The organism is Mesorhizobium sp. M0894 (assembly GCF_040319725.1).
Lineage (GTDB): Bacteria > Pseudomonadota > Alphaproteobacteria > Rhizobiales > Rhizobiaceae > Mesorhizobium.
Map to the genome: position 1 here is coordinate 556,216 of NZ_JAMYOG010000001.1, position 99,276 is coordinate 655,491.

The following is a 99,276-nucleotide window of genomic DNA, read 5'->3' on the forward strand; positions in this document are numbered from 1 at the left end:
GCCTGCCCTTCCTGACTCTCGTTGCCATCGTCGTGCTGGCAGGCCTGTCGCATCTGACCGGAGCGCCGATCTTCATCACCATTGGCCTTTTGGCGACAGCCATCGCCGGGCTCGCCATGCATCTGCGCAACAGGCGCACCCAGCGTCGCGCGGTGGCCCTTCTCGATGCCACGACCGCCCGCAGTCGCGCCGAGATCGAGACGCTGGCCGACCGCATGTGGGAGATGCAGGAGAGCGAGGAGCGCTTTCGCGGTCTGATCGATGCACTCGGCGATCTCGTCGTCCACCGCGACCGCGACGGCCATATCGTCTACGCCAACAAGGTTTTCGCCGACCTTGTCGAAACCGACCAGCGCGACCTCGCCGGCAAGACCCTGGCCGAACTAGGCATCGATGTCGGCATCGTTCCCGACGCCGCCTTTTCCGACCATGAATGCCTGAGTTCCACTGATGTCGCCATTCGCACGCCGGACGGCCCACGCTGGTTCTCTTGGATCGAGCTGTCGGTGCGCGACAAGGACAGCGGCGCCGTTTCGCATCGCGCCATCGCCCGTGACATCACCGCCCGCAAACGCGCCGAATCCTCGCTGATCACCGCCCGCGAACGGGCCGAATATGCGAGCCAGGCCAAATCGCGCTTCCTCGCCACCGTCAGCCACGAGATACGCACGCCGATGAACGGCATCATGGGCATGGCCCGGCTTCTCGCCGACACCAGCCTTTCGCCCGAGCAGCGGACCTATGTCGGCGCCATCTCGACCTCGGCCAGCGCGCTGCTGGCGCTGATCGAGGACCTGCTCGACTATTCCAAGATCGAGGCCGGCCGCTTCGATCCCGAACCGCAACCGATGTCGGTGCGCGAGATCGCCGACAATGTCATCGAGCTTTTGGCGGCGCGGGCTTTTGCCAAGGATATCGGCCTCGGCTGCCATGTCGAACCCGACGTGCCGCAGCTGATCACCGCCGACCCCGGCAGGGTCAGGCAGGTGCTGCTCAACCTTATCGGCAACGCCGTCAAGTTCACCGACAGCGGCGGCGTCCTGGCAAGCATCGGCCGCGTCCGCACCGAAACCACCAACCGCATCCGCTTCACCATCACCGACACCGGCCCCGGTCTGCGCGAGGAGGACATGGAGCGCATCTTCGAGGACTTCGAACAGGCTGACGGCACCTCGACCCGTACGCATGGTGGTGCCGGCCTCGGTCTCGCGATTTCCAAGCGCCTGGTGACGGCGATGGGCGGCACTATCTCGGTGTCGAGCCGGCTTGGCCAGGGATCCGAATTCGTCTTCGAGATTCCCGCTATTTCCGCCGTCGAGGCGCTGCAGATCCGCCAGAACGCGCTGTTGGGCCGGCATGCGGTAATCGTGTCGAAGAACCTGGTCGAGGCCGAAGCCATCGCCCGCACCATTCGCGCCAATGGCGGAACGGTCGATCTGGCCGCCGCCGCCGCCCAGGCCGCCCCTTTCGCCGAGGGCTGCAACGTGCTTCTGGTCGATGCTGCCATGGAGCAAAGCGACGGCAGGCTGCTCAGGCGCCTGCGCCAGAGCGGATTTGTCGATTGCGAGGCGGTGACGCTGATCGCGCCGACCGACCGCGGCATGCTTGGCGAGTTCCGTGCCAACGGTTACGCCACCTTCCTGGCGAGGCCGGTGCGCGGCGAGACATTGCTGCGCGTGCTTTTGACCAGCCACGCACCGGTCATCGCCGAGCCGCAACCGCAAAAGCGCGGCGCGCAGGCTGGGCACGCCATTGGCGGCCGCCAGCAGGGCCTGTCGGTGCTGATCGCCGAGGACAACGACATCAACGCCATGCTGGCCCGCGCCACCCTCCTGAAGGCCGGGCATCGGGTGAAAGTGGTCGGCAACGGCAAGGCCGCGGTCGAGGCGGTCATCAGCACCGGCCATAAGCACCGCTACGACGTGGTGCTGATGGACCTGCATATGCCTGTCATGGACGGGCTGGACGCCATCGCCGCCATCCGCCGCCATGAGGAGGAGACCGCGGTTCCGCCGGTGCCGATCATGGTGCTGTCGGCCGACAGCCAGGAAAAGACCCGCCACGCCGTGCTCGCCCACGGTGCCAGCGGCTTCGTCACCAAGCCGCTCGACCCTGATGCCCTGGTTCATGCGGTTGAAGGGCAAGTGGCCGCCTGAGGCACAACATAGACGGTCGATAGATTACCCAGCCGACGAAGTATTGCCCGCAGAGCCGTATCACGGTACTGTCACAATCCTGTTGCACCTACACCGTATCCCCGTGCCAAGAGGGATGGCTCGAAGGAGAATCACTCGTGCATACAGTCATGCCGGAATGTGATGCTCGGCCGAACGCCAGCGGGCCTTTGCTCGTCGGCCGGAACGCCGATGCCGTCATAAAAGGCGCATCGCTCGGCCGCATCGGCAATCTCGAAGTGCGGCTCGCCCGCAACGAGGCCGAGATCGCTGCCGCGCAGGAAGTGCGCTACCGGGTGTTCTACGACGAGCTTGGTGCCAGGAAGGACCTGTTCCAGATGCAGGACCGCCGCGATGCCGACCGCTTCGATCCCCTCTGCGACCATCTGCTGGTCTTCGATACTTCGCTTTCCGGTCCCGAGCATCGCCGCATCGTCGGCACCTACCGCCTGCTGCGGCAGGAGATTGCCGCGGCGGCGGGCGGCTTCTATTCCGAAGGCGAATTCGAGTTGACCAAGCTGATCGCGCGACATCCCGGCCAGCGCTTCCTCGAGCTCGGCCGCTCCTGCGTTCTGCCGGAATACCGCTCCAAGCGCACCATCGAGGCGCTGTGGCAAGGCATCTGGGCCTATATCAATCATTACGGCATTGGCGTGATGACCGGCTGCGCGTCGTTCCACGGCACCGTGCCGGCGGCACATGCAGAGGCGCTGACCTATCTTGCCCACCACTGCCGGACGAATTCATCGTGGGACGTGCGTGCCGTCGCCGGGCGCTATTGTTCGATGGATCTGATGCCGATCGAAGCCGTTAACACCAAGGCGGCGATCGCCGCGATGCCGCCGCTGGTCAAGGGCTATCTGCGCGTCGGCGCGCGCATCGGCGACGGTTGCGTCATCGACCGTGAATTCTCGACGGTCGACGTGTTCGTGGTGATGCCGGTCAAGGAGATCGGTGCCCGCTACGTCAATTATTATGGCGGGGAAGCGCAGCGGTTTGCAGCCTGACACCTTAAATCAGGGAATATCTTCCGGACGCCGGCCAGGCTTGCTTTTGTAGGACGGAAAGGCCCAGCCGAATTTCAGCGCGCCGCCGCGTACGCAGAAAGCCGCCATGAAACCTGCCAGGCCCGACGCAAGCGGCGGCAGTCCGGCGAAATCGCCAAGTGTGTAGAGGCCGGCGCCGGCAAGCGCTGCGGTAACGTAGATTTCCGGTCTCAGGAGCACCGAAGGCTCGCCTGTCAACAGATCGCGCAGAATGCCGCCAAGGGTTGCGGTGAGCATGCCGGTGACGATCGAAACTGCAGGTGACCCGGTGATCGTCAGCCCCTTGGCCGCGCCAATCACCGAAAATGCGGCAAGACCTATGGCGTCGAGCCAGAGCAGCAATTTGTAGCGCGACTCGAAACGATGTGCGCTGAAGAAGACGACGACCGCCACCGCCGCACAGATTAGCACATAGTCGCGGTTTCCCACCCAGAACACGGGCACGTTGAGGATGACGTCGCGAAACGTTCCGCCCCCGATGCCGGCAACGCTAGCCAGAAACAGGTAACCGATAATGTCGAGCTGTTTGCGCGAGGCGGCCAGCGCACCTGTCGCCGCGAAGACGGCGACGCCGGCATAGTCGAGAAGCTCGATCGGGTTCATGGAGGGAATAATGAAATACCGAGTGGGGAATAGCGAGTGGCTCCTGCGAATCTGGATTGACTCCAGATAAATTAAATGATTGAATTGTTCATTCAATTATTTGGGTGGACGTCTATGTCCCCTCGCCGCTACAGCATGGCTTCCCGGACTGCCGCCTTCGCCAAGACGAGGCAGCGCATTCTCGACGCGACAATCAAGCTGCACACCCAGAACGGCATCTTTGGCACGACTTGGAAGGATATCGCTACGGAAGCCGATGTCGCCGTTGGCACCGTCTACAAGCATTTTCCTACTCTGGATGACCTGGTGCCAGCGTGCGGCGAATTGCTGATGGAGCGCCTGCGTCCTCCGTCGCCCGAAGCAGTGACGGAGATAATCGGCGACGCGACCGATCCTGAAGAACGGCTACGCCGGGTCGCCAACGAGCTGTTCGCCTTCTACCAACGTGGCGGACGGCATCTCGAAAGCGACCTGCGCGAGCGCGAGCTTCCGGCCATGCGGGAATGGGAGGAATACCTGCGACACATGGTGGCCGGATTCGTGCGTGAGGCACTGGCGCACGACGGTCCGGGCGATGATGTCGTGCAGGCAATCAGCTTTCTATTCGACTTTCCGACGTTCAACGCCATGCGGATACGCGGCATGACGGTGGACCTCGCCGTCGAAACGGCAACGACAATGGCGCTCTGCTGGCTCAAAGGCAGAGGCCGGACGAGCACGTCTTGAGCGAACAGAATGCGGGAGGCGAAACAAAGGTCAGATGGCAAAGGGAGGAAGTCATGGACACGAATGTCGTTGAAATCACTGAATTTGCATTGAAGCCCGGATTCACCGAGCAGATGTTCCTGCAGACTAGGGATGAAGTGAATGACGAGGTGCGAAAGCTCAAGGGTTTCCTCAACCGTCGCCTGCTCAAATCCGCAGGCGGCTGGACGGAGATATTCGAATGGGCGGACATGGACAGCGCCAAGGCGGCTGGCGAGGTCTGGTCCTCCCTGCCCGGCATCAAAAACTATTGCTCGATGGTGAATTCCGCCTCGATCAAGGTCGGCTACCATTCTGTGGCGGCCGTGGCTGGCGGCGAAGCTGGCAGGAGCACTCCCCACGCCTTTTGCAGTCACGCCTTGGAAGGAGAGGCGCGCTGGTGGCTTGGCTCGCTAGCGGTGATCAAGGCGACAGCGGTCCAGACCGCGGGCCAGTTCACGCTGATCGAAGTGCTCGAGAGCGAAGGTGAGGCGCCGCTGCATGTGCACCATCGCGAGGACGAGTCATTCCTGGTGATGGAAGGCGAGATCGAGTTCGAGATCGGCGGTAAGGCGATTATGGCTGGACCCGGTTCGTTTCTCTTTGGGCCACGCGATGTGCCGCACCGCTATACGGTCAAGCGTGGGCCGGCCCGGATGCTGTTCTTCTTCACGCCTGGCGGTTTCGAGGAACTTCTGAGGGCGACCAGTGTGCCCACCGCCGACAGGCGCATTCCTCCGGACGGCGAAGGAATGCCGGACATGGAGACATTCCCCGACGTGGTCCGCCGCTATGGCTGTGAACTGCTGAGCTGAGGGCAGGAAAGCCTGCACGGCGAACTGTTTGATCGCCCTGAAATCGGATAGGTTGGGGGCGGTCGATCATCCCTCACGCTTTGGTGGCGGTTGCTGGCTAACGGAGCCCTACTCCCAGTTCACGCATCCTTCTCAGCCTGCTCGTTCACCGGCCCCGGCTCCACCGGCGCTTCGCTTGCCACATGCTTGGGGCCGCCCTTGGCGACGCCGACCATGGCCGGCCGCAGCACGCGCTCGCCGATCGAATAGCCGGGCTGCACGACCTGGACGACCGTGTTGGCCGGCACGTCGGGATTGGGCACCTCGAACATCGCCTGGTGGAAATTCGGATCGAATTTCTCCCCCTCGGGCTCGAGCTTCTTCACGCCGTGGCGCTCCAGCGCCGACAGCATGGCGCGCTCGGTGATCTCGACGCCGTCGATCAGCGCCTTGAAGCCGGCATCACCCGACGCCTTGGCCTCCTCCGGGATGGCATCCAGCGCACGGCGCAGATTGTCTGATACCGACAGCATGTCGCGGGCAAAATTGGCGACCGCATAGGCGCGCGCATCGTGGACGTCTCGGGCGGTGCGGCGGCGCAAATTCTCCATGTCGGCCGCCACGCGCAGCGCGCGATCCTTCAGCTCTTCGTTTTCCTTCAGAAGCCGCACAAGCGCTTCATAGTCGCCGTCGACGCCGCCTTCCCTTGGCTCCGCGGCAGCCTCGGTCTTCTCGGCTTCATCGGGCGCGCGTTCGTCTTTTGCCTGGTCGCTCATCGCCGTTTCCCGTCATTTTCAAATGGTGTGGATTTGCGCCCGATATCGAGGTTTAGCGGCCAAAAATCAAGGGGCAAGCGATACTGCAGCCGCTGTTGCGGCTTGATGGCGGACGGCGCAAACCTTTCGATTTTAATTCAAACTTTACCGTAACCGCCGGCTTTGCTTGCCAGGCTACTACAATGCGGGAACCATTCCTCCCTTGGAAGAGTTTCGAAGCCGACACAGGATTTTGAGATGATGCCCCGCAGGAACGGCGAAAAACGCAACGGGCTCGCCGCCGATATCCGGCGCCAGCTCGGCACCGAAGCGACCAAGCGCTTTCTGCGCACCTTGCCGGCCTTCCGCACCGAGTCCGATATTCCCGACCGTCTGAAGGAATTGCTCGACCGCCTGGACGGCGTGGAAGCCAAGGTGGTCGCAGGCGGGCGCCGTCGGTAGCGCGCCGTTGCCAGGGACGCGACCGGCAATTGTGGCCGGTTGCCATCGCGCGACATTTACGCGCAGTAACTTTGCGTGATCTCCGTCTTGCGGCAGCGCCCTGCTCCGCCTATGTTTCATGATGAACATGATTTCCCCCGAAGCTGTGGCAAACAGCAAGCGCGCCTGGTTGAAAATCCTGTCGCGCTATAAAAAGCCCGACAGACGTCGCAGCGCTGTCGAACTCGCCATCACCCTCATCCCTTTCGCCACGTTATGGGCGCTGTCCTCGGCCGCCTATGCCTATGGCCATTGGTGGGGTCTGGTCCTCATCCTTCCGGCCGCCGGCTTTCTGGTGCGGATCTTCATGATCCAGCACGATTGCGGTCACGGCTCCTTCTTTGCCAATCGCTATGCCGACGACTGGATCGGCCGCGTCCTTGGCGTGCTGACGCTGACGCCCTACGATTGCTGGCGCCGCGCCCACGCAACCCATCACGCCAGCGCCGGCAATCTCGACGAGCGCGGCACCGGCGACATCAAGACACTGACCGTCGCCGAATACCGGCAACTGTCGTGGCGGCGCCGGCTCGCCTATCGCCTCTATCGCCATCCGCTGGTGATGTTTGGCCTTGGCCCGATATGGATTTTCATTTTCGAGCAGAGACTGCCCTTGGGCATGATGCGGGGCGGCCTCACCCCTTGGGTGTCGTCGATGTCCACCAACCTCGCCATCGCCGTCATCGCCGCTCTGCTCATCTGGTTCGTCGGCCCCGGCGCGTTCCTGGTCGTGCATCTGCCGATCGTCATTCTCGCCGGATCGGCCGGCATCTGGCTGTTCTACGTCCAGCATCAGTTCGAGGAAACGGAGTGGACAAAGGACTCCGAGTGGGAATTCCAGCACGCTGCCCTGCACGGCTCGTCCTATTACGACCTGCCGCCGGTTCTGAACTGGATCACCGGCAATATCGGCGTCCACCATGTGCACCACCTCTCGGCCAAAGTGCCGTGCTACCGGCTTCCGGAAGTGCTGAGGGACTATCCGGAGTTGCGTGAGATCGGCCGCGTCACGCTTCTCGACAGCCTGCGCTGCGTCAAGCTGGCGCTATGGGACGAGAGCCGCAGCAAGCTCGTATCGTTCCGCGAAGCGCGGATGGCCGTGTAGACGCACCGCCGCACCTAAAGCGCGTCGCGCTCGACCGGCCTCATGCCACGCGCTTTAGGTTCTTGTTTATGCATGCCGTTATCGCAAAACCGCTGCACACTTTTGCGCGACATGCATTAGGGGTGCGGCGGGTTCCAAATTCCGAGCTTAAGCCGCCTGGCGTTGGTCGCGCATCAGGATCTCGCCCTGGCGGATCTCGGTGCCCAGCACTTTCAGGCATTCGCGCATGAACGCGGCAAGGCCCGGCCAGCCCTTGGCCGAAACAAGATTGCCGTCGACATGGGCACCGGTCGGCGCAACATCGATATAGATGCCACCGGCCAGCGTGACTTCCGGCTCGCAATATTGCAGCGCCGCGACTTCGCGGCCGCGCACCACGCCGTCGACCGCGATCAGGATCTGCACGCCGTGGCAGATGGTGAAGATCGGCTTGCCCGTGTCATGGAAATGCCGCACCAGCGCCTGCACGCGCTTGTCGATGCGGATATATTCCGGCCCACGCCCGCCCGCCGCGTAGACGGCGTCGTAGTCGGCCGGGTTGACCTCGGAAAACGTCTTGTTGAGGATGTAGTCGTGGCCGAGCTTTTCCGTATAGGTCTGGTGGCCTTCGAAGTCGTGCAACGAGGTCTTCAGGATCTCGCCGGCCTTCTTGTCGGGGCAAACGACATGGACCGTATGGCCCACCGCATGCATGGCCTGTTCAAAGACGAAAATCTCGTATTCCTCGCTGAACTCGCCAACGAGCATCAATATCTTCTTGCCAGCCATACCCGGTTCCTCCCTTGTGGCCACATTTATTCGGATCGCGAAATAATGGACCTATCCTAAGACGGGGACGGGCAAAATAAAAGATCGAATCGGCAATGTGGTCCGACCAGATCGCGCTTCTGGTCCCCTGGAGCAGATCAGCTGGCGCGCACCCGCCGCCAGGAGTATTTCGGGCCTTTGGCCTCCGGCTTCACCGCCGGCTGGTAGAACAGCGGCAGTCCGCCGGTGCGGCCTTGCTCGAGCCGCTTCAGCAGCACCGGGTGCGAGATCTCGAATTCGTCGAAGCCGAGGCGCAGCATGTGCGGCAGCTGGTCGATAAGCACCTGCCCGGTGGCGCGCATGGCGCCGGTGAAATGGTAACGGCTGCGCAGCAATTCGCCCTTGGAGAACGAGCGGCCGTCATTGAACGCCGGGAAGGCCAGCGCCACCAGCGACAGCTGGTCGAGCAGGCCGGCGATCTTCTCGAGCTGATCGCCGGGCTGCAGCAGCACGCCGATGCGTTCCTTCGCCGACCGCCGCACCTCCGGATCGAGGCCGAGAAACGCCTGCAGCGGCAGGATGAAGCGGCCATTGCCGACCAGCGCCTCGGCGCTTTCGGCATGAACCCACTCGTCCTCGCAAAAACCATTCGGCGTCCACAGCCGGGTGGCGTTTTCCGCTATCAATTCGCTCATCAAGAAATTCCCAAGTCCACAAGGTTCTAAAGTGCAAAACACCTCAGGGGTGTGTTGAGATTCAGGTCAGGCCGAGCCGGAGCCGAAGGCGGGCGCGAAGCGACCAAACTGCGTGGCTTCCGAGAACCGGAGCGGAGCGTACTTTTGGGTACGTGAGCGCCGGAAGCGCAGGAAGCCGCCGTTTGCAGGCCGGCATCACCTGAATATCAATATATCCTAAAGTGAGGCATCGGTCAGCGACTTCTCCAGCCCCGACAAATGGATGCCGCATTCGGTCTTGGCGTGCCCGGCCCAGCGGCCACTGCGCGCGTCGTCGCCCGGCTGCACCGGCTGCGTGCAAGGGAAACAGCCGATCGACAGATAGCCATAGGCGACGAGCGGGTTTTCACGCAGCGCATGTGCGCGCATGTAGCCGGCCTGGTCTGATGTCGTCCAGTGCGCCAGCGGATTGATGCGGATGCGCGAGCCGACCGCCTCGAACACCGGAAGCGCTGCCCGGGTCGCGGCCTGGAAGCGCTTGCGTCCGGTGAACCAGGCGCGGAACGGCTCGACGCCGCGCGCCAGCGGCTCGACCTTGCGCACGTCGCAGCAGGCGTCGGTATCGGTCTCGTTCAGATTGCCGGTCGGGTCGATCCTTGCCAGCGCCGCATCGTCGGGCCTGATCACCCGGATATCGGTCAGCCCGAAATCGGCGACCAGCGCGTCACGATAGCCGAGCGTTTCCTCGAAATGCTTGCCGGTGTCGAGAAAGATCACCGGCAGCGTGCGGTCGATCTCCGCGATCATGTGCAGCAGCACCGCCGAATCCGCGCCGAAGGACGAGACGGCGGCGATTTCGCCGTGAAAGAATTCCCGGGCCGACCGCTCGATGATCTCCAGCGGCTTCAGATGGCCATAGAGCGCGTCGAGGCCCGCCGCTTCGGCGGCGATGCCGGCCTCGACGTCGACGATCCGGTCAAGCGGCCTTGGTTTCGCCAGCATAGAGCGCCTCCTTGAACGGCGCGGGACCGACTCGGCGGTAGGCGTCGATGAATCGTTCGTTTCTGTCCAGCCGAAGCCCGAGATAGGTCTCGACGATCTGCTCGATGGCGTCGGTGATCTCTTCCGAGCTGAAGCCGCGGCCGATGATCTCTCCGACCGAGGTGTTCTCGTCGGCCGAGCCGCCGAGCGTCACCTGGTAGAGCTCGGCGCCTTTCTTCTCGACGCCGAGGATGCCGATATGGCCGACATGATGGTGGCCGCAGGCATTGATGCAGCCGGAAATCTTCAGCTTCAATTCGCCGATCTCGCGCTGGCGCTCCAGCGAGGCGAAGCGCCGCGAGATTTCCTGTGCCACGGGAATCGAACGCGCTGTCGCCAGCGCGCAATAATCGAGGCCGGGGCAGGAGATGATGTCGCTGATCAGGTTGGAATTGGCCGTCGCCAGCCCGATATCGACAAGCGCGTCATAGACCGCCTTGAGGTCGGCACGCGCGACATGCGGCAGGATCAGGTTCTGCTCGTGACTGACGCGCAGCTCGTCGAAGGAATATTTTTCGGCAATGTCTGCGACCGCTTCCATCTGGCTGTCGGAGGCGTCGCCGGGCGTCTCGCCAATGCCCTTGAGCGAGATGGTCACCGCCGCGTAGTCGGGATGGCGATGGGTGACCACATTCTGGTCCAGCCATTCGGAAAAGCTCTTCGAGTCGAGCCGGGCAAGCTTGACCGCCTCGTCGCCTTCCGGCCGATCGACAAGCGCCGGCGGCGCGAAATAGGCGTCGATGGCGCGGATGTCTTCTTCCGGCAGCCTCAGCTCGGCGTCCTTCAACTCCTGCCATTCGGCCTCGACCTGGCGGGTGATCTCCTCGACGCCGGTCTCGTGGACCAGGATCTTGATGCGCGCCTTGAACTTGTTGTCGCGACGGCCGTAGAGGTTGTAAACGCGCAGGATCGCCGTGCAGTAGGACAACAGATCCGCTTCGGGCAGGAAGTCGCGGATCTTCTTGGCCACCATCGGCGTGCGGCCCTGGCCGCCGCCGACATAGACGGCGAAACCAAGCTCGCCGGCGGCGTTCTTCTTCAGATGCAGGCCGATGTCATGCGTCTGGATGGCGGCGCGGTCGCGCTCGGCGCCGGTCACCGCGATCTTGAATTTTCGCGGCAGGAACGAAAACTCCGGATGCACCGACGACCATTGCCGCAGGATTTCGGCATAGGGGCGCGGATCGGCAACCTCGTCGGCGGCGGCGCCGGCGAAGTGGTCGGCGGTGACGTTGCGAATGCAGTTGCCACTGGTCTGGATGGCGTGCATCTCGACGCTTGCCAGGTCCGCCAGGATCGCCGGGATGTCCGACAACGCCGGCCAGTTGAACTGGATGTTCTGGCGGGTCGTGAAATGCCCATAACCCTTGTCGTATTTGCGTGCGATGTGGCCGAGCATACGCAGTTGCTTGCTGTTCAGCGTGCCGTAGGGCACGGCGATGCGCAGCATATAGGCATGCAGCTGTAGATAGACGCCGTTCATCAGCCGAAGCGGCCGGAACTGGTCCTCGGTGATCTCGCCGGCAAGCCGCCGTGCGACCTGGTCGCTGAACTCGGCGACGCGGGCCTTGACGAAATCGTGGTCGAACTCATCGTAACGGTACATTTTCAGGTCTTTCCGGGCGCGTCCGCCCGTTATTTTTTTCGTTCGAGCACGATCGGGATCATGCTTGTGTCATCTATGCCGCGCGTGCGGCCTGCGGACGGGCCTGCTTGCCCAGATCGTGGCGGGTGGTCGGGCCGGCGGCACGGATCTTTTCGCGCAGCCGGACCGCCTCGACAGTGCCGTTGACCACAGTCACGTCGATCAGATTGACGTCGACCACCTCGTTGTCGGCGGAGGCCTTGGCGCCGATCGCCTCCAGCCGGTCCTCGGCCGCCTTGTCATGGGCGATGTCGGCATGGTCGATGATCTCGGCCCAGCCGCCATTGGCGTACCAGACGGCTATGCCGTCGGCGAGACGGTTCGCGGTCAGCACTTTCATTGGTTCACTCCTTCCGCGGCAGCACGGGCCACGCTGTCCTGCCTGTGTGCGGCCAGCGGCTCGGACCGTTCGAAATTGGCGCCGGCGACGGCGTCGCCGATGATCGTCATCACCGGGCCGCTGAGGTCGGCGCGCGCCTCCAGCGACGGCAGGTCGGCGAGCGTGCCGTGGAAACGGCGGCGGTTGGCAAGACTGGCATTCTCGACCACGGCGACGGCCGTGTCCGGCGACAGGCCGGCTTCGATCAGCCGGCCGGCGACCTCGGCGGCGACCGAGCGCCCCATATAGACGGCGACCGTCGCGCCCGAAATGGCGAGCTTTGCCCAATCGGGCAGCGAATTTCCCTTGAGGTCGTGGCCGGTGGTGAACACCATCGACGACGACACGCCGCGCAGCGTCAGCGGCAGTTCGAAATCGGCGGCGGCGGCGAAGGCCGCGGTGACGCCCGGAACCACTTCGTAGGCGACGCCGGCATCGCGAAGTGCCGCCATCTCCTCGCCGGCCCGGCCGAACACCAGCGGGTCGCCGGACTTCAGCCGCACGACGCGCTTGCCGGCGTGGCCAAGCTCGACCAGCAGCGCATTGATCTCGGCCTGGCTCTTGGAATGGCAGCCCTTGCGCTTGCCGACCGGCAGGCGTTCGGCATCGCGGCGGCCCATGGCGACGATGGCCTCCGGCACCAGCGCGTCATGGACGATCACGTCGGCTTCCATCAGCAGGCGATGGGCGCGCAGCGTCAAAAGGTCCTCGGCGCCGGGACCGGCGCCTACAAGCGCGATATGGCCCGATGCCGGTTCGTTCGAAAGCAGCAGGCCGACGGCGGCATCATGCGCCTGCGAAAGCTCGCCGGCCTCCACGGCACGGGCCGGCGCGCCGCCAAAGAAATCGCTCCAGAAGCGGCGGCGGGCATTGCCCTTCGGCAGCAGCTTTTCGGCGGCGCCGCGAAACGACGCGGCAAGTGCCGCGAGCGGCCCGAGCGAGGGCGACAGCATGCGGTCGATGCGGCTGCGCAGCATCTGCGCAAGCACCGGGCCGGCACCTTCCGTGCCGATGGCAATGGCGACCGGCGCGCGGTTGACCAGTGCCGGCGTGAAGAAATCGCAGAGCTCCGGCCGGTCGACGGCATTGACCGGAATGCCCAGCCGGCGCGCATCCCCGGCAACGCGGCGGTCGAGCGCCTCATCGCCGCTGGCGGCAAACACCATCACCGCACCATTGAGATGTGCTGCATTATAGGCGTCGGCAATGTGGGTGGCACCCGTCTCGGCGATGCAGGCCAGCAGATCGGCGCTTGCGGCATCGCTGACGATGCGCAGCACAGCGCTCGACTGAGCGAGCAGCCGCGCCTTGGCCAGCGCTTCCTCGCCGCCGCCGACGATGGCGACGGCTTCGCCCTCGACCCGCATGAAGACGGGAAAGGCATTGAGCTTAGGCTTGGCTTGCGGCATGACGAGCGGAATCCTGGAACCGTTTGCCAGTTCTACGCGGGGGCGCGAAAAACCAGAAGGCACCCACTCGCGCATCGCTTCGTAGCAGGCAATCTCTTTTCTGCAAGCATAACGGCCAAGAGAAAAATATTCCACATTCAGATGCGGAGCGGATTGAAGCTGCTGTTGCGGCCCTTGATCCGCTGCCTTTCTAGCGGCTTGCCGAGCCAGCCACAAAACAGATTTTTCCAATTTCTACCAATTTAGTAGATTAAAGCCGCCGCATGCCAGCCGAGCCATCAAAGACAGCCTGGCGCTCTCGCCGGCTCCTGTCGGAGATACCGGGTCCGAGTACCGGAACATTCACGCCTCGGCACGCGTTTGCTCTATAGGGCCAAGCCCGGTCATGCCCCTGCGGCAAAGGCCCGGCTATGGGCTTGAAAAATCAAAAAGGAGCGCCCCATGAGCAACGTCAGACTGAAACGCGGACTGTGGATCGTGGTGGCAGATGGCGAAAAGGCGCTGTTCCTCGAGAACCGTGGAGACGTCCAATATCCCGACCTTCAGGTCGTGCACGAGATGGAGCAGGAAAATCCGTCAACCCGAGAGCAAGGCACGGACCGCCCCGGCCGCTACAGCGACGGCCCTTCCGTCCACCGCAGTGCGGTCGAGGACACCGATTGGCACCGCCTCGGCAAGGAGCGTTTTGCCGACGAGATTGCCGACCGGCTCTACAAGCTCGCGCATCGCGGCACCTTCAAGGAGATCGTGCTGATCGCACCGCCGCCAGTGCTGGGCGACATGCGCCGGAAACTGCACAAGGAGGTCACCGACAAGATAACGGCCGAAATTCCAAAGACGCTGACCAACCACAGCATACCCGATATCGAGAGCCTGCTGCAGGCGACCTGATCGGGCATCGGCGGTGCGTACATTCCTTATTGATCGTGAGGCTGAAGCAGCCCAGGGCAATCGCATCAGGTTTGTGCTGCCCCTCACCCTTACCCATTCCGGGGCGAGCCGCTTGTCTCGCCCGTCCTTCGGACCCCCGTGAAAGACGGGGAGAGGGGGTTGCCAGCGTTGCGTCCAAGCCCCTTCTCCCTGTCACTTACGGGGAGAAGGTGCCGGTAGGCGGATGAGGGGCAGCGTTCCGCCCTCCCACCCCGACGCAGGGGTGAGGAGAGAAACACAAGGCGGCACGTTCACCCTCCAAGCCTCGCTCCGGAAGATGTCGAAATGGGCCTCCTTCGCCACGTTCCAATCGGTTCAAAGCTGACCGGGGCCGGATCACGGCGACAAAACGTACTGTCGGTCGGGATGCGCCAGCATGGTCATTGACCGTCGAGCATCACGGCCATGCAGATGGTGTCGACATAGCGACCATCAATGCAAACGCTACGCCTGAGGACACCTTCCGTAACGAAACCAGTTTTCTCATACAGCGTTATGGCCCGGCTATTATCGGCGTGCACCGAGAGTTCAACGCGAACGAAGTTTTCTTGCCGAGCCTTTTCTAAGGCGGCGGTGATAAGGCGACGGCCCAGTCCTTGTCCACGATAATCGGGTATGATTCCCATCGCTAAACTTCCGCGATGAGCGTGGGATGGAAAGAAATGGCGGGTGATGTCGCACCATCCCACAACGCGGTCTCCTTCCGTCGCCACGATATGCGGGTTTCGCTGCTTAATCATATTCAAAACGAAATCGCGTGTCTCAGGAAGCGGGAACGCTTCAAGCGTGGTCAGGTATTTTCGCTCCCGCGCGACAACGTCGAGAGCCGCATGGAAACTCTCAATGTGCTCTGCGGCTGTATTGGCGATTTCAACCATACTTCCTCCAAGGTTCTCCGCTTTCCCAAAGTCTTTGTCGAAGATTGTCTCATCCGCAAGCGCCCGGCTTCAAAAACGCCTGTGGCGCAGTAGGAGGCTGCCACACGGGTTGGCGAATCGTGCCTGATGCGTCGCACCCATCTTCCATCCCGAGGACCGCTTCGGTCTGCTAACGGATGAATCCCAGTTCTATCAATGCACAATTAGCAGCGTCTGCCTGCGCGAACGGGATAAGCCCTTTTCCGTATCAATCGCCTGCCTGGAGCAAGCCGCGCCGGGTGGCAACGCTTACCGGCTCTCTGCCTTTTGCTTCTTTGCCATCGATTTCATGGGGATTGCGGGTTGTCTCGCGACTGTCCGAGCCCCCATACTGCCGAGGCGGCGGCTTTCGGGCGGCGCACGTCCGACATGGCAATTCCTGAAGGCGCTCCATAGACAATGCCGCATGACACGCCCCTTATCGCCACCATCGTTGCCGGTCTGGGGCTGGCTTTCGTCTTCGGCGCACTTGCCAACCGTTTTCGCGTGCCGCCGCTGGTAGGCTATCTCATCGCCGGCGTTCTGGTTGGACCGAACACGCCGGGTTTCGTTGCCGATGCCGGCCTCGCCAATGAACTGGCCGAGATCGGCGTCATCCTGCTGATGTTCGGCGTCGGCCTGCATTTCTCGCTGAAGGACCTGTTGTCGGTCCGCGCCATCGCCGTGCCCGGCGCCATCGTGCAGATCGGCTTCGCGACAGCCCTTGGCGCCGGCCTCGCCTGGATGCTCGGCTGGTCGATGGGCGCCGGGCTGGTCTTCGGCCTGGCGCTTTCCGTGGCCTCGACCGTGGTGCTGTTGCGCGCGCTGCAGGAGCGGCGGCTGATCGAGACCGAGCGTGGCCGCATCGCTGTCGGCTGGCTGATCGTCGAGGATCTGGCGATGGTGCTGGCGCTGGTGCTTTTGCCGGCATTGGCCGGCGTGCTCGGCGGCCAGGAGCAGGTGGAGGTGCACTCCGGCGGTCTGCTGTCGCTGCCGGCGAGCTACGGCGTCTGGGGCGTCGTCGGCATCACACTGGCCAAGGTCGCGGCCTTTGTCGTGGTCATGCTGGTGGTCGGCCGCCGGCTTATCCCCTGGATCCTGCACTACGTCGCCCATACCGGATCACGCGAACTGTTCCGGCTGGCGGTGCTTGCGATTGCGCTTGGCGTCGCCTTCGGCGCGGCCAAGCTGTTCGGCGTGTCGCTGGCTCTCGGCGCTTTCTTCGCCGGCATGATCATGAGCGAATCCGAGCTCAGCCATCGGGCGGCCGAGGAATCGCTGCCGCTGCGCGACGCCTTTTCCGTGCTGTTCTTCGTTTCGGTCGGCATGCTGTTCGACCCGTTCAGCCTGATCAGCAATGGCTGGCCGATCCTGGCGACGCTGGCCATCATCGTTATCGGCAAGTCGCTGGCAGCCTTCGTCATCGTCGTCGTTTTCCGCTATCCGGTCGCAACGGCATTGATGATTTCGGCAAGCCTTGCCCAGATCGGCGAATTCTCGTTCATCCTGGCCGAACTCGGCGTCGGGCTGAAACTGCTGCCCGAACAAGGCCGCGACCTCATCCTCGCCGGCGCCATCCTGTCGATCGTCCTCAATCCGCTGATGTTTCTTGCCGCCGACCGGATGAAACCCTGGCTGGAAGCACGCGCCGGCAGGACGGCGCCGTCCGGCGAAGCAAGGCCGATCGGCCCGGCGACCGAACCCGGCCAGGTGGCTTCGGTCGCGGCGCCCGCGAAGGAGGATGGCCCGCCGCCCAGGACGAGGCTGACCGGCCACACCATCCTGATCGGCTACGGCCGCGTCGGCAGCCTTGTCGGCACATCGCTGAAGCAGGCCGCTGTGCCCTTCCTCGTCATCGAGGATGCCGACAAGACGTTGGCGAAGCTCAAGGCCGAAGGCGTCGAAACCGTACCCGGCAACGCGGCGAGTGGCGACGTGTTCGCCGCATCCAATCCCGAGGGCGCCATGCGGCTAATCCTGGCCATTCCCAACGCCTTCGAGGCCGGGCAGGTCGTGCTGCGCGCCCGCGCCGCCAATCCGGCAATCGAAATCATCGCCCGCGCCCATTCCGATGCCGAGGTCGAGCACCTCAAGGGCCTTGGTGCCGACACCGTCATCATGGGTGAACGCGAGATCGCCCGCGGGATCGTCGAGGAGGTTTTGGCAGCACCGAAAGCGCCCACGGCAGCCTAAGCCTGCGCTGCCCCGCCAGCGTAGCGGTCAAGCCCCTTCTCCCCGTTCTTCACGGGGAGAAGGTCCCGGCAGGGGGATGAGGGGCAGCGTCAACGATTGATCAAAACCAACCGCTCAAACGTGCTGGCCGCCGTTGATGTGGATTTCTGAGCCGGTCACGTAGGACGCCTGCTGCGAGCACAGGAAGAAGATGATGTCGGCGACTTCCGCCGTGGTGCCCAGGCGCCTCAGCGGGATGGTCTCGACGATTTTTTCCGTGCCCGGCGACAGGATCGCCGTATCGATCTCGCCCGGCGCAATCGCGTTGACGCGAATGCCGTGCGGGCCGAAATCATGCGCCATCTCGCGGGTCAGCGAGCCGAGTGCCGCCTTCGACGTTGCATAGGCGGTGCCGGCAAAGGGATGCACCCGGGTGCCGGCGATCGAGGTGACGTTGACGATCGAGCCCTTGGCCGATGCCAGCTCCTTGAACAGTCCTCGCGCCAGCATGATCGGGGCGAAGAAATTCACCTGGAAGACGTCGCGCCAGACATGCATCGGCGTGTCGATCGAGTTCATGCGGCTGTTGCCGTCCTTGAGCTTGGGCGAGATGCCGGCATTGTTGACCAGCGCATGCAACTGCCCGCCATGCGCCTCGAGCCGGTGGCGGATTTCCGAGATGGCGATGCCGACATCCTCCTGGTCGGCGAGGTCGACCTTGATGTGGTCTTCCGGGCCGGCCGGCCACGGGCAGTCCTCGGCAAAGGCCTGGCGCGAGCAGGTGATGACGCGCCAGCCTTCACGTGAAAAGCGCTTGACCGTGGCATGGCCGATACCGCGGCTGGCGCCGGTCAGCACGATGGTCTTTCTGGTGTCGGGTTCAGCCATGTCGCGTCTCCAAGCGGGAGATGTAGCGGAACGCGGCAGCGGTGGCGAGGGGCCTGTCGTTCAGCCGCCTGTCAGAATGTCCAGGATCGAGGTCTGCCGCTTCTTGACCGGGCCGCCGACATTGCCGGGCGGCACCGGATGCTTGATCGATCCGGTTGTGCCGTCGACACCCGGCATGGCCAAGCCGCCGGCATCGACCGTCTCGGCGGGACGCACGGGACGCGAAGCCGACTGGGTAGCTGCCGCGGGCGCCGCTGATTGGCCAACGGAAGCGACCGGCGCCGGCGGCGCCGTATCGGACGGTATCTCGTCCGGGACGATGGTGTCGGGCGGCGTCGACTTCCAGGTTCCAGGCAGCGGCCGCACCGGCACGCCCTCATGCGCGGCGACCATGAACTCGTGCCAGGCCTGCGCCGGCAATGCGCCGCCGGTGACCTTCCTCATCGCGCTGCCGTCATCATTGCCGAACCAGACGCCGGTGGTCAGATTGGCTGTATAGCCGATGAACCAGGCATCGCGCGAATTCTGGCTGGTGCCGGTCTTGCCGGCGGCCGGCCAGGCGAACGCCGCCTTCCTGGCCGTGCCGATCTCGACCGTGCCGGTCATCATCGAATTCATCATGCCGACAATGTCGGCCTTGACGACGCGCGGCGCGCCGCCGCCATTGTTTTCGTAGAGCACCTTGCCGTCGCTTGTCGTGACGCGGTGGATGAAATGGATGTCCGGCTTATAACCGCCATTGGCGAAGGGAACATAGGCCGACGTCAGTTCCAGCGGCGTCACTTCCGAGGTGCCGAGCGCGATCGAGGTGTTGGCCGTCAGCTCGGACTGGATGCCCATGCGGTGCGCTGCCTCGACCACCGCATTCGGCCCGACTTCCATGGTCAGCTGCGCGGCGACCGAGTTCAGCGACTTTGCCAGCGCCGTCGCCAGCGTCACCTTGCCGAAATATTTGCCGCCGTAATTGTCGGGCGTCCAGTTGCCGATCTTGATCGGCGCGTCGTTGCGCACGCTGTCGGGCGTACGGCCGGATTCCAGCGCCGCCATATAGACGAACGGCTTGAACGCCGAACCCGGCTGGCGGCGCGCCTCCGAGGCGCGGTCGAACTGGCTGGTCGAATAATCATAGCCGCCGACCATGGCGCGCACCGCGCCGGAATTGTCGATCGACACCAGCGCGCCCTGGCTGACATTGAGCTTCTTGCCGCTTTGGTCGATCAGCCTCCGGATCGATTGCTCGGCGAGCTTCTGCAGCGTCAGATCGACGGTCGTGTCGACAACGATGTCGCGGCGCACGTCGCCGATCAGGTCGGGCAGTTCTTCCATGATCGTGTCGGCGACATAGTTTTCCGAGCCGGTCCAGTAGGACGGCGCGCGCGTCGCCGGCGCGCTCATCGCCGTGGTCATCTCCTTGGCGCTGATCGTGCCCTCGTCGCGCATCGCGGCGAGCACCAGCTGCGAACGCTGTTCGGCCGCCTTCGGGTCGCGCGCCGGCGACAGCCGCGACGGCGCCTTGAGCAGGCCGGCGAGAAGGGCGGCCTCCGACAGTGTGACGTCGCGCGCGCTCTTGCCGAAATAGCGGCGCGAGGCCGCTTCGACGCCATAGGCACCGGAGCCGAAATAGACCCGATTGAGGTACATTTCGAGGATCTGGTCCTTCGTATGCTTGTGCTCGAGCCACAGCGCCAAAAGCACTTCCTGCACCTTGCGTTCCAGCGTGCGGTCCGGCGTGAGGAACAGGTTCTTGGCCAATTGCTGGGTCAGCGTCGAGCCGCCCTGCGAAAAATGCCCGCCGAGCACATTGGTCACCATGGCCCGGGAAAGGCCGATCGGATCGATGCCGAAATGCGAATAGAAGCGGCGGTCTTCGATGGCGATAACGGCCTCGGGAATATAGGGCGACATTTCGTGCAGGCCGACGGCCTCGCCGCCGCTCATGCCGCGATTGCCAAGCAGCTGGCCGTCGACCGAGACGATCTTGATGTTGGGCGCGCGGTCGGGAATGGCCCAGGTGGTGGCCGCCGGCATCTTCGCGCCGTAGTAGACGACGATGCCGGCAGTGGCGATGCCGCCCCAGATGGCCAGCACGAAGCACCAGTAGAACAGCCGGCCGAGCACGCCGAACAGGCCGCGCCGGCCTTTGCCGCGCCCGCCACGCGACGGCTTGGCCTTGGACGATTTGCGCTTTGCAGTAGAGGCTTTACGGTTGCTCGGCACGACGCGGTCCTCCTCGCTCACCGAAAAACCCGCCGAGGACCTCGCCCCCGGCGATGTCTCGAAGCTGGGTTCGATGCGACTGTCTTTCCGGTTCGCCATGCGCTGTGCTGTCTTCCCCATGCCTATGGCGTTCGGGTTGAAGACTAGATGCGGCGATTTAAGGGCGGGTTAAGTCGGGAAAAATCGAAGTAAACTGTATTCAATCACTTGCGAAGCACGCCCGGCTCGCGACAGTGCCAAAGCCGAAACGAAAAAACCCGCCTCGGCGGGCGGGTCGTTGGCGCCAATAAGCACCATAGCGGGATTAATAGCATAGCTGCCGGCACAAAGCAAGAACAAAATACGCTTCGCCTCAGAATAATCACTTCAGTTCGGCGGTTGCGACAACCCTCAGTCGTCCGCGTCCGGGTCGTCGGAGGCCGGCCGCCAGCTGATCGGTTCGATCTTCTTTTGCGTATGGCCGTCCGTATAGGCCCACCAGCCGGCGTCGCTTTCGTCCCAGTCGCCGCCGGCCGCCTTCAGCCGGTCGAGCGAACGGTATTGCGCGATGCTTTCGTTCATCACGCCGTCCCTATCCTGCCAGTAGACGGTGACCTTGGAACCGTCCTTCGGTGCCGTTTCGATCGGTTTTCGCGCAGCCATTTCCATTCCTCCCGGTGAAGCGAACGGAGCGCCGGGACAAGCGCCCTCGGTTCCTGGCCGATGGCCTTTATGAGAATTCGCTCCGGCGAGACATATGGCGTGGTTTTCGAGAACCGGAGCGCAGCGGACATTTGGGTCCGTGAGCACCGGAAGCGGAGAAAACTGCGCCAGATGGCCGCCGGAGTAGAATTACCATGAAGGCCATTAGCTGTGGGCGAAGATATCCTCCTCATCCCAGCCCATCAGATCGAGTTTCGCACGCGTCGGCAGGAAGCGGAAGCAGGCATCGGCTTCCCTGGTCCGGTTGTCGCGCGCCAGCCGCGCGCTCAGCACGTCGCGCAGCCGGTGCAAATAGAGCACGTCGGAGGCGGCATATTCGAGCTGCTCGGGCGATAGCGTCTCGGCCGCCCAGTCCGAGGATTGCTGCGCCTTCGACAGGCCGACCCCGAGAAGCTCGAAGCAGATGTCCTTCAGCCCGTGCCGGTCGGTGTAGGTGCGCGTCAGCCGCGACGCGATCTTTGTGCAGAACACCGGCTCCGGCATGACGCCAAAGGCGTTGTAGAGCACGGCGAGGTCGAAGCGGCCGTAATGGAAGAGCTTGGTGATGCTGCGGTTCTTCAGCAGGCTGACGAGGTTCGGCGCCTTCCTCTGGCCGGGCGCGATCTGGATGACGTCGGCCGAGCCGTCGCCCGGTGAGATCTGCACGACGCAGAGCCGGTCGCGATGCGGGTTCAGCCCCAGCGTCTCGGTGTCGATAGCGACCGCCCCGACATCGTAATGCAGCAGGCCGGGCAAATCGTTTTTGTGGAAACGTATGTCGCTCATCGTCTTCTCCGGTCGCGGCCCCGTGCACCGATGCGCGACGGGCCGTGCCCGTCCTTGCCGTGATCCGGTGAAAAATCAACACAAAGTTGATTGTGACGCAATTTCAGCGTGTCAGCGCCTCGAGAATGCGCGCCCAGGAGCGCTGGCCCTTGTGGAAGGAGCTCATCTCGTACTTCTCGTTCGGTGAGTGGATGCGGTCATCGTCGAGGCCGAAACCGACCAGCAGCGATTCCATGCCGAGATAGGTCTGGAAATCGCCGACCACCGGGATCGAGCCGCCGCTGCCGGTCACCACTGCCGGCTTCGGCCATTCGTCGGACAGCGCCTGCTTGGCCTTGGCGAGGAAGGGCGAGTCGTAGGAAAGCTGGATCGCCGGCGAGGCGCCGTGCGGATGGAATTCGACCGAGCAGTCGGCCGGAACGCGCTCCCTGACGAATGCCTGGAAGGCGGCGCGGATTTTTGCCGGATCCTGTTTGTGGACGAGGCGGAAGGAGACTTTTGCCGAGGCTTGCGCGGCGATCACCGTCTTGAAGCCCTTGCCGGTATAGCCGCCGATGATGCCGTTGAACTCGGCCGTCGGGCGGGCCCAGGTCAGTTCGAGCACCGAGCGGCCCTTTTCGCCGGACGGAATCGACAGGCCGATCGGGCCGAGGAAGGTCTCGGCGGTCTCGCCCAGCGACAGCCACGACTGCAATATCTGCGACGGCGTTTCCTCGACGCCGTCATAGAAACCCGGAATGGTGACGTGGCCATCCTCATCGTGGATGTCGGCCAGGATTTTTGCCAGGATGCGGATCGGATTGGCCGCCGCACCGCCGTAGAGCCCGGAATGCAGGTCGCGGTCGGCGGCACTCACCGTGATCTCCTCGCCGACCAGCCCGCGCAGCGAGACGCAGATCGACGGCGTATCGCGATCCCACATGCCGGTGTCGCAGACCAGCGCGAAATCGGCCCTCAGCTCATCCGCATTCGCCTCGAGAAACGGTTTCAGCGACGGCGATCCGGACTCCTCCTCGCCCTCGAACAGGATCGTGATTCGGCACGGCAATCCGCCATGCACCTGCTTCCACGCGCGGCAGGCCTCGACGAAGGTCATCAGCTGACCCTTGTCGTCGGCCGCGCCGCGGCCGGTGATCACCTTGTGGCCGGGCTCGATCTCCTTGACCGCCGGCGCGAACGGGTCGCTTTCCCACAACTCGATCGGATCGATCGGCTGCACGTCGTAATGGCCGTAAAACAACAGATGCGGCGCGCCGGCTGGCCCGTCGTGATGCGCGACCACCATCGGATGCCCTGGCGTGTCGCGCACGCTGGCGTCGAAGCCGATCAGCTTGAGCTCGGCGACCAGCCATTCGGCGGCCTTGCGGCAGTAGGCCGCGTAGTCGGGATCGGTGGAGATCGACTTGATACTGAGCAGGCCGAACAGGCGTTCCAGGCTCTGGTCGAAGTTCTTGTCGAGGCGGTCGAGGACAGGGGAAACTGCGGACATAGGCGGGCCTTTCGATTCTGGCGGCGAATCTAGAGCCCATGCGGCCAAACGGAAAGCCCGCGAACGTTGGGCCACGGGCAGGATCGGGTCGAAAGGCAAAAAAATGCCGCCGTGGTGGAGGGGGAACCACGGCGGCCTTACTCGAAACGATGCGGCAGCCCGGAGAGGGGGGATAGGCTGCCGCAAGTGTCCGGGATAGGCGGGGGACGGGCCTTGCTCCGGACTTCGGCGAAAACTGCCGATAGCGTTTATCTGTGTCTGCGAACGTGGCGATTCAAGGGCACAAAAATTACACTTTTGTAACATAGGCGTGAGCGAACAAAGTTCCGGCCAAGCCGCCAGGCCGGCCAAGCTCACACGCCATTTGTCAGGGTGTTGCCGGAACCCTTGGCGCAAGCCGCCTTTGGCATGGACCGCGGCGCTGCGCCGCGCTATCCCTCGTGCCATGAAAAAAGGCGATCATCTCTTCCTTGTCGACGGCTCCGGCTACATCTTCCGTGCCTATCACGCGCTCCCGCCACTGTCCCGCAAGTCCGACGGGCTGCCGACCAGTGCCGTGCTCGGCTTCTGCAACATGGTCTGGAAGCTGACGCAGGACGCCCGCAACACCGATGTCGGCATCGTGCCGACGCATTTCGCCGTGATCTTCGACTATTCGTCGAAAACCTTCCGCAACGACCTCTACCCCGAATACAAGGCCAACCGCTCGGCGCCGCCGGAAGATTTGATCCCGCAATTCGGCCTGATTCGTCAGGCGACCAGGGCCTTCAACCTGCCATGCATCGAAACGGAAGGCTACGAGGCCGACGACCTGATCGCCACCTATTGCCGGCTTGCCTGCGAAGCCGGCGCCGACACCACCATCATCTCTTCCGACAAGGATTTGATGCAACTGGTTGGCCCAACGGTTGCCATGTACGACCCGATGAAGGACCGCCAGATCGGCGTTCCCGAGGTGATCGAGAAGTGGGGCGTGCCGCCGGAGAAAATGATCGACCTGCAGGCGCTGACCGGCGATTCGGTCGACAATGTGCCAGGCGTGCCCGGCATCGGGCCGAAGACGGCGGCGCAATTGCTCGAACAGTTCGGCGACCTCGATACGCTGCTCGCCCGCGCCGGCGAGATCAAGCAGGACAAGCGGCGCGAATCGATCATCGCCAACGCCGACAAGGCGCGCATTTCGCGTGATCTGGTGACGCTGAAGAACGACGTGCCGGTGACCGAAGGGCTTGACGAATTCGTGTTGCACGCGCCGGACGGTCCCAGGCTGATCGGCTTTCTCAAGACCATGGAATTCTCGACGCTGACCCGCCGCGTCGCCGAAGCGACCGGAACCGACGCGGGCGACGTTGCGGCCACTGCCGTGACGATAGAGCGTGCCGATACCGCGCATGGCCCCGATATGGGTTTTGGCGTGCCCGCGGCCGCCGAGCGCGCACCCCCGTCGGACGAAGCGGCTTCCGAAGTCCCGGCCGAAGCCAAGCAAGGCGACACCCCATCCCTGCTTTCGGCGCTTCGCCTGGAGGCTGCGACCGTCCGCAAGATCGACACCGGCGCCTACGCCTGCATCCGCGACGCCGCGACGCTGAAGGCCTGGATCGCCGAAGCGATGGAGAGAGGCATCGTCGCCTTCGACGTTAAGGCCTCCTCGCCCGATCCGATGCGGGCCGAACTGATCGGCCTTGCCATGGCCGTCGCGCCCGGCCACGCCGCCTACGTGCCGCTTGCCCATAAAAACGGCAATGGCGACCTGCTCGGCGGCGGCGCGGTCGACAACCAGATCTCGATCCGCGACGCACTAGCGTTGCTCAAGCCGCTGCTCGAGGACAAATCTGTCCTCAAGATCGTGCACGACATGAAATACCGCCTCGTCGTCATGAGCCGTCATGGCATCGAGATCGGCCCCTATGACGACACCATGCTGATCTCCTACGTGCTCGAGGCCGGCACCCATGGTGGCCATGGCCTGGAGGCGCTGGCCGATAAATGGCTCGGCCACGCGACCATTCCGCTGAAGGAACTGGCCGGTTCGGGAAGAAACTTCGTCGGCCTCGATCAGGCCGACCTCGGCAAGGCGACGGCTTACGGCGCCGAGCACGCCGACGTCGCGCTCAGGCTCTGGCAGGTGCTGAAGCCACGCCTTGCCGCCAAGGGCCTGGTCTCGGTCTATGAACGGCTGGAACGGCCGCTGGTGCCAGTCCTGGCACGGATGGAACAACGCGGCATCTCCGTCGACCGGCAGATCCTGTCGCGGCTCTCCGGCGAACTGGCACAAGGTGCGGCGCGGCTCGAGGACGAGATCTACCAGCTGGTCGGCGAGCGCATCAACATCGGCTCGCCAAAACAGCTCGGCGACATCCTGTTCGGCAGGATGGGCCTGCCCGGCGGTTCGAAAACCAAGACCGGCCAATGGTCAACCTCGGCGCAGCTTCTCGAAGACCTCGCCGCCGAAGGCCACGAATTGCCGCGCAAGATCGTCGATTGGCGCCAGCTGACCAAGCTGAAATCGACCTATACCGATGCCCTGCCCGGCTTCATCCATCCCGACACCAAGCGCGTCCACACCTCCTACGCGCTTGCCGCGACGACGACCGGCCGGCTGTCGTCCTCGGATCCCAATCTGCAGAACATCCCGGTGCGCACCGTCGAGGGGCGAAAGATCAGGACGGCCTTCATCGCCGACAAGGGCAACAAGCTGGTTTCCGCCGACTACAGCCAGATCGAATTGCGCGTGCTCGCCCATGTCGCCGAAATCCCGCAGCTCAAGCAGGCCTTCGCCGACGGCGCCGACATCCACGCCATCACCGCCTCGGAAATGTTCAACGTGCCGGTCGAGGGCATGCCTTCGGAAGTGCGCCGCCGTGCCAAGGCGATCAATTTCGGCATCATCTACGGCATTTCGGCCTTTGGCCTCGCCAACCAGCTGTCGATCGCACGCGAAGAAGCCGGTGACTACATCAAGAAATATTTCGAGCGCTTCCCCGGCATCCGCGACTATATCGACGCCACCAAGGCCTATGCGCGCGAGCACGGCTTCGTCGAGACCATCTTCGGCCGCCGCATCCACTACCCGGAGATCAGATCGTCAAACCCCTCGATCCGGGCGTTCAACGAGCGCGCCTCGATCAACGCACGCCTGCAGGGCACCGCCGCCGACATCATCCGTCGCGCCATGATCCGCATGGACGAGGCGCTGGAGAAGGCGAAGCTTTCCGCCCGCATGCTGCTGCAGGTGCATGACGAACTGGTCTTCGAGACGGCCGAAGCCGAGGTCGAGGCGACGATTCCCGTCGTCTGCCACGTCATGGAGAACGCCGCCATGCCGGCGGTATCGATGTCGGTGCCGCTGCACGTCGACGCCCGCGCCGCCAACAACTGGGAAGAGGCGCATTAGGGCGGGGCCGATCAACTGCAATCTGTAGCGATTCGTCGCGCCCCCCTCTGTCCTGCCGGACATCTCCCCCACGAGGGGGGAGATTGGCAGCTTGGGCGCTGCGCACCATCGATTGGAAGTGGCAAACGCCGGGATGTTAGCCGATCTCCCCCCATGTGGGGGAGATGTCCGGCAGGACAGAGGGGGGCGCTGTCCCGCCAGCATCTCGCGGCTTAGTAAGCCCTCAAGCCGCCTCAGCCAAACACTTCGCACAGGTGCCGCGGAACTCGATCACCGCCTTCTTAGCGGCGAAGCCGGTCGAGCGCACCCATTCGTCGAGCCGGTGGCCGACATCGTGGTCGGAGAACTCGGTCACCTGGCCGCAGCTGTCGCAGATGGCAAACGCCGTCATCGAATGGCTGTGGTCGTGCGGCTCGGCACAGGCGACGAAGGAATTGAGGCTTTCGAGCCTGTGCACGAAGCCGGACTTCACCAGCGTGTCGAGCGCCCGATAGACCTGCAGCGGTGCACGAAAACCGCGCTCGCGCAATTGGTCGAGCAACGTATAGGCGCTGAGCGGCCCGCTGGCGGCCTCGAGTTTCTCGAGAACGCAAAGCTGGTTCTTCGTCAGTACATCCCTTGCCGCCATGATCCCGTTCCAAGCCGCTCCGTGCCGATCACTGCCAGTTCGCATGCAATTCGACCTCTTGCACTGAGATAGCGACGAACTGCTATTTTTGCTACTGTTTCTATTCGCAGCCGGTGGTCGGCTGGCCGGCGGCGCCATATTCAAAATACTGACAAAATCGTCAGCCAGGCTGGCTGTGCTTGGAAATTCGATCGGGCTTGGGGAAGCAACCATGATCAAAGTGACGCGGCGGACGCTGCTTGCCGGCACGTCTGCGCTGGCCGCTGCCGGCTTGGTGCCGTTTCGGGCATTCGCAGCGGCGCGCACCTACCATGCGCTGCTTGTTGCCTGCACCGATTACCCGAACCTGCCGAAGAAAAACTGGCTGATCGGACCGAAAAACGATGCCGGCCTGGTGCGCGATTACCTCCTGGGGAACACGCCCGCGCCGGTAAAATTCCTGGCCGAAAACGTCACGCTGCTCGCCAAGGATGTCGAAGGCGCCAACGGACCGCCGACACATGCGGCGATCAAGGCAGCACTCGCCGACCTTGCCGCCAAGGTCCAGCGTGATGATTTCGTCTATCTGCATTTGTCCGGTCACGGCGCGCAACAGCCCGCGGCGACCAAGGGCGACGAGACCGACGGCCTCGACGAAATTTTCTTGCCGTCCGACATCGACAAATGGGTCAACCGCGAACAGGGCGTGCCCAATGCGCTGGTCGACAACGAGATCGGCACCGCGCTCGACGCCATTCGCGACAAGGGCGCCTTTATCTGGGCCGTGTTCGACTGCTGCCATTCCGGCACGGCGACGCGCGCCGCCGAGGTCGACGACGAGCTGGAACGCAAGGTCGAGTTCGCCGATCTGGTCGGCGGCGACGATGCTGCCAGGGCGGCTGCGGTGAAAGCCTATGACGGGATTGCGTCGGCCGCGCCGCGCGGCTTTGACGAGGACGGGCAGCGCAAGCCGGCCTTCAAGCTGGCGCCGACCGGCGCCGAGCCGACCACCAAGGGTAGATTGGTCGCCTTCTACGCGGCGCAGACGGTGGAGACGACGCCTGAGATGCCGCTGCCCAGGGGCACGGCCGATGCGCCGCGTTTCGGGCTGTTCACCTTCACCATCCTGTCGAAACTGGCCGAGAACCCCAACATCACCTACCGCCAACTCGGTCAGTCGGTGCTGCAGCAATATTCGGCGGACGGCCGCACCCGGCCAACGCCGCTGTTCGAGGGAGAACTCGACGCACGCGTCTTCGGCACCGACAAGACCGATGCGGTCATGCAATGGCCGATCGTCGTCAAGGACGACAAAGCCACCATCGGCGCCGGACTGCTGCATCGCCTCACCCCCGGCAGCAAGCTGGCAATCTTGCCGTCGGCGCTGTCGCCGCTGTCCGAGGCGCTTGGTTATCTCCAGGTGCGATCGGCAAAGAACCTGGAGAGCCGGGTCCAGCCGGTCGAGTTCGGCGGCAAGCCGGCGCTCAAGCTGGCTGACATCCCCGCCAATGCCTATGCCCGGCTCGCCGAGCTCGCCGTCGACTACAAGCTCGTGGTCGCGCGGCCGGCAGCGGCCAAAGGCCTCGAGAAAGAGGCTGCGCTGGCGAACTCGGTTCTCGACGATCTGGCGGCCAGGGAGAACTCAGGGTTCCACATCGCGCTGGTCGAGCCGGGCAAGAGCGCAGATCTGCGTCTCGCCGTGCTGCGCGAGAATGCCATTGCCGGCGCCGCAGAAGACGCCACCGACGCGCCGGCGCTGTGGTTCCTGCCAGCTTCGGGCGACATGACGCTCAAGGATGGCAGCAAGCCGCCGCTGATCGTCATTCATCCGGACGGCCGCGAAAAGCTGATCGACGCCGCGGCCAGGAACCTGACGAAAATCTTCCGCGCCATCGGCCTGTCGAGGCTGGCCGCCGCTTCGGATTATCGGCCGGAAGAGGTCGACGTCGAGTTCCGGATCAAGCGTCTGGACAGTGACGCGCTGCAGCCTATCGAGCCGTCGACGGTGCCGCGTGTTTCGCCCGACGATCAGGTGCATGTGCTGGTCTGGAACGGCTCGACCAACCTGGTTGACATCAACGTGCTCTATGTCGGCTCCGACTATTCCATCCAGCATTTTCTTGCCGAGCGCCTGACCGAGGGCGCCGTGCTCGAGGAAGGCCTGTTCAAATTCACCGACACCAGCTTCGGCATGGAGCAGATGATCGCCGTCTTGACCGAGGCGCCGCCGCAGAGCGAGAAGCAGGACCTGAGCTTCCTGGCGCAAGCGGGGGTTGTCTCGGTAACGCGCGGACTGGGACAGCCAAGTTTCTCCGATATGCTGGCCGATATCGGCATGGCGCCGGCGACGCGGTCGGCCATGCGGCTCACCGACGACAAGGCATCGAAGGGCGCCGTGATGATCTTCCCGATGGAGACGGTGCCGCGCGCCTGAGGCGGGATCAAGCGCCCGGCCAGGCCTCTTGCCTGATCGGCTGATAATGAACATTCTTCGACCGCCGCTGTCGGCGGCCGAACGGAACGGATGAGGGCGTTCGTGAACAGGATGGTATTTTCGTGGCGCGCAACAACCGCCGGCTTTGTCGCCGGGCTGTTGCTGGCCGCCAATGCCTCGGCGGACGAGATCTGCGGCCTTTGCGCCAAGGAGGTCGTCATCAACTCCGAACTGGCGAGTTGCTTTCTCGATCAGTACGACCAGATCGCCAAAACCGGCAACACCGCCGTCGTCGTCGATCTCAGCAGCTGCACCTCACGCGGCGTGGTCGAGCCGTTGCCGTCGCCTGGCAAGCCGCAGGTGGAGCCTGACGTGCAGTTCATCGTTTCGCGGGCGCAGCTGGATTGCCTGAAGAAGAAGCTGGAGACGCCGGGCATCGTGCTCGATCCGTCAGCTATCATCGAACTGGACAGCTGCGGATGACGAAAGCAGGGAGCGACGCAACGCAGCAGGCAGGGGCGGCGCCGGTACCGCAAAAGAAGCCGGCGTCACTGCCGGAAACCGTCGAAGGCCTGCCTTGGGTGAGCAATCACGAGGTCAAGAAGGAGGCCAACCCGTTCACCGATCGCGACTGGCGCATGCTTGTCTATGCCTGGTCCGGATTGCTGGTACGGCTGGCGATCATCTTCACCTTGATCTTTTCGGTCTACCAGTTCCTGGCAAACCAGGAGCAGAAGCGTGTCGAACAGACGATGTCGCTGGTCGAGCTCTGGGAAAGCAAGGATTACCAGCAGGCGCAACGGGCCCTCAAGCAACGCCTGGCGACGCTCAATGCCAAATACGGCAATCTGCTCAGCGCCAATCCCACGCCGACCGAGGAACAGGTCTATCGGCAACGCATCGGCATCGAGGCGATGAGCGCAACCGGCGGCGACATGCCGCTTGCCGAGTTCAGCGACAATTTCGACCGCATCGTCTATTTCCTCAACCGTCTTTCCTTCTGCGTCGAAGGCAGGCTTTGCTCGCGTCAGGTCGCCGACTCGTATTTCCGCGACTATGCCGCCTCGTTCTGGAGCTATTTTGCCGGCTATATCGACAAGGAGCGCAAGGCCGGTTCGCCGACCTTCGCCCTGCCAATCGAGAACTATGTCCGCCAGGCGCCACCCCCGGCCCAATCCAGATAATCCCCGAAAATGCGAAAGCCGGCGACGGAAATGCTCCGCCGCCGGCTTTGATTGGAGCATTTTGCAGCCAAGTGTGATCATATTTGGCGTCGCAGAAATGCCGCTAAAATAGATAACCCGCCCCGATGATCGCGGCGCGCACTCTGCAGGCCTATTTGTACAGGCTGTTGATCCACTGGACGTTGATGGCGTTCAGGCGCACGGCGGTATTGGCATCCGGGCTCTCGGCCACGTTCACGCCGGTGATGACGCGCTGCTTGGAGCCATTGTCATAGGCATAGACCGAGCTGCCGCTCGAACCTGGATACGTGTCGCAGTCGTACTGGAAATACTCGGTGGCGATGTTTTCGGCGTGCACTTCGCAGGTCGCCTTCCACATCGTGCCCATCGGCTTGTCGCCGGGATAGCCGATGATGTTGGCGGTGAAATCGCCGAGATCCACATAGTTGGCATAGCCCAGCCAGCCGAGATTGGTGCCGACATCCTGCTTGAGAGTGACGATGCCGAGATCCCACGGCACGACAGAGCCGTAAAAGCCTTGGTAATTGTCGATGAAGCCCTGGACGATATAGGCGCTTTCATAGGTGAAGGCGCCGAACGGAGCGTCGTCGGCGGTCTTGCCATTGAGAGCCGGCACGAACAGGATATCGTCGAGCCAGGCCTTGTCCTCGTGGCTGTAGAGGCAGTGCGCCGCGGTGAGCACCGTGCGCGGGCCGATCAGTGTCGCCGAGCAGCTGCCATAGCTGCCGCTCTTCGATTTGCCTTCGAGATAGCCGATCGCGGTGAACGGGTAGGTTTTGGTATTCTTGATCTGCTCGCGGTCGTCCGTCCCGAACACCTGGCGGCCGGCCTCTTCGCCTCCGCTTAGTCCGGAATTATCGGACTTCTGCCCGTCGGCGGGCGCGTTCATTTCCTTGATGACAAGGTCCTTCAGCGTCTCGTTCGGGTCGATCTTGATGTCCTTGCCATCGGCGGAGCGGCCGACGATGCCATAAGATTTGACTGCCGTTGCTTCGTCGGCGAGCGGCGCGGCGCGGTTGGCCTCGTCGTCGGTCAGTTTCGGCGGGGCGATCGGTTTCGCCCGGCCGGGCTTGTAATCGCCCGATGTCACGTCCCGCATGCTTTCGCCGTTGCCAGCATTGGCGGAGCCTGGATCGGCAGCCAAGGCAGGAACCGCCCACATTGCGGTGGAAAGCAACGCGGACGCAATAATGCTATGTGTCAGTTTTGTCATGGTGAGACTCTCCCAAAAGTCAGCAAGGACTGGATCAAGATAGAGAAATATTGTCGAGATCGTGGTGGTGACGAAAAATGAAATTGGTTGCCGGCGCCTTTACCGGGCCATTATTCAGTGCAGCCAGTTTAGGTCCCCGCCAAAAATGCCCGCAACGGTATACTGCCTAAATTAATCCAACATTGGCAATGACAAATTGCTTTCACATAGCCCGTGGGGGGCTATAGGATTTGGGCGGGCTTGGTTCGACAGCACGATTAGCAAAAGTGGTGCTCGGTTTTGTGACGGATCGCGCTCCGCCTTGGAGCATGATCTCACCGGCCGGTTCCATTTCAGTGGATCATGCGTCCGTGGCTGACCTGTCGGAATATTGTCTCAGGGGGTTCGAGGTGAAGATCATCCATAGGTTCAGACCGATTGCCGCCGCCGCGCTGCTCGGCATCGCGGCGGCCTTGCCGGTCGTTGATTCCGTTCATGCCACGGACGCGGCCGCCCGGCCGGAGGCGGCGATCTCGCCGATGAAACGCGTGGCCGAGGCCAGGGCAAAGGCCAGGGCGGAGAACCCCGACGGCGCCGATCGCGTCTACGGCGGCAAGCAGGCCGAGACGGGCGCCTACCCGTTCCAGGTGGCATTGCTGACCACGGGCAAGCTGGACAAAAGCCCGGCCTCGCAGGCGAATGCGCAGTTCTGCGGCGGCAGCCTGATCGCGCCGCAATGGGTGCTGACCGCGGCGCACTGCCTCAATGACGACGGCGAGCCGATTTCGCCTGATGTGGTCACCGTGCTCACCGGCGCCACCGATCTCAGCGAGGGCAAGCGCTACAAGGCGGTGGAGATCATCGTCAACGAGGGCTACAGCGAGCAGACGCTGGACAACGATCTCGGCCTGATCCGGCTGGCCGAGCCGGCCGATGCCCCGACCATCAAAATTGCCAGTGAGCCGACCCCCGACGCCGGCAAGACGACAGTCACCGGCTGGGGCAAGATGCAGGACGGAACATTTCCCACCGCGCTGATGGTCGCCGACCTGGACCTCCAGCCGAACGCAACCTGCAACAGCGGCATCAAGGCGATTTATGCGCATGATTTGAAAGCAGCGCTCGGCGAGCTCGCCCGCCGCATGCGTTATTCGGAAAGGGGCATCGAGGCGGCCGCCAACGCGATTGCTGCCGACATGGCGGATCCGCTGACCGGCAACATGATCTGCGCCGGAACGGCCAGCGGCGAGCGCGACGCCTGCAATGGCGACAGCGGCGGACCGCTGTTCATGACCGGCGCCGATGGTCCGGTGCAGGTCGGCGTCGTCAGCTGGGGCGAAGGTCCGGCCGACGGCGGCACCGCCTGCGGCCACAAGAACGCCTACGGCATCTACACGCGGCTGGCCAATTACACCGGCTGGATCGAGGAGAAGATGAAAAGGGCAGCGCCCGTGCCCGCAGCACCCAAAGCCCTCGGCACGGCGCAGAAGCCGGCGACCCCCTGACCGGCGTCACCCGCTGAACGAACGAACGGCGCGAGCAATCCCGCCGCTTCTGCCCGGAAACTTTTGGTCGGAACTAGAACCAGCGATCGCGGCGCTGGTCTGTGGCGGCCAAGGCGAGGCCCAGTAGCGCCCCTACGGCCGCTCCGAGTATGAATGCGGACGATACTGTGCCGGGATTCTCCTGGACGACCCCGGAAACCGTCTGCGCCCTGTTGCGCAGGGCTTGCGCCGTCCGGGACGCGCGGTCAGCAGCGCTGTCATACCAGTCGCCGGCCTCTTCGATCGCCTCTTCCGCGCGTTCGGCCAAGGTCCGATTGATCTTGCTGATCTCACGCCTCAGCTGCGCGACCTGCTTCTCCAGGGCTTCCTGAGCTTCACGTTGAGTCATCTTCGGTGCTGCGGATTCGTTCGGGTCGTCGGCCATGGTAATCTCCTTTGCGGAAGGCTCGGCTCAACGGTCGGCCCACTGTGCAGGTTCCTCGGCAAAACGATTCTGTCCGGTGTTTGTTCGGTGAGAACCCGGGATTTGTTCGGCATGTGTGCGAATTCGGCATCAACATCGGATCGTTCCAGCGCTCCCCGCGTTGGTGAAAACGCCACAAGGGAGGAACCGCCATGGATGACGATCGACATGAAAAAATTCGGCAGCGAGCCTATGAAATCTGGGTGCGCGAAGGCCGCCCGCACGGCGAACATGAGCGTCATTGGCAGCAGGCGAAGCGAGAGCTTGACCTCGACGACGCGGATCGCGGTCCGGCTGGAGTGATCGCCAGTTCCGACGTTCTGACGGTCGAGGCACTGGCGATGCGCACCGGGATAACCGGTGATCAGGCGCAAGAGCTGATCGACAGGCTCGGCAACGACAGAGCCGCACTCGAAGAAGCCGCGCGGAACCTCAAGGCAGCCGAAAGTTAGCCGCTGGCCACCGTGTCGAAGACAGCTATCAGTTTGCGCTGCCGCGTCTTTCGATGAAAACGGACCGCGGACCGTCTTCGCCTACTTCCTTGGCGGCCCCTTGCGCTCGGCCGACGTCGCCCAGAGATTGATGTCCGACTCGCGGGCAAAGGTGTCGATCTCGGCGAGCTCGGCATCGCTGAAGTCGAGCGTCTCGAGCGCGCCGACGCAATCCACGACCTGTTCCGGCCGGCTGGCGCCGATCAGCGCCGACGTCACCCTGCCCCGGCGCAACACCCAGGCCAGCGCCATCTGCGCCAGCGTCTGGCCGCGGCGACGGGCGATGACGTTCAGCGCCTCGATATTGCCGATCGATTTGTCGTTGATGAATGCCGGGCGCAGCGACTTGCCCTGGCTGGCGCGGCTGCCATCGGGGATGCCGCCGAGATATTTGTCGGTCAGCATGCCTTGCGCCAGCGGCGAGAACACGATGGAACCGACGCCAAGCCCCTCGAGCGTATCGAGCAGGCCATCATCCTCGACCCAGCGGTTGAGCATCGAATAGCTCGGCTGATGGATCACGCAAGGCGTGCCGAGCTGCTTCAAAATGTCGGCGGCTTCGCGGGTGCGCTGTGAATTATAGGAGGAAATGCCGGCATAGAGCGCCTTGCCCGAGCGCACCGCGTGATCGAGCGCGCCCATCGTCTCTTCCAGAGGGGTGTCGGGGTCGAAGCGATGGGAATAGAAGATGTCGACATAATCGAGCCCCATCCGCTTCAGGCTCTGGTCGAGGCTGGCCAGCACATATTTGCGGCCGCCCCATTCGCCGTAAGGTCCTGCCCACATTTCGTAGCCGGCCTTGGTCGAGATGATCAGCTCGTCGCGATAACCGGCAAAGTCCGTCCGCAGGATCTCGCCAAAGGCCCGCTCCGCCGAGCCGGGCGGCGGGCCGTAATTGTTGGCGAGATCGAAATGCGTGATGCCGAGATCGAAGGCCTTGCGCGTGATTGCCTGCTTGGTTCTATGCGGCGTGTCATCGCCGAAATTGTGCCACAGCCCGAGCGAGATCGCCGGCAGCTTCAGGCCGGACCGCCCGCAGCGATTGTAGACCATCTTTTCGTAGCGGTTCTCGGCGGGAACATAGGGCATGGGAAATCCTCATATCGAAACGAGCCCGACGGCTGTCGCCGCGACGCACGGCAGCCGAGCCTTCCGCACCTTTAGCCTCTCCCCGCGCAAACGGGGAGAGGTTTTTACGGTGCTTGGGAGGTGCGCCGCCTACTTCGTTTTCTTCTTCGCCAGCAGCTCCTTCGCTGCCTTGACGCCGAGTGCCGCGGGCCGCTCGCAGCTGGTCTGCATGGCGACGAACTTTCCGGTCTCGCCAGAACGCAACAGGCCGGTCATGACATCGACGGCATGCAGCGCCAGTTCCATCGAGCAGCGGTGCGGCCGGCCTTCGGTAATCGCGATCGCCATGTCGGCAAGGCCGGCGGTGCGGTAGTTGGCCATCATGCCATGCGAATGCATCTCGTTGGGCACGCCGAACGGATGCCGCCATTTCGGCAGCTTCTTCACCGGCTTGGCGGCCTCGGTGTAGCGCACCTCGCCGCCGAAGAAATTCGGATCCGGCACGAACACCGTGCCTACCTCGCCATAGAGCTCCATCGGCGCGTGGCCATGGCTCCAGACATCCCAGCTGGTGTTGAGCGTCACCACGGCGCCGTTCTCGAATTCCAGCACGCCATGGATCGTCGTCGGCGTGGAGACCGGGATCTTTTCGCCGGCGCGCGGCTTCGAGCTGATGATGCGTTCCGTCATCGGGATCGAAGCAAAAGCCGCGACCTGCTTCACCGGCCCGATCAGCTGGATCAGGTTGGTGATGTAATACGGTCCGATATCGAGCACCGGCCCGGCGCCCGGCTGGAAGAAGAAGTCCGGATTGGGGTGCCAATGTTCCATCCCATGGCTCATCACATGACAGGTGCCGCTGGTGATCCTGCCGAGCCTGCCGGTGTCGATCAGGTCGCGGACAAGCTGGTGCGCGCCGCCGAGGAAGGTGTCGGGCGCCGAACCGATGCGCAGCCCCTTGCTTTCGGCCCGTTTCTTCAGGTCGAGCCCTTCCTTGACCGAGAGCACGAAGGGCTTCTCCGAATAAACATGCTTGCCGGCGTCGAGAATCTGCTTCGACACCTCGTAATGCACCGCCGGAATGGTCAGGTTGACGATGATGTCGATATCGTCGGCCTTGAGTAGCCCCTCGACGGTCTCGGCGCGCAGCTTGAACTCTTTTGCCCGCGCTTTCGCCGCTTCCATGTTGATGTCGGCGCAGGCGCGCATCTCGATGCCACGGAACAGCGGCGCCAGCGAGAAATACGCCTTCGAGATGTTGCCGCAGCCGATGACGCCGATGCCAAGTTTTGTTGCCATGCTGGTGTGCTCCTAATAGGTCTTGGCGGCTGCGATCGAGCGGCGGGCGAAGCGCGCGATATCGTTGGGATTGTCCTGTTCCATGACGTAGTATTTTGCGGCGCTTTTGGCGCGCAGCGCCTTGATCAGGCCGGGCCAGTCGATGGTGCCGTGGCCGACATCCGACCAGCCGTCCTCGTCGAGTCCCTCGCCCGCCTTGGCCATGTCCTTGACGTGGACGGCGACGATGCGCTTGCCGTGCTTCTCGATCCAGGGCAGCGGATCGACGCCGCCGCGCACCACCCAGGCGACGTCCATCTCCCAGCCGATGTCAGGCGCCGAGGACAGAATATGGTCCTGCGGCACCGAGCCGTCGGCAAGCGCCTTGAACTCGAAATCATGGTTGTGCCAGGCAAAGCCATAGCCGGCTTTCCTGGCCGTCTCGCCGACCTTGGCCAGGCGTTCGCCGAAGCCGCGCCAGCCGGCTGTGTCGGCCGGCCTGAACTCGGCGTTCAGGAACGGGCAGATGAGCAGCGTGATGCCGAGCGCGTCGGCCGTCCTGCGCACGCCATCGAAATCCTTCTCGAGCGCGTCGATCGAGAAATGCCCGGTCGGCATGGCAAGCCCGTTCTTGTCGAGTTCCGCACGGAATGCCTTGGGATCGTCATAGACACCACCGAACCCTTCGACTTGGCTGTAACCAAGCTCGCCCAGCATCTTGAGCACGCCCTCCCAGGGCTGGAAATTGCGGGCACTGTAAAGTTGGAATGACCAGTTCATCGTCTCTGTCCGTTTTCTTGTGGATGGTTAGTCTTGGGGGGATGAGTCTTGGGGGGAATGGAAGGGTCTTGGGTGGCTAGATCTGCTCTAGAGGCGGTTACCTGTGGCGGCGTCGAACAGCGAGGCGCGCATCGGATCAAAACCGATGCCGACCGCCTCGGCGTTGTTTGGCGTGCGCTCGGCTGTCACCCGTACCGTGAAATTCTGGCCGCCGAGCTTCAGCCAGACCAGCGTGTCGGAACCCATGGGCTCGACGACCTCGACACTTGCCGTGGCTGCGAATGGCCATCCCGTGCCGCTGTTGAACGCGACGTGCTCGGGGCGGAGGCCGAACACGGCCGGTCCCGGCACCGGGTCCTTCTCGAAAGCATAGGTGGCAAGCGGAATCCGTACATCCTCGGCGACGAAGTGCCAGTCGCCGTCCGCCTGCTCCAGCCTGCCGTCGAGGAAGTTCATCGCCGGCGAGCCGAGGAAGCCGGCGACAAACCGGTTGACCGGCCGGTTATAGATGGTCTGCGGTGCATCGAGCTGCTGGATGACGCCGCCCTTCATCACCGCGATGCGGTCGGCCAGCGTCATCGCCTCGATCTGGTCGTGGGTGACGTAGATCATGGTGTTCTCGAGCTTGCGATGCAGCAGCTTTATCTCGACGCGCAATTCCGCGCGCAGCTTGGCGTCGAGGTTGGAGAGCGGCTCGTCGAACAGAAAGACATCGACGTCACGCACAAGTGCGCGCCCGATCGCCACGCGCTGGCGCTGGCCACCGGACAGAGCCGCCGGCTTGCGATGCAAAAGCGGCTCGATCTGCAGGATCTCGGCGGCCCGGGCGATGCGCTTGGCGATCTCGTCCTTGGCGAGGCCGGCAACGCGCAGCCCAAACGACAGGTTCTTCTCCACCGTCATCTGCGGATAGAGCGCGTAGGACTGGAACACCATGCCGATGCCGCGATCCTTGGGCTCTTCCCAGGTGACGTTCTTGCCCTTGATGAAGATGCGGCCTTCGGAAACGTCCAGCAGCCCGGCAATGCAGTTGAGCAGGGTCGACTTGCCGCAGCCGGACGGGCCGAGCAGCACGATGAACTCGCCTTCTGCGACATCGAGGTTGAGCGTCTGCAGCACCGATATCGCGCCGAAATTCAGCGACAGGTTCTGGATCGAGACGCTGGTGCCGTTTGCCCCGCTGCTGCCGTTTACCTCAACACTGCCGTTTGCGTTCATCGCCATCATCCTTTCACCGCGCCGGCGGCGATGCCGCGCACAAACAATTTTCCGGACAGGAAATAGACGATCAGCGGCACCAGGCCGGTCAGGATGGTGGCTGCCATGTTGACGTTGTATTCCTTCACGCCTTGCACCGAGTTGACGATGTTGTTGAGCTGCACCGTCATCGGATAGGTGTCGGGGCGGGTGTAGACGACGCCGAACAGGAAGTCGTTCCAGATGCCGGTCACCTGCAGGATGATGGCGACGACGAAGATCGGCAGCGACATCGGCAGCATGATGCGGAAATAGATGCCCCAGAAGCCGGCGCCGTCGACACGCGCTGCCCGGAACAGCTCCTCCGGCATGGAGGTAAAGTAGTTGCGGAACAAAAGCGTGAGGATCGGCATGCCGAAGATGGAATGGACGATCACCAGGCCGCTGAGGCTGCCGTAGAGGCCGACCTCGCGCAGGATAATGACGATCGGATAGATCATCACCTGATACGGGATGAAGGCGCCAACGATCAGGATGATGAAGAAAGTGTCGGCCCCTTTGAAGCGCCAGTTGGCCAACGCATAGCCGTTCACCGAGGCGAGCGCGATCGACAGGATCACCGACGGGATGGTGATGCGCACCGAATTCCAGAAGCCACGCGACAGCCCGTCGCAGTTGAGCCCGGTGCAGGCGCTCGACCAGGCCTTGACCCAGGGCTCGAAGGTGATCTCCATCGGCGGCGAGAAGATGTTGCCAAGGCGTATCTCAGGCATGCCTTTAAGCGATGTCACCACCATGACGTAGAGCGGCAAAAGATAGTAGAGCGCCACCACGATCAGCGTGCCGTAGAGGAAGATGTTGCGGCGCGAGAACGTGTGGCGCGGCTTCGGTCCGCTCGGCCCGTAGGCTTCGAGCCCGCCGGCGCCGCCAATAGCAGGCAATGAGACGGCATGGTCAGACACGCTTCTTGCCTCCGAACTCGAGATAGGCCCACGGCACGATGACGATGATCACCGACAGCAGCATCATCGTCGAAGCGGCGAACCCTTGGCCGAGGTTCTGGGCGAAGAACATGTAATCATAGACATATTTGGCCGGGACTTCGGAGGCGATACCGGGCCCGCCGCTGGTCTGGGCGACGACAAGGTCGTAGACGCGAACAATGTTGGAGGCGACGATGACCAGCGTGGTGATGAAGACCGGCCGCATCATCGGTATGATGATGAACAGATAGGTCTTCCAGGTCGGTATCCCGTCGACCCGCGCGGCCTTCCAGATATCCTCGTCGATGCCGCGCAGGCCGGCCAGCATCAGGCACATTATCAGCCCGGTGCCTTGCCAGAGAGCGGCGATCAATATGCCGTAGATGACGATGCTGGAATCATAGAGCGGATTGAAGCTGAAGCTCGTCCAGCCGAGGCTGCGCACCACTGCCTGGACACCGAACTCGGGGTTGAGCAGCCATTGCCAGACGAGACCGGTGACGATGAAGGACAGGGCGAAGGGATAGAGGAAAATGGTCCGGAATGTGTCCTCGAACCGGATCTTCTGGTCGAGCAGGGCAGCAAGCAGGAAACCGATTACCAGCGAGAACACCAGCGACAGCACGCCGTAGATCAGCAGGTTCTCGATCGAGATCAGCCAGCGCGGCGTCGCCCACAGCCGGTAATACTGGTCGAGACCGACGAAGTGCAGCCGCGGCAGCAACTTGGAATTGGTGAAGGAATAGAACACCGTCCAGACGGTGCCGCCAACAAAGATCACCAGCGCGGTGAAGATCATTGGGATCGAAGCGATTTTCGCATTGAGGTTGCGAAAGAGTTGGCTGGGGCGTTCGCTCTTGCTCATCTGCACAGCCGCGCTGGATCGGGTAAGGGCGGGAGGGTCAAGAGGTCTTGACCCGAGCTCCCGACCCTGCGCTCGCAGGGGCGGGAGTGAGGCGCTTGATCGATCGCTCAATCGGCCGAACCGACGATGGCGGCGAAGCGCTTCTGCGCATCTTCCACGGTCATGTCCTGCTTGGCGAAGAACTCGGAGAACAGATCCTCCTTTTGCTTCTGCGTATCCTGCGAAAGCAACTGGTCCGTCCAAGGCATGACATTGCCCTTGGCGAGGATTTCGAGGCCCTTCTTCATGCAGTCGTTCGCCGCCTTGAGGTCGACGTCGCCGCGCACCGGCAGCGAACCCTTCTTGAGATTGAAGGCGACCTGCGTCTTGGGATCAAGCAGCGTGTGGGCCAGCACTTCCTGCGCCTTCGATTTTTCGGGATCCTTCAGCAGCGGGAAGTAAAAAGCGTCGCCGCCGGTGGCGATCATCTCGTTGAGGCCGAGGCCCGGAAGGCAAGTATAGTCCTTGCCGGCGGTCTGGCCGGCAACCTGGAACTCGCCCTGCGCCCAGTCACCCATGATCTGGCCGCCGGCCTTGCCGGTGATGACCAGGTTGGTGGCCTGGTTCCAGTCCTGCACATTGGTGTTCTTCGCCATCTTGCGGGCGTCGTCCGCGGCCTTGAAGACCTTGGCGACTTCGGGCCCGGCGGCGAATTCCGCGTCCTTGTCCTTATAGACCTTGAGGAAGGCATCGGTGCCGCCGACCGCCGCGAGCAGCACGTCGAAAGCGCCGGAGGCCTGCCAGGGCTGGCCGCCGACCGCGAGCGGCTGGATGCCTGCTTTTTCAAGCGCGGGCGCCGCAGCGACATATTCATTCCAGTTCTTCGGCACCGGCACGCCGGCTTTTTCGAAGGCGGCGTTCGACAGCCACAGCCACTGCCAGGAGTGGATATTGACCGGCACGCAATAGATTTTGCCATCGAGGGTACAGCCGTCGAGCAGGCTCTTCGGCTGCACGATTTCCGTCCACTTTTCCTTGGTGGCGAGATCGGTGAGGTCGCGCATCAGCCCGGCCTGCACCAATTCTTCCGCCTGCCGGCCGTGATTGAACTGGGTCGCGCCCATCGGGTCGCCGCCGGTGATGCGGCTGATCATGATCGGCCGCGCTGTGCCGCCGGAGCCGGCGATGGCGCCGTCAACCCAGTGATTGCCGGTTGCGTCGAAAGCCTTGGCGAGTTCGGCGACCGCTGCCGCCTCGCCGCCGGAGGTCCACCAATGGGTGACTTCCAGATCCGTCGCGGCCGCCGGGCCGGCGAATTGCAGCGCGGTCGTCAATGCCAGCGCAGCAGTCATGAGTTGGTATCGCATTTCGTTCCTCCCAGAATCTGAAACGTTACAGATTTTGGATACGGCAATTGCTTCGGACGCGCAACCCCTCAGGCAAATCCGGCGCCAAATTTTTTCGAAGCGCGAATAAAATCACCTGGCCCGTCGAGCTACCGCATCGCAACAAGAGAGGTTGCACTGCAAAAAATTGATGCTGCGACGCCAGAAACCCGGAAAAGCCCGTTTCAATCGTTCTTTTTTGCGCCGACCGGAGTACCGCTCGTTTTGCGCCTATCACCAGTGATATCGCGACGGCAGTGACAATCTGTAACGTTTCAGTATATAGCGGTCTCATTCGGTGAAGGCCCGCGGCGTACCCGCGGCCCGCCGATTGCCGGCCTGCCCGGCAACTGCTATGCGCCTGACGGGGCGGGACGAATGAACAGGCATCAAAAAGAGAAGGCCGACGAAGCGTCGGGGCAGGGCCGGCCGACACTGAAGACGCTCGCCTTCATGACCGGGCTGGGCGTCACCACCGTGTCGCGCGCGCTGAAGGACGCGCCCGAGATCGGCGCCGAGACCAGGCGTCGCGTCCAGCTTGTCGCCAAACAAATCGGCTATCGGCCCAACCGTGCCGGCGTCCGCCTGCGCACCGGCAAGACCAATGTCATCAGCCTGGTGCTCAACACCGAGCACGAGATCATGAGCTTTGTCTCGGACATCATCTACGGTGTTTCGGAAGTCATTGCCGATACGCCCTATCACTTGATCGTGACGCCCTATTCACGCTCGCAGGATCCGCTCGACCCGATCCGTTACCTCGTGGAAACCGGTTCAGCCGACGGCGTCATCATTTCGCGCACGCAGCCGAACGATCCGAGGGCCCGTTATATGCTGGAGCGCGGCATCCCCTTTGCCACGCATGGCCGCACCGACATGGGGCTGATCCATCCCTATCATGATTTCGACAATTACGCTTTCGCAGCCGAGGCGGTGCGCCATCTGGCCGGCCTCGGCCGCCGCCGGCTGGCTCTCTTGGCGCCGCCGGTCGAGCTGACCTATCACGGCCACACGCTCGCCGGCTTTGCCGATGCGCTGAGCGAGGTCGGCGCCAGCGAGATTCCGTTCAACACCGTTTCGATCGATCATTCGATCGAGCAGATCAGAATGCGGACGGCGCAGCTGATGCGCCGCGAAAGCCGCCCGGACGGTTTCATCAGCAGCGCCGCCGCCGCGACGCTCGCCATCGTCGCCGGCATCGAAGACGCCGGCCTCAAGCTTGGCCGCGATGTCGATGTGGTGTCCAAACAATCGTCGGAGCTTCTGCACCTGTTTCGCAGCGAATTGCTGGTCGTCAACGAGAACTTCCGGCTGGCCGGCGCCGAACTCGCCCACTCGGTGCTGGGCTGGATCGGCGGCGCCGCACCCGGCACCCTGCAAAGCCTGAGCGAGCCGGGCGAAGTGCAGGCCTATCGCCGTCCGGCGTGAGCGGGACATGTTCAGATTGAACTGGCATCCGGCTCCATCTATTTGTCATAGCCGCATTTCTGCGACGCTGAGTGATTCCACTTGGCTGCAAAATGCGCGCTGCTGACTGGCAACCTTGGGGCCGGTAGTTGACCGGCAGCTTCGAGGATCGGATCTTAAGAAGCGGACCTTCAGGAACCCGCGGCGCTCGAGACGGTTCGCGAAACGGGCGATCCGCAGATGCTTTTTCGTGTTATGATGCGGTTACAACACGCGTAGTCTCGACCTCGGCAATCTGGCAGGGGCCGGAAAGCTATATGTTGCCCGGCGCAGGAAAGTTTTGCGCCCGTCCGGCATCGAACTGTGTTCTCGATCTTGCTATGTCCGAGCAAAGTCTGAATCGCTCGTAGATTGCCGGTCGCCTTGTATATGAGCGACGCTTTCGTCCTGCGCAGCGAGTGAGTGCCGTAGTCCTCAGGTGTCAGCCCAATCGCGGTCCCCCACTCGTCGACCAGCCGCGCGTACTGACGCGTGCTCAGGTGACAGGCGTCACCCCCGCACAGTGGCGCGAGCAGAACACCGAGAGATTGGCGGCCATCGCAAGTTTTCTGTCGCATCCTGTAAGTGAATGCGACAGGAGGCGTGCCTAAATCCGCCGATGAATGGCAGGGACGGCCTGACCCTCACCCCGGCCGAAAGCATTGAAAGGAACAAGTCATGCCCACCACCAAGCGCCGCGCACTGATCCTCATCTCGTCCGGCCGCCAGCTGCCGCTGGCCGAACCGGCCGACGTCAAGTCGATCTCGACCGGGTTCTTCCTGGTCGAGATGGCTCAAGTGCTCAAGGAGTTCGAGAACGACTACGAGTTCACCTTCGCTACCCCCGACGGCAACGCCCCTCAACTCGACATCAACGGCATGGCCCTGTCCGTGCAATCCATCGAGAAGACCGGCGCCATGACCATCCCCCTCCGTATGCAGCAGCGCCGCCGCTCGTTCGACGTCAACAGCTTCCGGCAGCGCCACCCCGCGTTGGTCGCCCGCCGCGAGCAGGAAGTTCAGCTGCTGGAGCGGCACATCGGCCGGATCCCGGTCTCCGAACTATTGCCTAACAGCGAGCCGGAGCTCGCCGAGTACTGCCCCGAACTGGTTCGCCGCCTCGCAAAGCTGCCCGAGGGCACCTTCCACTCGCTACAGGAACTCGTCCAGCGTCACCGCGACTCGGCCGACCCGTTCACTTTCGCCGACTTTGACTTCATCCACACCCCCGGCGGTCACGCCCCCATGGTCGACTTCCGTGACAACCCGTGGCTCGGCGAAACCCTCCACATAGCCCGGGAGAACAGCGTCATCATCTCGCTGATCTGCCACGCGCCTGTGGCGGTGACCTCCACCCGGCAGCGCATCGACGCTCAGGGCCACCCCTACCTCGTCAGCGACAACCCGTTCCTCGCCGCCACCATCTCGACCGTCCCCACGATCGGCGAGCTGTTCGCGCTGCGGTTCCTCTACCCACGCGTCCCCGGCAAAAAGACCCGAACCTCCTACTTCGTCGACGCGGCCATCAAGGAAGCTGGCTTCACACTCGCGACCTCCCTCAACATCGCCGCCCCGCTACTGGCCTACGAGCCGTCCGTGCGGCTGCTCACCGGCAACGGCCCGCAGGCCATCGACCAGCAGGCCGCTAAGCTGCGCAGTGTCCTCACCAGCACTCACGCCCCCCGACGCGCTAGCGCCACGCAGTTGAGCATGCAACCGTTACGGTCCACCCTGCCGGTCACACAGTGGACGACCCGGTAGGGCAGATGGATGACTGGATCGGTGGCGGATTCGGGTACGTTGTGATCGAACTGGGGCCGGGCTAGACGACGATAGGACAGCGGCGCTCATATGCCGCCATTACGGGTGAGTGAAAGACTGCCATGACACGGCTACCAATCGACAGATGCAAAGTCCCACAGGCCTTTTGGCGCGCTGTAGAGCGGGCTGGCATCTCACCAGCGGCATTGTTGAGGCAAGCTCGGTTGCCTGCGACCCTCCACATTTCCGAAGACGCTTGGGTCAATACCGCCCAATACTTCGAACTCTGGCAAGCACTGGAGGAGCTGTCGGGCGACCCTGCGATCGGGCTGCATATCACAGTCGCGGCAGATACATCGGTCCATCCCCCCGCGACCATGTCGGCCTTCTTCGCCAAGGATTTCCGTGACGGCCTCAACCGTCTTGCCAGGTTCAAGCGGCTTTGCACCCCGGAAGAGCTGCACGTGATAGAACGTGATGGTGAGGCTTTTGTCAGCTTCGACTGGATCCACGCCGTTGGCACGGAGCCTGACGTAGCGGTCGATGTGACGTTTGCAGCAATCCTTGAACTGGGACGACGCGGAACAGGTCGTCACATCGTCCCGCTGCGAGTGGACATGACCCGAAAAGGCCCGACGACCCGAGCGCACAAGGAGTACCTCGGAGCGCCAATAACCTTCGGGGCGCCCAAGAACCAGCTGGTGCTGCGTGCCGATGATCTGGATCGACCGTTCGCTGGGCACAACCCCGAGCTGCTCGCCATCCTTACACCGGCACTGTTGGCCTCGCTCGACGAGATCGATGCGCAAAGCTCGTTGCCAGAACAAGTGAAGATTGTCCTGAAGCGGCGGTTGGCCAGCGGCAAGCCCGAACTATCGGACGTGGCCAACGTCCTGGGGATGAGCGAACGCACGCTGCAGCGCCGTATTTCGGAATCTGGGACAAGTTTCAGGCTGCTACTGGAGGCTTCCCGCCAGGAACTCGGTCGCGAAATGCTGGCCAGCGGCGCGAACGCGGCTGATGAGATTGCCTATCTATTAGGGTATCAGGATACCAGCTCGTTCTATCGCGCCTTCCGCGAATGGGAAGGTGTCACCCCCGCACGGTGGCGCGAGCAGAACACCGAGGCCTCTCGCCTAAACTAGAGATTGGCGCCCATCGCCAGTTTTCTGTCGCAACCTGCAAATGAATTCGACAGGGGGCCTGCCTACCTCAAGAGAAGTGCCCAATGGCACGCAACCATGAGGTAGATCGATGTCGAAAGTCTGGTTCATTACAGGCGCCAACCGTGGCTTTGGTCGAGTGTGGGCGGAAGCCGCACTCAAGCGCGGCGACAGGGTTGCCGCGACGAGCCGGCAGCCTGAGGCCTTGCAGGATCTCGTCACTCAATTCCGCGATGCGGTCCTGCCCCTGCGGCTGGATGTGACCGATCGCGCCGCCGCAATTGCCGCTGTCGGACAGGCTGCCAAAACATTTGGTGGTCTCGACGTTGTCGTCAACAATGCGGGCTACGGCCTTTTCGGTGCGGTCGAAGAAGTCACGGAGCAGCAGGTGCGCGATCAGCTCGAAGTGAATTTCTTCGGTGTGCTGAACGTCACGCAGGCTGTCTTGCCCATCCTGCGCAAGCAGGGGCATGGCCATATCATCCAGGTGTCCAGCATCGGTGGCCTGATGTCCTACCCCAATCTGGGGGCCTATCACGCCTCCAAGTGGGCGGTCGAAGGCCTCACCGAGTCGCTGGCGCAGGAGGTTGCCCCGTTCGGCATCAAAGTGACCTTGGTGGAACCGGGCGGCTATGCCACCGACTGGGGCAGGGGCTCGGCCGTCCACGCCAACCCGGCGCCGCAGTATGACCCTCTGCGCCGTGGCCAGGCAGACATCTGGGCCAACCTGCCCGCGGAGTTCATTGGCGAACCGACGGCGACGGGTCCGGCGATCCTGCAGGTCGTCGATGCCGCCGAGCCCCCGACCCGGATCTTTTTCGGGCTCACCCCAACCAAGACCATCGTGGATATCTACGCCAAGCGCCTCCAGACCTGGAAGGATTGGGAGGCGGTTTCGATAGCGGCGAACGGCCACTGAGGCAGCAGCCTGCGGGGCCTGCCGATTGACGGCCCCGCGCAGGTCAAACGACCGCCACTGACCGCTTCCAATCGGGCATTGAGGTAGCTCCAACGTTCGCCTCCGCTTCGTTTCGTCCTGCGCGGGTCACGCTTTTTTCGTGGTCGGATAGCGGCGCGCGCCGAAGCTGCCACAAGCATTGGTCGGATCGGCTCGGGGTGCCTTGCTTTTGGACGCGCTATGATGCGCAGCAGACAGTTGCGGCGTTGCCCCGGCGAAAGAACGGCAGCTATTGGGAAGTCGCCGAGGCGGCTTGGACGGCCGAAACAGGGCGCTAACCCGCCGCTCCACTCCCCCACGGGCCATGAAACGCGCCCTGCCCATCGATGCGCTCGAAGCCGTGCGCGCCGAAGAAATCGCGCTGCGCCTGGATCAGGTTCGAAGTGCCGCGGCCCTGCCGGTAACTGTCGAAATAGGCAAGTGCCGATGACAGGGCCGGCACCGGCGAGCCGGCTTCGGCTGCCCTTGCCACGACACGGCGAAGCGACGGATGTGCCTCCTGCATCAATGAAACGAAAGCCGGCGCCATCAACAGGTTGGTGGCTGCGCCGCCGGCGCCGAAGGCCTCCGCCATTGTATCCAGCAATTGCGAGCGGATGATGCAGCCGGCCCGCCAGATCTTGGCGATGACCGGCATCGGCAGGTTCCAGTTGAATTCCTTCGACGCGCCGCTCATCACCGCGAAGCCTTGCGCGTACGCGGCGATCTTGCCGGCAAACAGCGCCAGCTCGAGATCGCCGAGCAGGGCGTCCCTGTCTCCGGAAATCTTGCTCACGCCGCCGCCATAGACCTTTTCGGCGGCCAGCCGCTCGTCCTTGATCGACGACAGCACGCGTGCCGCCACAGCCGCCTCGATTGCGGTGGCCGGGATGCCGAGCTGCTGCGCCTCGATCACCGACCATTTGCCGGTGCCTTTCTGGCCGGCGCGGTCGAGAATGATGTCGACCACCGGTTTGCCGGTCTTGGGATCGTCGGCGGCCAGCACCTTGGCGGTGATCTCGATCAGGTACGAGTTGAGCCTGCCCGTGTTCCACTGGGAAAACACCTCAGCGATCTCTTTCGGTCCCATGCCGAGCCCGTTGCGCAATATGCCGTAGATCTCGGCGATCATCTGCATGTCGGCGTATTCGATGCCGTTGTGGATGGTCTTGACGAAATGGCCGGCGCCGTCGGTGCCAAGCCACGCCGCGCAAGGCTCGCTCTTGAACTTGGCCGAGATCGCGGTCAGCACCTTTTCGACGCGCTTCCAGGACTCTTCGGTGCCGCCGACCATGATCGAGGGACCGTGGCGTGCGCCCTCCTCGCCGCCGGACACGCCCATGCCGATGAAGGTCAGGCCCGAATCGGTAAGCTCGGAGAAGCGCCGCATCGTATCGCGGAAATTGGCATTACCGGCGTCGATGACGATGTCGTTGGCCGACAGCACGCCGCGCAATGCCGCGATCTGCTCGTCGACCGGCTTGCCGGCCAGCACCATGATGATGATCGGCCGCGGCGGCCGGATCGCGGCAGCCAGTTCCTCGAGGCTATAGCAAGGCACCACCCTGTCCCTGAGCGCGCCGGCATTTTCGACAAAGGCATCGGTGCGCGCCGCGGTGCGGTTGAAGACGGCAATGCGGTGCCCCTTCTCGGCGATATTGAGCGCCAGGTTGGAGCCCATCGTGCCAAGGCCGATCAGGCCGATTTCGGCTTTTTCCATCGTTTCTTCCCTGCTTTCGGATCTTGTTGGTTTGAGCCCGCGATTGGGTTGGATGCCCATTCTTGATGACGATGATTGACGGGCCTTCAAGGCGGCGTCAACCGTCTCGCCGAATTGTGTTGCGCAGACCAGCGCCGTCTTCATGGCCGGATATCGATCGGCGCTTCGATCTTCACCATCTCGAAATCCGAGACCAGGATATCGAGCCGCGCTGTCCACCGGCCGGCGACCGGAATGACGAGATCGTCGACGCGCCAGGTGCCGTCGCCGGGCTTCGTCGCAGGGCGTTTTATCGGCTCGATGCCGGAATCGGGCTTTGACAGGACCAGCGTCACCTGCTTGGCGTCGAGCGGGCCGAAATCGCCGCTCATGATGAAGATCGAAGCGGCAACAGGCCCGGCATGGCCGGGCGCAATGCTGAGATCGGCCATCGCTTGCAACGTGTGGATATGCACCGATGCCGGCTGTGCCGCGGCGATTGCTAGTGCGCGCGGCGGTGGCGTGAAGCGCCAGCCGGCGCCAACTCCGAAGATCGCCAGCACGATCAGCAGCTCGATAAAGATCGAGCGGGCCAGCCGCCGCTGGACTTCCGTTTCGCCCGCCTCAGCCGGCGCCGTAAGCTTGAAGCGACTGATGGCGGCGAGTGTGAACAGAAAGACGAGCAGCACCAGCTTGAGCAGCAGCAGCCGGCCATAAGCGGTATGGACCAGCGCCGATGGCGTTTGCACCTGGATGACGGCGAGCACGATGCCGGCTGCCGCAAGCACGGCCACGACGAACAGGATCGCTCGCGAAAACCGACGCAGCAATGGCCCGGCTTTGTGCGGCTGCCGTTTCAAGGCAAGACCGAGCGGCGCCAGCGCCCCGACCCAGACGGCGATACCAGTGGCGTGCAGAAACACCATCGGCCGGGTCAGCCATTGCGGCTCGGCGGCGCTGGCATGCCCGCTGGCGGCAAGTGCTGCGCCGACGCCAACCAGTCCGGCCAAGGCGAGCGGCTTTGCGTCGGCGGGCGGCACGACCAGCGATAATAGGCTGAGGCCGAGCGCCATCAGCGCGATCAGCACCGTCCAGCCGAAGCTGGTGCCGAGCCCTGTCTGCCAGATGACCGGCTGCGCCAGCCGGGCAAGCGGCGCGCCAAGCGCATCCAGCCCCTGCATGCCGAGCGACAGGGGTGCGGCGGCCAGCCCGCACAGGATTGCCGCGACGATCAGGGCCTGGCCGGATCGACCGCCTTGCGCCAGCCAGGCCAGCGCAAAGGCACCGCCGACGCCGAAAAACAGGCCGATATATAGAAAAACCTTGCCGATCCAGATCGCCGTTCGAAGCCCCCGGTCGACGGCTTCGGAGGCGGCCGGCGCAGCACTCGGTGCGCCGACCGAGAACAGCACCGAGCCGCCGACCGGATGGCCGTCGGCGGAGATTACCCGCCAGCTCAGCACATGCGTGCCGGATGTCAGCGCCTGCGGATTGTCGATCTCGACGGTCTGGCCGCTGAGCCGGAAGGAGCTCAGCGGGACCGCCGTGCCGTCGGGCCGCACCAGCGTCAGCACCAGCGGCGAAACCGGCTCGCTGAAGGTCAGCGACATCTGCGGCGGGCTCTGCGCCAGCACCGCACCGTCAGCCGGCTCGGCCTTGATCAGCGCCGCATGGGCGAAGGCCGGATCAGGCATGGCAATTACGGCGAGCAGCACGATGGCGGCGAGCAGGCCAGCCACAAGCCGGCCAGAATGGTTGCCGGCCATGCAAGCTCGCCGCAGGAAGGATGCCGCGCTCATCTCACCGCCAAGAGCAGCGGCGCGCTCATCCGCCAAAGCGCGCCGCTGGAGCTCACTTCTTCGGCAGCAGCTTGAGGCCGGGCGCCGGAAATTCCAGCGCGTCCTCAGCCTGCCCGACCGCCGGAATTTCAATCCAGCGATCGGCGACGCCGTCACATTCCTGCACCACCGGGAAATGCAGCGTCTGGCCTGCCGGCAGGTCGGACGCCAGTGTCGTGCGAAAGACGAATTCGTCGTAGAATTCGTCCGGCAGGCTGCCGGCGCTCCAGTCGACCTCCTTGACGCCGCTGGTCACTGCCTGGCCGTAGAGCTGGTAGGACTTCTCGTATTTGCCGTTCTTGACCTGCAGCGTCCAGCCCGGCTTCGGCATCGGTTTGACCGAGAGCACCCCTTCCGGGATCTGCACGCGCAAGGCGGTCGTCGCCTTGCCCTCGCAGCCATGCGGCACCCGAAGAACCGCCTTGTAGGTCGAGCCCACCGCCGCCTCCGGCGTTTCGAGCGTAATGTGGGCAAAGGCCGCGCCGGTCCCGAGGACGAGAAGCACGCAGCCGGGCAAAAGAGATTTCTTCATGATGCTACCTCTCGAAGCGGCCAAGTCAGTCGTCGTCCTGGGGTGCCGCGCTGCCTATGCCTTGCACGGCGAATTCAATCTGCACGGGCCCGGCTTTCTCGAAGGTCAGCGTGGCGGAGAACATTTCGCCCTCCTTGGGCTGCCGCTTCAAATCCATGAACATCAAATGATAGCCGTTGGGCGCCAATGCGACCTTGCCACCGGCCGGGATTTCGAGGCCGCCGGTGACCGGCCGCATGGTCATGACGCCATTGCTGACGCCCATCTCGTGCAGTTCGGCCTTGGCCGAAATGTCGGAGGTGATCGACAGCAGGCGATCCGGCGCACTGCCGGTGTTGGTGATGGTGAAGTAGCCGCCGGCTACCTTGGCGCCGGCTGGCGTGGCGCGCGACCAGGGGTGCCCGATCTCGAGACCGCCAAGCTTGAACTCATGTGCCAACACCGTCTGGGCGTTGGCGAACAGGAGGGCAAGAACGCAAAGGGCGACGCCGAGACGCTGCTCGAAACTACCCAGTGAGAAGCGCCTGCGGCTGGATGCGGCAGCGCGAAAAGAGTGAGACATGATTGCTCCGTGGATTTTAAGAGATCGCGCCGATGCCGGTCGCGAACGATGTCGATAAACGCGCCGGCCAAGGGTGTGCGCTGCGCAAACCAGAACGGATCAGGCCGTCGCCGGTGGTGCGCGCGGATTGGACGGAGTGCGGGCGCGGGCGAAATCGCGATGCCGGAAGGCCGGCAGGAAAAAGGCGATGGTTTCGACGGAAGGGCTGCGAGACAGGCTCCCGGTGGCATCGGGCGGCGCGTAGACCGCCGAAACGAGGTTGCAGCCAAGCATGCAGCAAGCCGGCATGTGCTGCTGATGCGGATCCCCGGCCGGGAGTTGCGCCGCACCGTCATGGGTGCAGATCGTGTTGCCGAAAGCATCGAATTGCGAGGCGTTCGGCTCGATGCCGGAAGCAAACGCGCCGAACATCGACTGGAGCACGAAAAGCCAGGCCGCGGCGAACGCGACCGGCATGCTCCATCGTCTCCGGCGTATGGTCAAGAACCAGCCTCTTCACGCAGCAACGTCAGTTCTCTAGCACGGAGCCGGCGGCCGGAAAATCGCCAAAACGTTGCTGCGGCAACGCAACACAATCACGCGCGCAGCGGCTGCCTGCCCTCCGGGATCGACGTCAGCAGCGTGTGGCGGGCCGATTTCAGGTGCTTGCGGCAGGCGGCGTCGACCTTGGCGAGATCGCGCGATTTGAGCGCGGCGATATAGGCGAGATGCTCCTGGACCGCGACTTCGTTGCGCTCGCGCTCCTGCGCCTTGTTCCACTGGTAGTGGTAGTGGAAGATCATGGCGATGACGTCGTAGAAATCGACGATGAAGCGGTTGTGCGAGGCGCGGTGGATCAGCCGGTGAAAGCGCTCGTCGAGCTCGGAGAACGCGTTGAAGCGCACGGCGATCTCGCGCGCCAGCAGGCGATGCTCGTCTTCCAGGCTGTCGAGGTCGGCCCAGACCGGGCTGTCCTCGGGCAGAGCGGCAAAGGCGGCGGCCGAGCGCAGTTCGAACATCTCGCGGATTTCGGTCAGCTCCAGCGCGAAGGCGCGGGTAAAGCCTTTCAGCACCCAATGACTGTTGCGGCGCTTCTCGATCAGGCCGAAGCGCGAGAAGCGGATCAGGAATTCGCGCACGCTGGTGGTGCCGACGCCGATCTCGCGCGCCAGTTCGAGTTCGTTGATCTGCATGCCGGCCTCGGCGCCACCGGCAAGCAGCCGCCGCATGAAGGAGCGTTCGATGATCTCGGCCAGCGTGTCGGTCTCTTCCTCGGGAAAAAAATCGTCCGGCCGCGGCTCGCGCAGAACCGTCTTGCTGCGCTTGTTCCAATCGATCAGCCCGGTCTCTTCCATGCGGGCAAGGATGGTGCGGACGGTCGTGCGGCTGACGCCGAGCAGCGTGCCCAGCTCCGGCTCCGAAGGCAGGCTCCTGGTTTCGTCGAGCAGCCTAAGACCGCGATTATAGGCGTCCTTGTATACGTTGTTGCTCTTCGACATCCCCTGCCCCGTGGCGCGCCGGCGTTTGCGGCCGGCGTGAAGCTTTTCTCGCGCATGAAATCGGAATCGCTTCGGAAAACATCATGCGCAACGCTAGTTTTGGTTGTAGAGCCTACGTCGCGCATCCAAAAGACGCGTCGCGCTCTGGCGAAAAAACAATTGACGCAAAAATGTTTTTTCACGATAAAAGACATTATATGTTAAGAGCCGCGTGTCAATCCGCTCGCGCACCCAGGAACATACCCAGGAAGCTCCCGTGAACGCCGCAAACAGCATTCTTCTGTCTCCCGCCGACAATGTCGCGGTCGCCAATGGCCGCATCGAGATCGGCACCGTACTGCCGGGCGGCGCCGCCGCCGCCGCGCTGATCGAGCCGGGCCACAAGGTGGCGATCAAGCCGATTGCCGCCGGCGAAGCCGTGGTCAAATACGCCCAGGCAATCGGCCGTGCCACGCAGGATATCGCGCCCGGCGAGCATGTCCATTCGCACAATCTGGTCTTCGAAAGCGGGCGTTTGCCGGTGGTGCCGCCGAGCGAGGCCGTGCACGCGACCGAGGCCGACCGCGCCCGCACCTTCATGGGCTACCGCCGTGCCGACGGCCGTGCCGGCACGCGCAACTTCATCGGCATTCTCGCCAGCGTCAATTGCTCGGCCACCGTCTGCCATGCCATCGCCGACGCGGCGAACCGCACGCTTCTGCCGCAATATCCCGGCATCGACGGCTTCGTCCCGATCGTCCACGGCCAGGGCTGCGGCATGAGCGCCACCGGCGATGGCATGATGGTGCTGCACCGTACGCTGGCCGGCTATGCACGTCATCCGAATTTCGGCGGCGTGCTGATGGTCGGGCTCGGCTGCGAGGTCAACCAGCTCACCCTCTATGGCCAGAAGGGCGTCGCCGCGGGAAAACGCCATTTCAACATCCAGGAAGCCGGCGGCTCGCGCAAATCGGTCGAGAAGGCGCTGGTCGTGCTGGCCGAGATCGCCGAAGAGGTCGGCAAGCTTCAGCGTGAGCCGATCCCGGTCAGCGAGATCGTCGTCGGCCTGCAATGCGGCGGCTCCGACGGCATGTCCGGCATCACTGCCAACCCGGCGCTGGGTGCGGCCGTCGACATTTTGGCCGGCGTCGGCGGCGTCGGCATCCTCTCCGAAACGACGGAGATCTACGGCGCCGAGCACCTGCTTGCCTATCGCGCCACAACTCCCGAGATCGCCGCCAAGCTCGACGGCTACGTGAAATGGTGGGAAGACCATGTCGCCAAGCATGGCGCATCCATCGACAACAATCCCTCGCCGGGCAACAAGCGCGGCGGCCTGACCACCATCCTGGAAAAGTCGCTCGGCGCGGTCGCCAAGGGCGGCCAGACGCCGCTCAACGGCGTCTTCGGCTATGCCGAAAAGGTCACCGGGCACGGGCTGGTGTTCATGGACACGCCCGGCTACGACCCGGTCTCGGCCACCGGCCAGGTGGCGGGTGGCGCGAACGTCATCGTCTTCACCACCGGCCGCGGCTCCTGCTTCGGCTGCCGGCCGACGCCGTCGATCAAGGTCGCCAGCAACTCGACCATGTACCACACCATGGAAGAGGACATGGACGTGAATTGCGGCGTCATCGCCTCGGGCGAAAAGACCATTGCCGGCATGGGCCGCGAGATCTTCGAACTGATCGTCGAGACAGCTTCGGGCCGCAAGACCAAGAGCGAGGAATTCGGCTACGGCGACAACGAGTTCGTGCCTTGGCACCTCGGCGCGACGCTCTAAGCCGGACCGCTCGCGACAGTCGCGAACACCTGACGTGATCGCCAGGTGTCGCAGTTCGTACACTCCCAAAAAAAGAATGAACATTCCATATTGACTGAGTGATGGAATTAATATTCCATGCGGGATATTGGAGGAGATTGGCAGCGGAGTTCCGACAGAAAGAACTCTTCCGCCCAGCCATCCGAGGCAGGCATCAAACAGCGCTTGCGCCGACTGAGTTGATGCACTATCAAAATGCGGTAAATGTTTTTTATTGATAAAGTTCCGTTTGGGCCGCGCCATCCGAATGGAGCTTCCATAACATTCACCGGGCGACTTAGGGAGGACTCCTAATGAAATTCGTGACCAGCATTCTCAATCGCCGCGCCTTCGTGGCACTCACAGCCGCCTCGATGCTTGCCGGCGTGATGCATTCGGCCCCGGCATCCGCGGCCGACGTGACCATTCCGATCATCGTCAAGGACACCACGTCCTTCTATTGGCAGATCGTCCTGGCCGGCGCCCGCAAGGCCGGCAAGGACCTGGGCGTCAACGTGCCGGAGCTCGGCGCCCAGGCCGAGACCGACGTCAACGGCCAGATCTCGATCCTCGAAAATGCCGTCGCCGGCAACCCGGCCGCCGTCGTCATCGCACCGACCGAAGCCAAGGCGCTCGGCAAGCCGATCGACGAGGCCGCCACCAAGGTCAAGATCATCGGTATCGACTCCGGCGCCGACTCCAAGGCCTTCACCTCGTTCCTGACCACCGACAACATTCAGGGCGGCCGCGTCGCCGCTGACGGCCTTGCCGCAGCCATCGGCGAAGCCAATGGCGGCAAGGTCGAGGGCGACGTCGCCCTGATCACCGCGCTTCCGGGCGCCGGCTCGCTCGAACAGCGCGCCCAGGGCTTCAAAGAACAACTCGCCGCCAAATATCCCGGCCTCAAGCTGGTCGCCGACAAATACGCCGACGGCCAGGCCACCACCGGCCTCAACATCGCCACCGACCTGATCACCGCCAACCCCAACCTCAAGGGCATCTTCGCCTCCAACCTGATCATGGCGCAGGGCGTCGGTCAGGCGATCGCCGAGAACAGCCTCGCAGGCAAGGTCGGGCTGGTCGGCTTCGACAGCGACGAGAAGCTGATCAAGTTCCTCAATGACGGCGTCATTTCGGCGCTCGTCGTCCAGGATCCGTACCGGATGGGCTATGACGGCATCAAGACGGCGCTTGCCGCCTCGAAGGGCGAGAAGGTCGAAGCCAATGTCGACACCGGCGCCAACCTGGTCACCAAGGCCAACATGAAGGATCCGAAGATCGACGCGCTGCTCAACCCGAAGCTCGACTGAGCATCGCCACTGTGAACTGTTTCCGGGGCCTTTTCGCCCCGGAAACATCCCACTCGTGCCAATCGCGAGGCCAATCTTTGGGGGCCAATCTGGGAGGATTGTCATGATGTCGACGGCGCAGGAACTCCATCCGGCCCCAACGCTTGAACCGGGCAGGACCATCCTCGAACTCCGCGGGCTGGAAAAGCGCTATCCCGGCACTCACGCGCTGAAGCCGGTCGACCTCGCCTTCAAGGCCGGCGAGATCCACGCCATCGTCGGCGAGAACGGCGCCGGCAAATCCACCCTGATCAAGCTTCTGACCGGCGTCATGCCGCGCACCTCCGGCGACGTCATCTGGGAGGGCAAGCCTGCCGCATTGGCGACGCCGCATGAGGCGATGGCGCTCGGCATCAATGCCGTGCATCAGGAAGTCGTCCTGTGCCGCCATCTCACCGTCGCCGCCAACATGTTCCTCGGCGAGGAGGATTCCCGTTTCGGCATCCTGCAGCAGCGGGCTATGGTCAGGCAGGCGCAGAAGATCATCGACGATCTCGGCTTCGACCTGCCGGCGCATGTCATGCTGGGTGACCTGACCATCGGTCAGCAGCAGTTGATCGCCGCCGCCCGCGCCACCGTGCGCGGCACCAAATTCCTGATCTTCGACGAACCGACCGCCTATCTGACCCGCAAGGAGGCCGACCAGCTGTTCACGCTGATCCGCCGGCTTAAGGGCGAAGGCGTCACCATCATCTACATCAGCCATCGCATGGAAGAAGTGTTCGAGCTCGCCGACCGCGTCTCGGTGCTGCGCGACGGCACGCTGGTCGGCACCAGGAACATCGCCGAGACCAATGACGCCGAGCTGGTCAAGATGATGATCAACCGCTCGATCGAGCAGGTCTACCACAAGGAGCATTTCACCCCGGGCGCGATGCTTGTAGAGACCAGGAACCTGTCCGGCAAGGGTTTCGAAAATGTCTCGATGTCCGTCCGCGCCGGCGAGATCGTCGGCCTCTACGGCCTGATCGGCGCCGGCCGCAGCGAATTCGTTACCACGCTGTATGGCCGCCACCGCAAATCGGCCGGCCAGATCCTCTGGGAGGGCAAGGAGGTCAAGGTCAATTCCGAACATGACGCGATCAGGCTCGGCATGGCGCTGGCACCGGAAAGCCGCCGCGACCAAGGCCTCTGCCTCAACCTGCCGGTCGGGCTCAACCTCAATCTGCCGATCTACAAGCGCATCTCAAGCAATCTGCTGATCTCCCGCGCGCAGGAAAAAGCCCAGGCCGATCGCCAGATCGCCGACCTGCGCATCAAGACGCCGACGCGAAGTGCGCTGGCCTCCAGCCTGTCCGGCGGCAATCAGCAGAAGATCGTCATCGGCAAATGGCTCGCGCACGGCGCCAAGCTGTTCATCTTCGACGAGCCGACCGTCGGCGTCGATGTCGGCACCAAGGCCGAGATCTACCGCCTGTTTGGCGCGCTGCTATCCAAGGGCGCCGGCATCATCCTGATCTCGTCCTACCTGCCCGAGGTCTATGAGCTCGCCGACACGCTGCATGTGTTCCGGCGCGGCAAGCTGGTGGCCACTCATGGGTTTCGTACCGCTGATCACGAGGAGATCCTCACCCAGGCGCTGGCCGAGAAACAAGAAAGACCGGGAGGACGGATATGAGCACCGAGGCGATCGCCGCCGAAAGGCCGAAACGCAACTACAACGCCCTGTTCGGGCTGACACTGCTGGCACTGCTGGTTCTTTTGTGGATCATCCTGTCGGTGGCGACGCCGAGCTTCGCCTCGGCCAACAACATCTCGAACCTGTTGCGGCAAGGGTCGATGATCGCCATCCTGGCGGTCGGCCAGACCTTCGTCATCATCACCGGCGGCATCGACCTTTCCGTCGGCGCCGTTGTCGGCTTCGCCACCGTCATCGTCGCGATGCTGATCAACGCCGGCACACCGGTTTTCCTAGCCATCCTGATTACCTTGCTGGTCGGCGTCGCCATTGGCATGTTCCATGGCTTCGGCATCGTCAAGATGGGCTTGCCACCCTTCATCATCACCCTGGCGACGCTGACCTCGCTGCGCGGCATCGGCCTGTTGATGACCAACGGCAACTCGATCTCGATCAACAACGACGCCTTCCAGACGTTCTCGCGCAGTTCCTTCGTCGGCGTCCCCAATCTGTTCTGGATGGTGATCCTGGTCGGCATTCCGGCCTACATCTTCCTGCACCACAGCCGCTGGGGCCGTTACCTGTTCTCGGTCGGCTCCAACGCCGAGGCATCGCGTCTGTCGGGCGTCAACGTCCAGCGCACAATCTACATGGCCTATACGTTGTCGGGGCTGTGTGCGGCCTTCGTCGGCGTGCTGCTCGCGTCGCGCATCGGCATCGGCAATCCGACGCAGGCCGAGGGCTGGGAATTGCAGGCGATCGCTTCTTCGGTGATCGGCGGCACGTCGCTGTTCGGCGCTGTCGGCTCCGTGCACGGGCCGCTGCTCGGCGCCTTCATCCTTGCCACCATCAACAACGGCGCCAATCTGCTCAACGTCAACGCCTTCTGGCAGCGCATCATCACCGGGGTGCTGATCATCGTCATCGTCTATTTCGACGGGCTGCGCCGCCGCGGCAAATAGATCGCCCCCTAACAGCCGCCGGCCTCGCAACAGCAGAGCCGGCGGTGCCATGAACCGACTGGATTGAAGCATGAAAGCCGTCGTCTGCCGCTCGCCCGGCGAACTTGTCCTGGAAGATCGCCCGGCGCCTGGCGCGCCGCCCTCGGGCTGGGCGCTGGTCGCGGTCAACCATGTCGGCATCTGCGGCACCGATTATCACATTTTCGACGGCAAGCACCCGTTCCTCGCCTATCCCCGCATCATGGGCCACGAGGTTTCGGGCACCGTGATCGAGGTTGGCGAGGGCGTCGATCTCACCGTCGGCGAGCCGGTGATCGTCAATCCCTATCTCGCCTGCGGCAAATGCATCGCCTGCCGGCAAGGCAAGCCGAATTGCTGCGTCAGGATCGAGGTGCTCGGTGTCCATCGCGACGGCGCCATGTGCGAGCAGATCCTGGTGCCGGCGCAAAATCTTTATCCGGCAAACGGCCTGTCGCTGGGCGATGCGGCAGCCGTCGAATTCCTGGCGATTGGCGCCCATGCCGTGCGGCGCTCGCTGGCTGATCCAGGTGCGCGCACGCTGGTCATCGGCGCCGGCCCGATCGGGCTCGGCACGGCGCTGTTCGCCCGCATCGCCGGGCTCGACGTGACGCTGCTCGACATGAGTGCCGAGAGGCTGGGTTTCGCCGAAAGCGAACTCGGCTTCGCGACCCTCAACGGCTCGCAGGGCGCCGCCGCTGATCTGGTGCGGCAGGCGACCGACGGCGATGGTTTTGACGCGGTCTTCGACGCCACCGGCAACACCCAGTCGGTGCAGTCGGCCTTCGCCCATGTCGCGCATGGCGGCACGCTGGTGCTGGTCAGCGTCGTCAAGGACGACATCGCCTTTTCCGATCCCGAATTCCACAAGCGCGAGATGATGCTGATCGGCAGCCGCAACGCTCTGCGCGCCGATTTCGACCATGTCGCCGCTTCAATCCGCAACGGTGCGGTGCCGCTGGCAAAGCTAGTCACCCACCGCACCACGCTTGGCGAGACGCCGCGCGACCTCGCCCGCTGGGCACATGAGAAATCCGGGCTGATCAAGGCGGTCATCCAGGTCGGATGACACAACGATAGCCGCGTCTCAAAGCGCCGACAGTTTGAGTTCGATGCGCTCGGCCGGGAAGCGCGACTCCGAAAACTGGATCGGCTGACCGTCGGGCGTGACGTTGACGGCGACCGTCACCAGCACGATGGCGCCGGGCTGCAGGTCGAGGTCGGCAAGGTCGGCGGCATCGGCATGGCGCGCCGACAGCACGGTCGATTGCCGGAGATAGTCGTCGATGCCGAAACGTGCCAGCGATGCCGTGATCGAACCGGTTTCTGCCATGGCAGCATCGATGCCGGCAAAGCGCCTGGCATCGAACCAGCCGGCAGCGCGGGACACCGGCATTCCATCGGCTTCGCCCCGCGTTTCCAGGCGTATCACGTCGGCCCCCTGCGCAAGGCCTAAGCCCTCTGCGACACGACGGTTGGCCGGCTCGACCGATGAGGCGAGCAAGGTGATATGCCGCTCGGACGCCTGTCCTTGCAATCCCTCGGAAAAGCGGGTGCGGGCGCCGATCGGATAGGACAGCCGCTTTCGCGACAGCACGAAGGTGCCACGCCCCTGCTCCGCCTTGAGCACACCCTCCTGCACCAGGGCTGCGATAGCGCTGCGCACCGTATGGCGGTTGACGCCATAGCGTTCGGCAAGTGCCACCTCCGGCGGCAGCGCGGCATTCTCGGGAAAATCGCCAACGGCGATCGAGTGCAGGATCTGGTCGGCGATCTGCCGCCATAGCGCGACACCGCTGCGCCGCTCGATGCTGTTTGCTTGCCCGATCATTTCCCGCCCCAATCTTTGCGCCGACCTTTTGGCCCGTGTCACGTACACGTCATAGACACGCGCTAGATAATGGATATAATTTGTATAGTTGTCTATATCAATCGACAAATGCACGCAGACGAGGAGTAGCGGCCATGCGAGGACGGGAAGCGCGAGAGCAGGCCGAGCGCAAGGCCGTAATGGCGACGCTGGCGCAATCGGCCGGGGACGACATTGTCCGCCTCTGGGACGAAGCCGGCCTGCCTTGTGAAGCGGAACTTCTGCGTGGCCCCGAAACCGGCCTGGTTACCGTGCGCGGCCGCATCGGCGGCGGCGGCGCGCCGTTCAATGTCGGCGAGGCGACGGTCACCCGTGCCACGGTGCGGCTTGCGTCCGGCCATGTCGGCCACTGCTATGCGCTCGGCCGCGACAAGCAGAAGGCAAGGCTGGCAGCAATCGCCGATGCGCTGTGGCAGGACCCGGCCCACCGCAACGGGGTCGAGACCAGGCTCGTCGCGCCCTTGCAGGCGGCACTGGCCAAGGCCCGTGACCAGCGCCGCGCCGAGACGGCGGCGACCAAGGTCGATTTCTTCACAATGGTGCGCGGAGAAGACTGATGGACCTCGCCACTCAATCGATCGAAGGCGGCTTCGCCGATCCGGTATTCAACGCGCAGACCGTATTCCGCGCTGTGATGGACGCGATGGCGCGGCCGGGCAGCGTGCAGCCCTTGCCGGCCCTCGCCCACCCCCCCGTGCCGCTGTCGGCCACCGCCGGTGCCATTGCTCTGGCGCTGTGCGACAACGACACGCCGCTCTGGCTCGACCCGGCTTTGCAGGGGTCGGCGGCGGTGAAATCCTGGCTTGGCTTCCATACCGGCGCGCCGCTGGCCAACACCCCGGCCGACGCGCATTTCGCGCAGATTGCCACGCCGGCCGAGATGATGGCGCTCGACGGGTTTTCGCAAGGCACCCAGGATTATCCCGATCGTTCGACGACGCTGATCCTTGAGGTCGGCGATCTCGTCTCCGGCGCTCCGCTGCTGCTCGAAGGCCCGGGCATCGAGAAGACGGCGACGATCGCGCCGGCGCAAATGCCGCGTCATTTCGTCGAGCAATGGAAGCAGAACAATCAGCGCTTTCCGCGGGGTGTCGACATCATCCTCGCCACGTCCGACGCAATTGCCTGCCTGCCGCGCACGACGCGCATTAAGACGATGGAGGCGTAGGATGTATGTCGCGGTAAAAGGCGGTGAAGCGGCCATCCGCAACGCCCACAAATTGCTCGCCGACCGCCGGCGCGGCGACCGCTCGGTGCCCGCACTTCGCCTCGACCAGATCGTTGAGCAGCTGGCGCTCGGCGTCGACCGCGTGATGGGCGAAGGTTCGCTCTACGACAGGGAATTGGCGGCACTCGCCATCGTCCAGGCGCGCGGCGACATGATCGAGGCGATCTTCCTGGTTCGCGCCTATCGCACGACGCTGCCGCGCTTCGGCTACACCAGGGCGATCGACACCGGCACAATGCTGGTCGAGCGGCGGGTGTCGGCGACCTACAAGGACCTGCCCGGCGGTCAGCTGCTCGGCCCGACTTTCGACTATACCCACCGGCTGCTCGACCCCGAGCTTGCCGCCGGCGGCGATGTCGCTGAACCGGAGCAGCGTGCAGGCGAGGCGGAGGCGATGCCGCGCGTGTCCGCCATCCTCGCCCGTGAAGGCCTGATCGAGCCCGACGGCGACATGCCCGGGGATCATGTACCCGGCGACATCACCCGCGAGCCGCTCGAATTCCCGATGGCGCGTGATATCCGCCTGCAGGCGCTGTCGCGCGGTGACGAGGGGTTTCTGCTGGCGCTCGGCTATTCCACCCAGCGCGGCTATGCGCGCAACCATCCTTTCGTCGGCGAGGTTCGTATCGGCGAGGTCGAACTGGAACTGGACGTGCCGGAACTGCCCTTTGCCGTGCCGCTCGGCAGCATCCGCGTCACCGAATGCCAGATGGTCAACCAGTTCAAGGGCTCGGCCAAGGCGCCGCCGCAATTCACCCGCGGGTACGGCCTCGTCTTCGGCCAGAGCGAGCGCAAGGCGATGGCCATGGCGCTATGCGACCGCGCTCTTCGTGCAACCGAATTCGGCGAAGATGTCGTCGCCGCCGCGCAAGACGAAGAGTTCGTCATCTCGCATTCCGACAATGTCCAGGCGACCGGCTTCGTCGAGCATTTGAAGCTGCCACACTATGTTGATTTTCAGGCCGAGCTCGACCTCGTGCGCCGCATGCGCGCCGCGCACGACGCCCGCGAAAACGCCGGCAAGGCCGAAGAGAAGAGGGAGGCCGCCGAATGACCGGACAACCGACCGACATCGCCACCTACAACTTCGCCTATCTCGACGAGCAGACCAAGCGGATGATCCGCCGCGCCATCCTCAAGGGCATTGCCATCCCCGGCTATCAGGTGCCGTTCGCGTCGGGCGAAATGCCGATGCCCTATGGCTGGGGCACCGGCGGCGTGCAGGTCACCGCTTCGATCATCGGCCCGGACGATGTACTCAAGGTCATCGACCAGGGCGCCGACGACACCACCAATGCGGTTTCGATCCGCGCCTTCTTCAAGAAGGTCGCCAATGTCGCCGTCACCACCGAGACGGCCAAGGCGACCATCATCCAGACGCGCCACCGCATCCCTGAATATCCGCTGAGTGCCGGTCAGGTGCTGGTCTATCAGGTGCCGATCCCCGAGCCGCTGCGCTTCCTCGAGCCGCGCGAGACCGAGACGCGCAAAATGCATGCGCTGGAGGAATACGGCCTCATGCATGTGAAGCTCTACGAGGACATCGCCAAGCACGGCCGCATCGCCACCACCTACGCCTACCCGGTCAAGGTCGAGGGCCGCTATGTCATGGACCCCTCGCCGACGCCGAAATTCGATAATCCGAAGATGCATCGTTCGCCGGCTTTGCAATTGTTCGGCGCCGGCCGCGAAAAGCGCATCTATGCACTGCCGCCCTTTACCGAGGTGGTCAGCCTCGACTTCGAGGATCATCCCTTCGAAGTGCAGACCTTCGACCAGCCCTGCGCGCTGTGCGCGGCCGAGAACGTCTATCTCGACGAGGTCATCCTCGACGACCATGGCGGCCACATGTTCGTCTGCTCCGATACCGATCATTGCGAGAAGCGGCGCGCCGAAGGCCATCGCGGCCACCTCGCGCCCGAGACCCATCTTGCCCCAGGAAAAATGGAGCCAGCTGAATGACCGACGCACCGCTGCTGCGCGTTTCGGCGCTGTCCAAATTCTACGGCGCGCGCGTCGGCTGCGAGAACGTCACCTTTGACCTGTGGCCGGGCGAGGTGCTGGCGGTGGTTGGCGAATCCGGTTCCGGCAAGACGACTTTGCTCAACTGCCTGTCGACTCGGCTGCTGCCCAGCTCCGGCACCGCCAGCTACCGCATGCGCGACGGCCAGTTCCGTGAGCTTTACCGCATGAGCGAGGCCGAGCGCCGCTTCCTGATGCGCACCGACTGGGGCTTTGTCCATCAGAACCCCGCCGACGGGCTGCGCATGACGGTGTCGGCCGGCGCCAATGTCGGCGAACGGCTGATGGCGGTCGGCGACCGTCACTATGGAAAAATCCGCGCGACGGCCGTCGACTGGCTGTCGCGTGTCGAGATCGACGAAGACCGCATCGACGACGAGCCGCGCGCCTTTTCCGGCGGCATGCGCCAGCGCCTGCAGATCGCCCGCAACCTCGTCACCGGGCCGCGGCTGGTGTTCATGGACGAGCCGACCGGCGGCCTCGATGTCTCAGTGCAGGCGCGCCTGCTCGATCTGCTGCGCGGGCTGGTGACCGACCTCGGTCTCGCGGCCATCGTCGTCACCCATGATCTTGCGGTGGCGAGGCTGCTGTCGCAGCGCATGATGGTGATGAAGGACGGCCGCGTCGTCGAAAGCGGCCTCACCGACCGCGTCCTCGACGATCCGCGCGCGCCCTACACCCAGTTGCTTGTCTCCTCGATTCTGCAGGTGTGACGATGATTGCTCTGGCGTACCCCCCTCTGGCCTGCCGACCATCTCCCCCTCAAGGGGGGAGATCGGCAGCTTTTATGTCCCGCCCGTTCTGCGACACAGGAGAATGGCGAAACCGAATGCGACAGCCCATCTCCCCCCTTGAGGGGGAGATGGCCGGCAGGCCAGAGGGGGGTGTTGGCCCGCAAACGAATGGCGATTGGAGGTCCTTCTGATGGCAACCCCGCTCGTCGTCTCCGATGTCGCCAAGAGCTTCACCATGCATCTGCGCGACGGCATCAAACTGCCTGTCGTCGCCGGCGTCTCGTTCGCGATCAGGGCCGGCGAATGCTCCGTGCTCGGCGGCCCGTCCGGCGCCGGCAAGAGCTCGATCCTGAAAATGCTCTACGGCAATTATGCCGTCGACGCAGGCCAGATCATCGTCCAGCACGAGGACGGGCTCATCGATCTCGCCACGGCCAGCCCGCGCACCGTGCTAGCCGTGCGCCGGCTCACGATCGGCTATGTCAGCCAGTTCCTGCGCACCGTGCCGCGCGTCTCGGCGCTCGATGTCGTCGCCGAACCGCTGGTCGAGCGCGGCGAGGAGCGCGAAGCCGCGCGCGGCAAGGCACGCGACTTGCTGGCCCAATTGAACCTGCCGGAAAAACTCTGGGCGCTGCCGCCGGCGACGTTCTCCGGCGGCGAACAGCAGCGCGTCAACATCGCGCGCGGCTTCATCACCGAGCATCCGATCCTGCTGCTCGACGAGCCGACCGCTTCGCTTGATGCGAAGAACCGGGACGTCGTGATTTCCCTGATCGCCGCCAAGAAGGCGGCGGGCGTCGCTTTGCTCGGCATCTTCCACGATTACGACGTGCGCGAAGCCGTCGCCGATCGCATCATAGACGTGACCGCCTTCGCCGCTGGGAAAATCGCCGCATGACCAGGAAATTGTCGGAGGCCCCGCTGGTCCACGAGACGGCGGAGATCGAGAACTCGACGCTCGGCCGCTGGACCGAGATCGCCGACCGAAGCCGAGTTTCGGAAAGCATGATCGGCGACTATTCCTACATGATGCAGGACTGCAGCGTCTGGTGCGCGACAATCGGCAAATTCGCCAACATCGCCGCCAGCGTCCGCATCAATGCCACCAATCATCCGACCTGGCGGCCGACGCTGCACCATTTCACCTATCGCGCCTCCGACTATTGGGACGACGCCGAGCACGAGAGCGAATTCTTCGCTCAGCGCCGCGCCAAACGCGTCACCATCGGCCACGACACCTGGCTCGGCCATGGCTCGACCGTCCTGCCCGGCGTCACCGTTGGCGACGGTGCGGCGGTCGGTGCCGGCGCAGTGGTATCGAAGGACGTCGCTCCCTACACCATCGTCGGCGGCGCACCGGCCAAGCCGATCCGCGAGCGCTTCGACCGCCGCACCGCGGAGCGCTATCAGGCGCTCGCCTGGTGGGATTGGGATCATGCAAGGCTGCGCGCCGCGCTCGACGATTTCCGGGAGCTGTCGGCGGAGGCTTTTCTGGAGAAGTATGGTGGCTAAGGATCGTGAATGGTAATGGCGGGCAGCGAATAAATTTCGAGGCTCAGGAAAGCCTTTCTTATCACCATTCACCATTCGAGCTTCTCGCGCCGAGTTGATCCCGCCCCGCTCCAGGCTGTGGGCGGTAACAAAACTGACATCAATCAGACACCGCAGGTTCACGTAGCTGCGCTAGCGAGGGTTAACAGACCTTCAATTGCGATTGGACTGGAGCCTGCACCATGTCAGCTACGCTCGAAATCCGCGGCGTCACCCGCCGGTTCGGCAAGAACACCGCCGTCAGCAATGTTCACATCTCGATCCCGCAAGGACAGATGGTCGGCGTCATCGGCCGCTCCGGCGCCGGCAAATCGACCCTTCTGCGCATGATCAACCGCCTCATCGATCCCAGCCAGGGATCCATCCTGTTCGACGGCGTCGAGGTTTCCGGGTTGCGCGGCTCGCCGCTCCGGCGTTGGCAACGCGACTGTGCCATGATCTTCCAGCAGTTCAATCTGGTGCCGCGCCTCGATGTGCTGACCAATGTGCTGCTCGGCCGGCTCAACCACCGCTCGACCCTGTCCAACCTGTTCGGCATGTTCTCCCGCAACGAATGCGCCGAGGCGGTTGCAGCCCTCGAGCACCTGGACATCGCCCGCACCGCGCTGCAGCCCGCCGGCACGCTTTCCGGCGGCCAGCAGCAGCGCGTTGCGATCGCGCGTGCCATGATGCAGCAGCCGAAGGTGTTGCTCGCCGACGAGCCGATTGCCTCGCTCGATCCGCTCAACGCCAAAGTGGTGATGGATTCGCTGCAGGATATCAATTTGCGCGAGGGTATCATCGTCATCACCAATCTGCATACGCTGGATACGGCGCGCAACTATTGCAACCGCATCATCGGCATGGCCGCCGGCAAGGTCGTCTTCGACGGCCCGCCCGAAGACCTCAATCGCGAGGCGGTGCGCATGGTCTATGGCGCCGACAGCAATGGCGGCGAAATCTCCGAGGCCATCACCTCGACCAGTGTCGCCATCAAACAGAAAATCGCTGCATCCGCCGGACCGCTCGAGCCAGCGTTTCCTGGTTATTGAGAACGGCCTGATCGCCGCCCGCGTCAAAGGCACTCGTCAAAATTCGATCGCAACCGGCGCGAGGCCGGATCAAAGGAGAGAGACCCAATGTTCAGGAAGATGGTTTTTGGCGCGGTTTCATTGCTCGCCATCGCGGCCAGTGCCGCTCACGCCCAGGATATCAAGGAATTCCGCATCGGTATCCTTGGCGGTGAAAATGAAGCGGACCGGCTGCGCAATTTTCAGTGCCTCGCCGATCACCTGACGTCCGAATTCGGCTTCGAGAAGGTCTCGCTGTTCCCGGCCGCCGACTACGACGGCGTCATCCAGGGCCTGCTCGGCGGCACGCTCGATTTCGCCGAGCTTGGTGCGTCGGGCTATGCCAGCGTCTACCTCAAGGATCCGAACGCGGTGACCCCGATCCTCACCACCCAGCAGACCGACGGTGCGACCGGTTATTATTCGATAGGCTTGGCGCTGAAGTCGTCCGGCATCACCGACATCAAATCGGCCAAGGGCAAGAAGCTCGGTTATGCCGACCCGGATTCGACGTCGGGCTATCTGATCCGCTGACCCAGATCCCGAAGGACACCGGCGCTTCGAACGAAACCTTCTTCGCCTCGACCCAGTTCAATGGCGGCCACGAGAACAACCTTCTCGCCGTCCGCGACGGCAAGGTCGACGTGGCGGTTGACGACTCCTCGGGCATCGGCGACTTCAAGAACGGTTACACGTCCGGCACCTTCCACAAGGAAGTCGCCAAGGGCGCCGTCGACCCCAACGACTTCGTCGAAGTCTGGCGCTCCGGCCTGATCCCGAATGGCCCGCTGGTCGTGCGCACCGCGCTCGGCGGCGATATGAGCGCCAAGCTCGCCAACTTCTTCACCAGCTTGCCGGCCAAGGACAAGCCTTGCTTCGAAGCCATCGAAGGCGGCGATTTCACCGGCTACGTTCCAGTGAAGCCGGACTTCTACAGCGTCATCGTCGAAGCCCGCAAAGCGGCGATCGGCGGGTGAATGCAATTGAAAAGGGCGGCCTTACCAGCGCCGCCCTTTTTGCATGCCGATCATGACCATCTCAGCCACGATCCGTTCAGACGCGACCCGGCGGACGGCCGACACCTGGCGACGCCAGACGTCCTTGCGCCGGTTCTACACCGCGCTCGGCATCGGCTTGCTGCTTGTCGCCATGTGCACAGCCATGTGGTTCGCCGACGAGGCCAATGCCGGACATTTCTTCGATCGGCTGCCGCACATACTGGATTTCCTTAGCTGGCTTGTTCCCAAGGACTGGAATGACGTCTGGCGCGCGCTGTTCGACATCGCATCGCCGCACGACAAAGGCAGCCAGGAGTTCAACTTCCCGCTTGGCCGCATCTATCTCTGGGGCGGCTTTTATCTACCCGAATATTTCGAGCTGATGCTCACCACGCTCAACGTGGCGCTGGTTTCCACTTTCATCGGCTTCGTCTTTGCGGTGCCCTTTTCCTTCATCGCCGCGCGCAACTTGACGCCCAGTCCGGTGCTCAGGCTCGTCGTCAAGCGCTTCATGGAACTGCTTCGCGCCTTCCCGGAGATCGTCATTGCCGGCCTTTTCGCAGCCATCCTCTCGACCGGCCCGGTCGCGCCCATCATCGCCATCGGCCTGCATTCCATCGGCGCCCTCGGCAAGCTCTTCTACGAGATCAACGAAAACATCGACATGCGCGCCGAAGAAGGCCTGCGCGCGGTCGGCGCCAACTGGTTCGAGCGCGTGCGCTTTGCCGGCCTGCCGCAAGTGCTGCCCAATTTCACGTCCTACACGCTGCTCAGGATCGAGATCAATGTCCGCATCTCGACCATCATCGGCGCGGTCGGGGGTGGTGGCATCGGCGAGGAACTGAAGCTCTCCATCTCGCGCGGCTTCGGCGCCAAAACGCTGGCACTGGTGCTGCTGCTGTTCACGACGATCTTCCTCGTCGACCAGTTCTCTGCCTGGCTAAGGCGCAAGCTCGTCGGTGAGCAGGCATTCATGATGGGTGCCTGACCATGATCCCAAAAAGTGGATTCCGGTTTTTGGAAAAGATCATGGCAAATCAACAAGAAGACTGCCCATGGCCGCAATGACCGCCGATGAGATGTGGTCGATCGAGGAGCGCTTTCCCCAAGTGTTCCGGCGGCCCCTGTACAAACGCTTCGGCCCGCTGGTCCTGTTCACCGGCATCCTGCTCTACCTCCTCTACGCCTTGTGGTTCTTCAACCTGCCGCAAGTGCTGAGGGAATCGCACTGGGAACGCCTGCCGCTCTTTCTGACGCAATGGATCAGCTACGATCTGCAGCCGGAATTCCGTCTCGATCAGCCTCAGATCACGCCCAAATACCCGCGTTTTTCCGCGCTCGGCGAAGATCCTCATCCCGACTGGGTCATCACCAGTGCGAACGGCTCCTACACCATTCTGATCGACGGCCGGGCCAAATCGGTTACCTTCGACAAGACCGAGGCGATGCTGGTCGCCAATGGCCAGACGGTGCCGGTGTCCTTGGCCAGCGGCAAGCCGGTGATATCCGGCCTGGTGCCGGACTGGATCACCGCACACGACGACGAAATCGTCGCCAAGATGGGCTTTGCCGGCGAGGTCCGCATAACCGTCGATCGCGTCAAGGTCCGCAAGCGCTTCCTCGGCTGGGCGAATTTCGTCTTCGACACACGCTCGCCCTTCTTCGGCAAGTCGCCCGGCGAGGTGGTCTCGTTGCTGATGTCCGGACCCCAGCTCAAGCCCGGCACATCCAATCTGGCACTGGCCGGCGACAACATCTGGAACAACGCCCAATGGCAGCATGGCGATGTCTGGACGAAGCTGTTCCAGACCATCGTCATGGCATTTCTCGGCACCTTGCTCGGCGGCATCGTCGCCTTCCCGCTCGCCTTCTTTGCCGCCCGCAACATCACCCCGAGCGGCGTGATCAGTCAGGTGCTCAAGCGCTTCTTCGATTTCATGCGTTCGGTCGACATGCTGATCTGGGCGCTGTTCTTCACCCGCGCCTTCGGCCCCGGCCCGCTGGCCGGCAGCGCCGCGATCTTCTTCACCGAGATCGGCACGCTCGGCAAAGTCTATTCGGAAGGCCTTGAGAACATCGACGACAAGCCGCGCGAGGGCATCCAGTCGACCGGCGCCAACGGCTTGCTGGTGCAGCGCTATGGCGTGCTGCCGGAAGTGATTCCGGTCTTCATCAGCCAGACGCTCTACCAGTGGGAATCCAACACCAGGGGCGCAACGATCATCGGCGCTGTCGGTGCCGGCGGTATCGGCCTGAAGCTTTGGGAAGCGATGCGCACCAACTCCAACTGGGCCAATGTCTTCTACATGGTGCTCTTGGTCCTGCTCGTCGTTTTCATCTTCGACAACATTTCCAATTTCCTGCGCCGCCGCTTGAGCAGGACGATCCACGACTACAACAGGATCCAGGCCGGCCAGGGGTGACGGCCGCGTTGCGCCGGCGGCAGTTAGGCCGCCTTCTTCCAGCCGCTCCTGATGTGCCTGTAGCCGTCGCGGTAAACAGCTTCCGGGCCTTCGGAAAAGTCGCGCCACACCTTGGTGGCCGCGGCCAGATCCTTCAGCGAGCGGCCGAACGCCTCGATCGTCAGCCAATCGTCATAGTCGCTCTCGCGGATGGCGGAGAAAGTCTCCTTCCAGGGGATGTGACCGCGGCCCGGCACGCCGCGGTCGTTCTCCGAAATGTGGATATGGACGACGTTCTTGCGGTTGCGTGTATAGGCGCCGATCGGGTCGGCCTCTTCGATGTTGGCATGGAAGGTGTCGTACATCGCCTTGATGTGCGGCCGGTCGATCGCGTCGATATGCTCCGACAAATCGTCCATCGTGTTGAGCAGATAGCATTCGAAGCGGTTGAGCGCCTCCAGCCCGATGGTGACGCTCTTGTTGCCGGCATGGTCGCCAATAGCGCGTTGCGAAGCGATCGAACGTTTTTTCTCGGCCGCCGTCGGCCCGCTGCCCGAGAAGGCCCCGAGCGTCGAATGCAACGGGCCGCTCAACGTGTCTGCGCCAAGCGCCTGCGCGCAGTCGATCGCCCATTTCATGTAGTCGATACCGGCCTTGCGCGTCGAGGCATCCGGCGAGATCAGGTTCATCGCCGGATCGCCCATGGCCGAGACGGCGGTGCGTTGCAGCCCGATTCGGTCGAGCAGATCACCGAGCTTCTTGTAGCCGTCCGGCGCGCCGGAGAAGACCGGTATTTCGACGCCGTCGAAGCCGGTCGTCTTGATGTCTCTCAACAGCGGCTCGTGTTTTTTCGACACGGCCGTCGTCCACAACAGCATGCACATGCCGATCTTCATCGACGCCCCTCCCTTCATTCGCTCGATCGCCCCCGAGGAGTGGTAGATTCAGGTCAGGCCGAGCCGAAAATGGTAGGTTCCGAGAACCGGAGCGGAGCGTACTTTTGGTACGTGAGCACCGGAAGCGCAGGAAAACTGCCATTTGCAGGCCGGCCTCACCTGAATATCACCACCCCTTCAAAGCTTCGTCCACGCCCCATTCTTCTTAGACGACTTCACGCAGGCTTCGATGAAGGCCATGCCTTCGACGCCGTCTTGCACGGTTGGGAAGACGACATCCTTAGCCGGCTTGCCGCCCGTCCGGCGCGCCGCACGAATAGCCCGCGCGGCTTCCTGGTAGATGTTGGCGAAACCTTCGAGATAGCCTTCCGGATGCCCTGGCGGGACGCGGCTGACGCGCCCCGCGACGGGGAGCGCGCCGGCGCCATTTCGGGTAATCAACTGCTTCGGCTCGCCGAACGGCGTGTACCAGAGATAGTTCGGGTCGGCCTGCACCCATTCGAGCCCGCCCTTCGAGCCGTAGATACGCAATTTCAGCCCGTTCTCGTGGCCGGGCGCCACCTGGCTGGCCCAGACCATGCCCTTGGCCGGGTGCGACCCGCCGACCGGCTTGAAGCGCAGCAGCACATTGATGTTGTCGTCGAGCAGCCTCCCCGGCACGAAGGCATCGAGATCGGCCGACAACGAATCGAGCTCCAGCCCGGAGACGAAACGGGCAAGGTTGTAGGCATGGGTGCCGATATCACCCAGCGCACCGCCCGCACCCGCCTGCTTGGGGTCTGAGCGCCACGCAGCCTGCTTCTGGCCGGTGGCGGCCAGGTCCTCGGTCAGCCAGTCCTGCGGATATTCCGACTGCACGATGCGGATATCGCCGAGCTGCCCCTTGGCCACCATCTCGCGTGCCTGCCGCACCATCGGATAGGCGGTGTAGTTATGCGTCAGCACGAACACTTTGCCGGTCTTTTCGACCAGCGCCGCCAGCTTCTTTGCCTCGGCCAGCGTCGTCGCCAGCGGCTTGTCGCAGATGACGTGGATGCCGGCCTCGAGAAAAGCCTTGGCAGCCGGCACGTGCACATTGTTCGGCGTGACGATGGCGACCACCTCGATGCCGTCCGGCCGCTTGGCCTCCGCCTTGGCCATCTCGGCATAGGAGCCGTAGCTGCGTGCCGGATCGAGCCCAAGCTCGGCCGCCGAGGCCTTGGCGCGCTCCGGATTCGATGACAGCGCGCCGGCGACCAGCACGAACTCGTTGTCCATGCGCGCCGCGATGCGGTGCACCGCGCCGATAAAGGCGCCTTGTCCGCCGCCAACCATGCCGTAGCGGATCGGACCGCCCCCGGTTTCCGCCTTCGATGCGCCGACCATGATTTTCTCCCTCGTTGTCTGAGATACCCCTCCCCCTTGAGGGAGGGTGGCCCGAAGGGCCGGGAGGGTCGGTCAATGCCGAGCTCAACCCAGCGACCCCACCCCGATCCGCTGCGCGGATCGACCCTCCCCTCAAGGGGGAGGGAAAGCTGTGTTAGATCCCCATCATCCCGCGCAGCACCTTTTTGTCGGTCGTGCCGCCGGCGAAATCGTCGAATGCCTTTTCCGTAACCCTGATGATATGATGCTGGATGAAGGGAGCGCCCTCGGCAGCACCATCCTCCGGGTGCTTCAGGCAGCATTCCCATTCCAGCACCGCCCATGAATCATAGTTGTATTGGGTAAGCTTGGAGAAGATGCCGCCGAAATCCACCTGTCCGTCGCCGAGCGAGCGGAACCGCCCGGCACGGTTGGTCCAGCTCTGGTAGCCCGAATAGACGCCTTGCCGCCCGGTCGGATTGAACTCGGCATCCTTGACGTGGAACGCCTTGATCCGCTCGTGGTAGATGTCGATGAATTCGAGATAATCGAGCTGCTGCAGCAGGAAGTGCGACGGGTCGTAGTTGATGTTGCAGCGCTTGTGGCCGCCGACCGCATCGAGGAACATCTCGAATGTCGCGCCGTCGAACACGTCCTCGCCCGGATGGATTTCGTAGCCGACATCGACGCCGTTCTCGTCATAGACGTCGAGGATCGGCTTCCAGCGCTTGCCGAGTTCGGCAAATGCTTCCTCGATCAATCCCGCCGGCCGCTGCGGCCACGGGTAGAGGTAAGGGAAGGCCAACGCCCCGCAAAACGACACCGACGCCTTGAGCCCGAGATTCTTCGACGCCTTGGCGCCGAACTTCATCTGCTCGACCGCCCATTGCTGCCTGGCTTTTGGATTGTTGTGCACCGCAGGTGGAGCGAAGCCGTCGAATTGTGCGTCGTAGGCCGGATGCACCGCCACCAGCTGACCCTGCAGATGCGTCGACAGTTCAGTGATCTCGACGCCGGCATCGGCGCAGATGCCCTTCACCTCGTCGCAATAGGCCTTCGACGACGCTGCCTTCTCGAGATCGAACAGCCGGGCGTCCCATGTCGGGATCTGCACGCCCTTGTAGCCCAGACCGGCCGCCCATTTGGTGATCGAGGCCAGCGAGTTGAACGGAGCGGCGTCGCCCGCAAACTGCGCCAGGAACAGACCAGGCCCCTTCATCGTCGTCGGCATCGGCATCGGCATCTCCCTATGTTTCGCGACCAAGCATAGCGCCGATTGAAAACAGGGCCAGCCTCTTTGGTCTCTTTGCACAGCGCGCTCGGCGCCGCTATTCTGGTATTACCAAATGCCGAAATCTGGTCAAGCCATTTGACGCGCGGCCGCAGTCCTGCAACCATGCCGAGCTGCCCAACATAATTCAACGTAATCAATGCTGTAAGCAAGAGACGGCGCTTGATGGTAGCACTTCTTGCCGTCCAGATGAAATTACTGTAGACCTCCCATCAAGCCCAATTGGTCGAACCAGTTTGCCAAAAAAATGCTGGGAGGCCTTGGGGAGGAATCATGCAGCGCACTTCGGCAGAGTGCGTCGCAGGCGAACTGGTACAGGCGATTCTGGGAAGGATAGACCATGCATCTTTCGACGCACAATTGGATGCGGGCGGAGCCGCTGGAAACGACGCTCAAGCGCATCAAGAAATTCGGCTATGAGTCGATCGAGATTTCCGGCGAACCCGAACAGTACAAGACCAAGGAAACACGCGCGCTGCTGAACGAGTACGGCATCCGTTGCTGGGGAGCGGTGACGCTGATGCTGGGCGAGCGCAATCTCGCCGCCAAGGACCAGGGCCAGCGCGAGCGCTCGGTGCAATATGTCAAGGACGTGCTGACCATGGTCAGCGAGCTCGACGGCGAGATCATCACGCTGGTTCCCGCCACCGTCGGCAAGGTCGTGCCGGACGGCACCGAGGAAGAGGAATGGAAATGGGTGGTCGACGCCACCCGGGAATGCTTCACCCACGCCAAGAAGGTCGGCGTCAAGATCGCGGTCGAGCCGCTCAACCGCTTCGAAACCTACCTGTTCAACCGCGGCGCCCAGGCACTGGCCCTTGCCGATGCGGTCAGCCCCGAATGCGGCGTCTGCCTCGACGCCTACCACATCCACATGGAAGAATTTAACGTCTATGACGCCATCCGGCAGGTCGGCAAGCGCCTGTACGACTTCCATGTCGCCGACAACAACCGCTTCGCTGCCGGCCTCGGGCAGATCGACTGGCCGAAGATTGTCGGCACGCTGAAGGAGATCGGCTATGACGGCGCGCTGACCAATGAATTCGTCGCCCCAGTCGACCGCACGCCGGCAGCCCCCTATCCCGACATGGTCGAACGCAATCCGGTCGACATCTCGCCAGAGCAGCTGAAATTCATTCAGGACCACGGCTCCAGCGTGCTCACGGAAAAATTCTACACTGACCAGATGCGCATCAATGCGGAAACGCTGCTGCCGCTGATCAAGTAGCCAAGCCGTTTGGAAAAAGCCCTTCCGCCTCACAGCGGCCGGGCCGAGGATGAACATGCGCATCAAGACGGTCCAAGCCTGGTGGGTTCGCATACCGATCGAAGCCGCGAAGCAGCACCGCAGCGACTTCGGTCAGGTGGCGACGTTCGACGCCGCCATCCTGCGCATCGAAACCGACGACGGGCTTGTCGGCTGGGGCGAAGGCAAGAACGCCGCCGGCAGCGCCGGCAGCTACGGCGCCCTTGTCCATTTGCTGAACCATGAGGTCGGGCCGCAGCTGGTCGGCCTCGACCCGGCCGACATCGGCGTCATCTGGGAGATGCTGTACAATGGCGCGCGTCACGACAGCGCCGCCCGCGCCGGCCACGCCATGCCGCAATTGGCGCGACGCGGCATGAGCATCGCCGCTATCAGCGCCGTCGACATCGCATTGTGGGACATTCTCGGCAAATCACTCGGCGTTCCGGTCTGGCGACTGCTCGGCGGCCGCAAGCTGGACCGCATGCCGGCCTATGCTTCCGGCGGCTGGGCCACTGCGGAAGCCATCGGCGATCAGCTGCAATCCTACGTCGCCAAGGGCGGCTTCAAGGCGCTGAAGATGCGCGTCGGCGCCATGGACGGCGCCCCGCACGTCTCCGCCGCCCGCGTCCGCGCTGCAAGACAGGCGCTCGGTCCCGACATCGACCTGATGGTCGACGCGCACGGCACCTACACGGTGGCCGAAGCCAAGCGCTTCATCCATCTCGCCGGCGACCTCGATCTCGCCTGGTTCGAGGAGCCGGTGATCGCCGACGACAAGCGCGGCATGGCTGAGGTGCGCGCCTGCGGCTCGATCCCGATTGCCACCGGCGAGAGTGAGGCGACGCGCTACGCCTTCCGCGATCTCGCCGTACTCAAATCCGCCGATATCTTCCAGCCGGATCCGGCCTTTTGCGGCGGCATCAGCGAGGCGATGAAGATCGGAACCATCGCCAGCGCCTTCAATCTGCGCTTTGCGCCGCACCTTTGGGCGGGCGCGCCCTGCTTTTTTGCCGGGCTGCATGTTTGCGCCGCTTCGCCGGCGAGCTTCACCGTCGAATATTCACTCGGGGCCAACCCGATGATCCACGATCTGATCGAAGAGACTGTCGAAGCAAAGGACGGTATGGTAGCGATCCCTGATAGACCCGGGCTGGGATTCACTATTTCGGAGCGGTTCCTGGAGGCGCACGCGCAACACGGCTGACATGAAAGAAAAGAACCTTCTCGCGGAACTCGCCGCCTACCTGTTCTCCCATTCGGACAAGGAGACGGGCCGCACGCCGTCGGAGCGCGAACTGGCAGAGCATTTCAGCGTCAGCCGCGGTCAGATCCGCGAGGCGCTGGCCATTCTCGAGGCCATGCGCATCGTCGAACGACGGGCGAAGTCCGGCATCTACATCGATACAAAGCAGGCGAGCGTCGAGGCTATGGCGCTGTTCGCCCGCGCCGGCCTGCCGCTCGATCCTGTCCAGATCTACGAGACGGTCGAGTTGCGGAAGATCCACGAGATCAAGGCCGCCGAACTTGCCTGTTCCCGCGCCACCGAGGAGAATTTCGAGCGGCTGCGCGAGATCCTGAAGGCCTCAGAGGATCGCATAGCGGCCGGCGAAGGCCTTGCCAGGGAAGACCGCGAGTTCCACCTCGAGATCGTGCGGGCGACCAAGAACAGTGTGTTCCACAATGTCTGCAGCGTCTACTACATGATGGGCGAGATGCGCCTGCCGATCTATTTCAACGATCCCGAACGCAGCGTGCGCTCGCATGCCGAGCACATCCAGATCTACGAGGCGCTGCTGCGCCGCGACGGCAACCTCGCCCAGGCGCTGATGAGCGCTCATCTGCAAGGCGCCGAAAGCTATTGGAAGGGGCTGATCGAGGGGCGTGAGGCGGAACCGCAAAGCCCAGCGCTCGAAAAGGCCTGAAATGCCCAAGATCCTGTCGACACACAGACTGCACCCCCGTGCCTCTTCCATGCTGACAGGGGCCGGCGAACTCGTCGTTGCCTCCGCTCTCGACGCGGCCACGCTGGCCGCCGAGGCAAGGGACGCCGATGTCATCATTGTTCGCGCTCCGTTGCCTGCGGCGCTTTTCGAAGGCGCGACCAGGCTCAGGGCCGCGATCCGCCACGGCGCCGGGCTGGACATGGTACCGATGGAAGCGGCCAACGCGGCGGGCGTGCTGGTGGCGAACGTTCCGGGAGTGAACGCGCGCTCGGTCGCCGAATATGTGATGTTCGCGGCACTGGCGCTGCTTCGGCGCTTTCGTGTGTTGGACCGCGACTTGCGGGCGAAGGGCTGGCTGGCCGGCCGCGAACACACCGTCATGGCCAATGAGCTTGCCGGCAAGACGATCGGCATTGTCGGCCTCGGCGCAATTGGCCAGGCGGTCGGCCACATCGCCGCCCATGGTTTCGATCTGAATGTGGTGGCAACGACGCGCAGCATGCGGCCGGCGCCGGACAGCGTCGGCTTCTTGTCGATCGATGCGCTCATCGAGCAGAGCGACATCATCGTTCTGTGCTGCCCGCTGACGCCCGAAACGCGGGGGCTGATCAGCCGGGAACGTATCGACCGGATGAAGCCGGATGCGCTGCTGATCAATGTTTCGCGCGGGCCGGTGATCGACGACGACGCGCTGATCGAGGCCCTGCAGAAGGGCCGCATCGGCGGCGCCGCGCTCGACGTTTTTGCGACACAACCGCTGCCGCCCAACCATCCCTACTTCGGCTTCGACAACGTCATCGTCACCCCGCACATGGCCGGGATCACCGAACAGTCGATGATGCGCATGGGCGTCGGCGCGGCTGGCGAAGCCTTGCTGGTGCTGGCCAACAGATTGCCGGTTAATCTGCGCAATCCCGAAGTGGTCGAGCACTACCGGCGGCGGTTCCCTGCCGATTTCTAAAGCGCAGGCTACGCCTCAATTTTCCCGAATTCGCCAGCGACGTTGCCGGTATGGGAAACACCACAAAATTCCTGCTGACCGCCAGTGTCTGCATGGCGGCGGCGCATGCCTTGGCCAACGGACAGGGCAGCTACGTGTTCTGCGACAACGGCTTGCGCTGCGTGATGGCACCCTGTCCATCGAACAGCGCGCTCGACCTCGACACCGGCAAGTTCGTCAAAGGCGTTTCGATCGACATCGATCGCCTGCCGCAGCAAGACAAGGGCCTCGATCTTTCGGACAAGCTCTATGCCGGCAAGGTCGTTGTTGTCGGCTCGATCGAGAACCGCACCCGGACCTTCAACGGCAAGCGATACACCCTGCCTTGGCTGGTTGCCACCAGCATCGAGCGCACCGCCAAGGACAACGAGCGCGGCCACTGCTCGTCGCGCTGACACGCGCTATCGGATCAATTTGCAAGCAGTGCCTCGACCGCAGCGGCGATCCGCAGCAGGTGGTGGTCATGGCCATTGCGCGCCACCAGCATCAGCCCGGCCGGACGCATCATTCCGGGCATCGGCAGCGAGATGGCTGAAAGATCGAACTGGTTGGCGACCTGCGTGTTGCGCAGCAGAAGGCCTTCCGTCCTGTCGCACAGGGCCTCGTCGCCGGTCATCGAGACGATCGTCGGCGCGGTCATCGGCGTGGTCGGCAGGGCCAGCACGTCGACCGACGCCAGCCGGTCATCCATCGCGGCGGCAAGTGCTGCGCGACGGCGCATTGCTCTGATATAGACCGTGGCCGGAATGGCGGCGGCGCGCGACAATGGCCCGCTTACCCTCGGGTCGACCGGCATCGTCGCTCCCGTCGCCAGCCAGTCGGCATGGATCTCCGCCCCTTCCATTGCCGCGATCGAGGCGCGTTTGGTTGCCGCGCGCAGATCGACAAGCAGGTCGTCGATCGACAACTCCACAAGCCGTGCGCCGCTAAGCTCCATCTTGCGAAGACACCGGTCGAACGTCGTCGCGACCTCTTCCTCCGTATCATCGAACAGCACGCCGCGCGGAATACCGATGCGCAGGCCGTCCAGCGGAAGCGGCAACAGTGCCGCCAGGTTTTCGCCCGCCATCACTGCGTCGGCCGCCGCACATTCGGCGACGGTGCGGGCCAGCGGACCGATCGAGTCCAGCGTGGCCGACAGCGGAAACGCACCCGCGAGCGGCACGCGCCGCGCCGTCGGCTTGAAACCGACGACGCCATTCAACGATGCCGGAATGCGCACCGATCCGCCGGTATCGGAACCGATGGAGATTTCGCTGGTGCCTTCGCCGACCGAAACCGCGGCGCCTGAGGACGAGCCGCCCGGAATACGGCGGGCATCACTTGCATTGCCGGGCGTGCCGTAATGCGGATTGACGCCGATCGCGGTGAAGGCGAACTCGGTCATGTTGGTCTTGCCGAGGATGACTGCACCGGCCTGGCGCAACCGTTCCACGACAATGGCATCCCGCAACGCCGGCGCTGCCGTGGCGAGCAGCAGCGAGCCCGCCGTCGTCGGCTCGCCGGCGACATCGAACAGATCCTTGATCGAGGTGATCGCCCCATCGAGCGGCCCGAGCGTGACGCCGGCTTTTCGCCGCGCATCGGCGGCGTCGGCCGCCGCCCGTGCTGCTTCAGGATAGAGCTTTGCGAAAACGCTCTCATCGCCCACGCGAGCAGCAAGACGCGAAACAATTGCTTCCAGGCGATCACGGGCTGATTGCATTTTCGGTGTCGGACTCCGCACGCTTGCAACGTCTTAATGTAGCAGCCACAAACTGGCCGCAGGAGACATAGCCCGGCACGGTCAGGTTTGCACCTGTCGAACCGCACGAGGAAGGCCCGATGCTCTACGAAGGCAGCTGCCACTGCGGCAAGGTCGCGTTCGAGGTCGAAGGCGAGCTGACCGGAGCCGTACGGTGTAATTGCTCGATCTGCACGCGCAAGGGTGCACTGCTATGGGCAGTGCCGCATGAGAGCATGCGGGTGCTTGCCTGGGGCGATGATCTCGGCCGCTACAGCTTCGGCAACCATGTCATCGCCCACCGCTTCTGCCGCAGCTGCGGCATTCACCCCTTCGCCGAGGATGTCGGCGAAGGGAGCGGGCGAAGTGCCTATATCAACATTCATTGCATCGAGGCGTTGGACGTCGCCGCCGTGCCGGTCTTCGACTTCGACGGCCGTTCCGTCTAATGCATGTCGCGCAAAAGTGTGCAGCGGTTTTGTGATAACGACATGCATAAAAAAAAGAATCTAAAGCGCGTCGCATAAGGCCGATCGAGTGCGACGCGCTTTAGTCCTTGGGACCGTCGATCGGCTTGGGGCCAAGGAAGAACGCCGCCAATGCCGCAAGCAACGTCGCCGCCGCGCAATACGCGAAGGCGCTGGCAACGCCGGTATTGTCGACCAGCAGGCCGCCGAAGACGGCGCCCAACGCGATGGCGACCTGGAACGTCATGACCATCAGCCCGCCGGCGCTTTCCGCCTGATCGGGGGCGGCTCGCACCAGCCAGGTCTGCAGCCCGACTGGGACGGCGCCGAAGGCAAAGCCCCAGCTGGCCACCGCTATTGCAGCCACGACGGGTGAGCCTCCGACCACCAGCAGCAGGAGCGCCGAAAACGCGATCAGCAGAGGCGCCAGGCTGACGGCTGCCTTGAGGCTGCGTTCCGCCATGAAGCCGCCGGCAAAATTGCCGAAGAAGCCACCAATGCCGTAGGCGAGCAGCACAAGCGAGATCGTCTCGATGTCCAGCGCGGGCACCTTCTCGAGAAACGGGCGGACATAGGTGAAGCCGGCAAAGTGTCCCGAGGCGACCAGCAGCACCACCAGCAGTGCCACCCTGATCATCGGCCGCTTCATCACCTCCAGCAGCGTGCGAAAACCTGCCGTACCTGCCGGCGGCAGCTTCGGAATGGTAGCCACCTGCACCAGCAGCGCCAGCGCGCCGACCACGGCGGCGATCATGAAGGCCGTCCGCCATCCCCAGATGTCGCCGACATATGCGCCGACCGGAGCCGCACAGACCGTCGCCACCGAAACCCCGGTGAGGATGATCGACATGGCGCGCGGCATCAGCCGCATCGGAACGAGCCGCATCGCCATGGCTGCCGACATCGACCAGAAGCCACCGAGACTAATGCCAAGCATGATGCGGGCGATCAGAAGAACGGGAAGCGACGACGCAAACGCGGCTACCAGATTTGACAGCACAAGCAGCACCGTCAGCGCCCACATGACCAGCCTGCGGTCCAGCCGCTTGGTGACAATGGCCATGGTCGGCGCCGCAATCGCGCCAATGACGGCGGTGGCCGTTACCGCCTGCCCGGCGGCGCCTTCGGTGATGCCGAGATCCTGCGCAAGCGGCGTCAGCAGGCTGGCCGGCAGAAATTCTGCGGTCACCAGGCCGAAGACTCCGAGCGCCAGGGAGACCACCGCTCCCCATGCGGGCTCGGACCGTTCGCCGGTTTCCGATGCGTCGAGAACGGCGTCCATGACGCCTGTCGCGGGTTCGGTCATGAGGGATCTCCGATCTGGTTGCAGCGCAGCATCTGGCTGCAGTGCAACATAGGGAGTGACTGTCCGGAGTTTCCATGCTAGAAACACCATTATGCTTGACCGTTCGTCCAAAATCCCTGTCACCGGTGATCCGCTGACAGACATATTGCGCGGATTGCGCCTCGAAGGCGTCGATTACGGCCGTTGCGAGATGAAGGAACCCTGGGGCATCCATTTTCCGGCTCAGGCGGCGGCACGGTTTCATTTCATCGGTAGCAAAGGCTGCTGGTTGCTGCAGCCGTCCGGCGACTGGGTCGAGCTCAAGGCGGGCGACGCTGTGTTGTTGCCGCGCGGTTCAGCCCACACGCTGGCGAGCGAGCCGGGTATCGAGGCGGCGCCGATCCACGGCTATGAGGTCGAGGAGATCTGCAAGGGTGTCTATTGCATGTCGAATGACGGCGTGCCCGGCTGCCGTCCGGGCACCTTGCTGTTTTTCGGCAGCATGTATTTCAATCTCGATGGCTTGCACCCCTTGCTCGGCATGATGCCGGACGTGATGCGCGCGCATGAGTTGGAAGCCTATGAGCCAGGTATCCCGCATTTGCTGGAGGCGATGGCCCGCGAGGTGACGATGGAACGCGTCGGCTCCGGCGGCATCCTGGCGCGGCTAGCCGATGTGCTCGCCGCGACCCTCATCCGCTCATGGGTCGAGCGCGGCTGCGGCGACTCTTCCGGATGGATCGCGGCGGTGAGGGACCGCGAGATCGGCCGGGTGCTGGCCGCGATCCATCTGGAACCGAGCCGCGACTGGACGGTGGACGCTCTGGCGAAGATGATGGGCGCCTCGCGATCAGGTTTCGCCGAGCGCTTCGCAACCATTGTCGGCGAAACACCGGCAAAGTACGTCACGCAGGTACGGATGCACCAGGCGCGGCAATGGCTGGTCCGCGACCGGCTCAAGATTTCCGTCGTCGCGGCGCGCCTCGGCTACGAATCCGACGCCTCCTTCAGCCGCGCCTTCAAGCGGGTAATCGGATCGCCGCCCAGCCATTTCCGGGCCGAGGAACAGGCGGAGATCCGCCAGGCCGGCTAAACGTTGGCCGGGTTATTGCTCGGTGATGCAGGCCGAGCCGGCGCTGCTCTTGCAATATTTGCCGGAAGCCCCGCACCTGCCATCCGAGACTTCGACAACGGTGCCGCTCAACAACAGCTTGCAGTCACTGGTGGACAGATTGACCGTGCCGTTGAGATCCTTGATCTTCTTGGCGTCGACCTTCGCGCCGGCGACAACTTTCTTGGCTGCCTGCGCCTCGCCCAGATGTGCGGCCGACAATCCCATACCGGCGACAAGCAGGATCGCAGCAAAACTGCGGAACAGATTTCCCATAGCCAACCCTCCATTTTGGGCCTCCAAATTGGGCTCAAAGCCCGTTTGGGACCAAAGGATCAGCCTATTCGACAAATCGGAGCATCCGCATCCCCCGTACGGGGGATGACGGGAAGACTCGAGCATTTCGCAGCCAAGTGGAATCACACGGCGTCGCACAAATGCGACTAAAACAGATAGATAGAGCGGGATGCACGGTCAATTTGAACGCATCCCGCTCTAGCTGCAGTAAAGAGGCTTGTACTTAGCCGGCGTGACGCAGGCTTATTCCGCTGCCCTTATCGAACAGCACCACCTTGTCCGGGTTCCAGGCAAAGCGCACCGGCTGCTCTATCTGCACGTCGGTCCTGGCCGGCACAGTGGCGCGCAGCATGGCGTCGCCGACCCGCAGCGTCAGGATCTTCTCGACGCCATGGTTCTCGACGTCATGGACCCGCGCCTCGACCGGCGCGCCGGTCTCGAGATAGACGTCCTCGGGACGAATACCGAAGACGAGCGGGCGACCGTCGGTCGCCGCGCCCGTCTTGGCACCCCCCGAAGTCTTGGCACCCCCCGCAAACGGCAATTCGAAATTCAGCGGTGCCATCACCGCACGCCCGTTAACAAGCTTGCCGTCGATGAGATTCATCGGCGGCGAGCCGACGAAGCTCGCCACGTAGGTGTCGCGCGGATTGTTGTAAATCTCGTACGGCGTGCCGGTCTGGACGATGCGGCCATGGTTGAGCACGCCGACCTTGTCACCCATCGACATCGCCTCGATCTGATCGTGCGTCACGAACAGGAAGGTGGCGCCGAGCTGCATCTGCAGGTTCTTCAATTCGGTGCGCAGCGCCTCGCGCAATTTGGCGTCGAGCGCCGACAACGGCTCGTCCATCAGGAATACCCGCGGCTTGCGCACGATGGCGCGGCCGATCGAGACGCGCTGCATCTCGCCGCCTGAAAGCCGGTCGGTCTTGCGGTCGAGCAGATGCTCGATCCGCAGTGTCCTGGCAGCGCGGTCGACACGATCCTTGATCTCGGCATCGGGCAACCGGCGGATCTTCGGCTTCAGCGGAAATTCGAGGTTTTCGCGCACCGTATAACGCGGATAGAGCGAATATTGCTGCAGCACCAGCGCCACGTCGCGCTCGGCCGCGCCCCAATCGGCGACATCGACGCCGTCGATAAAGACCTGGCCTTCGCTCGGTTTTTCCAGGCCGGCAATCATGCGCAGCGTCGTCGTCTTGCCGGCGCCGGTCTCGCCGAGCAGGACGAAGAACTCGCCGTCGGCGATGTCGAGGTCGAGCCCGGTCAAAGCGGTGTGGTTGCCGAATCTCTTCGAAATGTTCTTGAGCTGGATGTGGGCCATCAGAGTCTCACTCCCAGCGATTTGCCGCTCGCCGTGTCGAAGAAATGCGCCTGGCTGGGATCGATTCTGACGAAGACCCTTTCGCCGGGGCCGCCGATGAAGCCGCTCTTGGTGCGTGCACGCAGCATCTTGGAGCCGACCTTGAGGTCGACGATATCGAAGGAGCCGAGCGGCTCAACGATCTGCGTCTCCACCGGCAAGAACCCCTCGGCGGCTTCGCGGCGAACGAGAACGCCTTCCGGCCGGATGCCGAGCGCGAGCTGGCCGCCGGCATGGCCGTTGAGCTTCGACAGCAAGGTGCGCGGGAATTCGAAGCCGGCGGCCGCATCGCCGACCGTGACCGAGGCCGACGAGGCTTTCTCGGTCACCGAAGCGTCGGCGACGTTCATCACCGGGCTGCCGACAAACTGCGCGACGAAAAGATTCGCCGGATGCGAATAGACCTCGTCCGGCGAGCCGACCTGCTGCAGTACGCCCTCATGCATGATGACGATGCGGTCGGCGAGGCTCATCGCCTCGATCTGGTCGTGAGTGACGTAGATGCTGGTCGAGCCCTGCTTGATGTGCAGCCGCTTGATCTCGGCCCTCATCTCCTCGCGCAGCTTGGCATCGAGCGCGCCGATCGGCTCGTCCATCAGCATCGCCTTCGGCCGCCGCACCAAGGCTCGGCCGATCGCGACGCGCTGCATGTCGCCGCCGGACAGGGCCGACGGTTTCTTGGCGAGGAGATCGCTGATCTGCAGCGTCTTGGCGACCGAGCGCACCTCGCTGTCGATCTCGGCCTTGCTCTTGCGCGTCGCCCTCAGTGGAAAGGCGATGTTCTCGTAGACGCTCATATGCGGATAGAGCGAGAACGATTGGAAGACCATGGCGATGTCGCGGTCGGCGGCCTTGAGGTGCTGGACCGGCTTGCCGTCGATGAGGATGTCGCCGCCGTCGATCGTCTCCAGTCCGGCAACGGCCCTGAGCGTCGTCGTCTTGCCGCAGCCCGACTGGCCGAGCAGCACGATGAACTCGTTATCGTCGATCTTCAGGTTGAGGTCCTTGATGACCTGGACGGCGCCGAAATATTTCTGGACGCCGCGAAGCTCGATCTGGGTCAATGCTGTGCCCCCGGGTTTGCCCCTTGCCCGGTGCCGGCCTTCTCCTCCGGCGCGATCTTGGAGGTGATGTTGAAGCCGATCAGGCCGATCAGGATGATGGTCACGCCGTAGCTGTGCAGCAGCATGTGCCATGGCTGGCAGAGCGCGATGATGCCGAGCACCATCAGCACCTGGCTGCCCGGTTCGAGATATTTCTGATTGATGTCGCGAAAACTCATTTGCGGATCGCTCCGAAGGACATGCCGCGCAGCAGATGGTTGCGGAGCAGGAAGGTGAAGATCGCAACCGGCAGCAGGAACAGGAAGGTTCCGGCGGCAATCACCGTCCAGTCCGGCAGGCCGGCGCCGACCTGGCTGGGAATGAAAGGCGGCGCCGTCTGGGCACGGCGGCTGGTCATGATCAGTGCGAAGGCATATTCGTTCCACGCCGTGATAAAGCAGAACACGGCGGTGGCGGCGATGCCGGTGGCGGCCTCGGGCAGCACGATCTTGAAGAAGGCCTCCATGCGCGTATAGCCGTCGACGAGGGCCGCCTCCTCATACTCCTTGGGGATCTCGTCCATGAAGCCTTTCATCAGCCACACCGAGAAGGACAGGTTGAAGGCGGTGTAAAGGATGATCAGGCCGACATGGGAATCGTTGAGGCCGACCGCCCGGTACATCAGGAACATCGGAATGGCGACGACCACCGGCGGCAGCATGCGCGTCGACAGGATGAAGAACAGCAGGTCTGCCTCGCCTTTCACCTTGAAGCGCGAGAACCCATAGGCGGTGAAGGTGCCCATGCCGACGGCCAGGACGGTCGAGGTTATGGCAACGATCAGCGAGTTCATGAAACGGCTCGGATAGCCCGACCACTGCACCTGGCCCTTGCCGTCGCGCACGATCTTTTCGCCGCCATTGAAGACGACGCGCTCCCACCACGGCGCAGCCGCGTACTCCTCCGGTGATGGCGGGCTGCGCAGCTGCGAACGCTTGGTGAACAACTTGACGAAGGGCGATATCTCCGGCTGGAAAACCACCGTCGGCGGAATGGTGGTGGCGAGGTTGCGCGGCTTGAACGCCGTCGAGGCTATCCAGTAGATCGGCGCCAGGAAGATGATCGTCACCAGCAGGACGGCGACGATGGCGACCCGGTTGAAGGTGATTTCGGAAGAAGTGCGGACTGCGGCCATCTCAGCGCTCCTTCACCTTGTTGAGGTATTTGACATAGATGTTGGTGATCGCCAGCACCATGATCAGCACGATGTAGGCGAGCGCGCAGGAGCGCCCGGTCTGCCATTCCTGGAACGCCATCTTGTAGAGCCGGATCGAGATCAGCTCGGCCGTCGGCTGGCTGGTCAGGATATAGGCGAGGTCGAAGGTCTTGAACGCTTCCATGGTGCGGAAGATGACCGCGATCATCAGGATCGGCGCGACCAGCGGCAGCGTGATGCGGAAGAAGGTGTAGAACGGCCCGGCCCTGTCGATCGCGGCGGCCTCGTAGAGATGCTTGGGCACGGCCGACAGGCCGGCCAGCGACAACAGCATGACGAAGGGCGACCACATCCAGATATCGGTCAGCGCGACCGCATAGAGCGCCATTTTCGGATCCGACAGCCATTCGAAGGTGCCGAGGCCCAGCGCATAATTGATGATGCCGAAGGACGGATCGTAGAGCAGTTTCCAGAACAGGCCGACGACGGCCATAGACAGCATCATCGGCAACAACAGGAGCGTCGTCAGCAGGCCCTTGAGCGGAATGTCGCGGTTGAGCAGCATGGCCACGCCGAAGCCGACGAGCAGCTGGCCGGCGACCGAGATGATGACGTATTTTGCGGTGATGGCGAAGTTGGACCAGACATAGGGATCGCTGAGCAGGTCGCGATAGTTTTGCAGCCCGACGAAATTCGCCGCCGCGCTGGTCGAGGCGCGGAAATCGGTGAACGAATAGCCCAGCGAATAGATCAGCGGGAAGATGTTGAAGACGATCAGAAACAGGATCGTCGGGATGATGAAGAGATTGCGGATCGAAATGTCGCTTAGACCGCGAGCGGCGGCCCGCGAGGTCGTGTCCAGCGTGGTGATCATCGTGGTCGCCAAGACCCTGCTCCCGGTTCAAAAATCAGAAAAAGAAACGGAGGAGGCACGAACGCCCCCTCCGTGAAACTCATACTTATTGGCCGCGGCCGTATTTCTTGAAGGTCGCGTTCCAGTCGGCTGCCAGTGCGTCCAGCGTCTCCTTGGCGGTGCCTTCGCCGCCGATCATGTAGGGATAGATGCGCTGGTTGAGCTGCTGCAGCAGTTCGGCATATTCCGGAACCGCCCAGAAGTCCTTGACCTTGAACATGGTCTCGTAGAACGCCTTGTTGTAGGGCGTGGCGTTCTGGAATTCGGGCGACTTGAGCACGGCGGCACTGCAGGTGTAGCCGCCAAGCGCTGCCCATTTCTTCTGGGTCTCGTCCTTGATGAACCATTCCAGGAACTTGGTCGCCTCTTCCTGCTTCTGCGAGTAGGAAACGATGGAGATGCCCTGACCGCCGAGTGCGGCGAACTGGTCCCCGTTCGGGCCGGGAGGATTGGCGAAGAAGCCGGTGTTCTTGGCGTTCGGGTTCGACGCCTCGTTGATCAGCGAGGGGAAGAACGCGAAGTAGTTCATGCTCATCGCGGCCAGGTTTTCAGTGATCGCCTGGTTGTCCTCGACGAAGAACGACTTGGCCCAGCCCGGAGGCGTGAACTTGTAGAGTTCCTTGTAGGCGTCGAGCGCCGCGATCGCCTTGTCGGAGTTGATGAAGCCGTCGACCTTGTAGGTCTTATAATCACCCAGCTCGCCGCCAAAGGAAAACAGCGCGTTTTCGAAGCCCATCGCCATCGCGTCATACGAATTGTCGGTGTAGATGGCGATGCCGTATTTTTTCTGGTCCGGCCGGTAGAAGAACTCGGCGATGTCGCGCAGCGCCTTGAAATCCTTCGGCACGTCGAGATCGTAGCCATACTTGGCCTTGAAGGCTTCCTTTTCCTTCGGATCCTCGAACCAGTCCTTGCGGTAGGACCAGCCGACGGCGTCGCCTTCAAGCGGAATGGCCCAGTACTTGCTGCTGCCGCCCGGATATTCGGCGTAGTACTTCACCGTCGCCGGTGCCATCACGTCGCCGACCTTGTGCTTGTTGAAGAAGTCGGTCAGGTCGACATAGTGGCCACCGGTCGAGCCGGCACCGAGCCATTGCGAGTCGCCGACGACCATATCATAGGCGTCGCCATGGGCGTTGAACTCGGTGAAGGCTTTGGTCTGGAAGTCGGGCCACGGTGTGGTTTCCACCGTGATTTTGACGCCGGTTTCCTTCTCGTACTCGTTGCCGAGTTCCTGCAGGTAATTGGCCGGATCCCATTCCGCCCAGAAGATTGTAAGTTCCTTTTCCTGCGCGTAGACGGACGTTCCGCAGGCTAGCACTAAGCCGATACCAGCAAGCAAGCTGGTCATTGTCTTGCGCATAATGATTTCCTCCCTTGTGCGCATTCTACCGCGTCATGCGAGCCGGCGGCGAGGCCGGCCCTGGTAGTCCTCCCGTGACGGCACCGTTCCGGTTTTTGAGCCTCCTCGTTCGACCGAAACGGACATTAGCCTTCACCCTTTGATCCGCTTTATTTGTCCTGATCTGGTATTACCAATTTCAGACGAACGTCAAGCCCTTTCTTGGACGGCGGCGGACACGCAGACAAGTTGGTTTCTGCGATATCTGCCTGTTTTCCCTGAATTTTCCTACTCCTTGATACAGAGGGGCCTTGCCTCGGCCGCTGCATCGCCAATAGTATGAGTAGGCAGGGTGCAAATCTGGTCGAACCAGATTGGCGTCATCTAGCGGCTGTCATCGGTGCGATCCCATCTCCTTCAATCATCGATTCCGTCACAGCTGCGCGTACCAGCGCGCTGGCGGCCCATTGCGCGACCGACATCATACTGCGGCTGTCCAATCCCCATATATCCTTCAGTACGATCAGCATCTCAACACCGAAGATCAATGACAGCGCCTGCGCGAGCCGCTTGAATTCGCGCGGCGGCAACCGGCCTTTGAGTGGCGCAATCGCATCTTTCAAAAGATCGACGCGATGGCCGCGCGTGAACGCCGGTTCGCCGTCAAACGTGCCTGCCTGTCGCTGCGCCCACTGGTCGAGCGACAGTTTCAGCGCCGCCTTGAACGTCGCTTCGAAGGCCTCGATGCGCGGCATGGCGGTCTCGAACAGCTCGGCCACCCGGCGCTCGGGATCGGCAGAGCTCGATTTCCAGGTAAGGATCGGTCCGAGCCCCTCATCGACCACCGCCTGCACCAGCGCCGCCTGGCTCGGAAAATACCGATAGGCGGTGGCGCGTGAGACTTCCGCCGCCTCCGCCACCTCGCTGACCGACGGCGTGGCGCCCGCCTGCATCAGCTTTGTCGCCGTCTCCAGCATCAGCCGCCTGGTGCGCGCGCGGGCCCCGCGCTCTACCCGCGGGTTCGGCCCCTGGCCGGCATCGTCGTCCGTTGCCGCTTGTTGACGTGAGACATTCATGTCAATACGATACGCGCGTCTCAAAAAATTGCAATGGCCCTTCGCGCCGTCGAATGGCCGGGCAAAGGGGCGGCAGCGTCGAACACGCCCAGGACCGGGGAAACGCGATGAAGCGCATCTATGTGGTGGGCACCGCCGACACCAAGGGCGAGGAACTCGCTTTTCTGGCCGATGCGGTCGCCGCAACCGGCGCTTCGATTGCCCGTGTCGACATCGGAACACGCGGCGCGACCGTGCCGGTCGATGTTTCGGCAGACGAGGTCGCCAGCCACCATTCAGAGGGTCGCAATGCCGTGCTCGGCGTCGACGACCACGGCACCGCAGTGGCGGCGATGGCTGCCGCCTTTGCCCGATTTGTTCAATCGCGTAGCGATATTGCCGGGATTATCGGCATCGGCGGTGGCGGCGGCACCTCGATCATCACCACAGGCATGCGCACGCTGCCGCTCGGCCTGCCCAAGATCATGGTTTCGACCTTGGCCTCCGGCGACACCGCGCCTTATGTCGACGTCTCCGACATCGTCATGATGCCGTCGGTGACCGACATGGCCGGCCTCAACCGGCTTTCCCGTGTCGTGCTCCACAATGCCGCCCAGGCGATATCAGGCATGGCGGCAAAGCCGGCGCCGCCGGCCGACGGCAGACCCTCGATAGGCCTCACCATGTTCGGCGTCACCACGCCGTGCGTGACCGCCATCGCCGACGAACTTCGTTCGACTTATGACTGTATGGTATTTCATGCCACTGGAACCGGCGGCCGCACCATGGAAAAATTGGCCGACAGCGGCTTGTTGTCCGGCGTCATCGACATCACCACGACCGAAGTCTGCGACTTGCTGTTTGGCGGCGTGCTGCCGGCGACGGACGATCGCTTTGGTGCCATCGCCCGCACCGGGCTGCCTTATGTCGGCTCGGTCGGCGCGCTCGATATGGTCAATTTCTGGGCGCCGCCAACAATTCCGGAACGCTATCGCGGCCGGCTATTCTATGAGCACAATCCAAACGTCACACTGATGCGCACCACCGCCGACGAAAGCAGAATGATCGGCGAATGGATCGGTACAAGGCTGAGCCTCTGCCAGGGTCCGGTTCGTTTCCTCATTCCGGAGAAAGGCGTGTCGGCGCTCGACATCGAAGGCGGCGCCTTCTTCGACCCTGAAGCCGATGCAGCTTTGTTCGAGGCGATCGAGCGCACCATCAAACCCGCCAAAACGCGGCGCGTTCTGCGCCTGCCGCTGCATATCAACGACCCCGAATTCGCCTGGGCCGCCACAACGGCCTTCCTCGACATCGCCAGACAGTGAGACACCAAGATATGGCCGCCATACCGCGCAAGAAAATCCTGGAGAAATTCCGCAAGATGATCGCGGACGGCGTTCCGATCGTCGGCGGCGGTGCCGGCACCGGCCTGTCGGCCAAGGCAGAGGAAGCTGGCGGCATCGACCTGATCATCATCTACAATTCCGGCCGCTACCGCATGGCCGGGCGCGGCTCGGCCGCCGGCCTGCTCGCCTATGGCAACGCCAACGAGATCGTCAAGGAGATGGCCTACGAAGTGCTGCCGGTAGTGAAGAAGACGCCGGTGCTGGCCGGCGTCAACGGCACCGATCCCTTCGTCATCATGCCGCTGCTTTTGGCCGAGTTGAAGACGATGGGCTTTTCCGGTGTGCAGAACTTTCCGACCATCGGCCTGTTCGACGGCCAGATGCGGCAGAGTTTTGAAGAAACCGGCATGGGCTTCGGGCTCGAGGTCGACATGATCGCCGAGGCTCACAAACTCGACCTGTTGACCACGCCCTACGTCTTCAATCCAGACGAGGCTCGCGCCATGACACATGCCGGCGCCGACATCGTCGTCGCCCATATGGGGGTGACCACCGGCGGTTCGATCGGTGCGACCTCGGCTAAATCGCTGGACGATTGTGTGAAGGAGATCGACGCCATTGCCGAAGCGGCACGCTCAGTGCGCGAGGATATCATCCTGCTTTGCCATGGCGGGCCGATCTCGATGCCGGACGACGCCAAATATATTCTCGAGCGCTGCAAGGGCCTGCACGGTTTCTACGGCGCGAGTTCGATGGAACGGCTGCCGGCGGAAGCTTCGATCGCCAGGCAAACGGCGGATTTCAAGGCCGTCACGTTCGGCGCTGCGTAGAAGAAGGGGTGAGACGATGACCGACAACAGCAAGGTGTTCGTATACCCAAAAGACGTCAGCGCCTTCGGCTTCGACTGGGGCAGGCTGTCGCTGACGGTCGCTCCCGAAGTGAACGGCGCGAAGCGCTTTTCCGGTGGTGTCGTCGACCTGCCGTCGGGCAAGGGCCATACGCGTCATAACCATCCGGGTGCCGAGGAGATCATTTTCGTCATCTCAGGCAATGGCGAGCAGATGGTCGAAGACGAGAAGGGCAATCCGGTCGTCGAGAAGGTCGGCCCCGGTTGCACCATCTATGTGCCGGAAAGCCGCTTCCATTCGACGCTCAATACCGGCGACGCGCCGATGCAGCTTTTCGTCGTCTATTCGCCGGCCGGGCCGGAATTGGCACTGCGCGACCTGCCGGATTTCAGGCTGCTGCCGTCAGGTGGGAATTGAGATAGACGGCGCCTAAGCCCCGCCCCTGTTCCAGCCCCTACCCCGATCGCCGAACATAATGTAACCGGCGCCGGTCACCGCCACCGTGTCCTCCAGCTTGATGAAGCCGCGCGTCGGGTGGAGCATGGTCGTCTCGACCGAAAGCACCATGTTCTTCTCCAGCGGCTTTGCGGCATAGGTGCCTTCATAGGTCACCGGATGGTTGGTCATCAGGAACGGCGCTTCGTGCGTGATCAGCCCCATGCCATGCGCGAAGAAATCGGTATAGGCCGCAACCTTGGATTTCTTCAGCACGCCTTCGGCATGAGAAATCATGTCACCGCCCAGCGTGCCCGCCTTTACCTTGGAGAAGGCCGCCTGCTGCACCGTCTCGATCTCGGCCAGCAGATCCTCGAGTTCGGCGTCAGGCTCACCCAGCACGCCCATGCGGCAAAGGTCGCCGATATAGCCGTGGTAGTTGCCGCCGGAATCGATCGACATCACCTCGCCCTTCTTCCACGTTTGCGGCGAGGCCGCGCGGTTGTGACTGGAGCCTAGCGTCAACAGGCAATATTCGAAATGCGCGCCGCGATTGGTCTCCTCGCGCCTGAGCTGTTCGATGATCTCGCTCTTGGTTGTGCCTTCGCGTGCCCAGCCGATGGTCGCCAGCATGGAATCGGTGATCAGCTCCGAAGCAATGCGCAGCTTCTCCAGCTCGGCTTCGGTTTTGATTGCTCGCATGCGCTCCAGCATGTGCGTGGCGTCGATCAGCTTGGCGTCCGGCAGCGCGTTGCGGATCAGCATATAGGCGTCGGACGGCAGGAAGGCGGGCTCGATGCCAATGCGGGCACTGCCCTTGCCGATCTTCCGCAAATGCTCGACCGCCAGGTTGGCGGCATCGAGCGTGCCCCAGCAGGCGGCATGCAGTGTCGGCGTCCAGAACGGATGGTTCTGGTGCTCGCCGCCCTCCATGCGGTTGCCGATATAGGCGGCATGCTCCGGCCCGCCTTTCTCGCAGACGACGACAGGCAGATAGCGGCTATGGCCGATCGCATCCATGGCGGCGAAGAAGATGAACTTGTAGCCGCCAAGCAGATATTGCGTGTTGTGCTTGGAGGTGGCGAGCAGCACGTCGATGCCGGCTTCCTCCATCAGCCCGTCCACCCTGGCCTGGTCGAACGGCACGCTGCCGACGACATTCTTGCCCGGAGCAACGTTCATTGTCTCTCTCCCTGAAGTGCCATGACCGACCGCACGTGGCGCCGGCCTTTCTGGTTTTAGAGCCTTGGCTCCCCTCAAATCTGCATCATTTTGCCCGGTCTGGTCCAGCCAGAATGGGTCGAGCGGGCGCCAAAAGCTCATTCCGCTACCGGCATGGTCTAATCTGGTCCGGCCAGATCAGCGCATTGGACCGCTTCCCTGTAACTGGTCCAGCGGACGGAAATTTCAAAGCCACGTGAGGATGCGCCAATTCCGTCTCTGGCGAAACCCCGGACAAGGGCCATAATCAGCTTTGCAGGATGCTCACGAGCGTCCGAGGGGTACGGCGCACCCGGCCGGGTCGCGGAGAGGACGGAGTTCGATCATGCCAGAGTTCACCATTTCCAGGCGTACGATGCTTGCGGGTTCGGCATTGCTGCTGGCCTCCACCGCCATGCCGACGATCGGCTGGGCGCAGACGCCGAAAAAGGGCGGACGACTGGTTGTCGCCGCTGATTCCGAGCCGCGCAATCTCAATCCGGCGATTGTCGCCTCGAACGGCGTCTTCTTCATCTCGAGCAAGATCGTGGAAACCTTGGCCGAGGCCTCCTTCGGCGGCAAGGACGGGCTCGAGCCACGGCTGGCGCTCAGTTGGGAAGGCGCCGCCGACGGCCTGTCGGTGACGTTCAAACTGCGCGAGGACGTCAAATGGCATGACGGGAAGCCCTTCACCTCAGCCGATGTCGCCTTCTCGGCGCTGCAGGTCTGGAAACCGCTGCAGAATCTCGGCCGCACCGTGTTCAAGGATCTGGAGGCGGTCGACACGCCGGACGAGGCGACCGCCGTGTTCAAATTCGCCAAGCCGACCCCGTTCCAGCTGATCCGCAACGCCTTGCCGGCGCTGAGCAGCGTGGTGCCCAAGCACATCTACGAGACCGGAAAGATCGAGGACAACCCGGCCAACAACGCCCCGGTCGGCACCGGACCGTTCAAATTTGCCGAATACAAGCCCGGCGAATATTACCGGCTGGAGAAGAACACCGACTATTGGGGCAAGGACGAGCCCTATCTCGATGAGATCATCTATCAGGTGCTGCCGGACCGCACGTCGGCGGCCAGCGCGCTCGAGGCCGAAGAGATCCAGCTCGCCGCCTTCTCCGCCGTGCCCCTGGCCGATCTCGACCGCATCTCCAAAGTGCCCGGCCTCAAGGTGATCACCAAAGGATACGAAGGCCTGACTTACCAACTGGTCGTCGAGATCAACCATCGCCGCAAGGAGCTGGCCGACCTGAAAGTGCGCCAGGCGATCGCTCACGCTATCGACAAGGATTTCGTCGTCAAGACGGTGTTTCTCGGCTATGCCGCCACCGCCACTGGCCCGGTGCCGAAAAACGACCCGCAATTCTACACCGCCGACGTGCCGACCTATGCTTTCGACGTCGCCAAGGCCAACGCCTTGCTCGACGAGGCCGGCTACAGCCGAGGCGATGATGGCAAGCGCTTTTCGCTGAAACTGCTGCCGGCGCCCTATTTCAACGAGACCAAGCAGTTCGGCGACTATCTTCGTCAGGCGCTCGCCGCCATCGGCATCGACGCCCAGCTGGTCAACAACGACTCTGCCGCGCATATCAAGGCGGTTTACACCGACCACGCCTTCGACCTTGCGGTCGGGCCGCCGGTGTTCCGCGGCGATCCGGCGATCTCGACCACCATCCTGGTGCAGAGCGGCATTCCCGACGGGGTGCCTTTCTCCAACCAGGGCGGCTACAAGAACGCCGATCTCGACGCTCTGATCGCCAAGGCATCGGAGACGCTTGACACCGCCGCCCGCACCGAACTCTACAAGGAGTTCCAGAGAAAAGTTGCCGCCGACCTGCCACTGATCAACGTCGCCGAATGGAGTTTCATCAGCGTCGCCCGCGATACGGTCAAGAACATCGCCAACACCCCGCGCTGGGCGGTGTCGAACTGGGCGGACACCTATTTAGAATCGTGACACATTCTGGCGGATGAAAATTCGCGCCGAAATCCGTGTGGAAACTTGGTCAAATACCGAGTTCCTTCACACCCCCCTCTGTCCTGCCGGACATCTCCCCCGCAAAGGGGGAGATTGGCTGGCCGCAACGTCGGCTTATTTGCCTGCTGCGTTGAAGATTGGCGAAATCGCTAATGACATCCGATCTCCCCCCTTGCGGGGGAGATGTCCGGCAGGACAGAGGGGGGTGGGAAGAAACACCGCATCTCCTAATTGCCACTGCGCCAAGCACCCGGCGCCGCCATGAGCCGCGCCCTCACCCTCCTTCGCCGTCGCCTCGTCGGCAGCATCTTCGTGTTGCTGATTGTCGTCATCGGCACCTTCCTGTTGCTCGAAGCCGCTCCCGGCGATGCGGTCGATGCCTACATCGTCTCGACCGGCGGCGACGCCGGCATGATCGAGCTGTTGCGTCACCGCTGGGGGCTCGACCAATCTGAGCTGACGCGGCTGGCCAATTACCTTTGGGCGCTGCTGCATCTCGACCTTGGCCAGTCCGTCACCTTTTCACGGCCGATCCGCGATGTCATCACCGAGCGCCTGCCCAACACGCTGCTGTTGATGGGCAGCGCCACCGCGCTCTCCTTCGGACTCGGCTCGGTGCTCGGCATCTATGCCGGCGCCAGACCCGGCAGCGTCCGTGATCGCTTCCTGTCTATCGGCTCGCTGGCGGTCTATGCCATACCGGGCTTCTGGCTCGGGCTGGTGCTGATCATCGTCTTTGCCGTCGACCTGCGCTGGTTTCCGATCGGCAGCATCGAGAGCATCGCCTCGGCCAGGACCGGCCTTGATCGCGCTGGCGACATCGCCCGCCATCTCGTCCTGCCGGTCTCCGCGCTCGGCTTCATTTATCTCGCGCTCTATCTGCGCATGATGCGCGCCGGCATGGCCGAGGTCTGGCGGCAGGATTTTGTCCTCGCCGCTCGCGCCAGGGGACTTTCCCGCCGTCGCGTCGTGCTCGCCCATGTCGCCCGCAACGCGCTGTTGCCGCTGGTCACCATGCTTGGCCTGCAGTCCGCGCAAATGCTGGGCGGCAGCGTCGTCATCGAAAGCGTCTTTTCGGTGCCAGGCCTTGGCCGATTGGCGCAGGAAGCGGTGGCGGCACGCGACACGCCGTTGCTGCTCGGCATCATTCTCGTCAGCGCCGTTCTGGTCGTCATCATCAACCTTCTCGTCGACATCGCCTACGCCGTCCTCGATCCGCGCGTCGGAGCCAATGAGGCCGGCGCGTGAACCCGCTTCGCCGTTTTCTCCGGACGCCGGAAGCGATCGCCGGCATTGTCATCCTGGCGGCGCTGTTTGCCGTGGCGCTTGCCGCACCTTTGTTCTTTCCCGGCGATCCGCAGGCCATTGCCGGGCCGGCATTGCTGCCACCGTTCCAGGACTGGTCGCTACCACTAGGCACCGACCGCCTCGGCCGTGACATGCTGGCCGAGCTTTTCCACGGCGCCCGCACCTCGCTGGCGGTCGGCCTGGCGGCCGCCGCCGCCGCCCTTGCCGTCGGCGCAGTGATCGGCACGCTGGCCGGCTTTGCCGGCGGCCTTATCGACGAAGTGCTGATGCGCATCACCGACGCTTTCCAGACCGTGCCAGCTTTTCTGCTGGCTTTGGCTTTCGTCAGCATCGTCGGGCCGTCGCTCGGCGTCGTCGTCGCGGCGATCGCACTGGGCGCCTGGACCGGACCGGCACGCGTGGCGCGAGCCGAAGTGCTGTCGATCCGCGAGCGCGATTTTGTAGCGGGCGCCCGCGTCATCGGCATGCATCCGCTGGAGATCGCCTTTCGCGAGGTGCTGCCCAACGCATTGCCGCCGGTACTGGCATTGTCGTCGGTGATCGTCGCCGCGGCGATTCTCACCGAAGCGGCATTGTCCTTTCTCGGCCTCGGCGACCCCAACCGCGTTACCTGGGGCGGCATGATCGCCGAAGGCCGTGCCGTGCTGCGCACCGCGCCGTTCCTGTCGATCGTTCCGGGAATAGCACTCGTGCTCACGGTGCTAGGTGTGTATCTCGCCGGCGAAGGCGTCGTCGAGACGACGGCGGTGAGGAGGGGCCTGTCGTGACGGCGCTGCTTTCGATCCGCAATCTGACGGTGACCTATCGCCGCGATGGCTCCGAGGTGACGGCACTAAAGAGTGTCAGCCTCGACATTCCCGCCGGCGAGCGCTTTGCCATCATCGGCGAGAGCGGTTCGGGCAAGAGCACGCTGGCGCTTGCCATTGCCGGGCTGCTGCCGGGTTCTGCCAGGATCGAAGGCCGCATCGATTGGCTCTTGCGCCCGCCGCCAATGTCTGGTGCCAAGACACCCCCCTCTGTGGGGGCCGGCCAGTGGGGGGGGGGGGTCGGGGGGGGGGGGGGGGGGGACGCGGGCCAGCATTACGGCCCAAGGAAGAAATGGGAGGTTTTAAAAAAAGCG

Annotated in this window: 92 protein-coding genes and 2 pseudogenes (1 of these 94 only partly in view); 48 read left to right on the forward strand and 46 right to left on the reverse strand. The window is 63.3% G+C overall.

Annotated features, from left to right (window positions below):
• Window positions 1–2,156: the 3' portion of a hybrid sensor histidine kinase/response regulator gene (locus tag NKH91_RS02780; RefSeq protein WP_023718947.1), read on the forward strand. Its footprint begins 133 nt before the window's first position; only the last 2,156 of its 2,289 coding nucleotides appear in the window; its start codon lies off the left edge, out of view; the stop codon is at window positions 2,154–2,156.
• A 149-nt stretch (window positions 2,157–2,305) separates the two neighbouring features.
• Window positions 2,306–3,181 carry a l-ornithine N(alpha)-acyltransferase gene (gene olsB, locus NKH91_RS02785; RefSeq protein ID WP_023675251.1) on the forward strand — a complete coding sequence of 292 codons (876 nt, stop codon included), beginning with the start codon at window positions 2,306–2,308 and terminating at the stop codon, window positions 3,179–3,181.
• Between the two features lie 9 nt (window positions 3,182–3,190).
• Here olsB and NKH91_RS02790 read toward each other — a convergent pair whose 3' ends face one another.
• Window positions 3,191–3,823, reverse strand: a complete 633-nt coding sequence (locus tag NKH91_RS02790) for a trimeric intracellular cation channel family protein (RefSeq protein WP_023718946.1) — start codon at window positions 3,821–3,823, stop codon at window positions 3,191–3,193.
• A gap of 75 nt (window positions 3,824–3,898) precedes the next feature.
• Here NKH91_RS02790 and NKH91_RS02795 point away from each other — a divergent pair, with 75 nt between their 5' ends.
• Entirely contained in the window at window positions 3,899–4,549 is a 651-nt protein-coding gene (locus tag NKH91_RS02795) for a TetR/AcrR family transcriptional regulator (RefSeq protein WP_352483594.1), read from the forward strand.
• Window positions 4,550–4,602: 53 nt separating this feature from the next.
• Window positions 4,603–5,382: a cupin domain-containing protein gene (locus NKH91_RS02800; protein ID WP_352847375.1), complete on the forward strand. Its 780-nt coding sequence runs from the start codon at window positions 4,603–4,605 to the stop codon at window positions 5,380–5,382.
• A 119-nt stretch (window positions 5,383–5,501) separates the two neighbouring features.
• Here NKH91_RS02800 and grpE read toward each other — a convergent pair whose 3' ends face one another.
• Window positions 5,502–6,137: a nucleotide exchange factor GrpE gene (grpE, locus tag NKH91_RS02805; RefSeq protein WP_023675250.1), complete on the reverse strand. Its 636-nt coding sequence runs from the start codon at window positions 6,135–6,137 to the stop codon at window positions 5,502–5,504.
• Window positions 6,138–6,374: 237 nt separating this feature from the next.
• Here grpE and NKH91_RS02810 point away from each other — a divergent pair, with 237 nt between their 5' ends.
• Window positions 6,375–6,578, forward strand: a complete 204-nt coding sequence (locus NKH91_RS02810; protein ID WP_023718943.1) for a hypothetical protein — start codon at window positions 6,375–6,377, stop codon at window positions 6,576–6,578.
• 121 nt (window positions 6,579–6,699) lie between these two features.
• Window positions 6,700–7,722: a fatty acid desaturase gene (locus tag NKH91_RS02815; RefSeq protein ID WP_352483596.1), complete on the forward strand. Its 1,023-nt coding sequence runs from the start codon at window positions 6,700–6,702 to the stop codon at window positions 7,720–7,722.
• Window positions 7,723–7,869: 147 nt separating this feature from the next.
• Here the strand turns inward: NKH91_RS02815 and NKH91_RS02820 are convergent, their stop codons facing one another.
• From NKH91_RS02820 to cysG, 6 genes are all read right to left on the reverse strand, one after another.
• Complete coding sequence (locus tag NKH91_RS02820; protein WP_352847372.1) at window positions 7,870–8,490, reverse strand: DJ-1/PfpI family protein; 621 nt, start codon at window positions 8,488–8,490, stop codon at window positions 7,870–7,872.
• Between the two features lie 137 nt (window positions 8,491–8,627).
• Entirely contained in the window at window positions 8,628–9,164 is a 537-nt protein-coding gene (locus tag NKH91_RS02825; RefSeq protein ID WP_352717410.1) for a DUF934 domain-containing protein, read from the reverse strand.
• A gap of 216 nt (window positions 9,165–9,380) precedes the next feature.
• The gene (locus NKH91_RS02830; RefSeq protein WP_352847370.1) at window positions 9,381–10,145 is read right to left on the reverse strand and encodes a phosphoadenylyl-sulfate reductase; all 765 of its coding nucleotides are present in this window, start codon (window positions 10,143–10,145) and stop codon (window positions 9,381–9,383) included.
• Window positions 10,120–11,790, reverse strand: coding sequence for a nitrite/sulfite reductase (locus NKH91_RS02835; protein ID WP_023718939.1), 1,671 nt, complete (start codon window positions 11,788–11,790; stop codon window positions 10,120–10,122). Before NKH91_RS02835 ends, NKH91_RS02830 begins: the two co-directional genes overlap by 26 nt.
• Window positions 11,791–11,863: 73 nt before the next feature.
• Window positions 11,864–12,169, reverse strand: coding sequence for a DUF2849 domain-containing protein (locus tag NKH91_RS02840; RefSeq protein WP_023718938.1), 306 nt, complete (start codon window positions 12,167–12,169; stop codon window positions 11,864–11,866).
• On the reverse strand, window positions 12,166–13,617 hold the full coding sequence (gene cysG, locus NKH91_RS02845; RefSeq protein ID WP_352592662.1) for a siroheme synthase CysG: 1,452 nt from the start codon (window positions 13,615–13,617) through the stop codon (window positions 12,166–12,168). The genes NKH91_RS02840 and cysG overlap by 4 nt, the downstream gene beginning before the upstream one ends.
• Before the next feature lie 441 nt (window positions 13,618–14,058).
• Here cysG and NKH91_RS02850 point away from each other — a divergent pair, with 441 nt between their 5' ends.
• Window positions 14,059–14,508, forward strand: coding sequence for a baeRF12 domain-containing protein (locus NKH91_RS02850; protein ID WP_352847368.1), 450 nt, complete (start codon window positions 14,059–14,061; stop codon window positions 14,506–14,508).
• Between the two features lie 419 nt (window positions 14,509–14,927).
• Here the strand turns inward: NKH91_RS02850 and NKH91_RS02855 are convergent, their stop codons facing one another.
• Window positions 14,928–15,425 (reverse strand): GNAT family N-acetyltransferase, encoded by a 498-nt coding sequence (locus tag NKH91_RS02855; RefSeq protein WP_352847366.1) that lies wholly within the window; start codon window positions 15,423–15,425, stop codon window positions 14,928–14,930.
• Between the two features lie 438 nt (window positions 15,426–15,863).
• Here NKH91_RS02855 and NKH91_RS02860 point away from each other — a divergent pair, with 438 nt between their 5' ends.
• Window positions 15,864–17,636, forward strand: a complete 1,773-nt coding sequence (locus NKH91_RS02860) for a cation:proton antiporter domain-containing protein (protein WP_352847363.1) — start codon at window positions 15,864–15,866, stop codon at window positions 17,634–17,636.
• Window positions 17,637–17,750: 114 nt separating this feature from the next.
• Here the strand turns inward: NKH91_RS02860 and NKH91_RS02865 are convergent, their stop codons facing one another.
• The 5 genes from NKH91_RS02865 to NKH91_RS02885 form a co-directional block, all read right to left on the reverse strand.
• On the reverse strand, window positions 17,751–18,503 hold the full coding sequence (locus NKH91_RS02865) for an SDR family NAD(P)-dependent oxidoreductase (RefSeq protein WP_023718933.1): 753 nt from the start codon (window positions 18,501–18,503) through the stop codon (window positions 17,751–17,753).
• 60 nt (window positions 18,504–18,563) lie between these two features.
• Window positions 18,564–20,819: a transglycosylase domain-containing protein gene (locus tag NKH91_RS02870; protein WP_352847361.1), complete on the reverse strand. Its 2,256-nt coding sequence runs from the start codon at window positions 20,817–20,819 to the stop codon at window positions 18,564–18,566.
• Window positions 20,820–21,110: 291 nt separating this feature from the next.
• Window positions 21,111–21,362, reverse strand: coding sequence for a hypothetical protein (locus NKH91_RS02875; protein ID WP_352483601.1), 252 nt, complete (start codon window positions 21,360–21,362; stop codon window positions 21,111–21,113).
• Between the two features lie 204 nt (window positions 21,363–21,566).
• Window positions 21,567–22,187 carry a ribonuclease D gene (locus NKH91_RS02880; RefSeq protein WP_031193995.1) on the reverse strand — a complete coding sequence of 207 codons (621 nt, stop codon included), beginning with the start codon at window positions 22,185–22,187 and terminating at the stop codon, window positions 21,567–21,569.
• A 103-nt stretch (window positions 22,188–22,290) separates the two neighbouring features.
• Window positions 22,291–23,676 (reverse strand): M20/M25/M40 family metallo-hydrolase, encoded by a 1,386-nt coding sequence (locus NKH91_RS02885; protein WP_352884541.1) that lies wholly within the window; start codon window positions 23,674–23,676, stop codon window positions 22,291–22,293.
• 445 nt (window positions 23,677–24,121) lie between these two features.
• On the opposite strand from NKH91_RS02885, the gene polA reads away from it, so the two are divergent.
• A complete protein-coding gene (gene polA, locus NKH91_RS02890; RefSeq protein ID WP_352847356.1) occupies window positions 24,122–27,070 on the forward strand; it encodes a DNA polymerase I in 2,949 nt (982 codons plus the stop codon).
• 223 nt (window positions 27,071–27,293) lie between these two features.
• Here polA and NKH91_RS02895 read toward each other — a convergent pair whose 3' ends face one another.
• Complete coding sequence (locus NKH91_RS02895) at window positions 27,294–27,698, reverse strand: Fur family transcriptional regulator (RefSeq protein ID WP_023721937.1); 405 nt, start codon at window positions 27,696–27,698, stop codon at window positions 27,294–27,296.
• Between the two features lie 211 nt (window positions 27,699–27,909).
• Between NKH91_RS02895 and NKH91_RS02900 the strand changes: the two genes are divergently transcribed.
• From NKH91_RS02900 to NKH91_RS02910, 3 genes are all read left to right on the forward strand, one after another.
• Window positions 27,910–30,111, forward strand: a complete 2,202-nt coding sequence (locus NKH91_RS02900) for a caspase family protein (RefSeq protein ID WP_352847353.1) — start codon at window positions 27,910–27,912, stop codon at window positions 30,109–30,111.
• A gap of 111 nt (window positions 30,112–30,222) precedes the next feature.
• Complete coding sequence (locus NKH91_RS02905; RefSeq protein ID WP_352847452.1) at window positions 30,223–30,594, forward strand: hypothetical protein; 372 nt, start codon at window positions 30,223–30,225, stop codon at window positions 30,592–30,594.
• Window positions 30,591–31,295: a DUF4760 domain-containing protein gene (locus NKH91_RS02910; RefSeq protein ID WP_352483605.1), complete on the forward strand. Its 705-nt coding sequence runs from the start codon at window positions 30,591–30,593 to the stop codon at window positions 31,293–31,295. Before NKH91_RS02905 ends, NKH91_RS02910 begins: the two co-directional genes overlap by 4 nt.
• A 151-nt stretch (window positions 31,296–31,446) precedes the next feature.
• Here the strand turns inward: NKH91_RS02910 and NKH91_RS02915 are convergent, their stop codons facing one another.
• A complete protein-coding gene (locus tag NKH91_RS02915; RefSeq protein WP_031194911.1) occupies window positions 31,447–32,529 on the reverse strand; it encodes a trypsin-like serine peptidase in 1,083 nt (360 codons plus the stop codon).
• A 350-nt stretch (window positions 32,530–32,879) separates the two neighbouring features.
• Between NKH91_RS02915 and NKH91_RS02920 the strand changes: the two genes are divergently transcribed.
• The gene (locus tag NKH91_RS02920; RefSeq protein ID WP_245278721.1) at window positions 32,880–34,013 is read left to right on the forward strand and encodes a S1 family serine peptidase; all 1,134 of its coding nucleotides are present in this window, start codon (window positions 32,880–32,882) and stop codon (window positions 34,011–34,013) included.
• Between the two features lie 73 nt (window positions 34,014–34,086).
• On the opposite strand, the gene NKH91_RS02925 is transcribed toward NKH91_RS02920, so the two are convergent.
• Window positions 34,087–34,437: a hypothetical protein gene (locus NKH91_RS02925; RefSeq protein WP_023721943.1), complete on the reverse strand. Its 351-nt coding sequence runs from the start codon at window positions 34,435–34,437 to the stop codon at window positions 34,087–34,089.
• Between the two features lie 191 nt (window positions 34,438–34,628).
• On the opposite strand from NKH91_RS02925, the gene NKH91_RS02930 reads away from it, so the two are divergent.
• On the forward strand, window positions 34,629–34,928 hold the full coding sequence (locus NKH91_RS02930) for a DUF2934 domain-containing protein (protein ID WP_023721944.1): 300 nt from the start codon (window positions 34,629–34,631) through the stop codon (window positions 34,926–34,928).
• Between the two features lie 81 nt (window positions 34,929–35,009).
• Here NKH91_RS02930 and mgrA read toward each other — a convergent pair whose 3' ends face one another.
• The 7 genes from mgrA to NKH91_RS02965 form a co-directional block, all read right to left on the reverse strand.
• Complete coding sequence (mgrA, locus tag NKH91_RS02935) at window positions 35,010–36,056, reverse strand: L-glyceraldehyde 3-phosphate reductase (protein WP_023721945.1); 1,047 nt, start codon at window positions 36,054–36,056, stop codon at window positions 35,010–35,012.
• Between the two features lie 129 nt (window positions 36,057–36,185).
• Window positions 36,186–37,334 carry a Gfo/Idh/MocA family protein gene (locus tag NKH91_RS02940; protein ID WP_023721946.1) on the reverse strand — a complete coding sequence of 383 codons (1,149 nt, stop codon included), beginning with the start codon at window positions 37,332–37,334 and terminating at the stop codon, window positions 36,186–36,188.
• 12 nt (window positions 37,335–37,346) lie between these two features.
• A complete protein-coding gene (locus tag NKH91_RS02945) occupies window positions 37,347–38,093 on the reverse strand; it encodes a sugar phosphate isomerase/epimerase family protein (protein WP_023721947.1) in 747 nt (248 codons plus the stop codon).
• Window positions 38,094–38,180: 87 nt separating this feature from the next.
• Window positions 38,181–39,311, reverse strand: a complete 1,131-nt coding sequence (locus tag NKH91_RS02950) for an ABC transporter ATP-binding protein (protein WP_352847350.1) — start codon at window positions 39,309–39,311, stop codon at window positions 38,181–38,183.
• 5 nt (window positions 39,312–39,316) lie between these two features.
• A complete protein-coding gene (locus NKH91_RS02955; protein ID WP_352483609.1) occupies window positions 39,317–40,252 on the reverse strand; it encodes a carbohydrate ABC transporter permease in 936 nt (311 codons plus the stop codon).
• Window positions 40,245–41,138 carry a carbohydrate ABC transporter permease gene (locus NKH91_RS02960; protein WP_023721950.1) on the reverse strand — a complete coding sequence of 298 codons (894 nt, stop codon included), beginning with the start codon at window positions 41,136–41,138 and terminating at the stop codon, window positions 40,245–40,247. Before NKH91_RS02960 ends, NKH91_RS02955 begins: the two co-directional genes overlap by 8 nt.
• Window positions 41,139–41,245: 107 nt before the next feature.
• A complete protein-coding gene (locus tag NKH91_RS02965; protein WP_031194918.1) occupies window positions 41,246–42,484 on the reverse strand; it encodes an ABC transporter substrate-binding protein in 1,239 nt (412 codons plus the stop codon).
• A 396-nt stretch (window positions 42,485–42,880) separates the two neighbouring features.
• Between NKH91_RS02965 and NKH91_RS02970 the strand changes: the two genes are divergently transcribed.
• Window positions 42,881–43,930 (forward strand): LacI family transcriptional regulator, encoded by a 1,050-nt coding sequence (locus NKH91_RS02970; RefSeq protein ID WP_352847348.1) that lies wholly within the window; start codon window positions 42,881–42,883, stop codon window positions 43,928–43,930.
• A 335-nt stretch (window positions 43,931–44,265) separates the two neighbouring features.
• On the opposite strand, the pseudogene NKH91_RS02975 reads toward NKH91_RS02970, so the two are convergent.
• Window positions 44,266–44,451, reverse strand: a pseudogene (locus NKH91_RS02975) (tyrosine-type recombinase/integrase); the annotation flags it as partial.
• 175 nt (window positions 44,452–44,626) lie between these two features.
• Here NKH91_RS02975 and NKH91_RS02980 point away from each other — a divergent pair.
• The 3 genes from NKH91_RS02980 to NKH91_RS02990 all read left to right on the forward strand — a co-directional run bounded on the left by NKH91_RS02980 (window position 44,627) and on the right by NKH91_RS02990 (window position 47,791).
• Window positions 44,627–45,709, forward strand: coding sequence for a type 1 glutamine amidotransferase family protein (locus NKH91_RS02980; RefSeq protein WP_352847345.1), 1,083 nt, complete (start codon window positions 44,627–44,629; stop codon window positions 45,707–45,709).
• A gap of 122 nt (window positions 45,710–45,831) precedes the next feature.
• Window positions 45,832–46,854 carry an AraC family transcriptional regulator gene (locus NKH91_RS02985; RefSeq protein ID WP_352592771.1) on the forward strand — a complete coding sequence of 341 codons (1,023 nt, stop codon included), beginning with the start codon at window positions 45,832–45,834 and terminating at the stop codon, window positions 46,852–46,854.
• 109 nt (window positions 46,855–46,963) lie between these two features.
• Window positions 46,964–47,791, forward strand: coding sequence for an SDR family NAD(P)-dependent oxidoreductase (locus NKH91_RS02990; RefSeq protein ID WP_352642661.1), 828 nt, complete (start codon window positions 46,964–46,966; stop codon window positions 47,789–47,791).
• Between the two features lie 313 nt (window positions 47,792–48,104).
• On the opposite strand, the gene gnd is transcribed toward NKH91_RS02990, so the two are convergent.
• The 6 genes from gnd to NKH91_RS03020 form a co-directional block, all read right to left on the reverse strand.
• On the reverse strand, window positions 48,105–49,529 hold the full coding sequence (gene gnd, locus NKH91_RS02995) for an NADP-dependent phosphogluconate dehydrogenase (RefSeq protein WP_352847342.1): 1,425 nt from the start codon (window positions 49,527–49,529) through the stop codon (window positions 48,105–48,107).
• Window positions 49,530–49,669: 140 nt separating this feature from the next.
• Complete coding sequence (locus NKH91_RS03000) at window positions 49,670–51,307, reverse strand: copper resistance CopC/CopD family protein (RefSeq protein WP_502898965.1); 1,638 nt, start codon at window positions 51,305–51,307, stop codon at window positions 49,670–49,672.
• Window positions 51,308–51,359: 52 nt separating this feature from the next.
• Window positions 51,360–51,878 (reverse strand): YcnI family copper-binding membrane protein, encoded by a 519-nt coding sequence (locus NKH91_RS03005; RefSeq protein ID WP_352847336.1) that lies wholly within the window; start codon window positions 51,876–51,878, stop codon window positions 51,360–51,362.
• 25 nt (window positions 51,879–51,903) lie between these two features.
• Entirely contained in the window at window positions 51,904–52,440 is a 537-nt protein-coding gene (locus NKH91_RS03010; protein ID WP_352847333.1) for a copper chaperone PCu(A)C, read from the reverse strand.
• Window positions 52,441–52,539: 99 nt separating this feature from the next.
• Entirely contained in the window at window positions 52,540–52,896 is a 357-nt protein-coding gene (locus NKH91_RS03015; RefSeq protein WP_352483618.1) for a DUF2946 family protein, read from the reverse strand.
• Between the two features lie 119 nt (window positions 52,897–53,015).
• Window positions 53,016–53,918, reverse strand: a complete 903-nt coding sequence (locus NKH91_RS03020) for a GntR family transcriptional regulator (RefSeq protein ID WP_352483619.1) — start codon at window positions 53,916–53,918, stop codon at window positions 53,016–53,018.
• 256 nt (window positions 53,919–54,174) lie between these two features.
• Between NKH91_RS03020 and NKH91_RS03025 the strand changes: the two genes are divergently transcribed.
• From NKH91_RS03025 to NKH91_RS03045, 5 genes are all read left to right on the forward strand, one after another.
• Window positions 54,175–55,680, forward strand: a complete 1,506-nt coding sequence (locus NKH91_RS03025; protein WP_352847330.1) for a UxaA family hydrolase — start codon at window positions 54,175–54,177, stop codon at window positions 55,678–55,680.
• 332 nt (window positions 55,681–56,012) lie between these two features.
• Window positions 56,013–57,008, forward strand: coding sequence for an ABC transporter substrate-binding protein (locus NKH91_RS03030; protein WP_023721963.1), 996 nt, complete (start codon window positions 56,013–56,015; stop codon window positions 57,006–57,008).
• A 103-nt stretch (window positions 57,009–57,111) separates the two neighbouring features.
• Window positions 57,112–58,665: a sugar ABC transporter ATP-binding protein gene (locus tag NKH91_RS03035; protein ID WP_352847327.1), complete on the forward strand. Its 1,554-nt coding sequence runs from the start codon at window positions 57,112–57,114 to the stop codon at window positions 58,663–58,665.
• Complete coding sequence (locus NKH91_RS03040) at window positions 58,662–59,627, forward strand: ABC transporter permease (protein ID WP_352483622.1); 966 nt, start codon at window positions 58,662–58,664, stop codon at window positions 59,625–59,627. Before NKH91_RS03035 ends, NKH91_RS03040 begins: the two co-directional genes overlap by 4 nt.
• Window positions 59,628–59,697: 70 nt before the next feature.
• Window positions 59,698–60,714, forward strand: a complete 1,017-nt coding sequence (locus NKH91_RS03045) for a zinc-binding alcohol dehydrogenase family protein (RefSeq protein ID WP_352495512.1) — start codon at window positions 59,698–59,700, stop codon at window positions 60,712–60,714.
• An 18-nt stretch (window positions 60,715–60,732) separates the two neighbouring features.
• Here the strand turns inward: NKH91_RS03045 and phnF are convergent, their stop codons facing one another.
• On the reverse strand, window positions 60,733–61,476 hold the full coding sequence (gene phnF / locus NKH91_RS03050) for a phosphonate metabolism transcriptional regulator PhnF (RefSeq protein WP_352483624.1): 744 nt from the start codon (window positions 61,474–61,476) through the stop codon (window positions 60,733–60,735).
• Window positions 61,477–61,610: 134 nt separating this feature from the next.
• On the opposite strand from phnF, the gene phnG reads away from it, so the two are divergent.
• From phnG to phnE (NKH91_RS03105), 11 genes and pseudogenes are all read left to right on the forward strand, one after another.
• Window positions 61,611–62,072 (forward strand): phosphonate C-P lyase system protein PhnG, encoded by a 462-nt coding sequence (gene phnG / locus NKH91_RS03055; protein WP_023721968.1) that lies wholly within the window; start codon window positions 61,611–61,613, stop codon window positions 62,070–62,072.
• Window positions 62,072–62,683, forward strand: coding sequence for a phosphonate C-P lyase system protein PhnH (gene phnH, locus NKH91_RS03060; RefSeq protein ID WP_352847323.1), 612 nt, complete (start codon window positions 62,072–62,074; stop codon window positions 62,681–62,683). The genes phnG and phnH overlap by 1 nt, the downstream gene beginning before the upstream one ends.
• A 1-nt stretch (window position 62,684) precedes the next feature.
• Entirely contained in the window at window positions 62,685–63,797 is a 1,113-nt protein-coding gene (locus tag NKH91_RS03065; RefSeq protein WP_352847320.1) for a carbon-phosphorus lyase complex subunit, read from the forward strand.
• Window positions 63,794–64,705: an alpha-D-ribose 1-methylphosphonate 5-phosphate C-P-lyase PhnJ gene (locus tag NKH91_RS03070; RefSeq protein ID WP_352847318.1), complete on the forward strand. Its 912-nt coding sequence runs from the start codon at window positions 63,794–63,796 to the stop codon at window positions 64,703–64,705. Before NKH91_RS03065 ends, NKH91_RS03070 begins: the two co-directional genes overlap by 4 nt.
• Window positions 64,702–65,478: a phosphonate C-P lyase system protein PhnK gene (phnK, locus tag NKH91_RS03075; protein WP_023721972.1), complete on the forward strand. Its 777-nt coding sequence runs from the start codon at window positions 64,702–64,704 to the stop codon at window positions 65,476–65,478. The genes NKH91_RS03070 and phnK overlap by 4 nt, the downstream gene beginning before the upstream one ends.
• A 211-nt stretch (window positions 65,479–65,689) precedes the next feature.
• The gene (phnL, locus tag NKH91_RS03080) at window positions 65,690–66,397 is read left to right on the forward strand and encodes a phosphonate C-P lyase system protein PhnL (protein WP_023721973.1); all 708 of its coding nucleotides are present in this window, start codon (window positions 65,690–65,692) and stop codon (window positions 66,395–66,397) included.
• Window positions 66,394–67,011: a DapH/DapD/GlmU-related protein gene (locus tag NKH91_RS03085; protein WP_352847316.1), complete on the forward strand. Its 618-nt coding sequence runs from the start codon at window positions 66,394–66,396 to the stop codon at window positions 67,009–67,011. Before phnL ends, NKH91_RS03085 begins: the two co-directional genes overlap by 4 nt.
• Before the next feature lie 221 nt (window positions 67,012–67,232).
• Window positions 67,233–68,081 (forward strand): phosphonate ABC transporter ATP-binding protein, encoded by an 849-nt coding sequence (gene phnC, locus NKH91_RS03090; RefSeq protein WP_352789288.1) that lies wholly within the window; start codon window positions 67,233–67,235, stop codon window positions 68,079–68,081.
• Window positions 68,082–68,168: 87 nt separating this feature from the next.
• Window positions 68,169–69,076 (forward strand): annotated as a pseudogene (gene phnD / locus NKH91_RS03095) (phosphonate ABC transporter substrate-binding protein).
• A 52-nt stretch (window positions 69,077–69,128) separates the two neighbouring features.
• Window positions 69,129–70,085 carry a phosphonate ABC transporter, permease protein PhnE gene (gene phnE, locus NKH91_RS03100; RefSeq protein WP_352847313.1) on the forward strand — a complete coding sequence of 319 codons (957 nt, stop codon included), beginning with the start codon at window positions 69,129–69,131 and terminating at the stop codon, window positions 70,083–70,085.
• A 67-nt stretch (window positions 70,086–70,152) separates the two neighbouring features.
• A complete protein-coding gene (gene phnE, locus NKH91_RS03105; RefSeq protein ID WP_352847311.1) occupies window positions 70,153–71,520 on the forward strand; it encodes a phosphonate ABC transporter, permease protein PhnE in 1,368 nt (455 codons plus the stop codon).
• A gap of 23 nt (window positions 71,521–71,543) precedes the next feature.
• On the opposite strand, the gene NKH91_RS03110 is transcribed toward phnE (NKH91_RS03105), so the two are convergent.
• From NKH91_RS03110 to NKH91_RS03120, 3 genes are all read right to left on the reverse strand, one after another.
• The gene (locus tag NKH91_RS03110) at window positions 71,544–72,395 is read right to left on the reverse strand and encodes a sugar phosphate isomerase/epimerase family protein (protein ID WP_352483631.1); all 852 of its coding nucleotides are present in this window, start codon (window positions 72,393–72,395) and stop codon (window positions 71,544–71,546) included.
• A gap of 177 nt (window positions 72,396–72,572) precedes the next feature.
• A complete protein-coding gene (locus NKH91_RS03115) occupies window positions 72,573–73,760 on the reverse strand; it encodes a Gfo/Idh/MocA family protein (protein WP_023721980.1) in 1,188 nt (395 codons plus the stop codon).
• 154 nt (window positions 73,761–73,914) lie between these two features.
• Window positions 73,915–74,970, reverse strand: coding sequence for a sugar phosphate isomerase/epimerase family protein (locus NKH91_RS03120; RefSeq protein ID WP_031194931.1), 1,056 nt, complete (start codon window positions 74,968–74,970; stop codon window positions 73,915–73,917).
• Between the two features lie 400 nt (window positions 74,971–75,370).
• On the opposite strand from NKH91_RS03120, the gene NKH91_RS03125 reads away from it, so the two are divergent.
• Genes NKH91_RS03125 through NKH91_RS03145 form a run of 5 tightly spaced genes read left to right on the forward strand, consistent with a single transcriptional unit; the run spans window position 75,371 to window position 79,617 of the window.
• The gene (locus NKH91_RS03125) at window positions 75,371–76,258 is read left to right on the forward strand and encodes a sugar phosphate isomerase/epimerase family protein (RefSeq protein ID WP_023721982.1); all 888 of its coding nucleotides are present in this window, start codon (window positions 75,371–75,373) and stop codon (window positions 76,256–76,258) included.
• Window positions 76,259–76,313: 55 nt separating this feature from the next.
• On the forward strand, window positions 76,314–77,483 hold the full coding sequence (locus NKH91_RS03130; protein WP_352495521.1) for a mandelate racemase/muconate lactonizing enzyme family protein: 1,170 nt from the start codon (window positions 76,314–76,316) through the stop codon (window positions 77,481–77,483).
• Window position 77,484: 1 nt separating this feature from the next.
• Complete coding sequence (locus NKH91_RS03135; protein WP_352483633.1) at window positions 77,485–78,201, forward strand: FadR/GntR family transcriptional regulator; 717 nt, start codon at window positions 77,485–77,487, stop codon at window positions 78,199–78,201.
• 1 nt (window position 78,202) lies between these two features.
• On the forward strand, window positions 78,203–79,183 hold the full coding sequence (locus NKH91_RS03140; RefSeq protein ID WP_352717437.1) for a hydroxyacid dehydrogenase: 981 nt from the start codon (window positions 78,203–78,205) through the stop codon (window positions 79,181–79,183).
• 50 nt (window positions 79,184–79,233) lie between these two features.
• Complete coding sequence (locus NKH91_RS03145) at window positions 79,234–79,617, forward strand: hypothetical protein (RefSeq protein ID WP_023721986.1); 384 nt, start codon at window positions 79,234–79,236, stop codon at window positions 79,615–79,617.
• Between the two features lie 14 nt (window positions 79,618–79,631).
• Here the strand turns inward: NKH91_RS03145 and NKH91_RS03150 are convergent, their stop codons facing one another.
• Window positions 79,632–80,927, reverse strand: a complete 1,296-nt coding sequence (locus tag NKH91_RS03150; protein WP_352483635.1) for an amidase — start codon at window positions 80,925–80,927, stop codon at window positions 79,632–79,634.
• A 119-nt stretch (window positions 80,928–81,046) separates the two neighbouring features.
• Here NKH91_RS03150 and NKH91_RS03155 point away from each other — a divergent pair, with 119 nt between their 5' ends.
• Window positions 81,047–81,394: a GFA family protein gene (locus NKH91_RS03155; RefSeq protein WP_352495522.1), complete on the forward strand. Its 348-nt coding sequence runs from the start codon at window positions 81,047–81,049 to the stop codon at window positions 81,392–81,394.
• 100 nt (window positions 81,395–81,494) lie between these two features.
• Here NKH91_RS03155 and NKH91_RS03160 read toward each other — a convergent pair whose 3' ends face one another.
• Window positions 81,495–82,718, reverse strand: coding sequence for an MFS transporter (locus tag NKH91_RS03160; RefSeq protein WP_352847308.1), 1,224 nt, complete (start codon window positions 82,716–82,718; stop codon window positions 81,495–81,497).
• A gap of 91 nt (window positions 82,719–82,809) precedes the next feature.
• On the opposite strand from NKH91_RS03160, the gene NKH91_RS03165 reads away from it, so the two are divergent.
• Window positions 82,810–83,790, forward strand: a complete 981-nt coding sequence (locus tag NKH91_RS03165) for an AraC family transcriptional regulator (RefSeq protein WP_352847305.1) — start codon at window positions 82,810–82,812, stop codon at window positions 83,788–83,790.
• 12 nt (window positions 83,791–83,802) lie between these two features.
• Here NKH91_RS03165 and NKH91_RS03170 read toward each other — a convergent pair whose 3' ends face one another.
• The 8 genes from NKH91_RS03170 to NKH91_RS03205 form a co-directional block, all read right to left on the reverse strand.
• Window positions 83,803–84,084, reverse strand: a complete 282-nt coding sequence (locus NKH91_RS03170) for a hypothetical protein (protein ID WP_023721992.1) — start codon at window positions 84,082–84,084, stop codon at window positions 83,803–83,805.
• Between the two features lie 244 nt (window positions 84,085–84,328).
• On the reverse strand, window positions 84,329–85,432 hold the full coding sequence (locus tag NKH91_RS03175; protein ID WP_352847302.1) for an ABC transporter ATP-binding protein: 1,104 nt from the start codon (window positions 85,430–85,432) through the stop codon (window positions 84,329–84,331).
• The gene (locus tag NKH91_RS03180) at window positions 85,432–86,535 is read right to left on the reverse strand and encodes an ABC transporter ATP-binding protein (RefSeq protein WP_352484972.1); all 1,104 of its coding nucleotides are present in this window, start codon (window positions 86,533–86,535) and stop codon (window positions 85,432–85,434) included. The genes NKH91_RS03175 and NKH91_RS03180 overlap by 1 nt, the downstream gene beginning before the upstream one ends.
• Window positions 86,532–86,753, reverse strand: a complete 222-nt coding sequence (locus tag NKH91_RS03185; protein ID WP_023722317.1) for a hypothetical protein — start codon at window positions 86,751–86,753, stop codon at window positions 86,532–86,534. The genes NKH91_RS03180 and NKH91_RS03185 overlap by 4 nt, the downstream gene beginning before the upstream one ends.
• The gene (locus tag NKH91_RS03190) at window positions 86,750–87,709 is read right to left on the reverse strand and encodes a carbohydrate ABC transporter permease (protein WP_023722316.1); all 960 of its coding nucleotides are present in this window, start codon (window positions 87,707–87,709) and stop codon (window positions 86,750–86,752) included. Before NKH91_RS03190 ends, NKH91_RS03185 begins: the two co-directional genes overlap by 4 nt.
• 1 nt (window position 87,710) lies before the next feature.
• Entirely contained in the window at window positions 87,711–88,616 is a 906-nt protein-coding gene (locus NKH91_RS03195; RefSeq protein WP_352847300.1) for a carbohydrate ABC transporter permease, read from the reverse strand.
• A gap of 73 nt (window positions 88,617–88,689) precedes the next feature.
• Complete coding sequence (locus NKH91_RS03200) at window positions 88,690–90,006, reverse strand: ABC transporter substrate-binding protein (RefSeq protein WP_023722314.1); 1,317 nt, start codon at window positions 90,004–90,006, stop codon at window positions 88,690–88,692.
• A gap of 359 nt (window positions 90,007–90,365) precedes the next feature.
• Window positions 90,366–91,061 carry a TetR/AcrR family transcriptional regulator gene (locus tag NKH91_RS03205; protein WP_023722313.1) on the reverse strand — a complete coding sequence of 232 codons (696 nt, stop codon included), beginning with the start codon at window positions 91,059–91,061 and terminating at the stop codon, window positions 90,366–90,368.
• Between the two features lie 107 nt (window positions 91,062–91,168).
• Between NKH91_RS03205 and NKH91_RS03210 the strand changes: the two genes are divergently transcribed.
• From NKH91_RS03210 to NKH91_RS03220, 3 genes are read left to right on the forward strand one after another with little or no spacing between them, the layout of a single operon-like run.
• Window positions 91,169–92,365 (forward strand): Tm-1-like ATP-binding domain-containing protein, encoded by a 1,197-nt coding sequence (locus NKH91_RS03210; RefSeq protein WP_023722312.1) that lies wholly within the window; start codon window positions 91,169–91,171, stop codon window positions 92,363–92,365.
• Window positions 92,366–92,376: 11 nt separating this feature from the next.
• A complete protein-coding gene (locus NKH91_RS03215; RefSeq protein WP_352495528.1) occupies window positions 92,377–93,216 on the forward strand; it encodes a phosphoenolpyruvate hydrolase family protein in 840 nt (279 codons plus the stop codon).
• A gap of 16 nt (window positions 93,217–93,232) precedes the next feature.
• A complete protein-coding gene (locus NKH91_RS03220) occupies window positions 93,233–93,652 on the forward strand; it encodes a cupin domain-containing protein (RefSeq protein WP_023722310.1) in 420 nt (139 codons plus the stop codon).
• Window positions 93,653–93,664: 12 nt separating this feature from the next.
• Here the strand turns inward: NKH91_RS03220 and NKH91_RS03225 are convergent, their stop codons facing one another.
• Window positions 93,665–94,852, reverse strand: coding sequence for a M24 family metallopeptidase (locus tag NKH91_RS03225; RefSeq protein ID WP_352847297.1), 1,188 nt, complete (start codon window positions 94,850–94,852; stop codon window positions 93,665–93,667).
• Between the two features lie 364 nt (window positions 94,853–95,216).
• Here NKH91_RS03225 and NKH91_RS03230 point away from each other — a divergent pair, with 364 nt between their 5' ends.
• From NKH91_RS03230 to NKH91_RS03245, 4 genes are all read left to right on the forward strand, one after another.
• Window positions 95,217–96,827 carry an ABC transporter substrate-binding protein gene (locus tag NKH91_RS03230; RefSeq protein WP_352484964.1) on the forward strand — a complete coding sequence of 537 codons (1,611 nt, stop codon included), beginning with the start codon at window positions 95,217–95,219 and terminating at the stop codon, window positions 96,825–96,827.
• Between the two features lie 282 nt (window positions 96,828–97,109).
• Entirely contained in the window at window positions 97,110–98,096 is a 987-nt protein-coding gene (locus NKH91_RS03235; protein WP_352644027.1) for an ABC transporter permease, read from the forward strand.
• The gene (locus NKH91_RS03240) at window positions 98,093–98,923 is read left to right on the forward strand and encodes an ABC transporter permease (protein WP_023722306.1); all 831 of its coding nucleotides are present in this window, start codon (window positions 98,093–98,095) and stop codon (window positions 98,921–98,923) included. Before NKH91_RS03235 ends, NKH91_RS03240 begins: the two co-directional genes overlap by 4 nt.
• Window positions 98,920–99,276: ATP-binding cassette domain-containing protein (locus NKH91_RS03245; RefSeq protein ID WP_352950947.1), on the forward strand; the 357-nt coding region annotated here is incomplete at its 3' end. The genes NKH91_RS03240 and NKH91_RS03245, both read left to right, overlap by 4 nt.

Excerpts from the sequence above, each read along its gene's own strand:
- olsB (WP_023675251.1), top strand. The coding sequence starts at position 2,306 with ATGCCGGAATGTGATGCTCGGCCGAACGCCAGCGGGCCTTTGCTCGTC.
- NKH91_RS02790 (WP_023718946.1), bottom strand. The coding sequence starts at position 3,823 with ATGAACCCGATCGAGCTTCTCGACTATGCCGGCGTCGCCGTCTTCGCG.
- NKH91_RS02795 (WP_352483594.1), top strand. The coding sequence starts at position 3,899 with ATGATTGAATTGTTCATTCAATTATTTGGGTGGACGTCTATGTCCCCT.
- NKH91_RS02800 (WP_352847375.1), top strand. The coding sequence starts at position 4,603 with ATGGACACGAATGTCGTTGAAATCACTGAATTTGCATTGAAGCCCGGA.
- grpE (WP_023675250.1), bottom strand. The coding sequence starts at position 6,137 with ATGAGCGACCAGGCAAAAGACGAACGCGCGCCCGATGAAGCCGAGAAG.
- NKH91_RS02810 (WP_023718943.1), top strand. The coding sequence starts at position 6,375 with ATGATGCCCCGCAGGAACGGCGAAAAACGCAACGGGCTCGCCGCCGAT.
- NKH91_RS02815 (WP_352483596.1), top strand. The coding sequence starts at position 6,700 with ATGAACATGATTTCCCCCGAAGCTGTGGCAAACAGCAAGCGCGCCTGG.
- NKH91_RS02820 (WP_352847372.1), bottom strand. The coding sequence starts at position 8,490 with ATGGCTGGCAAGAAGATATTGATGCTCGTTGGCGAGTTCAGCGAGGAA.
- NKH91_RS02825 (WP_352717410.1), bottom strand. The coding sequence starts at position 9,164 with ATGAGCGAATTGATAGCGGAAAACGCCACCCGGCTGTGGACGCCGAAT.
- NKH91_RS02830 (WP_352847370.1), bottom strand. The coding sequence starts at position 10,145 with ATGCTGGCGAAACCAAGGCCGCTTGACCGGATCGTCGACGTCGAGGCC.
- NKH91_RS02835 (WP_023718939.1), bottom strand. The coding sequence starts at position 11,790 with ATGTACCGTTACGATGAGTTCGACCACGATTTCGTCAAGGCCCGCGTC.
- NKH91_RS02840 (WP_023718938.1), bottom strand. The coding sequence starts at position 12,169 with ATGAAAGTGCTGACCGCGAACCGTCTCGCCGACGGCATAGCCGTCTGG.
- cysG (WP_352592662.1), bottom strand. The coding sequence starts at position 13,617 with ATGCCGCAAGCCAAGCCTAAGCTCAATGCCTTTCCCGTCTTCATGCGG.
- NKH91_RS02850 (WP_352847368.1), top strand. The coding sequence starts at position 14,059 with ATGAGCAACGTCAGACTGAAACGCGGACTGTGGATCGTGGTGGCAGAT.
- NKH91_RS02855 (WP_352847366.1), bottom strand. The coding sequence starts at position 15,425 with ATGGTTGAAATCGCCAATACAGCCGCAGAGCACATTGAGAGTTTCCAT.
- NKH91_RS02860 (WP_352847363.1), top strand. The coding sequence starts at position 15,864 with ATGCCGCATGACACGCCCCTTATCGCCACCATCGTTGCCGGTCTGGGG.
- NKH91_RS02865 (WP_023718933.1), bottom strand. The coding sequence starts at position 18,503 with ATGGCTGAACCCGACACCAGAAAGACCATCGTGCTGACCGGCGCCAGC.
- NKH91_RS02870 (WP_352847361.1), bottom strand. The coding sequence starts at position 20,819 with ATGGCGAACCGGAAAGACAGTCGCATCGAACCCAGCTTCGAGACATCG.
- NKH91_RS02875 (WP_352483601.1), bottom strand. The coding sequence starts at position 21,362 with ATGGCTGCGCGAAAACCGATCGAAACGGCACCGAAGGACGGTTCCAAG.
- NKH91_RS02880 (WP_031193995.1), bottom strand. The coding sequence starts at position 22,187 with ATGAGCGACATACGTTTCCACAAAAACGATTTGCCCGGCCTGCTGCAT.
- NKH91_RS02885 (WP_352884541.1), bottom strand. The coding sequence starts at position 23,676 with ATGTCCGCAGTTTCCCCTGTCCTCGACCGCCTCGACAAGAACTTCGAC.
- polA (WP_352847356.1), top strand. The coding sequence starts at position 24,122 with ATGAAAAAAGGCGATCATCTCTTCCTTGTCGACGGCTCCGGCTACATC.
- NKH91_RS02895 (WP_023721937.1), bottom strand. The coding sequence starts at position 27,698 with ATGGCGGCAAGGGATGTACTGACGAAGAACCAGCTTTGCGTTCTCGAG.
- NKH91_RS02900 (WP_352847353.1), top strand. The coding sequence starts at position 27,910 with ATGATCAAAGTGACGCGGCGGACGCTGCTTGCCGGCACGTCTGCGCTG.
- NKH91_RS02905 (WP_352847452.1), top strand. The coding sequence starts at position 30,223 with ATGGTATTTTCGTGGCGCGCAACAACCGCCGGCTTTGTCGCCGGGCTG.
- NKH91_RS02910 (WP_352483605.1), top strand. The coding sequence starts at position 30,591 with ATGACGAAAGCAGGGAGCGACGCAACGCAGCAGGCAGGGGCGGCGCCG.
- NKH91_RS02915 (WP_031194911.1), bottom strand. The coding sequence starts at position 32,529 with ATGACAAAACTGACACATAGCATTATTGCGTCCGCGTTGCTTTCCACC.
- NKH91_RS02925 (WP_023721943.1), bottom strand. The coding sequence starts at position 34,437 with ATGGCCGACGACCCGAACGAATCCGCAGCACCGAAGATGACTCAACGT.
- NKH91_RS02930 (WP_023721944.1), top strand. The coding sequence starts at position 34,629 with ATGGATGACGATCGACATGAAAAAATTCGGCAGCGAGCCTATGAAATC.
- mgrA (WP_023721945.1), bottom strand. The coding sequence starts at position 36,056 with ATGCCCTATGTTCCCGCCGAGAACCGCTACGAAAAGATGGTCTACAAT.
- NKH91_RS02940 (WP_023721946.1), bottom strand. The coding sequence starts at position 37,334 with ATGGCAACAAAACTTGGCATCGGCGTCATCGGCTGCGGCAACATCTCG.
- NKH91_RS02945 (WP_023721947.1), bottom strand. The coding sequence starts at position 38,093 with ATGAACTGGTCATTCCAACTTTACAGTGCCCGCAATTTCCAGCCCTGG.
- NKH91_RS02950 (WP_352847350.1), bottom strand. The coding sequence starts at position 39,311 with ATGAACGCAAACGGCAGTGTTGAGGTAAACGGCAGCAGCGGGGCAAAC.
- NKH91_RS02960 (WP_023721950.1), bottom strand. The coding sequence starts at position 41,138 with ATGAGCAAGAGCGAACGCCCCAGCCAACTCTTTCGCAACCTCAATGCG.
- NKH91_RS02965 (WP_031194918.1), bottom strand. The coding sequence starts at position 42,484 with ATGCGATACCAACTCATGACTGCTGCGCTGGCATTGACGACCGCGCTG.
- NKH91_RS02970 (WP_352847348.1), top strand. The coding sequence starts at position 42,881 with ATGAACAGGCATCAAAAAGAGAAGGCCGACGAAGCGTCGGGGCAGGGC.
- NKH91_RS02980 (WP_352847345.1), top strand. The coding sequence starts at position 44,627 with ATGCCCACCACCAAGCGCCGCGCACTGATCCTCATCTCGTCCGGCCGC.
- NKH91_RS02985 (WP_352592771.1), top strand. The coding sequence starts at position 45,832 with ATGACACGGCTACCAATCGACAGATGCAAAGTCCCACAGGCCTTTTGG.
- NKH91_RS02990 (WP_352642661.1), top strand. The coding sequence starts at position 46,964 with ATGTCGAAAGTCTGGTTCATTACAGGCGCCAACCGTGGCTTTGGTCGA.
- gnd (WP_352847342.1), bottom strand. The coding sequence starts at position 49,529 with ATGGAAAAAGCCGAAATCGGCCTGATCGGCCTTGGCACGATGGGCTCC.
- NKH91_RS03000 (WP_502898965.1), bottom strand. The coding sequence starts at position 51,307 with ATGAGCGCGGCATCCTTCCTGCGGCGAGCTTGCATGGCCGGCAACCAT.
- NKH91_RS03005 (WP_352847336.1), bottom strand. The coding sequence starts at position 51,878 with ATGAAGAAATCTCTTTTGCCCGGCTGCGTGCTTCTCGTCCTCGGGACC.
- NKH91_RS03010 (WP_352847333.1), bottom strand. The coding sequence starts at position 52,440 with ATGTCTCACTCTTTTCGCGCTGCCGCATCCAGCCGCAGGCGCTTCTCA.
- NKH91_RS03015 (WP_352483618.1), bottom strand. The coding sequence starts at position 52,896 with ATGCCGGTCGCGTTCGCCGCGGCCTGGCTTTTCGTGCTCCAGTCGATG.
- NKH91_RS03020 (WP_352483619.1), bottom strand. The coding sequence starts at position 53,918 with ATGTCGAAGAGCAACAACGTATACAAGGACGCCTATAATCGCGGTCTT.
- NKH91_RS03030 (WP_023721963.1), top strand. The coding sequence starts at position 56,013 with ATGAAATTCGTGACCAGCATTCTCAATCGCCGCGCCTTCGTGGCACTC.
- NKH91_RS03035 (WP_352847327.1), top strand. The coding sequence starts at position 57,112 with ATGATGTCGACGGCGCAGGAACTCCATCCGGCCCCAACGCTTGAACCG.
- NKH91_RS03040 (WP_352483622.1), top strand. The coding sequence starts at position 58,662 with ATGAGCACCGAGGCGATCGCCGCCGAAAGGCCGAAACGCAACTACAAC.
- NKH91_RS03045 (WP_352495512.1), top strand. The coding sequence starts at position 59,698 with ATGAAAGCCGTCGTCTGCCGCTCGCCCGGCGAACTTGTCCTGGAAGAT.
- phnF (WP_352483624.1), bottom strand. The coding sequence starts at position 61,476 with ATGATCGGGCAAGCAAACAGCATCGAGCGGCGCAGCGGTGTCGCGCTA.
- phnG (WP_023721968.1), top strand. The coding sequence starts at position 61,611 with ATGCGAGGACGGGAAGCGCGAGAGCAGGCCGAGCGCAAGGCCGTAATG.
- phnH (WP_352847323.1), top strand. The coding sequence starts at position 62,072 with ATGGACCTCGCCACTCAATCGATCGAAGGCGGCTTCGCCGATCCGGTA.
- NKH91_RS03065 (WP_352847320.1), top strand. The coding sequence starts at position 62,685 with ATGTATGTCGCGGTAAAAGGCGGTGAAGCGGCCATCCGCAACGCCCAC.
- NKH91_RS03070 (WP_352847318.1), top strand. The coding sequence starts at position 63,794 with ATGACCGGACAACCGACCGACATCGCCACCTACAACTTCGCCTATCTC.
- phnK (WP_023721972.1), top strand. The coding sequence starts at position 64,702 with ATGACCGACGCACCGCTGCTGCGCGTTTCGGCGCTGTCCAAATTCTAC.
- phnL (WP_023721973.1), top strand. The coding sequence starts at position 65,690 with ATGGCAACCCCGCTCGTCGTCTCCGATGTCGCCAAGAGCTTCACCATG.
- NKH91_RS03085 (WP_352847316.1), top strand. The coding sequence starts at position 66,394 with ATGACCAGGAAATTGTCGGAGGCCCCGCTGGTCCACGAGACGGCGGAG.
- phnC (WP_352789288.1), top strand. The coding sequence starts at position 67,233 with ATGTCAGCTACGCTCGAAATCCGCGGCGTCACCCGCCGGTTCGGCAAG.
- phnE (WP_352847313.1), top strand. The coding sequence starts at position 69,129 with ATGACCATCTCAGCCACGATCCGTTCAGACGCGACCCGGCGGACGGCC.
- phnE (WP_352847311.1), top strand. The coding sequence starts at position 70,153 with ATGGCCGCAATGACCGCCGATGAGATGTGGTCGATCGAGGAGCGCTTT.
- NKH91_RS03110 (WP_352483631.1), bottom strand. The coding sequence starts at position 72,395 with ATGAAGATCGGCATGTGCATGCTGTTGTGGACGACGGCCGTGTCGAAA.
- NKH91_RS03115 (WP_023721980.1), bottom strand. The coding sequence starts at position 73,760 with ATGGTCGGCGCATCGAAGGCGGAAACCGGGGGCGGTCCGATCCGCTAC.
- NKH91_RS03120 (WP_031194931.1), bottom strand. The coding sequence starts at position 74,970 with ATGCCGACGACGATGAAGGGGCCTGGTCTGTTCCTGGCGCAGTTTGCG.
- NKH91_RS03125 (WP_023721982.1), top strand. The coding sequence starts at position 75,371 with ATGCATCTTTCGACGCACAATTGGATGCGGGCGGAGCCGCTGGAAACG.
- NKH91_RS03130 (WP_352495521.1), top strand. The coding sequence starts at position 76,314 with ATGCGCATCAAGACGGTCCAAGCCTGGTGGGTTCGCATACCGATCGAA.
- NKH91_RS03135 (WP_352483633.1), top strand. The coding sequence starts at position 77,485 with ATGAAAGAAAAGAACCTTCTCGCGGAACTCGCCGCCTACCTGTTCTCC.
- NKH91_RS03140 (WP_352717437.1), top strand. The coding sequence starts at position 78,203 with ATGCCCAAGATCCTGTCGACACACAGACTGCACCCCCGTGCCTCTTCC.
- NKH91_RS03145 (WP_023721986.1), top strand. The coding sequence starts at position 79,234 with ATGGGAAACACCACAAAATTCCTGCTGACCGCCAGTGTCTGCATGGCG.
- NKH91_RS03150 (WP_352483635.1), bottom strand. The coding sequence starts at position 80,927 with ATGCAATCAGCCCGTGATCGCCTGGAAGCAATTGTTTCGCGTCTTGCT.
- NKH91_RS03155 (WP_352495522.1), top strand. The coding sequence starts at position 81,047 with ATGCTCTACGAAGGCAGCTGCCACTGCGGCAAGGTCGCGTTCGAGGTC.
- NKH91_RS03160 (WP_352847308.1), bottom strand. The coding sequence starts at position 82,718 with ATGACCGAACCCGCGACAGGCGTCATGGACGCCGTTCTCGACGCATCG.
- NKH91_RS03165 (WP_352847305.1), top strand. The coding sequence starts at position 82,810 with ATGCTTGACCGTTCGTCCAAAATCCCTGTCACCGGTGATCCGCTGACA.
- NKH91_RS03170 (WP_023721992.1), bottom strand. The coding sequence starts at position 84,084 with ATGGGAAATCTGTTCCGCAGTTTTGCTGCGATCCTGCTTGTCGCCGGT.
- NKH91_RS03175 (WP_352847302.1), bottom strand. The coding sequence starts at position 85,432 with ATGGCCCACATCCAGCTCAAGAACATTTCGAAGAGATTCGGCAACCAC.
- NKH91_RS03185 (WP_023722317.1), bottom strand. The coding sequence starts at position 86,753 with ATGAGTTTTCGCGACATCAATCAGAAATATCTCGAACCGGGCAGCCAG.
- NKH91_RS03190 (WP_023722316.1), bottom strand. The coding sequence starts at position 87,709 with ATGGCCGCAGTCCGCACTTCTTCCGAAATCACCTTCAACCGGGTCGCC.
- NKH91_RS03200 (WP_023722314.1), bottom strand. The coding sequence starts at position 90,006 with ATGCGCAAGACAATGACCAGCTTGCTTGCTGGTATCGGCTTAGTGCTA.
- NKH91_RS03205 (WP_023722313.1), bottom strand. The coding sequence starts at position 91,061 with ATGAATGTCTCACGTCAACAAGCGGCAACGGACGACGATGCCGGCCAG.
- NKH91_RS03210 (WP_023722312.1), top strand. The coding sequence starts at position 91,169 with ATGAAGCGCATCTATGTGGTGGGCACCGCCGACACCAAGGGCGAGGAA.
- NKH91_RS03215 (WP_352495528.1), top strand. The coding sequence starts at position 92,377 with ATGGCCGCCATACCGCGCAAGAAAATCCTGGAGAAATTCCGCAAGATG.
- NKH91_RS03220 (WP_023722310.1), top strand. The coding sequence starts at position 93,233 with ATGACCGACAACAGCAAGGTGTTCGTATACCCAAAAGACGTCAGCGCC.
- NKH91_RS03225 (WP_352847297.1), bottom strand. The coding sequence starts at position 94,852 with ATGAACGTTGCTCCGGGCAAGAATGTCGTCGGCAGCGTGCCGTTCGAC.
- NKH91_RS03230 (WP_352484964.1), top strand. The coding sequence starts at position 95,217 with ATGCCAGAGTTCACCATTTCCAGGCGTACGATGCTTGCGGGTTCGGCA.
- NKH91_RS03235 (WP_352644027.1), top strand. The coding sequence starts at position 97,110 with ATGAGCCGCGCCCTCACCCTCCTTCGCCGTCGCCTCGTCGGCAGCATC.